We start from the raw sequence: 110,447 nt of genomic DNA on the forward strand, positions 1-110,447 counted from the left end.
GGCCATACGAAAATAAAATTTCGTGCCGCGAAGCACGAGATGCGGAGTAATGCCCATCCTTGGCGCTCCCACTGTAGCTGTGTTCTGTAGCAGGAGCCGGATTTGCCAGTTTCGCTCTTGGAAAACGATATATTGACCAGTGGGTTACAGGTCAAGTGGCGGAGACGAAGGGATTCGAACCCTCGAGACCCTTCCGGGCCTACTCCCTTAGCAGGGGAGCGCCTTCGACCACTCGGCCACGTCTCCGCCGACCCGTTTAGAGGGTAGTTCCCAGAGAAACAAGGCAGAAATTCCGCTCATCTTACTCAGGTCGTTTTTCAGGTTCATCGTCGAAATCGGCACCAGTCGGAATGAAGGAATTGGCAGCAATTCCTTCGAAATCGTCATTGTCCTTGCACCTCTCAGAAGGCATGGACCAGATCCCAGTCACACAGAAGACCGGACACTCTCCGACAGTGGAAAGAACCCGGCAATTCTTTCCATCCTTCGATCACAGCGACGGATCGATAACCCGCATTGGCGCCTCGTTCATTGATCACACCATGCCGTTTTGACCTACTTTCAGCTGCCCGGCAGGAGACCGAAGATCAATTCACCTCGGCGATCAACTGCGGCATCTCCTCCAGCCGCCGCGGCCATGCTTTCCTTGTTCCCCTGCGAAATAGCCGAGACGACCTTGTCTGCTACACCACGTTCCGACAGCTTGCCCATAACAATTCGGACTCTCGCTTCGTCCAACGGAATACCCTCGATTTTCTTGTGTTCGTCGCGGGCCTTATGGCCTACCACCTTCACGCCGATGTTGTCGAATACACCGAGCACGGCGGCTGTCTGGTCAAAAACCAACTCGGAACCATCAACCGGGACCGCGCTATCCTTTTCGAAAAAGACGAACATGGCAGTTGGAACATCCCTGGAGGCGACCTCACGCTCGAGCTTGGTCATCTGCGGGGCGCATCCCCCGAGCGCAGCTGCAAGCCCAAGGGATGCCCCAACTTTACACAGGATCTTTTTCATCATTTCGAGTTGGACCCACTGTTGCTTTCACTGAACGAGACGCTTTCAACTGATCCATCGGCAGCGAAAGTGCCCGACATGGAGGTGTGGCCGTTCTCCACCGAAAAGGAACCGGTCCCGTCCCGATTGGAAGACGAGGTGGCGGAGGTACTCACGCTGTTCGTTTGACTGGACGCCGAATGGCTATCACCCTCGGGGTCGGTTCGGCTGGACGCACTGACGCTGTTGTCTCCGGCCGAATTTGACGCAGACTGTTCTGTAGACTCGGCTGGCGCTGGCGCTGGGGGCGGCGACGGAAGTGTCACTGCGTCGTCTATAAGGCTCGCTTCAGCGAGCTCAACCCAAACAAAACAGTCCGGAAAATTCGTGACTGTCGCGGTTTCTGAACGTAGCCAACCGCAGGAGACCGGCACCCGCGACATCAAGGTTTCCTGTTCGTCCAGTTTTTCAGTGTCATATGTCTGCTGGTCGATGATGGGGCCGTGGTCCTCGCAGCCGGGAACCGCACTGGCGAGAGCGACATTCAGCACGCTACACTGAACAACACCCGGGGTAATCTTGTCCGGTGCAAAGCTGAGACTGTATCCGGGCCGAGACTGTAGTTTGGATTGAACTCCGTCCACGCAGGCGGACAAAGTCATGGCGGCGAGAGTAGCCGTGCAGAGGGCGATATTCTTCAACGTGTGCTCCAATTCGGTTTTCTTTTTTGCGTCCCAAGTCACTGTTCGCCGAAGAAACCGGAGTCCGTTTCGGGTCCGGGTGCTTTGGAAACATCAGGGTCGAAAGCGGATTCTCGGTGTATCGCAGCGGTCGACCGACTGGCGGCCCGATCGCCCGGCGAACCGGAAACATCCTGTGGCGAAACTGTTTCTGACGGGTCTGGAACAACGCCTACCGGGCTCCAACCAATGAAGTCCGGCGACGCCATGTACATAAGGCTGGCCTGGAAAGCTTGTGACTCGATGAAATCGTCCACGGCCTCATCGACGCTTTTGGTCCAGTAAACTGCGAGGGTCCGGTTAAACTCGATCAGGTATTGAGGATCGGGCAGGATCATTGATTCGTAAGGCTCGATGTATTGTTCGACCACGCCGCCCGAACCGGCAAACTGAAGAACGCGCGCTTCAATCCGAGCCATGGCGGATTCGAAGCTTTCGACGAAAGGAGGGGATGAGGTCACAGGCCCCGCTACAGGATCTGCGGCAGCCGTAGCCACAAACCACACAACCGCAGAAACCGTGACCAGACATTGTCGCATCATTGCACCTCGGGGCGGCATCCCTGCGCCTTGAGCAGGCGGACCATGGCGGCGGGCGCTCCGCGTGGGATGACCACGGTGCAGGTGCCGGAAAGCTTGCCGTTCGTTCTCGACGGGGCGGACCTTGTCGCAGAGGCTCGATCCTGACTGCGGTCGGCCGCCTTGGCGGGCTGTTGCTCCTGTGCATTCTCGCGGCGCTCTTTTGCGCTTTCGTAGCCCAGTGCGCGAAAAGCCTCACCGGCATACTTGTCCTGCATCATGATCTCGATGGCGGCTTTCTTCAGTGCGTTCGCCTCTTGTTCCGGCATGTGCTGTGCCGCGCCGATCAAGGTCTGCACCCAGTTGCGCCGCTGGCAGGATTCGTCCTCCAAGGACTGGCCATAGCCAAGCGAAAACCCCGGGGCAGAGCCGGACATCGCATGACCCGGACCGACACAGGATCCGCCCCCGAACGCTCCGATCGACGGTGCCGGCGGCGTGTTGCGAGAGCTGCTGGAGAAGTCAAAGACGTTACCACCCGATTGCGAGTTGGCGTCATTATTGACTTCGTTCTGGCTATCGATGTCCACATTGGCATCCGCATTCGGGGAACCCACGGTCTGTGGCTGGTTTTCCTGCGCTTGCGCCATATGAACGGTCGACCCCGTGCCGAGGACGAGTGCGACAGCAATCATCCGGACCATGCGGGCAAGCGTAAAGGACATGAAAAGCATTTCTTTCTGTTGGTCGTCAGATCAGCGATGAAGGCCGCCCTTGCAGGCGACCTTCTGACACCCGACCGGGTGGTTTTCCACGACGCGGCCGGGGCCATTGCCTGAAGCAGGTCCGACGAACCTTATTAGTTGGCGCCGTCGGTGGTTGTGCCGAACTCGAAGTTACCAAAGGCGGACGAGCCACCGTTGAAGAAGCCACCGGTCTGAGCACTCAGAGCCACCGAACCGCCGCCGGCGTTGGCGATCGACAGGTCGATATCGTTGCCCAATTCGGAATCCATCCCGAATAAGACGCCGTCTTGCTGCAGGGTTGCGTTGAAGTTGCCTTGGTCGTCAATGCCGCTAAACGCTGCATAAGCTCTTTTGGTCGCATCATCTTGGCCCCCAAGGATAAGCGGATTGACGGTGACCCCGCCAGAGGTCGAATCCGACGTCAACGCACTGTAAGCGAAACCTTCATTGCTCTCGGACAGGGTGGTTCCGTTTGCTGCGGCAAAGCGGGTTTCCGCACCATTCAACTGCAGGTTTGCACGCGTCGAAACGCTACCGATCATGGCCGCTTCACTTTCGACGTTGGACGAAGATGTGGCTGCGGTCGTCGAGGTTCCGTCGGACGTCGTGCTACCAAATTCGCCAGTGCCGAAAGCAGACCCGGAGAAGCCGGACGCACCTGTTGCCATACCTTCGGAAATAGCGGTGCCGGTCCCCACGAGAGACCCGTTCACAGTGACTGCACGGTCGAACGTGAACGTGCCAAGAACACCAGCATCGCTTACAGAGCCGGCTTGCCCGCCCTCGGGTGTCGTTTTTCCCGATGACGCATAGCCGGTGAAGCCATGCACAGAAGCGCTTTCCGCGACGCTCGCTGCGGCAGAGCCCACGCCGTTCACGCCAACGGTCGCACCAAACAGAAAGCCGGTGTCCTGCGGAGCCAGGAGTGCAACCCCTGCGGATGCCGACTGCGTGTTCGCCGAATCTTGGGCCATGGCGCCAGAAGCGGCCAAGCAGAGCGCCAATGCCGAAGTAACGTTTAGATATTTCATTTAGGTTCTTCCCATATTTACTTTATTACGAGACCGCGCGCAGCACGGTAATGGAGGTTCAATTCAACTCCAGTTTGCCATGCGTCACGACGACAGTAATGCAGGTAACACGCGCTCAGACCCTGATCGACAAATCTAAAGCCAATCTCACGCTATCTAAAGATGATGCTGATTACAGTTTGGCCAGCACACTGTATGCCGTTAATACCATTCTCAAACGCTTATGGTGTGTGCTGCATGAATAAAGTGAATTTTATATATCTGCAGCGGGAAAGCATGGCATTTAATCAAAAGATATGGTTGATCATACCAAAGCTTAGGAGCGATTATCGAAGCAACAGGTTATAACTATCGAGTACGGTTCGTCGACAGGCCTCTTTTGCCAACCACTCACGAAACCTCGACAGCCTGGCATGACGTTTCGTTGGCCGCCGGTCCCCAACCCGGCCTCGTGCACTCGGCGCCAGAGCAACACGGCGAACCGTACAATTTTTGAAGCAAGACAGTTTTGACAAGCGCCCCAAATGGACACCCTTGCCTTTTAATTGATTTTCTTGGCGCCAATACCGGCCAGCATCCAGCTGCGGAATACCGGCTTGCGCAAGGTCGCGTCAAAAATCGCACGGCGCTGATCCGAAGAATCATGATGCTTGACCGATTGCGACAGGAAAAGCACCGGAATGTCCGCGCAATCAAGGCGAAACGCCATCAACTCGTCCATGTAGGCGTCCAGATCATCGAACAGATCAAGATCGAATATGATGGAATCCGAATCGACAGGACCGCTTGAAGAAACGTATGCGGGCCACGGGCCACGGCACACATGCAGCTGGTTACAAGCGATTAATGCCCTGTGCCGCGACGAAACATCAGAACCTTTCCGCTTGTAAGCGGACCTTCCTTCTTCTGGTACGTCCGATCAACCTTGTTCTCGACAGTGGTATTGATCGCGACCTGCAGGCGGGCCATGGTTATCGGAGCGCGCAATGTAGCATCGCATATCGCTTTTCGATCTTCGCTCAGATCGTCGTTTGCGACTTTGGATGAAACAAGTACAACCGACATGTGCGGTCGGATTTCGCGAAAACTCTTGAGCGCATCTACTGCACTGAACAAGTCTCCAAAGGCATCGCCATTCACCACCAGCATGGAAACTGTTTCGTGAATGGCTGCAATGTCCAAAATGTCCTGTATTCTGGCCGCGAACGCGTTCAGTGAAAATTCAGAGCCTTCCAGATAACCAATCATGGCATCACTATCAGACTCGTCGAAACCCATGATGCAGATGCGACCAGGTCCTGAATTGGGGGATACCCGGCGTTCCGCTTCTGACCATAGGCGCGATTCGAGTTCCGAGATATCCTGAAATCTCGCACCGACCCGTCCAGAATTCGGATATTTGTCTTTCGCAACGCCACCAGCGACCAGGTCTTCAGGCGACAATTCATACCGCGGTCTGGATGTGGACAGATTCTGGATTTTCCTGCTTGTATCGCGAACACCTGCGAACAGGGAAACCACTCCGGCTTCCCAGAAACCGCCTCTTGTATCTTCAGCGCCAACCCGGCGCGTCCATTTCTTTGCGGCCACGGGAAAAGCGTCGTCAAAAATCAGAAAATCCACGTCAGCAGCCTCCCCAGTAGGTAAATCCAGAAAAGGAGACCAAGTAGTGCAAGAACCGCGAATAAAGATAAGACAAGAAGCGACGGATAACTTTCCAGATCGCTTTCGTACTTCTTCGGAATTTGCTCAAACTCCGAAAAACCCTTTATCTTGGAATTATAGGGATTCATGACGCCTCCAAATTCAAGACGACATTAACCATGTTTGCGTTGCGGAAGAATTGTATCTTTTGATTTCTGGAGTGCGAATTAGTTGTCGAGCGTGATCTCGACGGTCTTTATCAGGTCAACCGCGTACCTCGTCATGCACCTGGGGCCGCTCTTCAAAAATGCCGCCGTGACCACATGGTCTGACCGCTCAGATGATCTGGGTTTGCTTTGCAATCATAGCCGCTTGCGTGCGGTTCTTGGCGCCCAGCTTGGTGCATATGGAACGCATGTGCATCTTGACCGTCACTTCAGAGATCGACAAGTCATGGGCGATCTCCTTGTTGGACTGACCTGTCGAGGCACCGTACAACACCTTGAGTTCGCGCTCATTCAGCTTTAATGACACGTCGCTCGCCGGCTCTCGCTTGGCACGACTTTCCTGGGTGGTCTCGAAGAAACTGTAGGGAACGAACCGTTCTCCGGAAGCAACCAGACGCAGGGCGTTTTCCAGGGACTTGAGCGAAACTGATTTCGGGATGAAGCCCCGCGCCCCTTCCTCAAGCGCCCGCATCACAACCACAGGCGAGACAGAACCGGAAAAAAGGACAACCGAGCCGCCGGCATTCTCGGCAACGATCGATTTGATCGTCGACAAACCGTCCATGCCCGGCATGTTCAGATCAAGGAGCACGACATCGAAAGGTCCATCCGCCCTGATCCGCTCGCAGGCGGAGGCGAAACTGTTGGCCAGATGCACATCAAAGCCGCAATTTTCCAAAGGACGTACCATCGCATCAAGCAACAACTGATGATCATCCGCGATGAGAACATTTATGGAACCGGCTTCGGCCGTGGCTGTCGCGGCTTTAGTGTCTGTCGGCATTGATTTTTTTCTCGATCTGTGTGCTGGCTGTTGGCACCTCTCGTTTGAGATGCACTTATTCTGGTGGGGGGAAAAATCTTCAAAGAAGATCGACACTCGTCTCTTGTAACACTGGCTATCTATACTTTACGTCGGCCCGGGGAAGGCTGGCGCAACGCATGCGCACGACTTCTCTCAAATGAGCCAGTTTGCTATCTTAAGATAGCTTGAATTGGATCAAAGGTTGGAAAATTATCGGCCAAGAAAAACAACCTTTAGCCGAGCAAGGCAGAAGCCACCTGATATGACTGAACACAGAAAAAACAGACCGCCTTGGACAACTATCATCGCCTGCCTTCTTCTCGTGAGTGCGTTTACAATACTTGCTCAGGTTGCATCGGCAAAAAACGACGTGTCGTCACGGGAACACGTCCTTCTCCAAGTCAGTCCCACCTATAAACCTGGGGCAGATAGCCTGTCGGTCAACTTCGACCGCAGTCGGCTGGACGACTTGCCACAGCACGAGTTTACAACGTCGACCATATGGACGGTCGGAGACCTTTCGTTTTCGGGGCCCTCGCTCCTTGACATATTGGCCGCAGCCGATGTCAGCGGCAGCACGGTGCATCTTGTCGCGGCGAACGGATACGAAGTCAGAATGGCTTGGGAAGAGATCGAAGAAACGGTTCCCATTGTTGCCACGAAAATTGATGGCGCACCTTTCTCCGTCCGCGAAAAAGGTCCGCTCTGGGTTATCTTTCCCTATGATCTGGATGCGAGCTACCGGACCGAAGCGGTTTATGCCTTGAGTATCTGGCAGCTCACAGACGTGCGTGTTTCCAAGTGAAGCTATCGGTCCGGTTCACTGAAAGCGGACCTGACCAGGACGTACGGGTATCTTCCAGGCTGTGGTTCGGCATTCTGGTGCTCCTTTTCGTGGGGGTCGGGGCAACCGTCTTTGTAGGCTCATACGTCGTGAGGAACATGGTCCAAACAGGACAGGAGTCGCTCGATAACCGGACCTGGGTCTTCGCGCAGCTGGAAGTAGATTATTTTCGCTTTGAAACGGCACTTCATGACGCGATCAACGCCGACCAGTTGTCCCCCGGAGTCATGCGTCCGCTTCGTCACGCTTTTGACATCTATTATAGCCGTGTCGAAACAGTCAACGCGAGCAATTCCCTGTTTGACGCAGGCGATCCCAGTGGGCTTGCTCTTCAGTCCGGCATCGCGCGTACAATGCGCCACCGCGACGCTCTGGCAGGGTTGATAGACCAGATCGAGATCCCGACACGGGAAGAGCTTGTGGATATTCTCGCCCTGTCCAAGGAGGTGCTGCCGACACTGCGCGAGGTTACCACGGGTGCGTTAATGCAATTGACCCGTCGCTATAGCGAAACCCGTCAAAAAGAAGAGATGGCGGTCACGCAGTTTATCGCCCTCTCCTCTGTTCAGGCTTTGGTCCTGTTCGCCATCGCGATTTTGGCCATTCGGTTGGCCAGCAAGCTTCGCATCCGCGCCACAACCATGAAGCGCATCGGGGACAGCTTCAAGAATATTGTCGAAGCCTCGCTTGACGGGGTCGTATTGCTGTCATCGAAAGGGAAGATCCTAAGCTACAACACGGCTGCTGCGACTATTTTCGATTGTCACGATACCGGTGTCGTTGGCCAATCACTGGCCGACATCGCACTGCCCCGTCTCAGGCATAGGGCTTTCAAATCAGACCCGACCGCATTCATGAACAGCGCCCTTGGCGTATTTGCAAAACGAAGCCGCCTTCGAACACAGTTGAAGACCTGCCGAGGCCGGATGTTCAATGCCGAAGTCGCGCTTGCACAGCACGAAGATACTTTCGGCCGCTCGATCATCATCGCTTTCGTCCGCGATCTGGAAGACATAGTCGCGCACGAGAATGACCTCAAGCGGGCACGCGACAAGGCTTTGCAATCGACGGCCGCAAAAGGTCGGTTCCTGAACATGATGAGCCACGAAATGAAGACTCCCCTGCACGGAGTCATCGCGTCACTGGACCTTCTGCAAGGCGATGACCTGTCCCCCGATGATCACGAAAATCTTCAGATCGCGCGGGACTCCGCGGCAGCCGCACTGGCGCAGGTAGAAGATGTACTGGCCATCAGCAGCAATGAGGCCGGAACCCCGGACACCACACCCCTCAAGCCATTCGACCCTGTGGAAGTCGCCAAGCTCATTGTCGGCCAAGCGCGGCTGAAAGCGCGAAATAAGGACGTGACGGTTGCCTACACAATAACCGAAGATGGCGGTGACAGCTGCATCCTGGGCCGCGAGGAGGCGTTTCGGCGGGCCGTGGCAAACCTCGTCGATAATGCCGTCAAATTCACCGAGAGCGGAACCGTCAAGGTCCACCTTGTCTACGGTCCGGAAGACGCATCGGGCCGTCGGCTGACTGTAAAAGTTTCGGACACTGGACCGGGTATCGCACCAGATGTTCAAGACCGCGCATTCGAGGATTTTCAGACGGTTTCCGAAGGCTCAGCGCTAAGGCACGCGGGCAGCGGCCTTGGGCTTGGAATCGCAAGGCGCGCAGTTATGCGCATGGGCGGTATCCTGCATCTGGACAGTCGCAAGAACGAGGGCAGCCATTTCAGCTTTGACATACCCGCGCCTCCGGTTCCGAAACCGCACCTCACTCGTATCGAACCGCAGGTTGGAGAACATGCGCCGCCATTGCACAGGACAGAGGCATTCACTCGCGCCTTGGTGGTCGACGATAACGCTGCAAATCGGATCCTGATGCAAAAGATGTTGGAGCGCCTTGGCTACTCGGTCCAATGCGCCGAAAACGGAGAGCATGCCGTTGAACTGGCCGATGCGTGGCGCTTCACCTTGATCCTGATGGACATTCAGATGCCGGGATTGGACGGGTTCGAAACCGCTATGGCCATTCGCGCCGGCAGCTCTTCGCGCGACGCGGTGATCCTAGGAGTCACTGCCAACCTGGCATCTCAGGACGCGGAACGCTTCAAGGTTTCGGGTATGCAAGAGATGCTTGCCAAACCTTTGACCATTGGTCAGCTCAGCGAGAAGGTCTCGCACCATATCGATGGAACGAAAGATGGCACTTGGTCCGGTTTATCTGGTGTCGAGGCCATCGAAGCGTCGGATCAATTCGTGATTTCCGCCACATCGGGCAACCTTTCGTTTATCTCCGAGAGCATGGAGTGCGCCGAGTTTGAAGGCTGGCTGCATGCCTGTTTCGACGAAATCAGGCGTGCGCTTGACGCCGCAGCGCGCGACGAACCCGACTGTCTCTAGGCCATTCACAAAGCTGCGGGAACGGCCGCATTCATCGGCCTGCCAGGACTTCAGGCCGCGCTGAACCAGATGGAGGTCGCCTCGACCCAAACGGACACTGGTCTGTTCACTTCAGCGCTCTTCGAAGCCTCAGAAATCTTTCGGAAGATTCGAGTTGATCTTTCGGGCAATAACGATGCGGATAACCGCAGAAATTCTCTTTTGAACGTTTGATATGATCGCCGGACCTTCGTAGATTCGCGATATGGGGAATGTCCGACGCGTTACCCACCGTGCTTTTGATAGTCTCGAACAGTGTGCCCACCTGGTCGCCGTCTATCGCATGCCGTGACGCGTTCAGCCCATTAATACCGCCTGAAACTGTCCGGTGACTGTCGCCCTTGGGATATCCGACACGCACCGGACATTTTTTTGCGCCAGATTACGTCATGCACGGGGGGAATACCCAAATTGTGGTGTCGCCGAGGTCTCCCGCACCATCGCCAAGGGCGCACATGCCGTTCTCGTGCTCGACAGTGATGCCGGATGGCATGGCGCCAAGTCCCCGAAGGTGCCCGATAACATCACCACCGCGCGCTCGATTACCGCCCGAGAATATGCCAAAACGGTCAAAGTCTAAGGCCGTTGGTATGAGACCAGGTTTTTCGCGGTTTATGTGTTGAACAGGAAGTGCAGGACGTCGCCATCCTTGACGACATAGCTTTTGCCTTCGGCGCGCATCTTGCCGGCCTCTTTGGCCGGGCCTTCTCCACCCAGCGTGATGTAGTCGTCATAGGCGATGGTTTCAGCGCGGATAAAGCCCTTCTCGAAATCGCCGTGGATCACGCCTGCGGCCTGCGGGGCCAGGGTGCCCTGCGGGATTGTCCAGGCGCGGGCTTCCTTGGGGCCGACGGTGAAATAGGTTTCGAGATGCAAAAGCTCGTATCCGGCGCGGATCACGCGGTCCAGACCCGGTTCATCAAGGCCCATCTCGGACAGGAATTCCTGCGCTTCGTCGGCATCCAGCTGGCTGATCTCTTCTTCGATCCGGGCCGAGATCACCACATGGCTGTTGCCCTGTGCGGCGGCCATCTCGCCCACCGCGTTCGACATCGCGTTGCCGTCGGCTGCGTCCGCTTCCGAGACGTTGCACACATAAAGCACCGGCTTGGTCGTCAGCAGTTGCAACATGTCCCACGCCCTGCGGTCCTCGGCATCCACGGGCACGGTGCGGGCCGGCCTGCCCTCTTCCAGTGCCGCCAGTGCAGCGCGCATGAGGCGTTCCTGAAGCACGGCTTCCTTGTCACCGCCGCGCACTTTGCGGGTGATGTTCTGAAGACGCTTGTCGATGCTTTCGATATCGGCAAGCATCAGTTCGGTTTCGATCGTTTCCGCGTCCGCCACCGGATCAACCCGACCATCTACATGCACAACATCGCCATCTTCGAAACAGCGCAGGACGTGGGCAATGGCATCCACTTCGCGGATATTGGCAAGGAACTGGTTGCCCAGCCCTTCCCCTTTGGAGGCACCCTTCACGAGGCCTGCGATGTCCACAAAGGTGATCCGGGTGGGAATGATCTGCTTTGACGTCGCGATCGCGGCCAGTTTGTCGAGCCGTGCATCGGGCACGGCAACATCGCCGACATTGGGCTCGATCGTGCAGAAAGGAAAGTTCGCCGCCTGCGCCGCAGCCGTCTTGGTGAGCGCGTTGAAGAGCGTCGATTTGCCCACATTGGGCAAGCCCACGATACCTACCTTGAAACCCATGCCCGTCTCTCCTGCGCTGGCGAAGTCGCGCCGCTTCTATGCGGTCGTGCCCTGTCCTGCAAGGCGGCTGAAAGCCGGAAGGATGCGCAGCCAGAACCGGTGGTTGAGCAGTACGGCGGCAACCGCAAGACCGACCACCAGGCCGCCCCAGACTCCGGCGCCTCCCCAATTCAGCACAAAGCCCAGAACATAGGCAGCGGGCAGGCCCAAACCCCAGTAAGACAGTGCGGCAAACCACATCGGCACCCGCGTATCCTGCACGCCGCGCAGCAGGCCAAGGGCCACCACCTGCGCGCCATCGACGACCTGAAAGATCGCGGCGAGGACAAGCAGGACAAGCCCCACCTGAATGATCTCGGCCCGCGCCGGATCATCGGGATCAAGGAAGATCGAGATCAGCGGTTCGGGGATCAGGACAAACAGGACAACCGTCACTAGTGACACCAGCCCCGACAACCCAAGCGCCACCGTGCCGCCGCGCGCCATGTGGTTCCAGTCGCCTCGCCCGAAGGCATTGCCCGCCCGCACGGTTGCGGCGTTGGAAAGGCCCAGATGCAGCATGAACATCATCGACGCCAGTTGCAGCGCAATCCCATGGGCCGCCAGCGGAACAGTGCCCAGCCAGCCCATCATGATCGCCGAAGCGGCGAAGAGTCCGACCTCGGACAGAGTCGTCAGGCCGATGGGCCAACCCAGACGGAACACCGTTGCAAACATGTCCCAGTCCGAATTCCAGATCCGCTGGAACAGGGAATGCTGCGGCACGAGAATCCAGATATAGCCGACCGTCACCAGCGCCGAAAACACATGGGTGCTGAGCGACGCGATCGCCGCCCCTTCAAGTCCCAGCTCCGGAAATCCGAAATTGCCGAAGATCAGCGCATAGTTCATCACCGCGTTGAAAGGCACGGCCACCACTGTGACCCAGAACACCACCTGAGTCCTTTCCAATGCGGCCAGGTAGCTTTTGAGCGTCATCGTCACCAGCGCGGGCAACAGGCCAAAACCAAGCACCCGCAGGTAGACCTGTGCCTCGGCGGCAATCTGGGGCGTCTGTCCCAGCGCCCGCAGCACCGCGTCCGACCACCAGAGCAGCGGAAACACCGCCGCACAGAACAGCGCGGACAGCCAAAGCCCCATCCGGGTCGAGCGGCGCACGCTTTGGTCGTCGCCTTCGGCTTGATACTTGGCGACCATCGGCATCACCGCCCATGCAAAGCCGGAACCGGCCAAAAACAGGGTCATGAACAATGTACTGGCCAGCGTGACTGTCGCCAGCGCCTCGGCCCCGTACCAGCCGACCATGATCGTGTCGGTCAGGCCGATCGCCATCTGGGACATGTGTCCGCCGACCAGCGGCAGACCAAGCACCAGAATAGCCCTGACATGGGCCGGATATGTCATGACAGTCGTTTGCATCACGCGGCCTTAGCGACCGGTTCACAATGCCGCAAGACATTTCCGACCGGGGCGGGTGTCGGGGCGGACAGCCGCGTATCGAAACACGCCAGACATGGCGTCACAGCGCCCGCAGCAGGAACTGCCCGGCAAGCGCCGCGATGACCAGCCCCGCGCCGGTTTCGATCAGCCCCATCATCCGCACCGCCTGCGGCCCACCGGCCAGCCGTGCCAAGGCGCCCTCCCGGAATGTCACCGACGCGACGGCGGCCGCTAGCGTCACGCTTGCGGTGCCAAGCCCCATCGCCAGAGTGCCCAGAATCCCCGCCAGATCAATCTCCATCCGCACGGCGAGGATCAGCAGGAACAGCGCCCCGGTGCAGGGCCGGATCGCAATTGCCCCGATCAGCAGAACCGCATCGCGCAGGGATTGTACCTGTCCGGCCTGTTCTGCGGTTGGCCCATGGGCATGGCCGCAAGAATCGCAGACACCGTCTTCGTGCGTATGGGAATGATCGTGCCTGTGGCCGGAGACCCTTGCGTCTTTCCAGAGTCGCAGCGCGCCGCGCAGGGCCAGCCAGACTCCAATCGCGCCAATGGCCGCGTAGCTGATCGGGGCGAACCAGTCTTCTGCCGCGCCCACGAGATCTTCGCGCCCCAGTCCCAAAATCCAGACCCCGGCATAGACCAGAACAATGGCTGTCACCGCCTGCGCGAGGCTCGACAATACGGCCAGCACCGACAACCGGGTAAGGGCCACGCGGTTCGCCACGCCGTAGCCGCTGATCAACAGCTTGCCATGGCCCGGCCCGACCGCGTGAAAGAACCCATAGCCGAAACATACCGCCATCAATGCCGCGATTGCGCCCGGCTCTTGCGCCCGCAGCGCGCGAAGACTCCGTGCCATTCCGCTTTGCGCCGTGCGCTGACCCTCGGCCGCCCAACGCTCAAGCAAGAACGCGCCGTCAAAGGCCCAGAGCCAGACCGCAAGGGCCACAACCGCGACGGCTGCTAGTTGGAGGGCTGTGCGCATGAGATCGTGACCGTATCGGAAAAATGGACACCGACGCGCATCTCGTTGAAGACGTCTTCCATGGAACCGCCGTCCAACTCGGCCTGAACCGCCGCCTGCGCCTCTTCCTGGTTGGGATCGGTCACGGTGGCGGTGCAATCGGGTGCGGTCAGCGTCACACCTTGCGTCACATCATAAGCCACGTAATAGGTCGGATCATATTGCAGCACTTCCAGACCCTCGGTCGGAACGGCCGGGATTTCGCGGAAATGCGTGGCGGTGATAAAGCCGTCTTCAACCGAAACCCCAACCGGGCGCGGTCGCGGCATCTCGATCTTTTGGCCATTGGAATAGACGTAAAGATCGCCCTCGAACCCTTCTGGCCATTCGATCAGGTCAAAGCCGTGAAGCTGGTCAAGCTCTGCCTCGGTCAGAACGCTGTCGCCATCCGGATCAAGCCCGTAATCCTCGAGGATCAGGAGCGTGAAGAAATCGTCATAGGTCCACGTCACCGTCACACCGGTCACTTCGGACTGGTCATTCACCTCGAACCGAAGTGCGGTATCCACAAAAATGTGCGGATGCGCGCCAAGCGGCGCGGCAACCAGACCAAGAGCAAGGGCGCAGTAAGCATATTTCATGTTTTCCGGAGGTACGTCGCTCTGGGCGTTAAGGCAAGATCATCCAACCGGCAGCGGCAATGAATTGCCCATCCCTCAGCTTGCCGTCTTGCGGCTTTCGGGATGCAGCGACGTTCCCAGAATATGCTCGGAGCTGTGGACCACATGCCCGGCCCCGCCAACGATCAGCGGATCGGGCGGTTGCGCGATCTCGTAATCCTTGTCGGGATACTCCAACGTTGACAGGAAATGCCGCATGCAGTTCAGCCGCGCGCGTTTCTTGTCGTTGGATTTGACGATGGTCCAGGGTGCATCGGCAGTGTCGGTGTAAAAGAACATCGCCTCTTTCGCTTCGGTATAATCGCCCCATTTATCAAGGCTTGCCTTGTCGATCGGGGACAGCTTCCACTGCTTCAGAGGATCGGTCTCGCGGCTGGCAAAGCGTTTCCTCTGTTCTTCCTGCGTGACCGAGAACCAATATTTGTAAAGCCGGATGCCAGACCGCGTCAGCATGCGTTCGAGATCAGGCGTCTGGCGCATGAATTCCAGGTATTCACCCGGTTCGCAGAACCCCATCACCCGCTCGACCCCGGCGCGATTGTACCATGACCGGTCATAGAGCACGATTTCACCCGCCGTCGGCAGGTGTTCGATATAGCGCTGATAATACCATTGGCCGCGTTCCTGATCGGTGGGCTTGTTCAGCGCCACCACCCGTGCGGCACGCGGATTGAGATGTTCGGTAAAGCGCTTGATCGTGCCGCCCTTGCCCGCCGCATCGCGCCCCTCGAACAGCATGACGAATTTCTGTCCCGCCTCCTGCGCCCACAACTGCACCTTGAGAAGTTCGGACTGAAGCGCCGCCTTTTCGGTCTCGTAGGCGCGGCGCGACAATCTTGTGGTATAGGGATATTTGCCGGTCTCGAACGCGCGGCGTACCTGATCCGCAGTTGCCGCCTTTTTTGTGTCGGATGACGGCGTCTGAGGTGCGTTGGCCAACTGCATGTCGGCTGTCACCTCGGCGGGAAGGACGGATGGTGTTTTCATGCGGTGCTCCGGGAGTGGTGTATCATCGCACAAAGTTTAACCCGATTTGGATAGGATCACTTTGACACGCATCAAGTCAGGCCGCGCGTGCCCCATTGATTTTCCCCGTCAACTCCGGCAATCGGTGCCGATACCCAAGGAGACCGCCATGACCCGTATCGACGCCAAATTCGCCGCGTTGCGCCGCGAGCGCAAAAAAGCCTTTGTGTCTTATGTGATGGCGGGGGATCCGGATTTCGACACGTCGCTCGCGCTGGTCAAGGGTCTGCCGGCTGCGGGAGTGGACATCATCGAACTGGGTTTGCCCTTTACTGACCCGATGGCCGATGGCAGCACGATCCAGCTTGCCGGGCAACGCGCGCTTGAAAGCGGGATGACGCTGGACCGCACGCTTGAACTGACGCGTCGGTTCCGCGAGGGTGACAACACCACCCCGATCGTGATGATGGGATATTACAACCCGATCTATTCGCGCGGGGTGGACCGGTTTCTGGAACAGGCGAAAGTGGCCGGCATCGACGGTCTGATCATCGTTGACCTGCCGCCCGAGGAAGACGACGAGCTGTGCATCCCGGCGCAGGCAGCGGGGTTGAACTTCATTCGTCTGGCGACACCCACCACCGATGACAAACGTCTGCCCAAGGTGCTGCAAAACACCTCCGGCTTTGTCTATTATGTCTCCATCACCGGCATCACCGGCGCCGCCGAGGCACAGGCCGCCGATGTCGGCCCCGAAGTGGCGCGGATCAAGTCGCAGACCGATCTGCCGGTGATCGTAGGTTTCGGAATCCGCACGCCCGACGCATCACAGGCCATCGCGGGTGTGGCGGATGGCTGCGTCGTCGGATCCGCCATCGTCGCGGAACTGGCGAATGGCAAACCGGTGAGCGACGTTCTGGCCTTCGTCAAATCGCTGTCTGACGGCGCGCATCGCGCCTGAACGGCATGCCAGATACGTAGACGTTCGGCTTTCGAAATGCGCGGTCGTCTTGAGCGACTGACTTTAGTCCCGCACCGCGTCCATCCGCTTGCGCAATCGCGCCAATGTAGCGATCACCTCGACCAGTTCCTCGCGGTTCAGCGTGTCTGAAAACGCAGCGACATCCGGCGCAAGGCCAGCGATGGCATCCTGGCGGAACCTGCGCCCGGCCTCCGTCAGCCAAACCTGTTTGCTGCGCGCATCCTCGGGATTGGCGCGCATCTCGACCAACCTGCGCTTTTCCAACCCTGCCAGCGTGTGGGTCATGCTGGTCTTGGGCACCTGAAACGCGCGGGCCAGTTGCAGGGGCGTGCGTCCGTCCTGCACCCGGATCAGATGGTTGATCACCGCAAATTGCGGCAACACCATCCCATCCGGCAGCCGCGCCTCGAACGCGGTGCGGCTCAGCTGGTTGATGATGCCGATTTCGTTGAACAGTTGGAAATAGAGTCCGGTCAATTCCGGCGCAGCATTGGTGTCAGGCATTCTTGGGTATTGGCCTCATCCGGGTGTCCAGCGGCCAGCGCGGTGTGCGCGGCGTCACCGAAGCGTACCCCAGAAGTCCAAGCATTTGAACAGTGCCGCCGACAGGCGCATAGGCATCATGGATAGCCGCATAAGGCGCGGCCATTTCCTTGTATTCCTGCAACGCCTGACTGACTGGCCGCACCCCCAGCCCGGCACCCGTAGCGGCCAGGTTAAGCTGCACCCAGCGCGCCCCGGTTGCGATCTGGTCCGCGCGCGTGTTTCCCGCACTGGTCAGCATCACCAATCCGGCAGCCGAAGCAATGGCGTCCACCGTGCCCTGAATCGCGCCCTGTGCCGCCATCGTGGTCGGATCAAGCGACGCCTCGCGGGTCAGTATGCCGGTCTTGCCCAACAGGTCGAACATCGTGCCTCCAAGGTCGATGCCATCGGGCTGCGCGTTGATCTCTGCCTTGCCGATCCGCACGAGGTCGATGCTCTCCTTCCAGGCATCATAGGTTGCGGCCTCTATCAACCACGCCTCGGTCGCAAGTTCCCGCAAGGCCGCCGCTTCATCATCCGTTGCGAGCAGATCGACGCGGGGTGTGATCGTTGCAACCGCCGCCGCATCAAGCGGACGGTCCGCGAAAACCTCTTTATGTGACCGCCGCTCAAGGACATGCGCAAAAAGCGGATCGGGTTGCGCTGCGCCCTCTACAAATCGGCAAACTGCGACCGGGCCGGTTTCGCCGTCCGGGAACAAGGTCTGGTCAATGCCAAACCCCTCTTCGGCGGCCGCCATGCGCATCAGGTCCAGAAAGCACCCCATGCCGATGGTCAATTGCCGTGCAAACGGATCGGTCACAGGCAGATCGCGGGCTGGGTCGCGCCAGATGTGCACGGCATCGTCGCCCACCAGTTCCGCCTCCCACGGCTGACGGTTGTGCGGGTTTGGCGCCAAGAGCGCATAGGACATCGCGCGCAGGCGGGGATCGGGATACTGGCCTGCCATGTCCCACGGGGCCAAAGCCTTGGTGGGTGTGCGGGTGGCGGCGAACTGACCAAGGCCAGCAACCGCCGCGACAACGGTGCCGCCGCCGATCAGTCCAAGTGTTTTTCGACGGGAATACGTCATGTGCCTCTCCTTTGGTTCGATATCGCACTATTTAGTACGATATCGAACCAGTCAATCCCAAAGTGAAAAGTTCATCTGGACAAAAATGCCGCGTTGCGCGACTTGATTGGTATTGGTAAACAAAACTAACCAATACTCCGAAAGGCCGCGCCATGCCCGTGATCACCGAAATCGAAGACCTCCGCCGCATCTACAAACGCCGGGTGCCCAAGATGTTCTTCGACTACACGGAATCGGGCAGCTGGACCGAACAGACCTTCCGCGAGAATTCGTCGGATTTCGACAAGATCTACCTGCGCCAACGCGTGGCCATCGACATGGAAGGCCGCAAAACCGCATCAAAGATGATCGGCCAGGATGTGGCGATGCCGGTGGCGCTTGCCCCGGTCGGGCTGACCGGCATGCAGCATTTCGACGGTGAGATCAAAGCGGCCAAAGCGGCGGAACAATTCGGCGTGCCCTACAGCCTGAGCACCATGTCGATCTGTTCCATCGAAGACGTGGCCGAGAACACGTCAAAGCCGTTCTGGATGCAGGTCTACACGCTCAAGGACGACGATTTCATGCAGCGCCTGTTCGACCGCGCCAAGGCCGCCAAGTGTTCGGCGGCAATCATAACGGTCGATCTGCAACTGCTGGGCCAGCGCCACAAGGACGTGAAGAACGGCCTTTCCGCGCCCCCCAAACTGACCCCCGCATCGGTCACCAACATGATGACAAAGGTGCAGTGGGGTCTGGGCATGTTGCAGACCAAACGGCGGTTCTTCGGCAATATCGTGGGCCACGCAAAGGGGGTCAAAGACCCCTCTTCGCTGTCGTCCTGGACCGCGCAGGCGTTTGACCAATCGCTGAACTGGGACCGCATTCGGCAGTTCCGCAAGATGTGGGACGGTCCGCTGATCATCAAGGGCATCATGGATCCGCGCGATGCGTTGGAGGCACTGAATGTCGGCGCGGATGCGATCATCGTGTCGAACCACGGCGGGCGGCAGCTTGATGGTGCGCTGAGTTCGATTCGCGCGCTAGAGCCGATCATGGACGCGGTGGGCGACAAGATCGAAGTGCATCTGGACAGTGGCATCCGGTCGGGTCAGGACGTGCTCAAGGCGATGGCGATGGGGGCCAAGGGAACCTATATCGGCCGCGCCTATGTCTACGGGCTGGGGGCCAATGGTCAGCAGGGTGTGACCGATGCGCTGAACGTGATCCACAAGGAACTGGAAGCGTCGATGGGGCTGTGCGGTCGCACGGATATCAACACGCTCGACCGCGATATCCTGATGATCCCCAAGGGGTTTTCAGGCGATTGGGCGGAATAGGCAGGGCACACGATGTTGCCCCGCGCCCGGAAAATCCGGGTCGGAGGTCAAGCGTCCCCCTCGAGGTTTTGCCCGAGGCGTATGGATGTTCATTTAAAGAAGCGGCGCCGCTCTTTGGGCCTGACCGTTCTCTCATACTCCGGGTGTCCCCGGGACCTGTGCCCGTCTCCGGGCCTGCGTGAAACCGGTCTCTCATGGTCGGCCTTGCGGCGATTGAGAGAATGTCAGTCATCTGTCGCGGCGTGGGAGTGACCCTGCCCGCTCGGTGCGCACCGTGGGGGTGGTATGGCGCAGTCTTCCTTACCGATTTCGAAATGGTCCGTTCGGTGCAAAGACCTTTGCACAGGTCTTGGCCTCTTTTTGAAAACTGCGGCCAATCCCGTTCGAACAGAATTCCGGCTCAACCCGCGCGCAGGGATGCAAACCGTGACAACAGCGGCAACAGCAGCAGCGTGACACCGAACAACAGCACTCCGATCACGAAGAACGACGTCGCCAGTCCAAACCCTTCGGACAGGAAGCCCATCAACGGTGGTCCGATGAAGAACCCGGCATAACCCACAACCGAAATCCGCGAGATCGCATGGCTGCGATAGCGGTTGGGCACCATGCGTCCGATCCAAGCATAGGCCATCGGCGCCATCACCGACACACCCAGGCCAAGGATGGAAAACCCGAGATACGCAACGGACAACGTCGGCGCGGTTGCCGCGATACAGGCCCCGATCCCGGCAGTGATCGATGCCCAACGGATCACGGCACGCTCCGACACGCGATTCGCCACCACCTGACCGGCCAGCCGCCCCATCGCCATCGTGATGCCAAGAAGGGCCGGACCAAGGGCGCCCTGCGCCGCGCCTGCACCAAGGTTGCGTTCCAGATGCAGGGCCGACCAGCCTTCGGTGGCCTGTTCCGACATGAAGGCGATGAGGATGATCATTCCCCCCGGCAAGAGCAACGTCCAGGGCAGCGGCGCAACCTCGACCCCGTCCTCGTCGGACTCTGCATCGACAACTGGGGCGGCTGCGGCCTGCAGGACCAACAGGCCGATCGCGATGCCCGATCCGGTCAGGATGGCACTGGGGCCGAACCCGCCCTCGCGGGCGAGACCGGTCGCAACCGCGCAGATCGCATAGGCCACCGAAAACACCGCGTGATTGAGGTTCATCAGACTGCGCCTTACTTGCGCCTCAAGCGCGCTCACCCGGGCGTTCATTGCCACGTCAAGCGTCCCCGAAGCCATCGTCACGCACAGCATTCCCAGCGTGAACGTGACCCCGTTCAGCGCGTGTCCGGGCAGCAACGTTGCCACCGCAAGCGAAGCCGTCAGGACCGCCAGCGCCCGCGTTCCCAGCGCCCGCTCGGCCAGGGGGGCCAGCCACATCGCCAACACCGCACCGATCGAGGTGATCAGGAGCGCCACACCAAACTGACCGTCCGACAGCCCGACCTGCGGCTTGAGCACGGGCACCAAGGCCGCGAAGGTGCCCCAAAAGACACCAACAGCAGCGAAACCGGCCGCCGGTCCACGACTGAGATAAAGATCACGCAAGAGGCTCATGTCGCAGCCAGTGCCACGCCGCCCGCAACGGGTCCAGCCCACAAACGGCACGAATCGCGCGAAATCTGCTTTCTTGTCCCTTGTCTTGTCGGCCAATCCGGTCTATCGCGCACGCTTCACGCGGGGTGACAGCCTTGGAGGCACCCTGCCCTTACAATTTGGAGAATTAACATGGCTGGTGAGATTCCTGATCTCGTAGCTCTGGAACGGACGGGGACAGGCAAGGGCGCCGCTCGTCAGGCACGCCGTGATGGCATGGTTCCGGGCGTTGTTTTTGGCGGCGACAAAGATCCGCTTGCGATCAACATTCCCTTCAACGTCCTGCTCAAGCGCCTGAAGAAAGGCCGCTTCAAGTCGACGCTGTTCAATCTTCAGGTCGAAGGCAAGGAAGATGTGCGCGTGATCTGCCGTGAAGTGCAGCGCGACGTGGTCAAGGACCTTCCGACTCATGTCGATTTCATGCGTCTGCGCCGCACGACCAAGATCAACCTGTTCATTCCCGTTGAATTCATCAACGAAGGTGCAGCGCCCGGTCTCAAGCGCGGTGGCGTCATGAACGCGGTTCGCCCCGAAGTGGAACTGGTTGTGACAGCGGGTGACATCCCCGAAAAGCTGACCGTCGATCTGACCGGTCTGGACATCGGCGACACGGTGACAATTTCCGACATCACCCTGCCGGAAGGCACCAAGCCGACCATCGACCGCGACTTCGTGATCGCCAACATCTCGGCTCCGTCCGGCCTGCGCGCCGCTGACGACGCCGAGGCTGCTGAAGCCGAAGCAGACGAAGTTCCGGCAACCGAGCAGTCTGAAGACTGATTTGGCATCGCAGAGTATGGAAAGCTCCACCTTAACGGTGGGGCTTTTTTGCATTTTTATGGGCGTTGCGGCACCGTGTCCCAACTGGCAGCCAACGCAAGACGGTCGACTCGTTTAAACACTCAGAACCTTTCCCGGAAGGTGGTTTCCGACATGATGCACACGTCGTTAGGCAGCACGTTCTCATATACACGACGCGGTGTGTTTACATCCGGTGCCAACCATAAGTAATCGAATCTTATTTTCCCTACCGTTGGAGCGGCAAACATTTTGTCCGACTTCTGAAAGAACGACATTGCGAGTTGCACCGTCGGTGCGGTCGACCCGAGGAACGCCACCACATTCGAGTACCGAGCGCGGCCTGATGACATGGCCTCGACATATTTCACAACGATCAACATTCCGTCCTGTGGGTACTCTTTCTGGGCTTTCTGCAACTGTGCCCGAAGCCGGTCCCCGGACAGCTGATCCAGCACCTGCTTTTTGATGCTCTGGTCATAGAATGACTCCGAAAGTGACGCGAATGCGTCTGCGACGGATCGAGCCTTGGCGAGTCGTCGGTTAACCGAATTGAATACCGCGTGTTCCCGGTGTCTGTCCCGGATGAGCGTGATCGCCCGTGGAGTCGTATTTTCCAATTTTAACCTTTTCGTTAGGTCTTGGGTCAAACAGAAGTAAAATCACCCAACGGGAGACTTCAATACTGCGATGGAACTCGACTATCGGAAACCTCGCTGGCAACGTCTATGAAAATTAACCCTGATCTCCGCCAGTGATGTGCCTGATCGCACATTCGCCATTATTTTGGCCCAGTTTCAATTGAACACTTTCAAAATGATCTTAGAATATGGATTCGGAAAGCATTTGAATGAGGTTTGAATGGAACGGTTTTTTTGGCTAGTCAGACTGTTTGTCGCAGCATTATTTCTGTTTTATTCGTCATCAGATGCACATGCCGAAAAACGTGTGGCATTCATTGTGGGTAACGGTGCTTACGATCACGCCCCGTCGCTCGACAACCCCGTGAACGATGCAACGGCAATGTCACAAAAACTCAAGCAGATGGGTTTTCTGACGGTCGAAGGGTTGGATCTCAACCACTCTGACTTCGAAAGCCGGATCCGCGACTTCGCAAAGCTATCGAGTGATGCTGATGTGGTGGCGTTCTTTTACGCCGGGCACGGAATTGCTGTTGATGGCGTAAATTACCTGATCCCTGTCGACGCCAAATTCGAGGACGAAACTGCACTAGATTTCGAGGCGATCTCGGTGGACTTCGTCGCCAAAATGATGCGGCGCGCCGGTGGAGTGAGCCTGTTGTTCCTTGATGCGTGTCGCAACAACCCACTGGCCGGAACTTTGTCGCGATCAATGGGCCAATCCGCGCGGTCCACGGTATCCAGCGGCCTTGCCGAGATGAAACTTGAAGACCCGGGCAAGGGTTTGGCCATCGCGTTTGCGACATCGCCTGGCGAGATCGCTCTTGATGGGACCGGAAACCATTCACCGTTCACGGCTGCACTTCTAAGTCATATCGACGCCCAGAACATCGACTTCACCGAGGTGATGAGCCGCGTGACGGGCCAAGTTTATGAAGAAACCGGGCAGTCGCAGCGACCTTGGTTGAACACATCCCTGACTGGTCCGGTCGTTCTGAATCCCATCGCTCAGGTCACTTTGTCCTCCCAAGACACAACTGGCGCTGCTGTCGGAGGAACGGCAATACATTCGCTCGAAACCGAAAAACTCGTCTTTGACATGGCACGGGAAAGCGGTCGTATCAGCGATTACAAGGCCTTTCTCACGACATTCCCGAACGGAGTTTTCGCGGCCTTTGCTCGCAACGAAATTCTTATTCTCGAACAACAGCTAGTCGATCAAAGCATGGCGGCGCTGAAGACGACCGAGACTTCGGAAGACGTCCAGATCAGGTCAGTTAATCCCGGCGCGTTGATCCCGTCTCCGGAAATCCTTGTCTTGCCGGCGAACGAAGTAACGCAAAATGCAATGGGAATGGACTGGAAAATGCGACGTGAAATTCAGGCGCGTCTTAACCTTGCTGGTCACGATGTTGGCCGCCCAGACGGAGCCTTTGGCCCGAAGACACAACGTGGTATTCTGGCCTGGCAGACGGATTGGGGCTTTTCCCCAACTGGGTATTTCAATCAGCAGCAATACGTCTTCCTGGTGACGGAAACCCGCGACAGTTATACCACTTGGGCAATAAATAATCCGGTTTCACAGCCTAAGAAAAAGGCCCCGCCGAAAAAGCCGAAACCCAGAAAGTCGCAGAATGACAATGGCGTGGGAGCCTTTCTTGGCGGAGTCGCAGCGGGAATCCTGTTGTCCCGCTAACAAATCCTGATCCCGTCGCCGCGCCAGGCGCATTTGGATTTCGACGAACGAAAGAACGTTGCGGCCCTGCCATCCGGCGGGGCCGTCTTTGTTTCGGGGGCCAAGATCCCCGGCTTGACACGCTGCACAGGCGATGTGCCGGTCGGACAAAAACTTAGCCAATCATCAAAGTTTTTCTTGCCCGGTTGCTGGAGGTCCATTAGTAAGAGACATGGCTAAGTATGATGCCGACCTCTCGATTCTGTTTCACGCCCTGGCGGACCCGACCCGGCGGTCCATCCTGACGCGGCTGGCCAGCGGACCCGCACCGGTAAGCGAACTCGCGGCGCCCACCGGGCTTCGGCTGCCAACGGTGATGCGTCATCTTTCGGTGCTGGAAGACGCAGGGCTGATCGCCACGTCGAAGGACGGGCGCGTGCGCACCTGTGCCATCCTGCCCGAGGCGATGGTTCCGATGCGGACATGGTTCGATGAGCAACAGGATATCTGGGAAGCCCGGCTTGATCGGCTGGACGAGTATGTAATGAAATTGATGCAGGAGCGCGACCCATGACACACGATCTCGATCCGACCACTGACCTGAGTTTCACGCGCACCCTGGCGGCACCGCGACAGGTGATCTGGGATTGCTGGACAAACCCCCGGCATATCCCGCATTTCTTCGTTCCCGCACCGCACAAGGTGACAGAGGTCGAGATCGACCTGCGGGTTGGCGGGCGGTTCAACACAACGTTCGAAGTGGACGGCACCCTGATGGACAACAAAGGCGTCTACCTGGAGGTGATGCCGCAAGAAAAACTTGTGTTTACAGACACCTATACCGAGGGTTGGAAACCCGCATCCGAGCCCTTCATGACGGCCATCCTGCTATTGTCGGACGCGCCCGACGGCGGAACGATCTACACCGCGATTGCCCGCCACCGCTCATCCGCAAGTCGCGAAACACATGAAAGCATGGGCTTCCACGATGGCTGGGGCACCGTCGCAACGCAGCTCGAGACCTATGCAAAAGGATTGTCGACATGACCGACAGGTTCGCGACCCTGAACTTTGAACGACAGGTCTCGGCCCCGGTTTCAACACTTTGGCAGGCATGGACAGCGCCCGCAGCACGGGCCGTTTGGGCATCGCCCGCGCCCGAGGTGACAGTAGAGTTCATCGAGGCCGATACCCGCATCGGCGGGCGCGAGATCTCGATATGCAGGGTTGCGGGACAGCCGGATATCCAGGTCGATGGCGGTTGGCTTGTCCTGCAGGACGCGGTGCGCAGCGTTGGCCACGAGGTGATTTCTTGCGAGGGTGACCCGCTGTCCGCCGCTTTGGTCACCGCGGATTTCACAGCCGAAGGAACAGGCAGCCGCGTCGCGGTGACGGTGCAGATTTCGTCTTTGTCAGAAGATATGGTGCCGGGCTATCAGCAGGGCTTTGGCGCCGGGATGGACAATCTGGCGGATGTGGCAAACCGGACGATGGTGTTGAGCCGGGTGATCGACGCACCCCGGCATGTGGTCTGGGGCGCATGGCTCAACCCCGAAACCCTGCCGCAATGGTGGGGACCGGACGGCTTTTCCTGTCGAACCGACCGGATCGACCTTCAGACCGGGGGCGAATGGGTTTTCGACATGATCGCACCGGACGGCACGGTGTTCCCGAACCATCATCTTTACAGCGAAGTCCGGAACGAGGACCGTATCGCCTATGCGCTTCTCTCGGGAGAAAACGGTCCCAAACACGCCGATGCCTGGGCGTCATTCGAGGAAACGGACGGGAGGACAACCGTCACCCTTGGAATGATCTTTTCCACGGCTTCGCAATACTCCGAGGCCAAGGGCTTTGGTGCTGAAAAGCTCGGATTGCAGACCCTTGGCAAACTTGCGAGCTTTGTCGGGGCGGCTTGAGTCAGCGGAAGAAGAGCTGTCCAACCTCACCTCCTTTCAAACCGGTCGCAAAAACGGCCTCACTGGCGTATGCTCCTGACGTTGTTGTTAACCAGGGTCCGGAGGGTACGCGACATGTTCAGATGTGTGCTTGTTGCACTTCTCGCACTGGCCTTCCCGACGCCGGGTGCGGCACAGGCCGACACCCGTGTTGCGATTATTGATACGGCCTACGACACCCGACCCTATCTGGATCAGCTCAAGGATCGGGGAGTCACTGTGATCGGACGCTACTACGCGCGCTGCGATCAGCCGGAATACGGCCTGACACAAAAGCGGATGATCAATCAGGGTCCATCCAATGACCCCGGTAGCGAGGTGTCACAGATCTTTGCCAAGGGGTTCGCGATCCTGTCGATCTATCAATATTACAGCAACACGCCGAACAAGTTCCGCGGCCAGAACCGTGAGGGCAAGGCATTGCCTGACGCCAACTGCAACTGGACCGGGGCAAGCCGCAGCGCCGCGCAAGAGGCCGAACTAGATGTGCAGGCGGCGATCTCTCAGGCGCAGGCCGTGGGCCAGCCGCGCGGAACGGCGATCTATTTTGGCGTCGATTTCAATTTCACCGACAGTGACACAGACACCATTGACCAGATGGTGGCCTATTTTCGCGTCATCAAGGACCGCATGGATGCGGCGGGCTACAAGGTCGGGGCTTATGGCAGTGGCCACGCCCACCAGATCCTCAAAGCGGCGCGCGACACTCGTGGCAACATCGGTCTGATCGACTATTCCTGGATTTCCGCCTCACGGGCGTTTTCGCGCACAAGCGCCTTTCATCGCTCTGGCGACTGGCATTTGTTCCAGAATCAGGTGGATCGCGAATGGTTCGGCAGCACCGGATCCGGAGGATGCCGACGCGGTCTGCCGCTGGATACAAATGTGCAGAACATGTTTCAGGACCCGGATGTCGGTTTCTGGCGCGCAAGCGAAAGCCACGTCGTGGACGAGGGGCGCACCTTTGACATCTTTGCCACCCGCCGATTTGCCTGTGATGGCGATGCAGTGGTGCGGCGCGACAAGGGATCATCGGCGTCGGATGTGCTCAGCAAGACGCAGTGCAAGGCCGGCAAGGCGGTTCAGCTGCCGCCCAGGATCGACTTTGCCAACGCCGCGCGGGTCGGAGATGTGACAGAGAACCTGATCCAGGTCGATGTGGACGATGACGGCGAATTTGACGGCTGGACATGGCACGGCAACCTGACGGCGCATTTCGGCTACAAACCCGACTGGATTTTCGAAACCGCGAAACGCAACGCGCAATCCTGCGAATGATGTGACATCTATGACCGGTCTGTCACTCCGGTGACACGTTGATCAGAGACACCGTCCCCCATGCCTCCTTCGCTTGCGTCCCTTTTTTCCGTCTTCCTAAAAATCGGACTTCTGTCCTTTGGCGGGCCTGCTGCCCAGATCGCGCTGATGCACCGCATGCTGGTGGACGAGCGTGATTGGCTGACCGAAAAACAATTTCTCAACGCTCTGAGCTTTTGCATGCTTCTGCCCGGACCGGAGGCGATGCAGCTTGCAACCTATGCCGGCTGGCGGTTGCATGGAGTGATCGGCGGGTTGATCGCGGGTGTGTTGTTCGTGGTGCCGGGGGCGGCGGTGATCTTTGTGCTTGCGCTGCTGTATGTGACCTATGGCCAGATGCCGCTTGTCAGCACGCTCTTTCTCGGGGTTCAGGCGGTGGCCGTGGTGATCGTGGTCGAAGCGTTGCTCAAGGTGTCCAGGCGCGCCTTGGTCGGAACCGGGCATTGGGTGATCGCAGGGCTGGCCTTTGCCGCGATCTTTTTCTTTGCGGTTCCGTTTCCGGTCATCGTCATCGCGGCTGGGCTCTATGGTGCCATCGCGGCCAGCCCGACCGCCACTGACGATATGGCGGCGCCGGTCACGGTGTCTGCCACACGCAGTGGAGCGACACTGGCGGTTGGGCTTGTCCTCTGGGGTGCGCCTATCTTGCTCGTGGACGCGGTGTTCGGAAGCACGATCCTGACGGAGCTAAGCCTGTTCTTCTCAAAACTTGCCGTTGTCACCTTCGGCGGAGCGTACGCGGTGCTGGCCTACATGGCGCAGGATGTCGTGATCCAATATGGCTGGCTGACACCGACCGAGATGATGGACGGGCTGGGGCTTGCCGAAACCACGCCGGGTCCGCTGATCCTTGTGACGCAATTCGTCGGCACCCTGGCCGCCTTTCGCGACGGCGGATACGCGCTGGCCGTGGCTGGGGGAATGTTGACGCTTTGGGTGACGTTTGTGCCGTGTTTTCTGTGGATTTTTGTCGGTGCGCCTTACATCGACTGGATTTCCTCGCAACCCCGGCTGAACGGCGCACTGCGCGCGATCACGGCAGCGGTTGTGGGGGTGATCCTGAATCTGTCTCTCTGGTTTGCCTTGCATGTCCTGTTCCGCACGGTCCGGGAAACCCAACTGGGAATGCTGCGCCTTTGGGTGCCGGACGCGGCGACGCTCAACTGGCAGGCGGTCGCGCTGATGGCGCTGTCTGCCGTGTTGCTGCTGCGCGCGCATCTGGCGATTGGATGGGTTCTGGGCATCTCGGCTCTTGCCGCCCTCGGACTGGCACAGATTTGACCGGCAGGCTTTTGCCCTTCGCCCCGGTTTCGCCTAGAGAAAGACAACCGCTTTTCGCATGGAGGCACAGGCAGCGATGAAACTCTTTGTGGGTCTTGGCAATCCCGGCGCGAAATACGCGCAGAACCGGCACAATATCGGCTTTATGGCGATGGACCAGATCGCGTCGGATCATGGCTTTGCACCCTGGAAATCAAAGTTTCAGGGCGAAGCGACGGAAGGTCGGTTGGGCGACGAGAAGGTTCTGCTTCTTAAGCCAGGCACGTTCATGAATCGCTCGGGCCAGTCGGTGCAGGCGGCGATGCAGTTCTACAAGCTCGCGCCTGCCGACGTGACCGTGTTTCACGATGAGCTTGATCTTGCTCCGGGCAAATGCCGCGTCAAACAGGGCGGTGGGCATGCGGGGCATAATGGGTTGCGGTCGATCCACGGCCATATCGGCGAGGCGTATGGCCGGGTGCGGCTGGGCATCGGGCATCCGGGGCACAAGGATGCGGTGGCGGGCTATGTGCTGCACGATTTTCCAAAGGCCGATGCGGACTGGCTGGACGATCTGTTGCGCGGGATTGCCGACGGAGCCCCGCATCTTGCCGAGGGCGATGCGGGCAAGTTCATGAACGCGGTTGCGCTGCGCGTGGCCCCGGCGCGGTCGTCGAAAACGCCGGCGCAATCACCTGCCAAGGCCGAGGTGCCAAAGCCCGCTTCCAAGCCACAACCGGAACCGGACGTCCGCAACCCGCTGCAAAAGCTGATGGACAGGTTCAAGTGACCCTGAACGACGCGCTGTTGCGCCAGGCGCAAAGCTGTGCAGCACTGGACTCGCCGTTCATGGCGCGCGTGTTGCCGATACTGGCCAAGGTCTGGCCTGTGGGGTCGGCGCTGGACAAGGCCGTGGCGGCTTTCGAGGGCGACATTAGCCCAAACGGGCATTCCCTGCCCTTGCGGCTCGCTGCGGGTCTGCATGCGTTGGTGTTGACCGGGCAGGATATGGAACTGGCAGCGGTCTACCCACCTAACGCAGTTTCCGACGACAGGCTGGGGGCCGCACTGACCAGCGCGCTGGCCGTGCATGCAGCGTTCCTGATCGACTGGATCGCCTCTGCGCCACAGACCAACGAGGTGCGCCGGTCTGCCGTGCTGATCGCCGGGACACATGCGCTGGTGCAGCGGACCGGCGTTGCACAGGTCCACCTGTCCGAACTGGGGGCAAGTGCGGGACTGAACCTGATGTTCGACCAATATGCGCTCGTGGCGGGCGACACACGGCTGGGGCCAGAACATGCGGCGCTGTCACTTGATCCGGACTGGACCGGGCCAGCGCCTGTAAACGCGCCTTTTGAGGTGACCGACCGGTGCGGTGTCGACCTCAACCCGCTTGATCCGCACAACGCCGAAGATGCGCTGCGCCTGCGGGCCTATCTCTGGGCGGATCAGGCGCACCGGGTTGCGCTGACCGATGCGGCCATTGCACTGAACAGCGCCACGGTTGATCGCGGCGATGCCGTGGACTGGCTGGAGCAGCGTTTGACGGGAGCGCCGCGCGGGCAGATGCACCTGATCTATCACACCGTGGCGTGGCAGTATTTCCCGCCTGAACGGCAGGCGCTTGGGAAAGCCTTGATCGAGGCGGCGGGCGCAAGGGCCACCCTGGACGACCCCGTCGCATGGCTGCGGATGGAGGCCGATGGCGCGACACCCGGCGCGTCGGTCACGGCGAGGCTGTGGCCAGGCGATCATGCCCTCACCTTTGGACGCGCAGATTTTCATGGCCGCTGGGTAGATTGGTCCCCCGATCCCGATTAGGTGTGGTGTAAGATCCGCCACCAAGGAGGCCCGAATGGAACCAGACGAAGCGATCAACGTGTTGGGCGGCCCGCTTGCGCAATGCTCTGCCGATCCTGTGACGGGGTTTTTCCGCGATGGGCATTGCAACACCTGCGCCGCCGATCAGGGCAGTCACACCGTTTGCGCGGTCATGACGGCAGAGTTCCTTGCCTATTCGAAATACGTCGGAAACGACCTGAGCACACCCATTCCGCAATTCCGTTTTCCGGGCCTGAAGCCGGGTGATCGCTGGTGCCTTTGCGCATCGCGCTTCTTGCAGGCACATGACGAAGGATGCGCCCCCAAGGTGAGCCTTGAGTCAACGCATCTGCGCGCGCTGGACGTGGTGCCGATGCGGGTTCTGGAACAGCACGACATCAATGCAACCAGGATGTGATCCACAGGATCAGGACGCTTTGTCCATCTGTGGTCTGTCTTCGGTGTTCATCCCGGCTAGGGGATCGGTCATCAATTCGTCGATGAAAAGGCTCAGCAATTGCGGCCGTCCCGAGACCCCCGCCTTGCGGTAGATCGCGTTGGTCTGGGCTTTTACCGTGCCCTCGGAGGTGTTGCGCAAGTTGGCGATATCGGCGGTGCTCAGTCCCTTGATCGAAAACAGCGCCACATCCTTTTCCGCAGGTGTAAGCCCCCAGTCCGCAAACCTCTCGTGCAGCACATCCATGAACGCCCCCGACGCCAGCCGCAGGCTTTCTTCGGCGGCGCGCTGACGCCGGATCGAGCGGACCATCAGTGTCACACTGACGACCATGCCCAGGATCAGCCCGATCACCGCGCCGATCTGGGCGAGTTCATAATAGACCCAGGCAATCGGCGACGAGGCGATGCCGAACATACTGCCCAGGATGTCCCACAACAGGAACAACCCGCTGGCCAGTTGCAGCACGCCGAGGGGGATCAGGACGACCCAGATCTTCACAGGCGGACCAGCGCCTTTGTGGATGCACAATCAGTCGTCATCATCGTCATCATCATCATCGCCGCCGCTGTTGTCGTCATCGTCCCTGTCGTCATCCCGACCGCGGTCCTCACCGCCGCGGCGCCCGCTGTTGTCGTCATCGTCCCGGTCATCGTCGTCATCATCGCGGTCGTCATCATCACGGTCGTCATCGGAATCACGATCATCGCTGTCGCGGCCGCGATCGGACCGGTCGACGTAATCCCGCAAGATCGCTCCTGTCGATGGGTTCAGAACGATCTCCCGGCGGCCGCGAGGCCCCGTGGCGACAATCCGCGTGCGGCCCAGCAGCGTGCGGCCAAGCGTGATCCGTTGATAACCCTGACGTTTGAGCTGATTGACCACCTGATCCTCGGCGGTCTGCGCAAACACGCCACCGGGAAGTGCGACACCCGCCAGAAGGCCTGCCAATAGCTGTCTTCGTTTCATTCCCAACCTCCAAGAGGCTCCCGCGCGATGAGCGGAAGCCTCTGATCTTCAGCTATCAGACGTTTCAATCATCGTCATCATTGTCGTCGTCGTCGTCATTGTCGTCATCGTCATCATTGTCGTCGTCATCATTATCATCATCGTCGTCGTCATTGTCGTCACGGGAGTCGTCCCGGCCACCACGACCATCGTCATCGTCATCGTCCTGTCCACCACGGCGGTCATCGTCGTCGTCATCATCCCGACCACCACGGCGGTCATCGTCGTCGTCATCCCGACCACTGCGGCTGCCTGAATCATCCCTGTCATCAGAGCGCGAACCGTCGACAAAGTCACGGTCACGGCTACGAACCTCGACACCGGGGCGCGTGTCTTCACCGGCGCGAACGGTTTCCACTTCCTGTTTGATCACGTCACCTGTGGCACGGTCAAAGACGGTTTCGACCTTTTCGGTGCCCCGGATCGCCTCGACCTTGGTCTGGGTCAGGCCGGTCTTGACCTCAATCCGCGTAAAGCCCTGTGCCTGAAGGTCGCTGACGATCTGGTCGGTGCTGGTGCCACCGGTGCCGGTGCTGATGATGGAGGTCGACGTACCAGACACCGAGGGGCTGCGGCTGTCATCCGACAACCGAGCAGCATCCACGAAGTCACGGTCGCGGTTGCGGATTTCGACACCGGGACGGGTGTCTTCCCCGGCACGGACGCGCTCGACTTCCTGTTTGAGGATGTTGCCCGTCGCGCGGTCATAGACCACTTCGAGCTTTTGCGTCCCACGGATCGCCTCGACTTTGATCTGGCCGATGCCATTGTCGATCTCGATACGTTGGAAACCTTGGTTCGTAAGGTCGTTGATGATCTGGTCGGTTTCTGACTGGGCCATGGCCATGGTGCTGGCGAACGTCGCGAAGATCGCGGAAAACAATGTCTTTTTCACTGGGAAAGTCCTTTCAAGTCCGGTGACCTGCGGTGGTGCAGGTACGGCGACTTTGACCGCATTGGTCGCATCAGGACATTTGCAGAAGGTTTAATCCCCGGTCCATAAACCCTGGCCCCATGCCCCTAAACCGTGGTTTATGCGGACCCTTGGACGTTTTCGCCAAAAGAAAACCCCCCGCGCCCAAAGGGCCCGAGGGGTGGAAAGGTCCGCATAGGTCTTTGGTTTATGCGGCGGGTGTCAGTCCATGTCGAATCCAAGGTGCTTGGCGACGGTATAGATGTCCTTGTCGCCGCGTCCGCACATGTTCATGCAGATGATGTGATCCTTGGGCAACTCGGGCGCGATCTTCATCACATGGGCCAGCGCGTGGCTGGGTTCCAGCGCCGGGATGATGCCTTCGAGCGCACAGCTCAGCTGGAACGCCTCGAGCGCTTCGGTGTCGGTGATCGACACATATTTCGCGCGGCCGATGTCGTGCAGCCAGGCGTGTTCGGGGCCGATGCCCGGATAGTCGAGGCCCGCCGAAATGCTGAACCCTTCAAGGATCTGGCCGTCGTCGTCCTGCAGAAGATAGGTGCGGTTGCCATGCAGCACGCCGGGACGACCACCTGTCAGGGAGGCGCAATGCTCCATCTTTTCGTTCACACCCTTGCCGCCCGCTTCGACGCCGATGATGCTGACCTCCTTGTCATCAAGGAACGGGTAGAACAGGCCCATCGCGTTCGACCCGCCACCAATCGCGGCGATCAGCGTGTCGGGCAGACGGCCCTCTGCCTCGTGCATCTGGTCTCGGACCTCCTTGCCGATGATCGACTGGAAATCGCGGACCATCGCCGGGTAGGGGTGCGGACCGGCCACAGTGCCGATGCAGTAGAACGTGTCACGCACATTGGTCACCCAGTCGCGCAGCGCGTCGTTCATCGCGTCTTTCAGAGTGCCGCGACCGGAGGTGACCGGGATCACCTCGGCGCCCAGCAGTTTCATGCGGAACACATTGGGCTGCTGACGTTCGACATCATGCGCGCCCATGTAGACGACACATTTCAGGCCGAACTTGGCGCAGACGGTGGCGGTGGCGACGCCATGCTGGCCCGCGCCGGTTTCCGCGATGATGCGGGTCTTGCCCATGCGGCGGGCAAGGATGATCTGGCCCAGCACGTTGTTGATCTTGTGCGCGCCGGTATGGTTCAGCTCGTCGCGCTTCATGTAGACTTTCGCGCCGCCCAGATGTTCGGTCAGCCGTTCGGCATGATAAAGCGGGCTGGGGCGACCGACATAATGCTTCCAGAGGAAATCCATTTCCTCCCAGAAGCTCTCATCGGTCTTGGCGCGCTCGTATTGTTCTTCGAGTTCGAGAATGAGCGGCATCAGGGTTTCCGAGACAAACCGCCCGCCGAAGATACCGAAACGGCCCTTTTCGTCGGGGCCGGTCATGAAGCTGTTGAATAGGTCGTTCATCGCGCGCGCCTCTCTTGTCGAACGTGACACAGGTAGCGGTGCCGGGCGCGATGAGCAAGGGCAAGCGCCGCTCGGTGGCTTACTCCGCAACCGACCGTTCAAGCGCCGGATAACGCCAGGCCAGTGTCGCACCTCGTACCACGAAGGAGATCAACAGCGCCATCCACAGCCCGTGATTGCCGAACACAGGCAAAAAGGCGACCGCCGCGCCCGCAAAGATCAGTGCCGACACCAGCATCATGTTGCGCATGTCGGCGGTGCGCGTGGCCCCGATGAAGATGCCATCGAACATGAACGACGCCAGCGCCAGAACCGGCACGCAGACCATCCACGGCAAATAGGCGGCCGCAGCGGATTGCACTTCGGCGTTCTTGGCCATGATCGCCACGATGTCATTCCCGAACATCCCAAAACCCAGCGCCAGAACCGTGGCCGATCCGAGCCCCCAGAAGCTTGACAGGATGGCTGACCGTCGCAGCGCGGGAACGGCCCGCGCGCCCACCGCCTGCCCCACAAGGGCTTCGGCCGAAAACGCAAAGCCATCGAGCGCAAAGGCGGTGATATGAAGAAATTGCAGCAAGACCTGGTTTGCGGCCAGCGTTACATCACCGAAATCGGCCCCGAGAAACATGAAAGACAGGAATATCCCCTCGAGCAGCAGCGACCGGATCAGGATGTCCGAATTGACCTGTGCCATACGCAGCAGCTTGACCCGGTCGAACACCCGCGCCCAGTTGCGCCAGTCGGGCACACGGAAGGCGGCACGGCACAGGTAGAGGCCCATCGCAAGCCCGGTCCATTCGGCAAGGAAGGTCGCGAAGGCAACGCCGTTCACACCCCATCCCAGCCCCAGCACGAACCACAGGTTCAGCACCACGTTCACGCCGTTCATCCAGAGTTGCAGGGCCAGGACCGCACCGGTGCGTTCTTGCGCAATCAGCCAGCCGGTGATGCCGAAGACCGCGATGGCCGCCGGGGCCGACCAGACCCGGATCGCCATGTATCCCTGCGCCAGTGTCTCGACCTCGGCACTTGCCGGTGCGATGCTGAACGCGGCCCAGAACAAGGGGATCTGCAAGAGGATAATCGCAATGCCCCCGGCGAAGGCGATCATCAGAACCCGCGTGAGAAGCGCGGCCACCTCGGCCCGGTTGCCCTGCCCCAGCGCCTGTGCCGCAAGCCCTGTCGTTCCCATCCGCAGAAAACCGAATACCCAGTAGATGGCCGACAGAACAATCGCTCCGATGCCGACCGCGCCGATCGGCGCTGCCAACCCCATCTGGCCGACGACGCCGGTATCTACCGCGCCAAGGATCGGGATGGTGACATTCGACAGGACAATCGGCAGCGCGATCTTGAGCACGCGCCCATGTGTCACCTCGCGCGGGGCAAGGGCCGTATCAGTCATGTCTGGGCATCAGGAAATGTGCTGTTGCCTGTGCAAAGGGACGGTCGCGGTTGTCCTGCCAGGCGACCGCCTGAACCGACGCATAGCGTCGCCCGGCGCGGGTGATCGTGGCGCGGGCATACGCGTCGCGCGGCAGCCCGGACCGCAGATAATCCACAGTAAAGTCAATCGTCTTGGGCAGGCGCGGCAGATCGCCCGCCGCCAGAGACTCGACATCCAACGCACCGCTTTCCAAGTCCTCCCAGATATACGCCCAACTGAGCGAGATCACCGCGGAGACCTCGAGAAAGGCTGCCGTGACGCCCCCGTGAATGGCGGGAAGCATCGGGTTGCCGATCAGTTTTTCGTCAAAGGACAGGTTGCCGGTCAATTCGTCACCACGGCGGTCAAAGCTGATCCCCATGAAGGTGATGTAGGGCACGCCGCTCACCAGCGCATTGAGCGCGGCATCGCGGCGTTGCTTGACGACCTGAACGGGTTCGGGGGCTTTGCGTTCCATCTCAGCGACCCTCCACGGTAAAGGCGCCGGTGGCGGTTGCGACGGGGCGGTCGGTGTCGTCGTCGCAGGCGGTGGCGCGAACAAAGGCGACCGAGCGGGTGATGTGATACACTTCGGCGCGGGCGGTGATCGTCTGACCGGGGGTAGCGGCACGCATGTAGTCGATGCGCAGGTCTATGGTGGCTGTTCCGGCAGGCGCATCCGGGTGACTCATGACCGCGGCCCCGCCGCAGGTGTCCATCAGGGCAGACACCGCGCCACCGTGAATCACACCGGTTTTCGGATCACCGATAAAGCGCGTGTCGTAAGGCATGCTGATCTCGGCCATGCCATCCCCCAGTTCGATGATCTCCATACCCAGGGCAGTGGCATGGGGGACCGTTTGTATGAACTGTCGGGCGATCCTGGTTTTTTCGGCGCTCATAAATGTCCCTCGTCTGCTGACCCCCACTTACGCCGCTTCGCGCGCAGAGGCCAGACACCCGAACACGTTGTTGCCCTGACCGCAGGCCGGTGGCATGGTCAAGGCTTGAGAAGGGGACCACATGGCAGAGCAGCGTCTGAGTTTCAAAGAGATGTGCGCCAAATTCGATGTGACGCCGCGCACGCTCAGGTACTATGAATATATCGAGCTTCTGCAGCCCGAGAGGGACGGCAGATCGCGATGGTACGGCCCGAAAGAAGTGGCCCGGATGACGCTGATCCTCCGAGGGCGCAAGTTCGGGTTTCAACTGGAAGACATCCGACAGTGGCTTCTGATCTACGAACACGACGGCACCGAGGCGCAAATGCGCGCCTGGATCGAACTGGCTGATCGCCAGCTTGTAGAGCTTGATGAACAGCGCAAGCAGCTTGATGAAGCAATCGCCGAACTCAGGGATCTGCGCAACCAGACGGCTGCGAACCTCGACGGCTGACCCGGCCATTCACATCACCGCGCGGCCGTCAGCCGAGTCGGTGCGCCTTAGCCCCCGCATTGCGGTACGGTATTCCATACCCTTGCAGAGATGGACATCCAAAGCGCTTTGAAAGAAAATTTCGGCGCGATGGGGGTGACGCAGCATGATCTTACGTCAATGTAAAAGTGACGTGGCGTTTGAGTTACGTCAACGTAAATTCCCATTGTAAGAAAACGTCAGCCTTCGCATTTCGATGTCATGACGGCACCGAACAAGGATGATGAAAATGACTGATGACCGCATCATGACGATCAGGGAGATGTGCGACGCGTATGACGTGACACCGCGCACTCTGCGGTTTTACGAATCGAAAGAACTGCTGTTTCCGATCCGCGAAGGACAGAAACGGTTGTTCACCAAGCGCGACCGCGCGCGACTCAAGCTGATCCTGCGCGGCAAGCGCTTTGGCTTCAGCCTCGAGGAAATCCGCCAGCTTCTGGACCTCTATCACATGGGGGACCAGCAGCAGACCCAGATCGCCCGCACCTACGAGATCGCACAGCAGCGCCTGTCCGACATGGAAGCGCAGCGTGACGAGTTGAACCAGGCGATCGACGAACTCAAGGAACAGATGCGTTGGGGCGAGAAGATGCTTGCCTCGATGGATCAAAACAAACGCGCGGCCGAATAAGCCGCAGCACCGCAGTTAGGGAGACCGCAATGCCAAGCTACACCGCACCTCTGAAAGACATGCAGTTCATTCTGCATGATGTCCTGAACGCCTCGGAACAGGACATTCCCGGTTACGACGAGTTGGACCGCGATTTCACAGGCGCGGTGATCGAAGAAGCGGGCAAACTGGCCTCCGAAGTTTTGATGCCGCTCAACAGCGTCGGCGACACCGAAGGTTGCGTGCTGGAAAACGGCGTCGTGCGCACCCCGACCGGCTTCAAGAAGGCGTTCGACCAGATGCGCGACGGCGGCTGGACGGCGCTTGACTGCGATCCGGAATATGGCGGTCAGGGTCTTCCCTACCTGATGCACACTGCGGCGCAGGAACCCTTCGTGTCTGCCAACATGGCGTTCAACATGTACCAGGGTCTGACCCATGGCGCCTATACCGCGATCTACATGCACGGATCGGACGAACAGAAGCAGACCTATCTGCCCAAGATGACGACCTGCGAATGGACCGGCACCATGAACCTGACCGAGCCGCATTGCGGCACCGATCTGGGCCTCATGCGCACCAAGGCCGTGCCGCAGGACGATGGCAGCTACAAGATCACAGGTCAGAAAATCTTCATCTCGGCCGGCGATCACGACATGGCCGAGAACATCATTCACCTCGTTCTGGCGAAGATCCCCGAGGGGCCCGACGGCATCAAGGGCGTGTCGCTGTTCATCGTGCCGAAATTCATCGTCAACGAGGATGGCAGCCTTGGCGACCGCAACGGCGTGTCCGTTGGCAAGATCGAAGAGAAGATGGGCATTCACGGCAATTCCACCTGCGTGATGAACTATGACGACGCGACGGGCTATCTTGTGGGTGAAATGCACAAGGGCATGCGCCCGATGTTCACCATGATGAACGAAGCGCGTCTGGGTGTGGGCCTTCAGGGCTATGCGCAGGCCGAAGTCGCCTATCAGAACGCGGTGGCCTACGCGAATGATCGCCTTCAGGGCCGCGACGTGACCGGGGCCAAGGCGCCCGAGAAGTCGGCAGACCCAATCATCGTCCACCCTGACATCCGCCGCAACCTGATGGATCAGAAATCCTTTGTTGAAGGCGCGCGCGCGTTCACCTATTGGGGCGCTTACCTGATCGACCGGGCGCACAAGAATTCCGATGTGGACGCCGATGGCCTGATTTCGCTGCTGACCCCGATCATCAAGGGGTTCCAGACCGACAAGGGCTTCGAGATGGCGGTGAACGCCCAGCAGGTCTATGGCGGACATGGCTATATCGAGGAATGGGGCATGTCCCAGTTTGCCCGCGATGCCCGGATCGCCATGATCTATGAAGGCGCAAACGGCATTCAGGCGCTTGATCTGGTGGGCCGCAAGCTGTCCCAGGACGGCGGCAAACATGTCATGGCGTTCTTCGACATGATCAAGACATTTGCATCCGAGACCAAAGGTCAGGATGCAGAGTTCGATGCGCAATTCCTTGAGCCACTGAAAGCGGCGTCCAAGGATTTGCAAGCAGCGGCGATGTATTTCATGCAGAACGGCATGAAGAACCCGAACAACGCTTTGGCAGGCTCCTATGACTTCATGCACATGTTCGGCCATGTCTGCCTTGGCTACATGTGGGCGCGGATGGGGCTTGCAGCCTCAAAGGCTTTGCAGGACGGTGCGTCCGACGTGGCGTTCTTCGAGACAAAGCTGGCCACCGGACGCTATTACATGGCACGTCAACTGCCCGCCACCAAGATGCACCTTGCACGCATCGAAACCGGGGCCGAACCGGTGATGGCGCTGGAGGCGGCCAATTTCTAAGCCAGCGGTGCGTGCAAGCACGCACCCTACGGAGGACAGATGCCAAAACGCTTTCGCCTGACCCGCCGCTTTCCGGTCGCAATGACCGAGGATGGCTATCGCCGGTTGAAGAAATTCGCCGCCGAGGCGGGTCTGGACGAAGGTGAGGCACTGTCCTTCCTGTTCGAACATTTCGACAGCGTCACGGATGACGAGGCGCTGGGACATCGGCTCCGGCTGTTCAACGCCGAGCTTGAGGCGCGCAAACGCTGATGCGGGATTTGGGGGGAGCGATGCGATCAAACTGGATGACGGACGAGCACCAGATGCTTGCCGAGATGACCGCGAAGTTCATCGAGACCGAGTGGCAACCGCTTTACGACAAGTGGCGCAAACAAGGGCAGATGGACCGCGAGACCTGGGCCCAGGCCGGGGAACTTGGGCTTTTGTGTCCGTCCGTGCCCGAGGAATACGGCGGCGTCGGTGGCGATTTCGGCCACGAAGCGGTGATCCTGATGGAAGCGGGCCGCGCCAATCTGGCCAGTTGGGGCCACGGCATCCATTCCGGCATCGTTGCGCATTATGTGCTGGCCTACGGCACCGAGGAACAGAAGACACGCTGGCTTCCAAAGATGGTCACCGGCGAACTGGTCGGGGCTTTGGCGATGACCGAACCCTCGGGCGGATCGGATGTGCAGGGCCTCAAGACCCGCGCGGTGAAGGACGGCAACGCCTACCGCCTGTCGGGGCAAAAGACGTTTATCACCAACGGGCAGCATGCCAATCTGATCCTCGTGGCAGCCAAGACCGACCCGTCGCTTGGATCAAAAGGAACGTCTTTGGTCGTTGTGGAAACCGATGGCGCCGAAGGCTTCCAACGCGGGCGCAACCTGGAAAAAATCGGCTGCCACGCGGCGGACACGTCGGAACTGTTCTTCGACAATGTCGAAATCGCGCCGGAGAACCTGCTGGGCGGCGAGGAAGGCCAGGGCTTCTACCAGATGATGAAGCAGCTTCCGCAGGAACGGCTGATCATCGGTTGCGGTGCTGTCGGTGCGATGGAAGGCGCGGTGGCCCGCACCATCGCCTATTGCAAGGAACGCGAGGCGTTTGGCGGCCCGCTGACGCAATTCCAGAACACCCGCTTCAAGCTGGCCGAATGCCAGACCAAGACCACCGTGGCGCGCGCTTTTCTCGACAATTGCATGGAAGAACACCTGCGCGGTGAACTGTCGGTCGAAAAGGCGGCGATGGCAAAGTACTGGCTGTCGGACACGCAAGGCGAAGTGCTGGATGAGTGTGTGCAATTGCATGGCGGCTATGGCTACATGCAGGAATATGCCGTTGCCGAAATGTGGGCCGATGCCCGCGTGCAGCGGATCTACGGCGGCACCAATGAGATCATGAAAGAGCTGATTGCGAGGGCGTTGTGATGTGTCCGGCCCGAGCGCAAGCGGATAGTTCAGGATGCCTCCGGCGGGAGTTTACCCTGCAAGATGAAGGAGCGCGGCAAGCTCCACCCCGCCGGTCGACCTCTTTACCACGCGGTGTCAGGCACTGTCGGCGGGGCTTCACCTTGCACATAGCTCAGCTCTCCAGCCTGCCATGCCGTTTCACCATGGAGCCATTAACCTTAATGGGTGGTAAAGAAGAGACTGTTTCCCGCTTCATCTTGCGAAATAAACTCCCGCCGGAGGCATCCCGTCCCGTCCGGCCCGCTCTGCACATCGAGGATCTGACCCCATGACCATCAAACTCTACTGCTTCGGCGAGAGCGGCAACGCCTACAAGGCGGCGCTGGCGCTTGAACTCAGCGGCCTCGACTGGGAGCCGGTGAAGGTGGATTTCTTCGGCGGCGAGACCCGCAGCGCGGAGTATCGCACCAACATCAACCCGATGGGCGAAGCGCCGGTGATGGTGGATGGCGAGGTGACGCTGACACAATCGGGCGTGATCCAGATGTATGTCACGGAAAAGTCCGGCCAGTTCGGTGGGGCAACGCCGGAAGAGGTCCGCGAGGTGATGCGCTGGGTGTTCTGGGACAACCACAAGCTCAGCAGCCAGGCCGGGATGACGCGGTTCCTGATGAATTTCCTGCCCGAGGACAAGCGCCCGGCAGAGGTGATCGCCTTCACGCAAGGCCGGTTGAAAGCCGCCTATCATGTGCTCAACTCTCACCTTGAGGGGCGAGACTGGATTGTCGGCACCGGGATCACAAATGCGGATATCTCGTGCTGCGGATATCTCTTTTACCCCGAACCGTTCGGTTTCGATCGCGCGGACTGGCCCAATATCGACCGCTGGCTCACGGGCATCGAAGCCCTGCCACGCTGGAAACATCCCTATGAATTGATGCCTGGATCCCCTGCGGACCGGGCCTGAGACGGAGAGCAGAATGACGGAAGCATATATTTACGACGCCGTGCGCACACCGCGGGGCAAGGGCCGCAAGGACGGAAGCCTTCACGAGGTGACATCCGTACGTCTGAGCGCGCAGGTGCTGGACGCGGTGAAGGAGCGCAGCGGCCTGGACGGCCACGCGGTCGAGGACGTGATCTGGGGGAACGTGACGCAGGTGGGCGAACAGGGCGGCTGCCTTGCGCGCACCGCCGTGCTGGCCTCCGGCCTTGACCAGTCGATCCCCGGTCTGGCGATCAACCGGTTCTGTGCCTCCGGCATGGAGGCGGTGAACCTTGCTGCCAACCAGGTGCGCGGCGGGGCCGGTGATGGCTATATCGCCGGTGGAGTCGAGATGATGGGCCGGGTTGCCATGGGCAGCGACGGGGCGGCGATTGCGGTTGATCCGAGCGTTGCAATGGACAGCTATTTCGTGCCGCAGGGCATTTCGGCGGATATCATCGCCACCGAATACGGTTTCTCCCGCGACGATGCCGACAGCCTTGCGGTGGAAAGCCAGCGTCGCGCAAAGGCGGCGTGGGATGACAAGCGCTTTGCCAAGTCGATCATCGAAGTGAAGGACCAGAACGGTCTCAGCATCCTTGACCATGACGAATACATGCGCCCGGGCACCGACATGCAGAGCCTTGGATCACTCAACCCTGCGTTTCAGCAGATGGGCGAGGTGATGCCCGGTTTCGATGCGATTGCGTTGATGAAATACCCGCATCTGGAGCGGATCAACCACATTCACCATGCGGGCAATTCGTCCGGCATCGTGGACGGGGCCGCCGGTGTGCTGATCGGCAACAAGGAGTTTGGCGAGAAATGGGGTCTGAAACCCCGCGCGCGGATCAAGGCGACCGCCAAGATCGGCACCGATCCGACGATCATGCTGACCGGGCCGGTGCCTGTCACAGAGAAAATTCTGGCCGATAGCGGCATGTCCATTTCCGACATCGACCTCTTCGAGGTGAACGAGGCCTTTGCCAGCGTGGTGTTGCGTTTCATGCAGGCCTTCAACGTCGATGCCGACAGGGTCAACGTCAATGGCGGGTCGATTGCCATGGGCCATCCGTTGGGCGCAACCGGCGCGATCATCATCGGCACACTGCTGGATGAGTTGGAGCGCACCGGCAAAGGCACGGGCCTTGCCACGCTGTGTATCGCGTCGGGCATGGGTGCCGCGACGATCATCGAACGGGTCTGAGCCGTGCCGGCGGTCAACTTTCAGAACTGGCTCGACGAGGTGGGACAATCATTGTTTCAGCGTGATTTTCCTGCATACCGCAGTGCCATTCTGCTGCCCTTGACCGTCGCCACACCCGACGCCACGCATGTCGTGACCGACGAGACCGACCTGCATCAGGGCTTCACGGCCTGGATCAACATGATGGACGGGCTGGGCATCGACACCATGATCCGCACGGCCCGCGATGTCGAGCAACTGGACCGCGCGCTGATCGTGGGTCGGTACGACACCGAACTCTTGCGCGGCGCAACGCGGGTTGTGCCCCGGTTTTCATCCTCGATGCAATTGCGCGAGGGGCAGGACGGGATCTGGCGGAGCTTCAGTGTGACCAGCGGGTTCAGGGCGGCGTCCAATTGGCCCATCGACCGACCGAAATAGAACTATCCGGGCGAACTGCCCTTGGGAGACGAAAATGACAGATTTTACGATGAACAAAGGGACCGACGGGATTGCGACAATCTCCTGGGATGTTCCTGAGAAATCCATGAACGTGCTGAGCTTTGACGGCTTGCAAACCCTGAGCGACCTGGTGGATGACGCGCTTTCCGACGCGGCCGTCAAGGGCATCATCATCACGTCGGGCAAGGCGGATTTTGCCGCGGGCATGGACCTGAACGTTCTGGCCACCCTGCGCGAGGCCGGGGCCGAGGCGGTGTTTGACGGAATCATGAAGATGCATGGCGTGCTGCGCAAGATTGAACGTGCGGGCATGGATGCCAAGACCAACAAGGGTGGCAAGCCGGTGGCGGCAGTGCTGCCGGGCACGGCGCTTGGCATCGGGTTGGAAATTCCGCTGGCCTGTCACCGGGTCTTTGCCGCAGACAATCCCAAGGCCAAGATCGGTCTGCCGGAAATCATGGTCGGCATCTTCCCCGGTGCGGGTGGCACGACCCGCGTGGCGCGCAAGATGGGTGCAATGGCGGCCTCGCCCTTCCTGCTGGAAGGCAAGCTGTCGGACCCGAAGAAAGCCAAGGCGGCGGGCCTGATCGACGAGGTCAGCGAAGACCCGATGGCGGCGGCGCGCGAGTGGGTGCTAAACGCAGGCGACGCGGACATCGTCAAACCGTGGGACGCGAAGGGCTACAAGATGCCCGGCGGCGCGCCCTATCATCCTGCGGGCTTCATGACATTCCTGGGCGCGTCTGCGATGGTCAACGGCAAGACCAAGGGCGTTTATCCTGCGGCCAAGGCGCTGTTGTCGGCGGTCTATGAAGGCGCGTTGGTGCCCTTTGACACCGCGCTGAAGATCGAGGCGCGGTGGTTCACCAACATCATCATGAACCCCTCTTCCGGCGCGATGATCCGGTCGCTGTTCGTCAACAAGCAGGCGCTGGAAAAGGGCGCTGTCCGACCCGAAGGTGTGGACGATCAGCGCGTCAAGAAGGTCGGTGTCCTGGGTGCCGGCATGATGGGCGCGGGCATTGCGCTGGTGTCGGCGCAGGCGGGCATCGAGGTTGTTTTGCTCGACCGCGATCAGGCGGCGGCGGACAAGGGCAAGGCCTATTCCGCCGACTACGCCGCCAAAGGAGTGTCCCGCAAGAAGATCAGCCAAGACAAGGCCGATGCGATGCTGGCGCGGATCACGGCAACCACGGATTACACCGATCTGGCAGGCTGTGACCTGATTGTCGAAGCGGTGTTCGAAGACCCCAAGATCAAGGCCGAGGTGACCGCCGAGGTTGAAAAGGTCATCGGTGAAGACTGCATCTTTGCCACCAACACGTCGACCCTGCCGATCAGCGATCTGGCGAATGCGAGCACGCGGCCCGAGCAGTACATCGGCATTCACTTCTTCAGCCCAGTGGAAAAGATGATGCTGGTCGAGATCATCAAGGGCAAGCAAACGGGCGACCGTGCCGTGGCGAAGGCGCTGGATTTCGTGCGCCAGATCAGGAAGACGCCGATCGTGGTCAATGACGCGCGGTTCTTCTACGCCAACCGCTGCATCATTCCCTACATCAACGAAGGTATTCGGATGGTGAAGGAAGGCGTGTCCCCCGCCCTGATCGAAAACGCCGCCAAGATGGTGGGCATGCCGCTGGGTCCGTTGCAGTTGGTCGATGAAACCTCGATTGATCTGGGGGCCAAGATCGCCCGTGCCACCAAGGCGGCGATGGGCGACGCCTATCCGGATACCGAGGTGGACGAGGTGATCTTCTGGATGGAAGAACAGGACCGTCTGGGCCGAAAGACCAAGGCGGGGTTCTATGACTACGACGACAAGGGCAAGCGTCAGGGGCTGTCCGAGGTGGTCAAGGCGCAGTATCCCGAAGCGGATGACCAGCCCGACCTGATCGACGTGCAGCACCGTCTGCTGTTTGCCCAATCGCTCGAAGCAGTGCGGGCGCTGGAAGATGGCGTTCTCATGGACATCCGCGAAGGCGACGTGGGCGCAATCCTTGGCTGGGGCTTTGCGCCGTGGTCAGGTGGACCGCTCTCGTGGTTCGACATGCTGGGCGCGGAATATGCAGCCGAACGGTGCGATCAGTTGGTCGAAGCGTTCGGCGACCGGTTCGCCTGCCCCGACCTGCTGCGCGAGATGGCGGCGAAGGGTCAGACCTTCTACGGACGGTTCAGTGCGGGTGCGAAAGCAGCGTGAATCGAAGAAACGGCAGGCCGGGCGTTTGCCCGGCCAAAGCCTCTGTCAGAACGTATAGCCAAACCGGACGATATCCTCTGAACACATGTCGGACACGGCCTTGGCGGTCTGGTCCGAATAGGCGCTTCGATAGTTCTTCGGACGTTCGGAGACATTCACATGGGGAATTTCAGGATCAAACCCAATGTGCTGGATCACCGGCTTCATGTCCTGCGCCAACGCTTCCAAGCGCACGAAAATCGCCCGCTCGATCCCTGATACATCTGTGACATAGCTGGCATAGGGTGCCGCCGTGAGGCTGGCTGCTGTCTGCGGATGCAGGACAAACCCGGCAAAACCCGTGCATTTCGCCAAGGCAACTGCGGGATGGTCAAAGCTTTGCGTGCGCAGCCAGTGATAGTAGCTGACCATCCGGTCCCACGGGTTGCGCACAAGGGTAAAGATCATCATTGCGTCCAGATCGGGTGGTGCAAGAACTCCGTCGATATCCGCCAGCGTGCTGTGTTTCCAGAGTCGCCCCCTCGCGGTCAGCTTTTTCAACCGGCCCTTGCGCTTGACCGCCTTCGGCGTGTCGCCGATCAGGATGTCGTCGCGATGCGCGCGATCCTCAAGCGCCAAGGCGAGGGACGTTCCGCCCGTCTTGGGAATATGCACAAAGATGAATTTCCGGGCGGGTGAGATGATCATGCGACAGGGGTGCCATTGCCCTTGCCACAAGGCAAGGATTTGCTTTTCCAAACCGGTGACGCTGCGCTATGTCGGGGAACGACAAAGCGTTTGGGAGGATGCGGCATGGGCTGGATGCGGGACGAAACCGGGCTTGAAAAGCGCGCGGCAAATTATGTGCCGTTGACGCCTCTGTCACACCTGCAACGCGCGGTGGAGGTGTTCCCGGACACGCTTGCCGTGGTGCATGGCCCGCACCGCAAGACCTATCGGGAGTACCACGACCGTGTGACGCGGCTGGCCTCGGCTTTGGCGGCGATGGGTGTCAAACCCGGCGACGTGGTGGCGACGATCCTGCCCAACATCCCGGCGCAGGCCGAGGCGCATTTCGGCGTGCCCGCCTGCGGGGCGGTACTCAACACGATCAACACGCGGCTGGATGTGGATACGGTGGCTTATATCCTCGACCATGGTGAGGCGAAGGTGGTGCTGTGCGACAGCCAGTTCCTGTCGGTCCTCGCCGAGGCGATGGAACAGATGGACGGCCCCGCCCCCAAGGTGATCGAGGTCGCCGATCCACATGAAGGTGTAAACGCGCATAGCGATTATCCCGAATACGAGAACGTGCTGGCCGGGGCCGATCCGGATTTTGCGTGGATCATGCCCGAGGACGAATGGGAGAGCCTCGCGCTCAATTACACCTCTGGCACCACGGGGCGGCCCAAGGGCGTCGTGTGCCATCATCGCGGCGCGTATCTGATGACGATGGGCACGGCGGTGAGTTGGGAAATGGCGCTGCGGCCAAAGTACCTGACCATCGTGCCGCTGTTTCACTGCAACGGCTGGAACCACACCTGGATGATGCCGCTTCTGGGGGGCACGGTCGTGTGCTGCCGGGACATCAGCGCAAAGGCCATCTATGACGCGATTGCCGATGAGGGTGTGACCCATTTCGGTGGTGCGCCCATCGTTCTGAACCTGATCGTCAACTCCAACCCAAGCGACCGGCGCGACTTTGACCATCTGGTCAAAGTCTACACCGCCGGCGCGCCCCCTGCCCCTGCGACGCTGGCCAAGATCGGCGATCTGGGGTTCCATGTGATGCAGGTTTACGGGCTGACCGAAACCTATGGCCATATCACCGAATGCGTCTGGAACGGCGCCGCGTGGGACAGGCTTGACCAGGACGCCAAATCCGCCATCAAGGCGCGGCAGGGTGTGGCCTTTCCGATGATGGAGCCGATCGACGTGATTGGCGAAGATGGCGCACCTGTGCCGCGTGATGGCAAGACCCAGGGCGAGATCGTCATTCGCGGCAATTCGGTGATGAAAGGGTACTTGAAGAACCCCAAAGCCACGGAAGAGGCGTTCGAGGGTGGGCATTTCCATTCGGGCGACATCGCCGTGATGCACCCGGACAATTACTGCCAGATCGCGGACCGGGCGAAAGACATCATCATCTCGGGGGGTGAGAACATCAGTTCCGTCGAAGTCGAAGGCTGCCTGATGGCGCATGATGCGGTGCTGCTGTGCGCCGTGGTGGCCAAACCGGACGACACATGGGGCGAAGTGCCCTGCGCCTTTGTCGAGCTGAAGGGCAATCACAGTGCCACCGAGGAAGAGTTGATCGCCTATGCGCGGTCGAAACTGGCCGGGTTCAAGACCCCCAAGAAGGTGGTGTTTGAAGAGCTTCCCAAGACGTCGACCGGCAAGATCCAGAAGTTCCAGCTGCGTGAACGTGCCAAGGTCTTGTAGGCCGCAGACGCATTGCGCGTAAGGCGTTGCGGGTGTAGGCTGACGACGATCCAAGAGGCAGAGCAGCCCGCATGACCGCGCTGAAGGAATTTCAACGGCTTGAGGCCGAAGGTGTCTGGCGTGCAACGCCCGCAGATCAGCGCAAGGACGTGATCGTCTCCTTGGGTGATGCGTCTCTGACAATCCTCGATCTTCGTGAAAACGTGCTTGCGCATTGGTCCATTGCGGCTGTCGCCCGCGCCAACAAGGGGCAGCGCCCGGCGGTGTACCATCCCGACGGCGATCCGGGCGAGACGCTCGAATTTGGTGCCGACAGCGCGCAGATGATCGACGCCATCGAACAGATCCGATCCGCCATCGACAAAAGCCGCGCGAAGCCCGGTAAATTGCGGTTCATGATCACCGGCGGGATCGCGGCGGCAGTGCTTGCGGGGATCGTGTTCTGGCTTCCCGATGCGCTGTTGCGGCACACGGTCAAGGTTGTGCCCGCCGTCAAACGGGTCGAGATAGGCGATGCGCTCTTGACCCGGATCACCCGTATTTCCGGACAGGCCTGCATGACGCGGGACGCGCGCGAACCGCTCAGGCGGCTTGCGTCACGGGTCCTGGGACCGGCGCAGCGGGGCGCGCTGGTTGTGCTGCCTGGCGGGGTTGCCGCAACCGCGCATCTTCCCGGCGGGCGTATCCTCGTGAACCGGTCCCTGATCGAAGACCCCGAAGAGCCGGACGTGACCGCGGGCTATGTTCTGACCGAACGTCTGCGCGCACTGACACAGGATCCGCTGGAAGAGATGCTTGTGCAGACAGGGCTCTGGTCAAGCCTGCGTCTGCTGACGACCGGCGAGATGGCCGATATCGATCTGGAACGTTACAGCGAATACCTGTTGGCGCGCACCCCGGCCACTCTTTCGAATGACGTGATCATAGCGGCCTTTGAAACAGCGGAACTGCGCACCACGCCTTATGCCTATGCCGTTGACATCACGGGTGAAACAACGCTGCCCCTGATCGAAGCCGATCCGATGAAGGGCAAGTCCGCACGTCCCGTCCTGAGCGATTCCGACTGGTTGCGGCTTCAGGGCATCTGCGGCGAATGATCAGTGCCCAAGACCCTTGCCGCGCCCGACAATCACCGGTTCCCTGATGTCCTGCCCCTCGGTCAGCAAACGGCGCGGAACGGTGTTGCTCCAGACCTGTTGCGTGGCGCGATGGCCCTCACGGGTCATGTGCGCGCGGTGCGGGTTCAGGCGGTCATCCTCCCAGGCCGGCTGATAGCCTTTCGGGATCGGCGGGAGCGTATCCCCCTGGGACTCGTAGACATGTCTGGGGACAATCCGTTCGACGCGCACGCGCTGTTTGGGCTGGGTGTACTTCTGGGCCTGCACGGTGCGGTTGGGGACACCCCGGACGATGCGCTGGGGCGTGACGATCACGGGTGCTGCCTCGGCCACGGTGACGGTCTGCTGTCGTGCAAGGCTTGGGGTTTGTCCGCAGATCAATTTCCGATTGCTTGACACGCGCGGCACCCAGTTCACCGTCCCGTCCACACCGGCGCGCACATAGACGCAGCCCCGGCTGTCGACATATTGACGGCCTGCATAGCCCGATGGCGGATATTCGGCTGGCGGACCGACCTGCAACCCCTGTGCAGACGCCCCGGATGTCGAAAGGAAGGCCGAGACCACAAGGGCCACGGCGGTCACGATATGTCTGGTCATGTGTCTGTCCCCACAGATGTGACCCAAGACTGCCTGTCAGCCTTTTGAGTGTAAAGGGCTATTTCGTCCCGAACATACGGTCTCCGGCGTCACCCAGCCCCGGAACGATATAGCCCAGTTCGTTCAGGTGATCGTCCAGCGACGCGGTGACGATGGGCACATCGGGATGCGCCTCTTTCATGCGGGCGACACCTTCGGGGGCGGCGAGCAGGCAGAGGAAGATGATGTTCTTCGCCCCGGCGTCCTTGACCAGATCAATCGCGGCGGCAGAGCTGTTGCCGGTGGCAAGCATGGGATCGACGACAATGGTAATGCGGTCCTGCATATGCGACGGGACCTTGAAGTAATACTGCACCGGTTTGAGCGTTGCCTCGTCGCGGTAAAGCCCGACAAAACCCACGCGCGCCGCCGGGATCAGTTCGAGGATACCGTCGAGCAACCCGTTGCCTGCGCGCAGGATCGAAATCAGGGCAAGCTTCTTGCCGTCGATCACCGGCGCATCCATTTCGCAAAGCGGCGTTTCGATCCGCTTGGTGGTGAGCGGCAGGTTGCGCGTCACCTCGTAGGCCAGCAAATGACTGATTTCGCGCAGCAATTGACGGAACGACTTGGTCGAGGTGTCTTTCTCGCGCATCAGGCTCAGCTTGTGCTGCACCAGCGGGTGGTCAACGATGGTCAGGTGATCTTTCATGTGCGCTCCAGTCGTTTCAGGACACGTTTGCGGGTGTCCTCGTCACAAAACGCCGCGTGGGCGGCGGTGTCGTTTATTTCTGCAAAAACAGTCTCGTCCCAGCCAAAGCTGCGCGCAAGGTTGAGGTATTCGTCGCGCATCGTGGTGTGAAAGAACGGCGGATCATCGGTCGAGACCGTGACCTTCACGCCGCGTTGCCGCAGTTTTTCAATGGGATGGGCCGCGAGGTTCGGGTAGACATTCAGGTTCACGTTGGAACCCGGACAAACCTCTAGGACAATCGCGTTCTCCACAAGCCTGTCCACAAGCGCCAGGTCGTTGATTGCATGCACGCCATGGCCGATGCGTTCGACCTTGAGATCCTCTACCGCGTCGCGCACCGACCCTGCGCCACCCCATTCCCCCGCATGGGCCGTCAGGCGCAAACCGGCTTCGCGTGCCAAGTCAAAGCTGTAGGCAAAGTCCTTGGGTTTGCCCTTCATTTCGTCCCCGGCAATCCCGAAGCCAACGATCCAGTCGCCAGCGGTTTCGGCAGCGCACAGCGCGGATGCCTTGGCAGTTTCCGGGCCGAAATGGCGGATGCAGGTGATGATGCCGCGCAGGATGATGCCGTGATCGCGTTCGGCCTCGTCGGCGGCTTCGCGGATGGCGTGCAGGTATTCGCGCCACGCGCCGACATCGCCGCCGCCGCAGAAATCCGGCGACAGGAAGGTTTCGGAATAGATCACATCATTTGCGGCGCTTTCTTCAAGCACGGCTTTGGTCAGGCGGGCGTAATCCTCGGGTGTCATGAGCACGCTTGTTGCCGCTTCGTAGACGCTCAGGAAATGTACAAAATCGCGGAAGGCGTAGCTGCCATCGGGTTTGAAGACACCGCTCAGGTTGATCGACTTTTCTTTCGCCAGTCCCTTGATGAACGCAGGTGGGGCCGCGCCTTCGTGATGCAGGTGCAGTTCGACCTTGGGCAGGCGCGTGATGCGGTCGAGTTGCTCTTCGTCCATGCCGCGACGCATTCGGTCAATCTGTTCTTCATCCATCACAAGAAACTCCGCCCAGATCCCTTTGCCGTCACGCCAAGATGTTCGGCGATCGTGGCTGCCACATCGACAAATCCCACATGGCCGATTTCCCCGGTTCCGGCCCCGGCGATCAAGACCGGGACGCGTTCACGGGTATGGTCCGTGCCAATCCATGTCGGGTCGTTGCCATGATCGGCGGTGATGAGCAACAGATCCGTGTCGCGAAGCCGGGGCAGCAGTTTGCCCAACTCGGCATCGAACCATTCGAGCGCGCGGGCATAACCGGACACATCGCGACGATGGCCGTATTTGCTGTCGAACTCGACAAAATTGGCAAAGATCAGCGCCCCTTCGGGTGCGGTGTCGATCTGATGCGCGAGGTGTTGGATCAGGTGTGCATCCGCGCCTTTGTGGACCTCGTCAATCCCGGACATCGAGAAGATATCGCCGATCTTCCCGATCCCGATTACCCGCTGGCCCGCGTCCTGCACCCAGTTGGTCAGCACAGGCGCGGGTGGCGCGATCGCATAGTCGTGGCGGTTGGTGGTGCGTTCGAAATTCCCGTCTTGCCCGATGAAGGGGCGCGCAATGACACGTCCTATCTTGCGCTCATGGCACATCGGCGCAAGATCCTCACACAGCTTCAGCAGACGGTCGAGCCCAAACGCCTCTTCATGCGCAGCGATCTGAAGGACGCTGTCGGCAGAGGTGTAGCAGATCGGTTTGCCGGTGCGCAGATGCTCACCCCCAAACGTGTCGATCACCTTGACGCCATTGCTGTGGCAGTTGCCCAGGATGCCATCCGTTCCGGCAAGGTCGCAAATGCGTGTCGTGATGTCGGCGGGGAAGGCCGGGATGGTGTTGGGCAGATAGGTCCAGTTCCACGGGACCGGCAGCCCTGCCAGTTCCCAATGTCCAGACGGCGTGTCCTTGCCGCGCGAGACTTCGGTTGCTGCGGCCCACCGTCCGATGGGTGTCGCGACCAGCCCAGGCGCGCGTTCACCGCTTGCCAGGGTCACGGCGCGGCCAAGGCCCAGGGCGTCCAGATTGGGAAGGGTCAGAGGTCCGGTCCGGCCGTCTTCCGCCGCACCGGAGGCGCAGGCCTCGGCGATATGCAGCAGGGTGTTGGCCCCGGTGTCCGGCGTGTCGCCGTTGAAAAACTGATCCGCGTCGGGCGCGCCGCCGATGCCGACGGAATCCATGACAACCAGAAATGCACGGCTCATGTGACGTGCTCCTGAACCAGAGGTGGAGCGCTTACCGGCCGATCGCCAAGCGTGATCGCCGCAAGAACTGCCTGTTCCGCCGCGTCCGCCTGCGCCTCGCGGGCGGCATGGATGCGGGCAAGAGGCTGGCCTTTGGCGATTCTGTCCCCGATGGAGACCACGTCGCTCAGCCCGACTGCGGGATCGACCACATCGGATTCGACCTGTCGCCCACCGCCAAGCGCAACGACGGTGAGGCCAAGCGCTTCGCCGTCGATGGCGGCCACGGTTCCGGCCATGGGCGCTGTGACTTCGCGGATGACAGGCGCTTCGGGCAGAAACCGGACCCAGTCTTCGACAAAGTGGACCGGTCCCCCCATCGCATAGACCATCTCGCCGAACTTTTCGGCGGCTGTGCCGTCAGTGATGGCTGCGCGCAACATGTCCCTGCCGGCGTCGATCCCGGTTTGCTGAAGAAGCGCTGCCCCCAGTTCAATGGTCAGTTCGGCCAGGCGGCCTGTGGTGTGGCCGGTCAGAACGCGCATCACCTCGATGACTTCTAGCGCATTGCCAAGACTTGGGGCCAAGGGTTGCGACATATCGGTGATCAGGGCCGAGGTTGGACAGCCCGTTGCCTTGGCGGTTTCGACAAGAGCCTGTGCCAGGGCACGGGCGTCGTCTTGTGATTTCATGAAGGCACCCGAACCGCATTTGACATCCAGCACGAGGCCGTCCAGACCCGCCGCAAGTTTCTTGGACAGGATGGAGGCCGTGATCAGATCAAGGCTTTCCACCGTCGCCGTGACATCGCGGATGGCGTAAAGACGTTTGTCGGCGGGTGCGATATCGGCGCTGGCGCTGACGATGGCACAACCCACCTGGCCAACGACATGCCGGAACTGGTCCTCGGTCAGCGTGGTGCGAAATCCGGGGATGGAGTCGAGCTTGTCGAGCGTGCCGCCGGTGTGCCCCAACCCCCGGCCCGAAATCATCGGAACATAGACGCCACAGGCCGCCAAAGCCGGTGCAAGGATCAGGCTGACACAGTCGCCCACCCCGCCGGTCGAGTGTTTGTCCAATACCGGTGCATCCAGATCCCAGTGCAGAACCTTGCCGCTGTCCCGCATCGCAGCCGTAAACGCCGCGCGGCCTGTGTCGTCCAGACCGTTCACGCAGACACCCATCGCAAAGGCCCCCGCCTGAGCGTCGCTGACGCTGCCATCCGCAAGCCCTTGGGCGAACCAGCCAAGCGCGTCGGCGTCCGGTGTCCTGCCCTGGCGCAATGTTGCTATGATCGCGCGTGCATCCATCAGCTTCGGTCCATGTGGCCCGCGACGAACGCTCCCGGCAAAAGGGCTCCTACGGTGGTCTGGTGTTCTGCGCCATGTGTGGTCGCCAAGGTGACCGGAACGTCGGCATCTGCGAATTCCGCAAGTTTCTGGCGACACCCACCGCAGGGCGGCACAGGTGACGGGCTGTCCGCGATCACACAGGCCTCGATGATTCTGTGCGCGCCTGCCGCGATCATGGCTGCGATGGCCCCGGCTTCGGCACAGGTACCTTCGGGATAGGCCACGTTCTCCACGTTGCATCCGACATGGATTGCCCCGTCCGCCGAACGCACCGCCGCGCCCACCTTGAATTTGGAATACGGCGCATAGGCGTTTTCCCGAACGGCCTGTGCCGCGATCTTCAAGTCCATATGCGTCCTGCCCCTGTTCTGTGACCTGCATGATTGCGAGGCCGCGACGCTGATTGCAAGGGCTGGCGGGAACCGGAAACGCAGCGTCCGCGTTTTCCGGGTGAGCAAAGGAGGTCACCATGCCAATGCAAAACAGTATCGCGCTTGATCCGTCCCTTGGATTGGGGCCCGACCCCGAAGAAAAGATGACCGAGAAACAATCCATCCAGTTGCAAGAGCTTACCAGCCGCGCGGATGAGCCGTTTGATGGCAGCCTGACACGCCGTCAGGCCGAACGCAGGATCGCGCATCTTCAGGAATATCTGAACTAAGCTTCTTCTTTTGCGCAATCCTCTGCGCTCTTTCCCTCCGCACCGATGTGGTTTACCCCGAAACCAGATTGTGCGGGGGAGCGTTCATGTCAGACAACACAAATGAGTCACTGCGTCAGGCAGCGCTGTTCTATCACGAGCATCCAAAGCCCGGTAAGCTCGAAATCCGCGCCACCAAGCCCTTGGCAAACGGACGCGATCTGGCCCGTGCCTACAGTCCCGGCGTGGCCGAAGCCTGTCTCGAGATCAAGGCCGATCCCACCACCGCGGCGCGCTATACCACCAAAGGCAATCTTGTTGGCGTCGTCACCAACGGCACAGCCGTTCTTGGCCTTGGCAATATCGGGGCGCTGGCCTCCAAGCCGGTGATGGAGGGCAAGGCGGTCCTGTTCAAGAAATTCGCCAATATCGACTGTTTCGACATCGAGGTGAACGAAAGCGATCCCGAAAAGCTGGCCGATATCGTCTGCGCACTTGAGCCGACCTTTGGCGCCATCAACCTTGAGGACATCAAGGCACCCGATTGCTTCATCGTCGAAAAACTCTGCCGCGAGCGAATGAACATTCCCGTCTTCCACGACGACCAGCATGGCACCGCCATTGTTGTCGGCGCGGCCGCCACCAATGCGCTGCATGTCGCGGGCAAGAAATTCGAGGACATCAAGATCGTGTCCACCGGTGGCGGAGCTGCCGGGATTGCCTGTCTCAACATGCTGATCAAGCTGGGCGTGAAACGCGAAAACATCTGGCTGTGTGACATTCACGGGCTGGTCTACGAAGGTCGCGCCGAAGACATGAACCCGCAGAAATCCGAGTTCGCGCAGAAATCCGACCTGCGCACCCTGGATGATGTGGTCGATGGCGCGGATCTGTTCCTTGGGCTGAGCGGGCCAAAGGTGCTGAAATCCGAAATGGTTGCGCGTATGGCGCGAAAACCGATCATCTTTGCCCTTGCCAACCCCACTCCCGAGATCCTGCCGGACCAGGTGCGCGAGGTCGCGCCGGACGCGATCATGGCCACCGGGCGCAGCGATTTTCCCAATCAGGTCAACAACGTACTGTGTTTCCCGTTCATCTTTCGCGGCGCATTGGATGTCGGCGCGACCGAGATCAACGACGCAATGGAAATCGCCTGTGTCGAAGGTATCGCCAAACTGGCCCGCGCGACCACCAGCGCCGAGGCGGCAGCGGCCTATCGGGGCGAACAACTGACCTTTGGACCGGACTACCTGATCCCCAAACCGTTCGATCCGCGCCTCTCGGGCGTTGTATCGACCGCCGTCGCCAAGGCAGCGATGGAGTCTGGTGTGGCTCTGCGTCCGCTGGACGATCTGGCCGCTTACAGGGCCAAGCTTGACGCCAGCGTCTACAAATCCGCCTTGCTCATGCGCCCGGTCTTCGATGCCGCCGCGACCGGCGCGCGCCGGATCGTATTTGCGGAAGGCGAAGACGAACGTGTGCTGCGCGCGGCACAGGCGATCCTTGAGGAAACCACCGAGACCCCGATCCTGATCGGCCGTCCCGACGTGATTGCCACCCGCTGTGAACGGCTGGGGCTGGAAATCCGGCCAGAGCGCGATTTCACCATCGTGAACCCGGAAAACGATCCGCGCTACCGCGATTACTGGGAAACCTATCACAAGATCATGGCCCGCCGGGGAGTGACCCCCGATCTGGCCCGCGCGATCATGCGCACCAACACCACCGCGATCGGTGCGGTCATGGTGCATCGCGACGAGGCCGACAGTCTGATCTGCGGCACATTCGGGGAATACCGCTGGCATCTGAATTATGTCACGCAGGTGCTGGGATCCGAGAAACACTCGCCACACGGCGCGCTGAGCCTGATGATCCTAGAGGACGGGCCGCTGTTTATCGCGGACACCCATGTCCGGTCCCTGCCCACCCCGGCAGAGCTTGCCCAATCGGCCATCGGTGCCGCCCGGCATGTGCGCCGGTTCGGTGTGACACCGAATGTCGCCTTTTGTTCGCAATCCCAGTTCGGCAACCAGGCCGAAGGCTCGGGCAAGCGCCTGCGCGAGGCAATTGCCCTGCTGGACTCAGCCCCGCGCGATTTCTGTTACGAAGGCGAGATGAACGTGGATGCCGCGCTTGATCCGGAATTGCGCGAACGCCTGTTGCCGGAAAGCCGGATGAAAGGTGTCGCCAACGTGCTGATCTTCGGCCATGCCGATGCCGCATCGGCGGCGCGCAACATCCTGAAAATGCGCGGCGGCGGGCTCGAGGTTGGACCGATCCTGATGGGCATGGGCAACCGCGCCCACGTCGTCACACCGGGAATCACCCCGCGCGGGTTGCTGAACATGGCGGCGATCGCGGGCACACCGGTCACGCAATACGGTTGAGTCCGGGGCAAAGCCATTTCCAAAGGCTTTCGCCCTACCCCAACCGATCCAGAAACACGTCTGCCTCGGACAGGATGGTGGCTTTGCGCCCTGGTTCCATCCGGTTCCAGTTGGCATAGATCTGGTTCATGCGGTTGTTGCCGCTGAACCTTTCGGCATGCCTGTCCAGAAAATGCCAATAGAGCAGGTTGAACGGGCAGGCATCCTTGCCGGTCTTGTCCTGCACCTTGTAGCGGCAGGATTTGCAGTAATCCGACATCCGGTTGATATAGGCACCCGAGGACACATAGGGTTTCGAGGCGATGATCCCGCCATCGGCAAATTGGCTCATCCCCACGGTGTTCGGCGCTTCGACCCATTCGAACGCGTCGATATAGACCCGCAGATACCAGTCATGCACCTCGTTCGGGTTCACCCCTGCCAGAAGCGCGAAATTGCCGGTCACCATCAGGCGCTGGATGTGGTGCGCATAGGCCTCTTGCGCCGTCTGGGTAATTGCCTTTGACAGGCAGTTCATGTCCGTGTCGCCGGTCCAGTAGAAATCGGGCAGCTTGCGCTGGTGGTTCAGTGCATTGCGGCGCGGATAGTCCGGGCCTTCGCGGAAATAGATGCCGCGCACATATTCGCGCCAGCCGATGATCTGGCGAATAAAGCCTTCGACCGCGTTGAGCGGCGCGTGGCCGTCCCGGTACGCGTCCTCGGCCGCGGTGCAGACCTCCATCGGATCAAGCAAGCCGACATTCAGATAGGGTGAGATCATCGCGTGATAAAGGAAGCGATTGTCGTTCAGCATCGCGTCCTGATAATCGCCGAACCGGGGCAGCGCGTAGGTGATAAAGTGCGTCAGCGCCCGGCGGGCCTGTTCCTGATCGGTCCCGAAATGGAATGGCCGCAGCGATCCGAAGGAATTGCCGAACTGCTTTTCCACGAGGTCGAGAACCTCGTTGACTGTGTCGTCCGGCGTGAACTGCATCGGGCCGGAAAAAGCGATGTCATCCGGCGCGGGTTTGCGGTTCTCGGCGTCGTAATTCCACTTGCCGCCCTCGGGTTGGTCGCCATCCATCAATAGGCCCGTCTTGCGGCGCATGTCGCGGTAGAAATACTCCATCCGCAACGCCTTGCGCCCCTCGGCCCAGGCGTCGAATTCGTCTTGCGTGCTGACGAAACGAGTGTCGGGCTTCATGCTCAGCTTGAGCGGCATCTCTTCAAGCGCCTGGATCAACCGCCATTCGCCGGGCTGGGTGGCGATCACCTCGGTCGCGCCGGTTTCTTCGGCGCGGCGCAGCAACTCACCGGGGATCGACCCGGCGTTGTCGGGGTCGTCAAGCTGGGTGTAGCGTACGTCCCAGCCATCATCCTTTAGGCGGGCCGCGAATTTGCGCATCGCGGCAAATATGAAGGCGATCTTCTTGGGGTGGTGCTGCACATAGGTGGCTTCTTCGGAAACCTCGGCCATCACGACCACGTCCGATGATTTATCGGCCGCTTCAAGCGCGGAAAGCGTGTCTGTCAACTGATCACCCAGCACCAGAACAAGGCGGCTCACCACGGCACCTCTTTGCCTTGCCAGTCAAAGAACCTACCGGTGTCCTCGGGCGTCAGGCCATCCAGAACCGAGAGCAGGTTTTCCGCCGCCTCACTGGCCGGGACGGACGGATTGTGGCCCACATATTTCTCGGTGAATGGCGTTTCCACCGTGCCGGGATGCAGCGCGACACAGATCAGATCCTTGTGGCTTCGCCCCAGTTCGATGGCACCGCTGTGAATCATCTGGTTCAGCGCCGCCTTCGATGTGCGGTAGCTGTACCACCCGCCCAGCCGGTTGTCCCCGATGGAGCCAACCCGTGCCGACAGGGCGGCAAAGACCGACCGTCCCTTGCGCGGCAAGAGCCGCATCGCGTGTTTCAGGACAAGCGACGGCCCGACCGTGTTCAGCCTGAACTGGTCGATCATCGCCTCTGGCGTGATATGGCGCAGGGTCTTTTCCGGCTCAGCCCCGTCAATCTCCAACGCGCCGGTGGCGACGAAGATCAGATCGAACGGACTATCCAGCGCGCCAAGTGCCTGTTTCACACTGGCCTCATCCGTCACGTCCAGCCCGTCACCGCTGCGCGACAGCCCGGTCACAGCCACGCCGCGTGTGGTCAGGGCGGTTGTCAAGGCGGTGCCGATACCGCCACTTGATCCAATGATAAGCGCTGTTTCCATGACACCGCCATCTAGGTTGTCCGCTCAGAGCGTCAACGGCGTCAGACCAGACCACGCCAGCGCAGGACAATGATAAGTAGGACAATCACCGCAAGGATGTTGAACGCCATGCTGCCAAGGATAGACAGGGCGATCCCCTTGCGCCGGTCGGCCACGTCAATCGCCTTGAGATGGGTGGATGCGCGGTCATAGGCACCGTGGGTGGCATCGGCATCAAGCCGGAGCGCAAGCTTTGGATTGGCTGCCATATTCTCGGCTTCCGCAATGACGCCAATGTCACGGCGCACACCCGCAGGCAGACGGCGCCTCGCCTTGATCAGACGACGCGACAACGATCCACGCTTCAGCCCAAGCCGTTTCGCCATGAGCGACCGAAGCGTTTCGGCGTTGGTTTTGATCCGGTCGGCATGTTCCATGTGGCAAAGCTAAACCTCTGCCACCTCTTGCTCAAGTCCATACCGGCACAGTATGCAGCGGATATGCTGAACACACAGATCACCAACTCGACCGGGACGGCGTCTTCGCTGCTTGTCATTCACGGACTTTATGGGTCGGGGCGCAACTGGGGTGTGATTGCCAAGCGCCTGTCAGATCGTGGTCCCGTTGCCGTTGTCGACATGCGCAACCATGGCGACAGTTTCTGGTCCGACAGCCATTCGTACACCGACATGGCGCAGGATCTGGCCGAGGTGATCGCCGCGCAGGACGCGCCGATGGACGTGGTCGGCCATTCGATGGGCGGCAAGGCGGCGATGGTTCTGGCGCTGACCCGGCCAGAGCTGGTCAATCGCCTGATCGTCGCAGACATCGCCCCTGTGACATATACACATTCGCAGACCCAGTACATCGACGCGATGCGCGCCGTCGACCTGTCGCAGGTCGAGAAACGGTCAGACGCGTCGGCCCAATTGGCGGCCCATGTCGCCGATCCAACGCTTCAGGCATTCTTCACGCAATCGCTCGACCTGAAAGAGAAACGCTGGAAGCTGAACCTCGAAGCGCTGGCGAAAGAAATGCCAAAGGTGCTTGGCTTTCCGGATCTGAGCGGCACTTTCGACAAGCCGACGCTGTTCCTGTCAGGGGCACAATCCGACTATGTGACGCCGGACCATCGCCCGAAGATCAAAAGCCTGTTCCCGAAGGCGCGGTTCGCGAAAATCCCCGGTGCGGGCCATTGGCTTCACGCGGAAAAACCGCGCGAGTTCGAGTTGTCGTTGCGGGCGTTTCTGGATCGGGCCTAGTAACCCCGGCACGAATTTTCCGACCGCGCGGCAAAGACCTTGTAGCGTTCCCAGAACGCGTCATCCGACGAGGACTGGGACATCCAGACATCATGGGCGCGCTGCGGATCTTTGAAAAAGCCCGAGGCCTTGCGCTGATCTGATCCGGACAGGGACTGGTTTGCGACGGTCTGGATGCATCCACAAAGCCGCGAATTGCGGGCCTTGCGGTCCGAGGACAGACACGCCCGGCTGATCGGTCCGGTCGAGAAACGCGTGACGGTTCCGCCATCGCTGCGATCATAGCGGTTTCCACCACATCCCGCGACCAGTGCCGCGACCACCATTGCTGCCAATACTCTCATGTCGCCTGCTCACCTTCACTCGCACCGTGCTTGGGTCTTGTGCCCAGTGTCACGGGTCTCTGCCTGTTGGAACAATGCCCGAAACCAAAGCTGTTTTCAAATCACCTTTTGTCAATCGGCACGCATCCGTCGCACCACCTTGACCGGACCTCAAAACCGCATCATATCCCGCGCATGACAGAGCTTTCGCATATCCGTAATTTCTCCATCGTTGCCCATATCGACCACGGGAAATCCACCCTGGCTGACCGGCTGATCCAATCGACGAACACCGTCACGGAACGGGAGATGAAAGAGCAACTGCTCGACTCGATGGATATCGAGCGGGAACGCGGTATCACGATCAAGGCCAACACCGTTCGGATCGAATACAAGGCCGAAGATGGCGAAGTGTACATCCTCAACCTGATCGACACACCGGGGCATGTGGACTTTGCTTACGAGGTCTCCCGCTCCATGCGCGCGGTCGAAGGATCATTGCTGGTGGTGGATGCCACGCAGGGGGTCGAGGCGCAGACGCTGGCCAATGTCTATACCGCCATCGACGCGGATCACGAGATCGTGCCGGTTCTCAACAAGATCGACCTGCCCGCGTCCGAACCCGAGCGCGTCAAGGAACAGATCGAGGACGTGATCGGCATTGATGCGTCCGAGGCTCTGGAGATTTCCGCCAAGACCGGCGTCGGTATTCCCGCCGTGCTTGAAGCCATCGTCAAGCGCCTGCCGCAACCGCATGAGGGTGATGCGACCAAGCCGCTCAAGGCGATGCTGGTGGACAGCAAATACGACCCCTATCTGGGTGTGGTCGTGATTGTCCGCGTGATCGACGGGGTGCTGAAAAAAGGCCAGCGCGTCAAGATGATGAAGACCGGCGGCACCTATGACATCGACCGGATCGGCGTCTATCGTCCCGCCATGCAAGAGGTCAAAGAGCTGGGACCGGGCGAGATCGGCTATATCACCGCGCAGATCAAACAGGTCAGCGACACGCGCGTCGGGGATACCATCACCACCGAGAAAAAGGGCTGCGAAACGCCCCTGCCCGGCTTCAAACCGTCGATTCCGGTGGTGTTCTGCGGCTTGTTCCCGGTGGACGCCAATGATTTCGAAGACATGCGCGGCGCGATCGAAAAGCTGTCGCTGAACGATGCGTCGTTTACATCGGAAATGGAAACCTCCGCTGCGCTTGGTTTCGGCTTTCGCTGCGGGTTCCTGGGCCTTTTGCACCTCGAAGTGGTGCGCGACCGGCTGGAACGGGAATACGACATCGACCTGATCACCACGGCGCCGTCGGTGATCTATCACATCTACACCCGCGACGGCGAAATGCTCGAACTGCACAACCCGGCCGACATGCCGGACCCGTCCACCATCGACCACATCGAAGAACCGCGCATCAAGGCGTCGATCCTTGTGCCGGACGAATATCTCGGCGACGTGCTCAAGCTCTGCCAGGACCGGCGCGGTCTGCAGCTTGACCTGACCTATGTGGGCAGCCGCGCGATGGTGGTCTATGACCTGCCGCTCAACGAGGTGGTGTTCGATTTCTACGACCGGCTGAAATCCGTGACCAAGGGTTATGCGTCGTTCGACTACCAGATGCTTGGCTACCGCGAAGACAGCCTCGTCAAGATGCAGATCCTGGTGAATGACGAACCGGTGGATGCCTTGTCGACGATGGTTCACCGCGACCGTGCCGAAACCCGCGGGCGGGCGATGTGCGAAAAGCTCAAGGACCTGATCCCGCGCCACATGTTCAAGATACCCATTCAGGCGGCCATCGGCGGCAAGGTTATCGCACGCGAGACCTTGGCGGCGCTGCGCAAGGACGTGACGGCGAAATGCTATGGCGGCGACGCGACCCGGAAGAAGAAACTTCTGGAAAAGCAGAAGGCCGGCAAGAAGAAGATGCGCCAGTTCGGCAAGGTGGATATCCCGCAGGAAGCGTTTATCTCGGCGTTGAAGATGGATGGTTAATTCCATTTTGAGAGACGGAGAGCGAGAATAGAATGAAAATGGGTGTCTCTGAAACCCTACGAAAAGCCTCAGACGGCAATTTTGACGAAAAAATCGATGACGCCGAATGGTTGACCTCGTCTGGTATCCGAGACCTAAACACTTGTCTTCAGGCATCCGGCAACCACAACGTGATGCTGTTAATAGGTGAAGAGTTCAATATTTCTTTTCAATTTGGAGCTGCAACAATCCATCATTTTTTTGACCACGGAACGATGCCTAGATCCAATTTCTTAGGTGACACATCCTCGCTAACAACAACATACCTAAGAAGGGTTTTCACTTTTTTTGAGTATGTTGTCTTTTACCTTTGCAAGTATCCAAATCGCGTTTTTGATCACAGCTATAACGAGCAATCTGAGCAGTACGCAGAACGATTGAGGCATTTAAAAGAGACAGGAAAAATTAGAAAGGATGTTGAGGCGACGCTTCGCTCCCTAAAACAGACCCGTGATCAATTCGCTCATTCCTTCGTCGAAATTGGCGACCTGACCTACAAAGGAATTCCATTGAGTGAATCATCACAGGACTTCTTTACCGATATTGATGAGACGTCAGTTTTGTTGGAGAGGTTATTTCTGGAACAACAGCATTTCCAAATAGATTGGCGAATTTTCAGCTTGGTTCACCAGGCGCTTCGAACCGCTAGAATCGAAGGCATTCGAGCGCAAACGTAGGGGTCCCAAGAACGGGCAGCGGGCCCGACCCTCCCCATGGGAGGGCGCATCCGTTTATACAATGCGTGTAGGGTGCGTGTTCACACGCACCAATTGACCTCACCAACCGAACGGTGCGTGTGAACACGCACCCTACGCAAGCCGCCGCCGATCCCCGTATCGTGATGACCACACACCTGCGCGTGGGGTCTATCTGCGCTAGAGTGCCGAAAAACACCCCGAGCAGGACCAATCCACATGCGCCCGATTCTCACCGCCGCCCTTGTGCTAGCAGCCCCCTTTGCCCAGGCCGATGTCTGCGACTTCCGCCCCAGCATCCTTGCGGGCAAGGCCGGACAAGCCGCCAAATCCACTGCCGGGACTGTTGCGTCCGTCACCACGGAAGGCGCGCGGGCGGTGGGGGCTTATACGCTGGAAAACCCCGTCTCGGGTGTCAGCATGATCGGCAGCGCGGTCAGCAGTGCCACGGCGGCGGGAAGCAGCGTTGCGGCGGGTGCGGGTGGCGCGTTGACCACGGCAACAGCCATCGCCACAGCCCCGGTCACCATCGCGGTTGCGGGTCTGACGGCTGTGGCGCTTGGGGGCTACGAAGGGGCCTGTTACTTGCGCGCAGAGCGGATCACCGACATTGATGAAATCCGCTATATCGTCGCCAACCTGTCGGCCAATTCCGATCCGACCATGTTTGCGCTGATCCCCAAGGGCGAGAAGTATGTCACGCTCAAGGGACGCAACGCCATCGCGGGCGAGGACAAGCTGCGCATCGCTTCGGCGGGTGTTGGGCCGTTTATCTTTGACGTGAAGAACCTCTACATCACCGACGGGGTTCTCATGCACCGCGACGCCGGGCGCAATACGGTGATCGGCGCTGTCGGGTTGCAGGTGGTCGAGGTCGAGTAAGCTTCGCAGCGGGCGAGGTCGGGCATTCGCGTTCTGCCGATGCGACTTGCCACTTGACCGACATCAACGCGCGGGTTGCCATGATGCGGCAGGATCAGGCCAACCGAAGGGAGAGCCAATATGGATCTGAACGCACAGAAAGACCGTCTACTCGAACGCCGTGCCGAAATCACCGGCGATCTGGCCGACATCGAAGACAAGCTGGACGATCCGATGCCGAAGGATTGGGAAGACCGCGCGTCGGAGCGGCAGGGGGACGAAGTGCTGGAGGCGTTGGGGAATTCCGAGCTCGACGAACTGCGCCGAATCGATTCGGCATTGGCGCGACTCGAGGACGGATCTTACGGGATTTGCCCGAAATGCGGCGATACCATCTCGGATGCGCGATTGGAGGCTGTCCCCGCAGCAGCGTTGTGCCGCAATTGCGCCGATACCGTGTAGGATATTGATTCGGGAATTTAAATGCCGGTAGGGGCAACGCAACCAGCCCCTGCCCTGACACCTTGATCGATTCGTTTCCGGCGGGTGCAAGATATTTCTTTCGACCCAGTTCCAAGATTTTTCTTGATTCCAACGGCGCGCGCGACCGAATACTTTCGTACGCTTGATGTAAATTCAGGTTTACACTTACGGGAGGGGGTCGTGTCAGATTATATTGACTCCATGCGCAGCACATTTGCTGCCCGCATGTCCGCACATGAAGGGATTCTCGCGCTTTTGGGCCTTGCCCCAAGCGAAGACGACGCTCCGCACATCTATACGGAATTGCGCGGCACGCTTTTGGCTTGTGGCAAATGCTATTGTCCGAAGTCCTGTCTTGAATGGCAAAGCAGCGGGCCTGACGGGCCCCCGCCCTGGTGCCATCAACGCCAGGTGTTTTTCGATCTGGCTGCCGCCTGTGAAAGGCTGCAGGCCGCTTGATCGGGCCGGTTTGATCAAGGTCAAGGCAGAGACATCAAAAACAAGGAATGTATGGCCCATCGCATTTTGATGGAGGCCGGTATGCTACGTCTAGCCAGTATTCTTTATTCCCTGATCGCCACCACACTGGCAGGAACCGCCGTGATTGCAGTATTGACCGCCGGGTTCGACACGCTTGTCCCGATCGTCGCTGCAGCCGCCGTCGGAGGGCTGGTCGCCTTGCCCGTCAGCTGGTACGTCGCGCGCGCGATCTACGAGGCCTGAGACGGCCCAAGCGTTGGCCCAAGCGCATCAAGAAGCCCATCCGCACAGTCTTCGATCAGCGCCAGGGCGCCATCAAAGTCACGGGTGAAATACGGATCGGGGACATGGTTGGTGCCGCATTGCGGAGCGTAGTCGGTAAAGCGCCTGACGCGACCGGATGGGCCAACGGCAGCCATTTCAGCGGCGTTGTCGTCATCCATCACGACGATCAGATCGAACGCATCGAAATCCGCCGGAACCACTTGCCGCGCGCGCAGGGGTGAAAGGTCATAGCCTTTCTCCGTCGCGGCGGCCTGCATCGGGCCATAAGGCGGCTTGCCGATATGCCAGTCTCCGGTGCCTGCGCTGTCCAGCGTCACGTCCAGTCCGCGTTCAGCAGCCTTGGCACGCGTGACCGCTTCGGCCGTGGGCGAGCGACAGATATTGCCGAGACAGACAAAGAGGATACTTTGGATCATGGCCTTGCCTAGCGCAGGGTCGCGTTTGGGAAAAGAGGTGTGATGCGAAAGCTGGAGCGAATTGTGATCCTGACAGGGGCGGGCATTTCTGCGGAAAGCGGTTTGGGCACGTTCCGCGACGAAGGCGGGCTGTGGGCGCAGCACCGGATTGAAGATGTCGCAACGCCCGAGGCGTTTGCGCATGATCCGGCGCGGGTCCATCAGTTTTACAACGTGCGGCGGGTGCAGGCTGCGGGTGCCAAGCCAAATGCCGCTCATCAGGCGTTGGCACGGCTACAGGCCGCGTGGCCGGGGCATGTTCTGCTGGTCACACAGAACGTGGACGGGTTGCATGAAAAGGCGGGTGCAGAAGTTGTCCACATGCATGGTGAATTGTCCCGTGCGCTTTGTGCGGCCTGTGAACACAGATGGGATTCACCGCAGGAAATGTCGGTCGGGGAAACCTGCCCTGCCTGTGATGCCCCTGCGGCACGGCCCGATATCGTCTGGTTTGGTGAAATGCCCTATCACATGGAGCAGATTCTCGATGCGATCCAGACCTGTGATCTTTTTGCGGCGATCGGGACGTCGGGTCAGGTTTACCCGGCTGCCGGCTTTGTAGAGGAAGCGCGGATGGCGGGGGCGGCGACGGTCGAACTTAACCTGCGGGACAGCGATATGACCCACGCGTTCGAGGAGCATGTGACCGGGCCTGCAAGTGAAATAGTTCCGCAATGGGTGGACCGGCTCTTGCAGGGGCGGTGAGGCGGGGTGTCCCGCCTCACCCTTGGTATCAGCTGTCTGAACCTTGGTTCATCATGCCGCCATGATCCTGACGTTCCAGATCGACCGGCACATCCACAACAACATCACCCGCCTTTTCAAAAGTGAGCGTGATCGTGACCGTCTTGCCCTGCTCCATCGGACCGGTAAGGCCCATGAGCATGACGTGTTTGCCACCGCGCACCATGGCGATCTCGCCATTGGCGGGCAATTCAAAGCCTTCCTCGACATGGACCATGCGCATCACGCCGTTTTCACCTTGCAGGTGGGTGTGCAGTTCCGTGCGGGCGGCGGCGTCGCTGCTGACCGCGATCAGGCGATCTGCCTCGTCACCGGAGTTGTGGATCATCATGAAGGCAGCGCCTGATTTGGCCATCGGCGACGCAGAGCGCGCGTATTGATCGTGTATTTCGATTTCTGCGAACGCAGGCGCGGCAAGGAACAGGGCAGCAGCCCCGGCGATAAGGGATTTGGTAAACATCTGAGTGTCTTTCCGTCTGAGTGTGTTGAGTGTTGAAGACTTCAGACGGATGCAGGTGGATCTCGGGCCTGGGACTGTGGGGTGGGGTGTTCGGCGGCCAGAACATCCATCTGGCTCATCCAGAGAACGTGCCAGGCATCGACCCGCCTGGCCTCGGGCATGGGTGTGGTCATGTCCGCATAAAACGCCAGCGCGTAGTCCGGGCAAATCATGACGCCGCCCGTCGGCTGGCCGTTTTCATCCACAAGGATATGCACAGGCCCGGTGCCGGTGCAGATCTCCATCGTTCCGACAGCCGGGGATTGCCCACGCGCCGCGGCCAGCTGAACGCTGGTGAAACCGATCACCAGAACCATCAGGGCAAACGTGATATGTCGCAGGACGAAGTGCATGATGTCGATTTACGGGCAGGACCGCTGGTCACAACGTGACAAAAGGAAACAGCCCCGTCCGGAAACCCGAACGAGGCTGCAAATCATCCTGAAAGAAAAAGCTTACGCCTGCGCGGTTTGCGCCTTGGCGATCTCTTTCTTGATCTTCAGAAGGCCGACCGACAGCTCGGTGTCTTTGGCTTTCGCCAAAAACTTGTCAAGGCCACCGCGGTGGTCGACGCTGCGCAGCGCGTGCGCAGAGATGCGCATCTTGATGCCACGGCCGAGTGTTTCGGATTGCAGCGTCACGTCATTCAGGTTCGGCAGAAAGCGCCGACGTGTCTTGTTGTTGGCGTGGCTGACATTGTTGCCAGTCATCGGGCCTTTACCGGTCAGTTCGCATACACGCGACATGGGTTCGTCCTCGTTCTATCAAAGGTGGCCATAGGGCCGTCCACCAATATCAAAGGGCGCCGACTGGCAGCGCCCGGAATCTCGTTTGGTGTCCTTAGAGGGATGCGCGATAGGCGTCAAGTGGCGGGAGGGCGCAGAGATCGAGTAAAGACGAAAAAGTCGGTGTTTGGGTGGGTGCCTCGGGCTTTGGCGGGCATGGCCGAAAAGCAGGTAGTGGCGGCGGCGCTCATGTCAGGCAAAGCGCTTTGCTCAGAACATCCATGAATCCGGCGTGGTTGTGGATCATCATGGCATGGCCCGCATCCGGGACAGTGAAGGTGGGAATACCCGCCTCGTCCAACCGACGGCGATCAGGCGTGTCCGGTGTCGGTTCGGGGCCGATGCTGCGGTCGCCGTAGACAAAGGCTTTGGGAATCGCCAACCCGGCGAAACCGTCGAACATGTCCGACGGCAGGTCCACAAGCGCCTTGGCGTTGGCGAAAAGCCCTTTCGGGTCGGCGACCTGCCACCCGGCGACAATCCGGTCTACAGGCCCTGCCCCGTCGCGCACCTTGGACTGCAATCTGTCAAGCAGCGCCGCGTAGCCGGTGTTCAGGAACGCCTGTTCGCCATCCCGCGAGATCCGCAAAGACATCAGACCGCCGCCCGGATCGACATTCGCCTCTGCCACGATCAGGCGGGACACCAGTTGGGGGCAGGTCCGTGCAAGCACTATTGCCACGGTGCCGCCCATGCTGTGCCCCACCACGTCGACAGGGCCCATCCCCAAGTGCTCAAGCACGCGGGCAATGACGGCGGCGTGGCTGTTCAGCGCATAGTCAAATCCGGTTGGATGATCGGACTGACCAGAGCCAAGAAAGTCGACCAGAATACAGCGCCGCCCCGCCAGAACAGGATCGGCAGCCACCGCAAGGAAATCCGCAGCCACAGGCATGCCAAGCCCTGGCAGGAACAGGATCGGTGCGCCCGAGCCGCTGTCATACCAGCGGATCGTGGCGTCCCATTCTGGCAGGAAGAGAGCGTTCACAGCATCGGCCTGCGGCCTTCGATCTGTGCAAGCACTTCTTCGGCGGCCTGACTTGGCGTCTGGGTTCCGTCTTCGACCTCGCGGCCCAGCGCCTTCACGATTCCCTTGATCGGCTCGCGTTCAAGACGATTCAAAAGTGCCTGCTTCAGTTCCGCCTCGAACCAGAAACGGGCCTGCCCGGCACGACGAGCGGCGAAATGTCCGTTGTCGCGGCGCCATTGCGTCAGGGTTTGCATTTCGTCCCACGCGGTTTGCAAACCGGTATCCTCAAGCGCCGAAACCGTCATCGCCTTGGGAAAGCCCTGCGGGTCCTGCGGACGTTTGCGCAACAGCCGCAGGGCGCCCGCGTAGTCGGCACAGGTGCGGGTTGCTGCGGATTTGAGATCGCCATCGGCCTTGTTCACAAGGATGATGTCCGCCATCTCCATGATGCCGCGTTTGACACCCTGCAATTCATCCCCCCCGGCAGGCGCAAGCAGCAGCAGGAACAGATCCGACATCTCGGCCACGACGGTTTCGGATTGGCCAACACCCACCGTTTCAATCAGCACCACGTCAAATCCGGCGGCTTCGCACAGGTCTATCGCCTCGCGTGTGCGGCGGGCGACGCCTCCGAGATGGGATTGCGAAGGTGAGGGGCGGATAAACGCGTTGGGATCGCGCGACAGACGTTCCATCCGGGTCTTGTCACCAAGGATCGACCCACCAGAGCGCGCAGAGCTTGGATCAACAGCCAGAACCGCCACCTTGAGACCCTGTGCGGTCAGCATCATGCCAAACGCCTCGATAAAGGTGGATTTACCGACGCCGGGAGTGCCGGACAGACCGATCCGCAAGGCTTCGCGGTCGTGATCCTTCAGTTTGTCAAACAGCGCGATGGTGTCGGCGCGATGATCGGCCCTGCGGCTTTCGACCAGCGTGATCGCCCGTGCCAAAGCGCGGCGTTCCCCGGCAAGGATGCGGTCGGCCAGATCGTCTATGTCCATGCACAAGGCTCCGTCTTGAACTGACGGCAGATGTCGCACGGCGGCGACGGCCAAGTAAAGCCGTCAGCCCAGACCGCCGGGACCATGTTTGAGGATCACCGGGACGACAAGCTCTTCCTCGTCGATCAGGTGGCGATTGAGCATGGACTGAAAACCAAGCAGGTCTTTGCGGAACACGCCCGGCTCGGACTGGCCCTGGATCACGGCGTTTGCGCCTTCGGCAAACCGGTTGAGCAATCCGTCCATCGCATGGTGATCGGAATCGAGCAATTCGAACCCATGGTTGAGCACAGGTTCACGACTGCTCAACACAGGGAAATAGTGGTGATCTTCGATCTGGTGGTGACCATGCAGGTTTTGCAGCAGCATTGACCCATAACGCGACAGCTTCGCGGCATGGGTTTGCGGGTCGATCTTGCGGTCGATTGCCTGCTCGGCATCGTCGATCAACGTCGTCATCAGCTTGCGGAACATCAGGTGCCGGTCAAGCCAGAAGGCCACCAGACCTGCGAAATTGTCGTGATCCGGCCATGTGTTCCGCGGATAGGTCTGCAACAGGACGCGCAGTGCGTCCGGCAGTCCGTCACGGGTGTCGAGCTTAAGGTTTTCTTCCATGGGCACCTCCTGCGATGGGGACGTGCGTCACGCAAGCGAATTGTCAATCAGCGCAGGACATGAACCGAACATTGCGCGTGTCGCACCACATGGGTTGCGGTGGACCCCAGAAGCAACGTCTGCATGCCCGGCCGGTGCGAGGCAACGACGATCAGGTCGATGTTCTGAGCCTCGGAATAGTCGAGGATCGAGCGCCCGGAATGGCCGTCGATCACCACCGAATGCGCCCCGATATCTGCGGCAAGCCGGGCCATTTCGGATTCGACCCCTTTGCGCGTCGCGGTCAGGATATCCGCCGAGATATAGCTGATTGCATAACTTGGCATGGCCTCGATCACATGCAGCAGAGTGATCCGGGCATTGTCAGTGGCAAGCGCTTTGGCCACGGCAATCGCATTGGCCACGCGATCGCCTTCGTTATCAAGCGCGATCGGTACGAGAATGTTGCTATACATGAATCCCCTCCGTTTATCTGGACAGGATCAGGATAGCGTCGCGGCGGAGGATCGGCCTTGATCCGTATCATGTGACTGACAAGATCAGGAGACGTTTGGTTCGCCCTGAAGCCCCAGCAATTTGCGAAAGCCTGTCCAGTACCCCGGCAAGCGGGGCGGTTCCTGCAAATGCGGCACCGCTTCGTCTGCCCAGCGCGACATGCGGCGGATGGTAAAGTCGCGCCCCCACGCAAGATAGGCTTCGGCGTCATCCGGGCGCAGGCGACAGGCAGAGCCGACAAGACCAACAAGCGTTTCGGGCGCGGAATACCATTCGTCCTGAATGCCGGTGACTTTCTTTTGCAAGAACGGGCCAACCCAACGCATCAGCGCCTTGTCAGAGAACAAGAGCAGCATCTTGCCCATCTCTTCGCGGCTGTAGTGGATCAGCGGCGGGAAGGTGTCGAAGAACAACGCTTTTCCGTCCAGATAGGCGAAGTTGCGGATCGAGGGATGAAAACCGATGCGGGTATCGAACTGATCTGCATTGTTCCAGAAAGTCGCGATCACGTCGCCCGCCGCCTCCATCATCCGAAGCGTGTCGTCGGTGCTGGCGACCTGCATCTGCGGGCGCATCATGCTGTCCGACGGCAGGGCGTCCTGCACGATCACCGGAATACGCGCGCCTTCCATGTCGAGCAGGTGGAATTCGGTCTTCGGCAGGACGACGCCAGCGGTGTTGAGCGCAGCAACATACTCATCGTGGCACCGCGCCAAACGGTCCAGGGCGGTTTGGTCCTTGAGACCGCGATAGACCTTGATCACCTTGTCCGAGAACGGGCCAGAGGCGGGGCGGAACGGCGCACAGAAATAGCCGAGCTTTGACACGGTCTGGCCACGCGATGCGCTGTCGGCGCGGATCACGTCTTTCAGGGTGTCGAGGTCGGTCATGGCGCTGGCTCCTTCTTGGGATGCCCTGCCTTTACCTGTTTGCCAGCACCGCCGCCACCTCTGAGGTAAGCGCATCGACTTCGGCCTGTGCCGGTGTCTTGCGGCCCTCGGCGGCACCGCGCCCCTGCCCCAAAGCTTCGGCATAGATCACGCGGTTGGCCAGCGTCGCATCGGCAATGCGCGCCGCCAGCTTCTCCGCCGCTTCGGCCACTTCCGTGCCCAGCCTTGTGTTCTTGCGAGCGCGGTTGAGTACGACCAGCGCCTCCTTGTCTTCGCGCCGCGCCAGATCAAGCACACCTTCGGTGGCCCAGAGATCGACATGGCTGACACTGACCGGAACAACGACAAGGTCAGCCACTCGCAGCGCCGGGCGCAGATCGCTGTCAGCCTTTGGCGGCGTGTCGATGATGACAATGTCGTGGTTTTCGGACAGCTTGCGCACTTCGTAGGTGATGCCCCAAGCCGATGACGTGGCAAATTCGAGGTTGTCGACCGACCCTGCTTCGGTTTCAAGGCGGGTCATGAACCAACGCCCAAGGCTGCCTTGGGGGTCGATGTCGACAAGCGCGACGGTTTTTCCCTGACGCAGAAATCCGATGGCAAGGTTTGCAGTGACGGTGGTCTTGCCAGAGCCGCCTTTTTGCTGCGCGACAGTGATGACGTGGCCGGACATGGGCTGTTCCTTCGATTCGGCCCAAGGGTACAGGGTTATTGTGCAGGTGCAGCATAAAAATTGCCACACCTTCTGGACGTGTTAGAATGACACCATGGTTTCACCAATCCGACCCACCGATGACAATGCCCGCGCCTTGGCAAAAAGCCTGATAGCGCGCGCCCGCTTTGCCACCCTGTCCTTCCTTGATCCCAAGGATGGCGGACCGATGGTCAGTCGGATCGCGCTGGTATCCGGACCGGATGGGCTGCCGCTGAGCCTGATGTCCGATCTGAGCCATCACAGCACCGCTCTCAAGGCAAACCCGCTCTGTGCGCTGTTGATCGGAGAGCCGGAGGACAAAGGCGATCCGCTGACCCATCCGCGTCTGAGCCTGCGCGCGCGGGCGCATTTCGTGCGGCATGGCACATCCGGGCATGGCAGTCTGGCAGACGCGTTTCTGTCGAAACAGCCGAAAGCAAAGCTTTACATCGGCTTCGCCGATTTCGCGCTGGTCACATTTGCGCCGCTCGGAGCGCATCTGAACGGGGGGTTCGGCAAGGCCTTTACCCTGACCGCAGAGGATTTGATCTAGCGGCGCGTGAAATCACGCAGCCTACGCGGCGACATCGGGCGCCTGCAAAATCTGCACCCCAGCGATACGCCATTCGCCGTCGATCTGCTGCATTTGATAATCAAGGTAGTGCAGGTTGCCTGCCGTGTCCTTGAGGATCACCGTCTGGTACAGCCCACCCGCAATGTCGCGCAGGTCGCCAAAGGTCACGGCTTCGGGGCGCCAGACCATCGGGTAGCCCTGTCTGACCATCGCGCCGAAATTTTCCGGCGTGCGGAACATGGTGCGCAGGTTCGGGCTGGCAAAGGTGAAGGCGGTTTCGAAATCGTCCTGCAGGAACGCGTCGATCTGGCTTTGAATGGTGCCTTCAATCGCGGGTTCTGGAGCGAGAACATCTTGCGCCCAAAGTGTGCCCGCCATTGAGGCCGCAAAGGCCAGTCCGGTGATGAGTTTGCGCATGATCCGTCCTCCATCGCTCAGACGGAAGGTAGGGCGGATCATGCGCTGGACAAATCGTTTGTGTCAGCCAAGGCCTCCGGCGAGACCTTTCTTGATCAGGGTCACGGTTTCGCCAACGCCATACAGCGCGACAAAGCCTCCAAAACGCGGGCCTTGGGATTGCCCCAGCAGCACCTCGTACAGCGCCTTGAACCAGTCGCGCAGCGGGTCGAACCCGTGGTCCTTGCCGACCGCGAACACGATCGTTTGCAGCGTTTCGTCGTCGGTCGGACCATCGTGCGCTTCAAGCCGGGTCGCGAGGTCTTCCATTGCCGCGCGTTCGGTGTCGTCGGGCGCACGGAAGGTCTTGGTCGGTTTCACGAAGTCGTTGTAATAGCGCACCGCAAAACCCGCTGCCTGATCCAGGTCGGCATGGGTTTCTGGCGTCGCATCAGGCGCATACCGCTTGATGAAGGCCCACATCGTTTCCGTGTTTTCGGCCCCGGCGGCAGAAGCGAGGTTGAGCAGCATCGAGAACGGCACAACCATATGCGATTGCGGCACGTTCCCGGAATGGATGTGCCAGACCGGGTTATTGGCCTGCTGGGTCGCATCCTGTGACGGATAGGCGCGCAGTTGCTGGTGGTATTCGTCAACCGCCTTGGGGATCACGTCGAAATGCATCCGCTTGGCCGTCTTGGGCTTGAGATACATGAAATAGGACAGGGATTCCGTGCTGGCATAGGTCAACCATTCGTCGATGGACACGCCATTGCCGGTGGTCTTGGAGATCTTGTGACCGTCGGCATCAAGGAACAACTCATAGGTGAAATGCTCGGGCTTGCGACCGCCAAGGATTTCGCAAATGCTGTCATAGATCGGCGTGTTGGTGCTGTGATCCTTGCCGTACATCTCGAAATCGACATCGAGCGCCGCCCAGCGCGCGCCGAAATCAGGCTTCCACTGAAGCTTGACGTTGCCGCCGGTGACCGGCAGCGTCATTTCGCGGCCGTCCTCGTCGTCGAAGGTGATCTCGCCCTTGGCGGCATCGACGTTCTTCATCGGAACGTACAGCACGCGGCCGGTGTCGGGGTGAATCGGCAGGAAGATCGAATAGGTCTCGCGCCGTTCGTCGCGCAGGGATTTGAGCATCACCTCCATCACCGCATCGTATTTCTCGCAGGCGCGCAGCAGCACGTCGTCAAACCGGCCCGTGCGGTAAAACTCGGTCGAGGAGATGAATTCGTACTCGAACCCGAACGTGTCCAGAAACCGGTTCAGCATCGCGTTGTTATGCGCACCAAAGCTTTCATGTGTGCCGAACGGGTCCGGCACATCGGTCAGCGGGCGTTGCAGGTGTTCGCGCAGCATGTCGGGATTGGGCACGTTGCCCGGAACCTTGCGCATGCCGTCCAGATCGTCGGAAAAGCAGATCAGCTTGGTCGGGATGTCCGAGATCACTTCGAAGGCGCGGCGGATCATCGTGGTACGCGCAACCTCGCCAAAAGTGCCGATATGCGGCAGACCAGACGGGCCATAGCCGGTCTCGAACAGGACATAGCCTTTTTCCGGCGGCTTCTTCTCGTAGCGTTTGAGCAACCGGCGCGCCTCTTCAAAGGGCCACGCCTTTGAGGTCATTGCAGCTTCGCGCAGATTGGACATTGCTCGTGTTCTCCGGATGGGTGCCGCACTGGCTGTGCGGGCGTTCAAAAAGCACTCCCTATTGCGGGCGCGCGGGCGGGTCAATAAGTAGGGGTTAGTTCACGCTCCAGATCAGAAAGTGCCAATTGTGCAAGATACAGACCACCACCCGCTAAGCCCACAGGATTGCCTTGTCGCACTGATGATCGCGGTGTCCGTGTCTGACGAGAACATTCGCACGGCTGAGTTGGTCAAGATCACCTCGGCTGTGAACAACCTGCCGATCTTTGCCGAATATGACGAAGCGCGTATTCGCGACATGTCAGGTCTTGTGTTCGATCTGTTCGAACAGGAAGACGGGTTGGACGCGCTGTTCGGTTTGATCCGCGACAACCTGCCAGAACGCCTGTTCGAAACCGCTTATGCCCTCGCCTGCGATGTGGCGGCGGCCGACGGAACTCTGCGAGAAACGGAATTGCGGCTTCTGGAAGAGATCCGCTATGAACTGTCTCTTGATCGTCTGCACGCTGCCGCCATCGAACGCGGGGCGCGGGCGCGGCACATGCGCGTTTGACCGTTGATTGCACATCGCTTTGGACGTCGAATTAAGGTATCTTGACCTCTATTGAGACGCAATCATTCGCAATCAGGGTATTTTGTACCATGGCATCGACAGACAAGGATTATTACCGCGCCGCCAACAAAGGATTGTTCAAGCATGGTGTCTGGGAGGTCGAGAACGAAACTCCTGCCGACGGTATCCTGCATGGCGATATTGAAGCGCGCTCCTGGACGGTCACAAAGATGCACCGGGGTGGAAAGAAAACCCAAGAGGTCCGCACACGTCAGGACTGGGCCATCAGGAATGGCCACATGGAACCCGGAAGTGGCACGTCCCTGCATGACCATGAAGGCGCGCTTGGCTACCTTGCATGGGCCTATTTCAAGTTGCCCGAAGGCACGGTCATTCCCGAAAACCTGATCATCGTGCAGCGCGGCAAGCCGGATCATTACCAGATCGAGGTCCGCACAGGCGGTGAGATGACACCAGACACCCTGCGCGGGGCATTGGACAATCTTGCGCGCAACTGCGTTGTGCGTCTCAAGCAATTGGCGGACGGGATCTAGGCATGATCCAAACCGCGCAGAAAGGCATATATGGTTGAGATCAGCACACCCGCGCTGATGATGTCGATTCAGGCGATATCGCAGCTTATTTCCGAAGAAGAGGCCACGATGGACTCGATGGAAGAGAGCGAGGATCTTTACGAATTGGCCGAATCCGTCGAAGCCTTCCGCAAGACGTTGAACGAACTGCGCAGCGTCTATGAGGCCGCGCGCCGCGACGGGGCCGATCTGCCGCCCTATGGCAACCTTGTTCTGTGATCAGCCGTCCCGTTTCGGCGGGATCGAATAGGTAAGCGTGGCACGGGCAACCGGGTCGGGGCTGCCTTCGGAGAACATCAATACATCCACCACGCTTAGAACACGCCCAAGCTTCAGCACCTTGGCATGGGCCAGCACATCTTCCCCGGCCACAGGTTTGCGCATGAAATCAATCGAACAATTGGTCGTCACGGCAAGCGCTTCCTTGCCAACGTGCGCCATCGTCGCCACATAGGCCGCAACATCGGCAAGGCTGAACATCGCGGGCCCAGACACCGTGCCGCCGGGACGCAGGTGCTGTTCGCTGGCATGAAGCCGCATCACCAGACCATCTTCATCCAGATGGTCTATTCCGAACATGCCCACTACCTGTGGGAACACCTCGTCCAGAAACGCCGTCATTTCCTCTGCCGGAACTTTGAGCCCCATGCTTTCCTCCTCTGTCATCAAGCGATAAAGTCATGCCAACTCACTGGGAGCACAAGATGAAAATCCTGGAACGTCACGACACAAACGCAGTTTGTCACCTGCACCTGAACGCGCCCGAGCGTTTGAATGCCCTGTCAGAGGAGATGCTGGACGCGCTGCAAGAGCAGCTAGATGCGCTTCAAAGCGATACATCGGTTCGGGTGGTGGTCCTTTCTGGCGCGGGCAAGGCGTTCTGCGCGGGGCATGACCTCAAGCAGATGACCGCGGGCCGTCAGGCCGAGGATGGCGGAAAGGCTTATTTCAAGGATCTGTTTGATCGCTGTGCGAATGTCATGACCGGCGTGCAGCGCCTGCCTCAGCCGGTGATCGCGCAAGTGCATGGAATCGCGACGGCCGCAGGGTGCCAACTGGTCGCGTCCTGCGACATGGCTGTGGCCGCCGAAGGCACGCGGTTCGGCGTCAATGGTGTGAATATCGGGTTGTTCTGCTCTACTCCGATGGTTGCCTTGTCGCGCAACATCGCACGCAAACATGCGTTCGAGATGCTGGTCACGGGTCAGTTCATCACCGCAGAGCGCGCAGAGGCGTTGGGCCTGATCAACAAGGTTGTGCCCGCCAATGTGCTTGAAACGGAAACACATGCGCTTGCAGACCTGGTCGCGAGCAAGCTGGGTGCTGCCGTCAAGATCGGGAAATCGGCGTTCTACGAACAGGCACAGATGACCCTTGATGACGCGTACGCCTACACGGGCGATGTCATGGTCGAAAACATGCTCTACCGCGACACCGAGGAAGGGATTGCCGCTTTCCTTGAAAAACGCGCGCCTGACTGGTCGCAGTAACCTTGTCGCAAAACAGGCTTTTCCTGCGGCCCGGCATGTGCGTGGGTCTGCTGGGCGGATCGTTCGATCCCGCGCATTCGGGCCATGTCCACCTGACGCGCGTGGCGCTGCGCCGGTTCGGGCTGGATCGGGTGATCTGGCTGGTCTCGCCGGGCAATCCGCTCAAACAGCGCGGCCCTGCCCCGCTTGAACTTCGCATGCAGCGGGCGCAGAACATCATGCGCGATCCCCGCGTGATCGTCAGTGATTTCGAGGCGGATATCGGCACCCGCTATACCGCCGAGACGGTTGACACGCTTGTCGCGACCTATCCCGGTGTGCGCTTTGTCTGGCTCATGGGGGCGGACAATCTGCAACAATTTCATCGCTGGCAACGGTGGGAGGACATCCTGTATTCCGTACCTCTGGGCATTCTTGCGCGTCCGGGATGGCGCCAGTCTGGACTGCATTCGCGCACGGCACGGCAATATCGGCACGCCCGCCTGCCCGGTCGCGCCTCGCAGCTCTTGGCGGATCAGACCGCGCCGGCCTGGTGCTTTGTCAACATGCCCATGATGCCGGTCAGTTCGACTGAACTGCGCGAATCCGGTGCCTGGGACAAGGATGAGTCTTCGTGACTTGATCGCGATTTTCAACGGTTGCGTGATCCAATCGGAAAAGACCTGCCCGATCACCAAAGCGTGTTCTTGAAACCCGGCAATCCGTCAGGTTAGATCGCGTCCATGACACGGGAGGTTTCACGTCGCGCACTATTGGGCGGTCTGGCAGCGGTTGCGCTGGGTCAGGCGGCTTCGGCGCAATCATCGCTTGCGCCTCTGAACTCGCTCAGACCAACGTCGCGCGAGGGCGATCTTCTCAAGACCTATCAGGCCACCCTGAGTGACTTGATTGCGGACTCCGGGGTGCCCGGCCAGATCAGCGTTCAGGTGGCCGATGTGAAGACCGGGCTGGTGCTGGAATCGCACAATCCCTTGCGTGCCCTTCCCCCGGCCAGCGTCGCCAAATCCCTGACCGCCTGCTATGCGCTGGATGTGCTTGGACCGGGATACCATTTCGAAACCCGCATTCTTGGCACGGCTCCAATCGTCGATGGCAGGCTGGAGGGCGATTTGATCCTTGCCGGTGGCGGCGATCCGACACTGGACACGGATGCGCTTGCCTCGATAGCCCAACGCCTGCGCGAAGAGGTTGGACTGACCGAGGTCACGGGCCGGTTCCTTGTCTGGCACGGTGCTTTGCCGTCGCTGAACGGGATCGACAGCAAACAACCCTTTCAGGTGGGGTACAATCCGGGCATTTCCGGACTCAACCTGAATTACAATCGGGTCCATTTCGAATGGCAGCGCAAGGGCGATGACTATTCGGTGTCGATGGATGCGCGGTCAGGCACGTTGCGTCCGGAAGTGCGGGCAGCAAGGATGCGGATCGAGTCGCGCAATTACCCGGTTTACACCTATGCCGATGGCGGCACCTTCGACAACTGGACCGTGGCGCGCGGGGCGCTGGGCCGCAATGGAGCGCGTTGGTTGCCCGTGCGCAAAACGGCGCAGTATACGGCTGAAGTGTTCCAAGTCCTTGCACGCTCGAACGGGATTGTGCTGAAGGCTCCAGAGATGCTGGATGCGCTTCCGGCAGGCGCCTCTGACGTGATGACCCATGAAAGTGCGCCGTTGCGGATCATCCTGCGCGACATGCTGAAATACTCGACCAATGTGACGGCCGAATGCATCGGTTTGACCGCAACAACTGCCCGACTTGGATCGGTGTCGTCACTCAGGGCGTCAGCCGATGCCATGAACGCCTGGGCGAAAGACACGCTGGGCATGTCTTCGGTCGCGCTTGAAGATCATTCCGGGCTTGGGGATGACAGCCGAATTTCGGCGCGCGATATGGTCAAGGCTCTTATTTCAGCGCGTAAGTCCACGGGATTAAAAGCTCTTTTGAAAGATCATCCCTTGCGCACCGAAGACCGCACGATCGTCGAAGACCATCCTGTCAAGGTTCACGCAAAGACCGGCACGCTGAATTTTGTCAGCGGTCTGGGTGGATTTATCGACCTGCCGGATGGCACGGAATTGGCGTTTGCCTATTTCTCGGCGGACCTGCCACGCCGTGACGCCCTGAGCCGCGAGGAACGCGAAAGCCCGCCGGGCGGCAAGACCTATGCCGTGCAGTCCCGCAAACTTCAGCAACAGCTGCTGGCGCGGTGGGGTATTCTGTACAACGGGTAACCCCTGCAAACCGATTGCCACAAAAAAGGGGCGCAAAGCCGGTCTTTGCGCCCCCAGTTGAAGAAGTCCAACTGACGCAGGGATTTACATCAGCCAGAACTTACGATTGGCCTCCCTTTGGGCGGTCAACCGATCCAGTCCGATGTCACACAGCAGGTGATCATCAAGATGTTTGAGCTGAGTGCGCGTGCGGCGGCGCTCAGACCATTGTGTGAAGGTCACCGCGACTCGCAACGCCACGACGGCCACCGGCGACAGCGTGGACTGTTCACCAAGATAAGCGATCTGAGAGGCATGGGCTGCGTGTGTCATGGGTGTTCTCCTCAAATGTATTGACACAATCTTGTAGTATCACGATACATGTGTATGTGTCGCGATACAAAAAGCGATACATTCGAGTCATAGCGTGATCCAGAGAAAGATTGTGTCGGATACAATTTCCCCAGATCAAATCGTGTCGCTGCCCCAGTCTGCCGCTGGCCCCAAGTACAAAAGGGTGGCGGACACGATCGAGTCGGCGATCCGCTCGGGAGACCTGAACGCAGGAGACAAATTGCCTCCGGTGCGGGAACTGGCGTGGTCGCTTGGCATCACGCCCGGCACGGTTGCGCGGGCCTATACGCTGCTGACCGATGCGGGTCACGCGGTGGCCGAAGTCGGACGTGGAACCTACGTCGCCGATCGCGGGACACGCCCCACCGCGCAACCGCGCGAATACGTTTCCATCCCGATGCAGGACGGCAAACTGTCCCTCTTCAGCCCGCAATTGCCCGACCTCGGTCAAGTGTCGCTGCTTCGCGATGCGTTTGGCAGGATCGGAGAGACCGCACCAGAGCGTCTTTTGCACTACCCGACCCGAGACGCGTACCGCCCTCTGCGTGAAGCTGCCGTTCATTGGCTGAGAACGATCCCGCTTGGGCGCATTGATGAAAGCGATGTCGTGATTGTTCACGGCGCGCAAAGCGGATTGAGCGTGATCCTGCAAGCGATCCTGCGCGGCCCCCGTCCAACCGTGCTGGTTGAAGAAATGGCCTATCCGGGCTTTCGACGCGCCGCTGATCTGCTGCGTGCCGATGTGGTGGGATTGCCCAGCGACGAAAAGGGCATCCTGCCAGACGCGCTTGAAAGCATTGCCCGCAGAACCGGCGCGCAGGTGTTGTGTACCTCGCCGGATGTTCACAACCCAACGCTGGTTTGCACACCCGCAGACAGGCGAAGCGCCATTGCCGAAGTGTGCCGGTCGGTTGGATTGCAGATCATCGAGGACAATTGTTATCGCCGCTTTGACATCACCGCCCCCAGCTACCGGATTCTTGTGCCGGAACGCACATGGCATGTAGCGTCAATCTCTAAGGTGCTGCCCCCTGCGTTGCGGATTGGCTTTGCCATCGCGCCGCGTGGACATGGGCAGGCCTTGCGCCAGGTCGCAGAACACGGGTTTTTCGGGATCGCACAGCCCTTGGCCGAAGTCGCAGAACATATCCTGACCAGTCCGGACACAGATGCGATTGCCCTGGCCATCCGTGAACGGATCGCCGCGTTTATCCGTGTGGCAGTGAATGCGCTGGGCACCTACAATCTGACCTGGCATGAAGACGTGCCGTTTCTATGGCTTCCCTTGCCCTAGGGCTGGCGCGCGGCGGCGTTCTGCCGGGCGGCCGAAGCGCGGGATATACAGATCAGATCGGCGGATGAATTCGCGCTTCGTGACGGGCGGGCGCCACATGCGGTGCGAATTGCGGTCAACGCACAGATCCCGCTTCAGACCTTCGAGAACGCCATGCATCAGTTGCGCGATCTTCTAGGGCACCCGCCAGAGCAGATAAGTGTCTGATCTTTCGTTGTATTGATGAAAAAATGTTCGCTTGGCCCCAAAACGGGCGCTAGGTTAATGCGCACGACTCACCTGCCGCGAGATTTAAATGGGTTTAGACATCAGCTTGGCCTTCGTCGAAAGGCGGCCAGATCTTGACGAACTGTCGGATATCCTGACGGAATATTACGCTCAAATTCTTGAGCGCTTGATGACGGTTGGCGGTCCGGGTCTTTCGGTAGAAGAACAGGTTCAATCCAGCCTTGACTCGATTGATCAGTTCCTGCCGCCCAATGGTGGCATTCTTCTGGCACGGGACAGTTCCGGCTATCTTCTGGGCTGCGCGTTTGTCCGGATGATTGACAAAGACCGGGCCGAACTGAAACGGCTGTTCGTGCGCGATCTGGCGCGGGGGTACGGGCTTGGGCGTCGGATGATCGAGATGCGCATCGAAAAAGCCAAGGACCTTGGCGCGACCACGATCCTTGCCGACACCGTGCGTGGCAACAGCTCAATGCTGGCGCTTTATGACCGCTTGGGGTTCAGGGAAACACCCCGGTATGACGGCAACGCAAATGCCGCAGCGCTTGATGAATACCTCGTTTATCGCAAGCTGGAGCTTCCGGTGGGTTGAATCCGTGAACTTAAATGGGGTATAATGATACCTTATTTTCAAGTCATTGTTTTTGCTGGATTTATACAGACAGACGCCGCTTGACGACGATTTGGCAATCCTTATAACCCGCCCATCGGAATACCGGGGTGCCTACACCCTGCCTTACCAATCAAACGTCAGGGACATCCCACGATGAAAACCTTTTCTGCAACACCGGCAGACATCGACAAGAAATGGATCCTGATCGACGCCGAAGGCGTCGTTCTGGGTCGTCTTGCGTCGATCGTCGCCACCCGCCTGCGCGGCAAACACAAGCCGTCATTCACACCGCATATGGACATGGGTGACAATGTCATCGTGATCAACGCGGACAAGATTCAGCTGACCGGCAACAAGCGTCAGGAAAGCTTTTTCTGGCACACCGGCTATCCGGGCGGCATCAAATCCCGCACCAAGCAGCAGATCCTCGAAGGCGCCCACCCCGAGCGCGTCGTCCAGAAAGCGGTTCAGCGCATGCTTCCGGGCAACCGCCTGTCCCGCAAGGTGATGACCAACCTGCGCGTCTATGCTGGCGCCGAGCACCCGCACGAGGCCCAGAGCCCCGAAGTGCTGGATGTGAAATCCATGAACTCCAAAAACACCCGGACGGCGAAATAATGGCTGAGCAACTCAATTCTCTCGAAGAACTGAACACCGCCGCAGGCCTCGATGCCGCGCCGGAAGTGGTTGAAACCCCGCGTGAGCCTCAGCGTGATGCGCTGGGTCGTTCCTACGCCACCGGCAAGCGGAAAGATGCGGTCGCCCGCGTCTGGATCAAGCCGGGCTCCGGCAAGGTCAGCGTGAACGGCAAGGAACTGAAGACGTATTTCGCACGTCCGGTTCTGCAGATGATCCTGCGCCAGCCCTTTACGATCTCTGGTACAGAAGACCAGTTTGACGTGATGGCGACGGTCAAGGGTGGTGGTCTGTCCGGTCAGGCCGGTGCGGTCAAGCACGGCATCTCCAAGGCGCTGCAGCTTTATGATCCGTCCCTGCGCGGCGCGCTCAAAGCGGCAGGCTTCCTGACCCGCGACAGCCGCGTTGTGGAGCGCAAGAAGTACGGCAAGGCGAAAGCCCGTAAGAGCTTCCAGTTCTCCAAGCGTTAATCTTCGCGTACAAGATATTGAAAAGGCCGCCTTTCGGGGCGGCCTTTTTGTTTGCGGTGTTTCGATCGGATTGTGCGGAGCCGGGCAAGCCTGCGCCTGAAAGAGCGATGCGCCTAGAGCCCCCGCGCCTGTCGGAAAGACAGCAACCGCCGGGACCCTTCATCCCACAGATGCAGACGCGCGTTTTCGAAACTCTCGCGCACAGTCATCCGGTTGTGGTCCGACAGGCTCGCATGATCGCGCACCACCTCGGGCAAGCGATAGAACGGTATGCGGCTGTAAAGGTGATGCACATGGTGGATGCCGATATTGCCGCTGAGCCATTGCAGGACCGACGGCAGAACGTAATGCGAGCTGCCATGCAGCGCCGCATCGTGCAATTGCCAATCTTCTTCATTGTCCCAGAGCGTTGTTTCGAACTGGTGTTGAACGTAGAACAGCCAGACCCCAGCCGTGGCCGCAAGAAGCGTGGAAGGCAGGAAAATCAACAGGATCGGCATCAGTCCACCGAAATAGAGCATGACCAGCAAACTCGCGAGGATGGCCGCGTTTGTGCCCATCGCGCTGGCCCAGTACCGAACGCTCGACATCAGACCCAAGGGGATTCTGTTCTGGATCAGGAACAGGTATCCCGGCCCAAGACCAAATAAAATGACCGGATGGCGGTAGAGCCGGTACATCAGCTTGCTCCAGGGTGACAACGCCTTGTATTCGGCGACCGTCATGGTGTGCACATCTCCAATGCCGCGCCGTTCAAGGTTGCCTGCGGCGCTGTGGTGAATCGAATGGGTGCGTCGCCACACGTCGTAGGGCGTAAGCGTCAGAACCCCCAGCACACGACCAAGCCAATCGCTCAGCGTGCGGTTGTTATAGAACGATCCGTGGCCGCAATCATGTTGGATGATGAACAACCGCAGAAGAAACGCCGCGTTGACGATCGAAATTGCCAAGGTCAGCCAATAGCTTACGCCCAAGGCCCACCATGCGGCGGCCCAAAGCGCCACGAAAGGGCCCAGCGTGACGGCCAGCTCGAATGAGCTGCGCACTGCGTTGGGTTCGCGATATTTGGCTAAAACTTTTACCCAGTCTTTGGCAGAGGGTGCTGCGGGCGTGCGCCCGCTGATTGTAAACTGCTCGGACATGTGCCTGCTTTTGTTATCTGAGTTGAGTTGTTCTAGCTGATGAACAGCGATCCGCCTACTTCCGTTTGTCAAAGAAATGCCAAGACGGGGCATTTTGCCACTGCTAGGTGTCATCGGCGTCTTTGTGCGGCGCTTGCGGTGTGAAGGAACAACGCTCTGGCTTGATGTCAATCAGAGGCGTTTTATCAAGGCAATCCAAACCCTTGACGATCAGAACAGACCCTTCCTGCCGGATCAGCCGCACCTTGGATATTCCAATCGGGTTCGGCCGCACCGGAGAGCGCAATGCGAAGGTTCCTGTGATGGATCCATCGCTGCGCGGGCTTTGCAGCACCAGATCGCGGCGCGACAGGTGCAACCAGTAGAGCACATCAAGATAGTCGAACCGTGTGATGCCCTTCAGCGCAGGGGCCCATTCCTCCAAAAGCTCGAGTCGGCAGTCGGGGCCATCAAGCGCACCCTGACGCGGACACATGTCGCGGGACGTGTAAGGCGTACGGATCGTACCGATGAACTGTACGGCTGCATCGTACGAAACGGGTCTATCAGTTGCCACCTCACCATCGCGCAGGTCAGCCTCGTCTGCGGTGGTCATCTTGGGCCTCCAGATTTGACAGGATTCAGATGTGTTCTGACACAAACTCCGCCCGCGTCAAAGGCCTGTCTGGGGAGGGTGGTACGACTGTTCTGCCTTGGTGCTTTTCGTCAGGCACAGCGTTTTGTCCATCTTGCCGCGCGGCGGCGTGTCGGACATAGTCGCGTCGATATGACAAAGACCGATACATCCTCTGCCGAACGTTACCTCACCGTACCGGAACTGGCCGCGCTTTTGCGGATCAAGGAACGCAAGGTCTATGATCTGGCGGCGAACGGAACAGTGCCCTGTTCGAAGGTCACGGGAAAGCTGCTGTTCCCGGAACAGGCCGTGCATCGCTGGCTGGCGCGCGGGCAAACCGGTGCCGGAACAGATGAAGGACCGCGACCGGCGGTGTTTCTGGGCAGCCATGATCCGCTTCTGGACTGGGCATTGCGGCAGTCGGAATGCGGGATTGCCACGTTCTTTGATGGGTCGCAGGACGGTCTGGACCGCTTTTCCGCGCGTGAGGGTTTGGCGGCCGGGTTACACATGTTCGACGCTGCCGGTTCGACATGGAACATCCCCGTGGTCGAGGCGGCGTTTTCCGGCGCGCCGGTTGTTCTTCTGGCATTTGCCAAGCGCATGCGCGGGTTGGTGATTCAGCCGACTATGGCATCGCGCATCGAAACCATCCGCGATCTGGTCGGGCGAACCCTGACGCCCCGCCAGATAGGTGCCGGGACACGAACCCTGTTCGACCATCTTTTGCGGGACGCCGATATCCTGCCCGAAACGATCCAGCTGCGCCCGGTGGCGCGCAACGAGGCGGATGCCGTTCTGGATGTGGCGACCGGCGCGTCTGATGCCACGTTCGGTCTCGAGGCGTTGGCAGAACAGCACAAGCTGGGCTTTGTGCCCCTGATCGAAGAACGGTTCGACCTGTTGATCAGCCGCAAGGCGTATTTCGAACCGCCGATGCAGCGTTTCCTGGGCTTCCTGAACAGCCCGGCCTTTGCAGAGCATGCGGCGGGAATGAAGGGCTATGGCGTGACCGAGGCCGGAACCGTGCGCTGGAACGGGTAAGCCCGATCAGGCGTTCTGATCTCATGTCAGACAAAAAAGATCTTGCCGAAGAGCGGACGGATTGGGCCGAGGCCCGCACCATCCTGGCCAATGAACGCACCTTCGCGGGCTGGATGCGCACGGGAATGGCGTCTGTCGCGCTTGCACTTGGGTTGCGGGCCTTGTTCGATCCGTTCGAGCCGACCTGGATTCCCAAATTGGTTTCGACCCTGTTCATCTTCATCGCCCTGGCGATTTTCTGGGCCGCCTGGCGCAATTCCAGCGAGACGCAGAAAGAACTGCACGCCAAGGACGCACAGCCACAATCAGCCAGCCGGATCGGCCTGATTGCCGCGATTCTGAGCGCCGGGTCGGCGGCGGCGGGCGCGATCCTCTGGCTGTTGTGAAAACGTCGAACCGCGCGCCGAGTGCGGTGGACCTTTGCGCGCTGACCCCCTAGTTTAGGGCGGACTGCTGGAAGGGTCTCTGGATGTCCGACACCACCCCCTATCAGGTGCTTGCCCGCAAGTACCGCCCCGAAACCTTTGCCGATCTGGTCGGGCAAGAGGCGATGGTGCGTACGCTCAAGAACGCGTTTGAGGCCGACCGAATCGCACAGGCCTTCGTGATGACCGGGATTCGCGGAATTGGGAAAACCACCACGGCACGGATCATTGCCAAAGGGCTGAACTGCATCGGACCGGATGGCACCGGCGGGCCGACGACGGAACCCTGCGGCCAGTGCGAACATTGCGTCGCGATCATGGAAGGTCGCCACGTCGACGTGATGGAGATGGACGCGGCCTCGCGCACCGGCGTGGGTGACATCCGCGAGATCATCGACAGCGTGCATTACCGGGCCGCGTCGGCGCGCTACAAGATCTACATCATCGACGAAGTTCACATGCTCAGCACCTCGGCGTTCAACGCGCTGTTGAAAACGCTGGAAGAGCCGCCCGCGCATGTGAAGTTCATCTTTGCGACCACCGAGATCCGCAAGGTGCCGGTCACCGTCCTGTCGCGCTGTCAGCGGTTCGACCTGCGCCGGATCGAACCCGAAATGATGATCGCTCTCCTGCGCAAGATCGGCGCTGCCGAGAATGCCGAGATCACCGACGACGCCCTGGCGCTGATCACCCGCGCGGCGGAAGGATCGGCACGGGATGCGACATCGCTTCTGGATCAATCGATCAGCCATGGAGCCGGGGAAACCACCGCCGAGCAAGTGCGCGCCATGCTGGGTCTCGCAGACCGGGGGCGGGTTCTTGACCTGTTCAACCTGGTAATGAAGGGGGATGCGGCTGGCGCTTTGACAGAGCTTTCCGCACAATATGCCGACGGGGCCGATCCGATGGCGGTGCTGCGCGATCTGGCCGAGATCACGCATTGGATTTCCGTGGTCAAGATCACACCCGAGGCAGCAGAAGACCCCACGATCAGCCCGGATGAACGCCAACGCGGTCAGGAACTGGCCGGGGCATTGGGGATGCGACCCCTGACGCGGTTGTGGCAGATGTTGCTCAAGGCGCTGGACGAGGTTGCACAGGCGCCCAATGCGATGATGGCGGCGGAAATGGCGATCATTCGCATGACTCATGTGTCGGAACTGCCCAGCCCCGAGGAACTGGTGAAGCGGTTGCAGGATACTCCTCCTCCGCCGCCGCCTTCGGGGGGTGGGATGCACGCGGGTGGTGCGGGTCAGACACGCGCGACCGGCAGCCCTGCCCCGACGCATGGCACCACATCCGGGCCGCATGCCTCTTACGGTGGGGCCGCAGTGGCGGTTGCAGTGGATCAGGCGCTCGCACGGTATCCGACCTTTGAACATGTCGTCGAACTGATCCGGTCGAACCGGGACGTGAAGCTGCTGGTCGAGGTGGAAGGCTGCGTGCGGTTGGCCGCGTATCAGCCGGGTCGTATCGAGTTCACACCAACGGACAACGCCCCCGGCGATCTGGCGCAACGTCTTGGCGGGGCGTTGCAGCGCTGGACGGGCAACCGGTGGGCTGTGACCTTGGTCAATGGTTCGGACGCGTCGACGATTGTCGAAACACGCGATGCCGCCGTCATGGCGATCAAGGCGGAAGCGGCGGCGCATCCGCTGGTCAAAGCGGTGCTCGACGCCTTCCCCGGAGCCACGATCGAAGAGGTCCGCACGCCCGACCAACTGGCCGCCGTGGCCGAGGCCGAGGCATTGCCCGAAGTGGAAGACGAATGGGACCCGTTCGAGGAGGAGTGATCCTGTCGCTCCTGCCGGGTGTCGCATGGGCGCAGGATTGCGCGGTGCAGCGCCCCGGATGGGATGGCGCGCCTGTGAGCGCGGTGCAGGAGGCGGTGTATCTCGCCTCTTCGCCCGCAGCACTCGTACTGTTTCTGGGGACCGTTGCGGCCATCCGTTTCAAAAGTCATTGGGGGACTTTGGCGGTTGTCTTGGGCTGGACGGCGTTTGCCACCTTTCTGACCATGCTCGCGCCGGCCTCGCGCAGTGCCGCGACGGTCGAAGGCTGTGTCGGGTCGCCCGCCTTGTTCATTGGCATCATCGCTGCAATATGTGTGGGGATGATCATTTACACCGCGCCACCGATCAAGGGGCGCTGAAACGCGGAGAGAGATATGTTCAAGGGTTTGGGCCAGATGGGTGACATGGCCAAGATGATGAAAGCCGCGCAGGACATGCAGGGCAAGATGGCCGAGATGCAGGAAGAAATGGCCAAGATGACCGTGACCGGTGAATCCGGCGCCGGTCTGGTCAAGGCGACCGCGACGGCCAAGGGCGAATTGACGGGACTGGACATCGACCCGTCGATCTTCAACAGCGATGACAAGGAAGTCGTGGAAGACCTGATCCTTGCCGCGATCAAGGATGCTCAGCAAAAAGCACAGGCCAAGGCACAGGAAGAGATGTCCAAGCTGACCGAAGGTCTGGGCCTGCCACCGGGGATGAACCTGCCGTTTTGACAATGGTGGTGGGGTACAAACCCACCTTACCCGACTGTTTGGACCTGAACGATGCGTGACGGCGGCGATATCGAGGCGCTTATTGCGATGATGGCGCGTCTGCCGGGGCTTGGCCCCCGGTCGGCGCGACGTGCCGTGCTGCACATGATCCGCAAGCGCGGGCTTCTTCTGGGGCCTTTGGCCGAAGTGATGACGCGTGTGGCGCGGGATGCGCGCGAGTGCCTGAATTGCGGTAATATCGGCACGCAGGACATCTGCGACATCTGTCAGGACAACCAGCGCAACAATGGGCTTTTGTGCGTGGTCGAGGATGTGTCGGACCTTTGGGCGATGGAGCGCGCCGGGGTCTTCAAGGGCCGCTATCACGTTCTGGGCGGCACCCTGTCGGCGCTTGATCAGGTCGGCCCAGAAGAACTGCGCATCCCCAAACTGTCGACGCGGGTGGACAGCGAAGAGATCACCGAGGTGATCCTTGCTCTCAACGCCACAATCGACGGGCAGACCACGGCGCATTACATCGCCGACCAGCTAGAGGGGCGGGTGACCATGACCTCGCTGGCGCAGGGTGTTCCGATTGGTGGTGAGCTTGATTACCTTGACGAAGGAACGATCACCGCAGCGATGAACGCACGCAAGCCGATCTGAGAAACATCTTCAAGAAATGGAACATGTTCTTTCCTCAGCCGTTTATGGTGAAACAGCAAGGGGAGCCTTCATGACATATTCACGCACCAGCGTTTCCCGTGGGGACGGATCGCCCGAGGTCACGGGGTTTTACGACGCCGATACCGGCAGCATCCAGTACCTCGTCACTGACCCGAAGACACGCAAGGCGGCGCTGATCGACACGGTGCTGACCTTTGATCCTGAAAGCGCGACGACCGATCCATCAAGTGCCGATGCCATCCTGCGCTTTGCCCAAAGCGAGGGGATCGAGATCGACTGGATTCTCGACACGCACCCGCATGCCGATCACCTGATGGCGTCGTCGTATCTCAAGGACACGCTGGGCAAGCCGAATGCGATTGGCGAAAAGGTTACGGACATCGCAACGCTTTGGCGCGACTATTACAATCTGCCCGATGCCTTTGATCCGGTCCGCGATTTCGACCATTTGTTCGCCAATGGGCATACGTTCGCGATCGGTGATTTGCCGGTGCGCGTGATGCTGTCCCCCGGCCATACGCTGGGATCGATCACCTATGTCGTCGGTGACGACGCCGCGTTTGTGCATGACACGTTCATGCAGCCCGATGCGGGCACGTCGCGGGCGGATTTTCCCGGTGGAACAGCAGCAGACCTGTGGGCGTCTTTGCAAGACATCCTGTCCCTGCCCGATCACACACGGCTGTTCGTCGGGCATGATTATGGTACCAGCCAACGGCCGCAGCCCGAATGGGAAGCATCAGTCGCGGAACACCGGCGCCACAACAGTCATATCGGCGGTGGCGTGTCGAAAAAGGACTACATCGCACAACGCGAAGCACGCGACAAAATGCTCGCCCTGCCCGACCGGATGTTGCACGTCTTGCAAATGAACCTGCGCGCGGGACGTGCGCCAGAACCCGAAAGTGATGGCAACACATATCTCAAAATTCCGATGAACCGATTTTAGGAGAACGTCATGGACAGAGAAGAAACCGAAAACGGCACGCTTGAACACTGGACACCGGCCGAAGTGGCAGCGGCGTTTGCCAAGGATGACATCGTTCTGATCGACGTGCGCACCCCGCAGGAATTCGGTCTGGAGCGGATCAACGGCGCGCTGCTCGCCCCGATGCAGGCTTTCGAGCCGAACCACATGCCCGACCAGAGCAGGAAGCAGATCGTGTTCCACTGTGGATCAGGGGTGCGATCCGCTCGGGTGGCCAAGCTTTGTCTTGCACATGGCGAAGACCGGATCGCGCACATGGCAGGCGGCTTTGCAGCGTGGAAAGAGGACGGGCAGACCTATATGGGCACAGACATGGCCACGGGTGCGCCGAAGGAAATGCGCAAGTCGTCCTGAGACATGAAAAAACCCGGCACCGCATCGCGGGCCGGGTTTCTGTTTCGGTCAGGCCAGACGATCACTTGTCGTCTTCATCGTCCTCGTCATCGTCGTCATGCGTGCCGTCCGGCAAGTTGAAGAAACTGTCGGCGTCAGCATAATCTTCTTTCTTGGTGGTGTCCTCGTCATAGGAGGTGCCGGACAGGCTGAAAGTCTCAAGCCCTTCGATAGCACTTGGCAGACGCGGTTCGGCGTCCATTTCAAGGCTCCGTTCCGTCGAGACCAGCTTGCGGCGCTCGTCATCGGTCATGACAGCTTCCTGCTTTTTCGCGGCCTTGGCAACAACGGCGTCCAGTTCGGACTGCTTGCAGAGGCCCAGCGCCACCGGATCAATCGGCTGGATGTTGTTGATGTTCCAGTGTGTGCGTTCGCGGATCGCCTGGATGGTCGGCTTGGTGGTGCCGACCAGTTTGGAGATCTGACCATCGCTGAGTTCCGGATGAAACTTGACCAGCCAGAGGATCGACGCCGGGCGGTCTTGACGTTTGGACAGCGGGGTGTAGCGCGGACCGCGGCGTTTTTCCTCGCCCTGTGCCGCAGCATAAACCTTGAGCTTGAGCGCATAGAGCGGGCTGTCTTCAGCCTTCTTGATCTCGTCCGCATCCAGCTGGTTGTTGGCGATGGGATCAAAGCCCTTTACGCCTGCTGCAACGTCGCCATCGGCAATGCCCTGGACTTCAAGTTCGTGCATGCCGGTGAAATCCGCGATCTGCTTGAAGGTCAGTGTCGTGTTGTCCACCAGCCAGACGGCGGTGGCTTTTGCCATGATTGGTTTACCCATCTCGCGTCTCCTTACGCATAGCTTTTTCGGTCTCTCGGGGCTGGCCCAAGAGGTCCCGGTTCAGGCCGGGACGGTTTCCATTGTCAGGGAACTTGGCGGCCTTATAGTCGCGCAAAGGCAAAGAGGGAAGAGGGAATGCGGGTTTTGGTGCTGGCCCTGGTTGGGCTGATTGCGGCGTCGGTGACATGGGCCAAAGGCGAACGGGCCGGACAGTTCGATTATTATGTACTCTCGCTGAGCTGGTCGCCGACATGGTGTGCGCTTGAAGGCGATGCGCGTCAGTCACCGCAATGTGACACGGAGGCGGATTTTGGCTGGGTCATGCACGGGCTCTGGCCGCAATACAATCGCGGCTGGCCGTCCTATTGCCCAACGGCTGAACGCAACCCGTCGCACACAATGACCGGGGATATGGCGGATATCATGGGCACATCGGGTCTGGCCTGGCACCAGTGGAACAAACACGGGGTGTGTTCCGGATTGTCGGCCAGCGACTATTACGCCTTGTCGCGCGAAGCCTATGGTACAGTGACCCGACCCGAGATTTTCCGCCGTCTGGACAAGGCAGTCAAGCTGCCAGCGTCCGTGGTGGAAGAGGCGTTTCTCCAGGCCAATCCGCGACTTGAGCCTGACATGATCACGATCACCTGTGCATCCGGGCGCATTCAGGAAGCGCGGATTTGTCTGTCGAGGTCGCTTGACCCCGTGCCCTGTGGTCAGGACGTCGTGCGCGATTGCAGCGCCAAGGATGCGTTGTTCGAGCCGATCAGGTAACCTAGCGCGGCACGGTCCAACCACCGGGCAGATCATCACGGCGCGACTTTGGCGGTTTCACTCGGGTCAGAAGCGCATCCGCGCCTTTCATGAAACGTCCCAGCCCCGGCGCCTTGCGGATCTGCGCCTTGACCTTTTCCACCTGCATCACATCGTCGATCCGCCGATCCAGAAACGCCCAGGTGGCCTGATACTCGAGCGAATCGTCCCCGAGCCAATACAGGACGGTTGATGAATAAACCCCCGAGAGCGTGGCGCGTTTGGTGTACCAGTTGATATCGCGCGAACTGTCGCCCAGCGCAGTCCAGATCCGATCTGCCGTGCCCCAGACCAGCCTGGCACCTTCGGCGGCGTGCATCGGCAAGGCGAAAAGGGTGACTCCCCTGCGCACCGCCTCCTTGTCCTCGACGACCTCGAGCCGCAGGCGCACGGCAAGGGCGACCTTGTCGCGGAAACGCATTTGGGTCAGATCACGGGTTTGCAGCGCCGCAACCATCCGGTCATCGCCACGCCGGTGATAGGCCGCCGCCATGTCAATCGCACCGCGCGGAAAAAGCCCGCGGGCCACGGCAGGCGAGACATCCAGATCATCAATGGCGGCGCGAAAGGCAGTGTCTGACCAGCCGTCGAATGGCACATGCATCAGTGCCGCATCCAGAAGGTCGGTCGCGATATCGCGGGGTATGTCTGTCATGGTCGGGCCTCCGAACTGTCGGTTGCGAAACGTCATTTAAGGTATCTAGTGCGATCCCGCCGTCAGCGCCACTGTCCGGCACACCGTTTCGGCGCGGCAAGATCGGCCCTGCGGCAGACATGCGCCGACGGGATCGCGCAAAAAAGTGTTTGCATGCCGGAACCTTCGGGGCTGCCGCACGTTTTACAAAACTGTTACCCAGCGGGTGTTTTACACAGAGGATTCCAAAACCGTGACGCGTCAACATGCCGATTATCTGTTCCTTGGACTGGGAACATGCGTTCTTGTCGCCGCCTTTATCGCGTCGGGCATGTCGGGCGCAGTGTTCTTCGAATATTTCGGCGCAGAGGATTCCCTGATCGAAAATGCCACAGCCGTCCTACTGGTCTGTGCCGGCTTTGTCCTTGGGACACGCGTGTGGCACGTCCGTAAGTCCCTGTCCCGCACGGCGTTGGTGTTGGGCTTGATTTACGGACTGGCCTATCTCTGGGCAGGTGGAGAAGAAATTTCCTGGGGGCAACGAATCTTGGGTTTTGAAAGCCCGGACTATTTTCTACAGAACAATGACCAGCAGGAATTTACCTTTCACAATCTGGTCATCGGAGACGTCAAACTGGATGAATTCCTGTTTGGGCCTGTTCTGTCCGTCATCATCCTAAGTTACCTCATCCTGCTTCCGATCCTTTGGACCAAGGCCGACTGGGTCAAGCGGGTGACCTCCGCGATGGTCATTCCGGTTCCACGGGCCCACCACGCGGTTTTTGCGCTATTGGTGACGCTGATCATCCCGCTGCTGGACCAAAGCCGCCGTTGGGAAGTGTACGAATGTATCTTCGCGCTTCTGTCTTTGGGGATTTTCGTCAATCCGGCCAATCCGTTGCGCCAAGATGCCCCGAACCGCGTCGTCGATACACGGGCGGCCTAGGCACTGGACAACGCAGGGTCGCATTGTTATACGGCCCGTTCCTGCAAATCCTTGCAAATCCAACTTAGAAAGGTGGTGAAAACCACATGCAGGTTAGTGTTCGTGACAATAACGTCGATCAGGCGCTCCGCGCTCTGAAGAAAAAGCTGCAGCGTGAAGGCGTTTTTCGTGAAATGAAGCTCAAGCAACATTTCGAAAAACCGTCCGAGAAAAAAGCACGCGAGAAAGCCGAAGCGATCCGCCGTGCGCGCAAATTGGCGCGCAAGAAGGCACAACGCGAAGGTATGCTCTAAGCAGGTCTTTCCAACACGCTTTGAATCAGGCAACCCCCGGCGCGACAGCGTTCGGGGGTTTGCTTTTTGGGAACGACGCTGTGTCGGCGTCACGCCTCAAGAAGACGCACCTGTCGGGCCTAGCCGTGCGGCAGGACCGGTGCCGAACAGGACAGGCTTGCGCGACTCAACAACATCGTGAGACACTTTTCCGTGTCAGAGCGCCATTATTTGCTTTGACGCATTTTTTCGCCCTGGATGTGCCGCGTTGAATTTCACGCATTGGCAGTCAGGGATCATTTCAAGGAAGGGATTTGCATGACTGGCGAAAATTCAGCGACGAATGCCGCGGTGACCGTTGCAGCCTTTGCGGTCGAACGTGCGATTGGCGGAACCCGAGGCGGACTCGCCGGACTGGTTGTACAGCCTGTGACCTGGGCTGTCACAGGAACAGGACCAGATGCCGCCGACGCCTTTATCTACGGAGTTGGTGCGGCCGGTGTTGCAGGCGGCGCCATACTTGCCATTCCGGCGACGATCACCGGAATCATAAAGGCAGCGGTAGATGACTATGTCGGTGGCCTTGTCGCAGAAGCGAAAGCAGATGAGCCCGAGGCCGTGCGCGGCGGTATATACGGCACCGATGATTACGGGTTCTGGGCCGCGAACAACCATATAACGGCCATGACAATCGCGAGTTACGGGGGAGTCGCCTGGCAACATCGAAACGGTGCCTATCTGTTCATCAAGGATGCCACTGACACGCCGATTTGCGACTACCACCCTCGGTCGTATCAAAGCCTGTATCGGCCAATCATCCCGCTGCGACCAAATGGCGATCGGGTGGCCTGGACCAGCGCTGATTTCTGACGCGGTGCCCAACGGGATCCGTCGGCACGATGCCAAGACGTCGGACCGATGGGTCACTCACCGCCATCGCACCCTGTGGCAGCGAGCAGAACGGCACGGCACCGGATCTGCGCATCGCGCTTGACCATCTTCGCTCAAACAGTGCTTTTCTCGCCCGACCCGATCTGACACCTTGCGCCAAAGACAAAAACGGGGGGCCATCAGTCATGGCACAGGTCTGTGTGTTCGATGCCTACGGCACATTGTTCGACGTGGCCGCAGCGGCGCGTGTCGCGGCGGATGAACCGGGGCGCGCGGCGCTCAAGGCGGTTTGGCCGCAACTTGCCGAACATTGGCGTCACAAGCAGTTGCAATACACATGGCTGCGCACGATCACCCACGACTACACCCCGTTCTGGGAGGTCACGATGGACGGGTTGGACTGGGCGATGGAGAAGGTCGCCCTGGATGATCCGGAACTGCGCGAACGGCTTCTTGCGCTCTATTGGGAGCTTCCGGCCTATCACGAGGTGCCGGTGATGCTGGCGCAGCTCAAGGCGGCGGGCAAGACCTGCGCAATCCTGTCGAATGGCAGCAAGGACATGCTGGAAGGGGCCGTCGACAGCGCGGGCATCGGGACATTTCTGGATGCGGTTCTGTCGGTCGAGGATGTCGGCATCTTCAAGCCCTCGTCCATGGTCTATGACCTGGTGGGCACGGAATTCGGGTGTCCGAAGGACGACGTGCTGTTTGTGTCCTCCAACGGCTGGGATATCGCCGGGGCATCGGGTTACGGGTTCGAAACCGTCTGGGCCAATCGTGCGGGCGATCCGGTGGATCGGTTGCCACACCGCCCCGCACATGTGCTGACCGATCTGACCGCCATTCCGGAGTTGGCCTGATGCCCCGTTTCACCACGTCTGACGGATTGTCGCTGTATTACACTGACCAAGGTGAAGGCCTGCCGCTGCTGTGCCTGGCCGGTTTGACCCGTGATGGGCGCGATTTCGAATTCGTCGCCCCGCATCTGGCCGGTTTGCGCCTGATTACGCTGGATTATCGCGGGCGCGGGCAATCCGGCTGGGGTGATCCGTCGACGTACCAGATCCCGGTCGAGGGGCGCGATGCGATGGAGCTTCTCGATCACCTCGGGATCGACAAGGCAGCGGTGCTGGGAACGTCCCGCGGCGGCCTGATTGCGATGGTGCTGGCGGCGACGGCCAAGGATCGGTTGCTGGGGGTGGCCCTGAACGACATCGGGCCAGAGATTGCACCCGAGGGGCTTGAGGTCATCAAGAACTACCTTGGGCGGCCGCCGGCCTTGAAAACCCACGCCGAGATGGCCGAGGCGCGCGCGCGCCTTCTGACCGGCTTTCCGAACGTTCCTGCGGAAAGATGGTTGCGAGAGGCGCAGATCCTGTTCAACGAGACCGAGGCCGGGCTTGAACTGACCTACGATCCAAAGCTCCGCGAGGCGGTGCTGGAGGGCGGCGCGCAACCGTCACCCGACCTGTGGCCCTTGTTCGACGCCCTGTCCGGTGTGCCGCTGGCCTGTATCCGGGGTGCAAATTCCGATCTGCTGTCACCCGCGACCTTTGCCGAAATGAAGCGACGTCGTCCCGACATGGTCGCCGTCGAAGTGCCGGACCGGGGGCATATCCCGTTCCTTGATGAACCTGAAAGCCTGAGCGCCCTGAAGCGTTGGCTGGACATGCTGAGGTAGCCAATGGACATTCAACGCATCGAGGCGGCAGCGGGCCGCCTGAAGGGTCACGCACGGGTGACGCCGCTTTTGTCTTCGCCCTTCCTGGACGAGATCGCGGGGCGGCGCGTGTTGGTCAAGGCAGAGTGCCTGCAACACACCGGAAGCTTCAAGTATCGCGGCGCGCGATCGGCCTTGTCGGCCTTGCCTGAAGCACAGCGCAAGACTGGCGTAATCGCCTATTCCTCGGGCAATCATGCGCAGGGTGTGGCCTTGGCCGCCCGGCAGTTCGGCGTAAGCGCGGTGATCGTGATGCCTGGCGATGCGCCGAAGATGAAGATCGACAACACCCGCGCTTTGGGGGCCGAGGTGGTGCTTTATGATCGTGCCACCGAAGACCGCGATGTCATCGGGGCGAAACTGGCCGGTGACCGGGGTCTGACCTTGATCCGGCCTTATGACGAACCCGAAGTGATTGCCGGGCAAGGCACCTGCGGTCTTGAGATCGCGGCGCAGGCGGCCGAGTTGAGTGTGACAGAGGCCGAGGTGATCGTGTGCTGTGGCGGGGGGGGATTGACCTCTGGCATTGCGCTTGCGCTTGAGGCGCACGCACCGGGGATGCGGGTGCGACCGGCGGAACCCGAAGGGTTTGACGACGTGGCGCGATCACTGGCGTCGGGCAAGATCGAACACAACACCGGCAACGCCAACGGCCTGTGTGATGCCATCGTCACGCCGCAACCGGGGAACATCACGTTCCCGATCATGCACCGGCTGTGCGGCCCCGGTCTGGTGGTCACAAATGACGAGGCACAAAAAGCGATGGCGCAGGCCTTTGCGCGGCTCAAGCTGGTGGCGGAACCGGGGGGCGCGGTAGCCCTGGCGGCGGCGCTTTATCACGGGAACCGGATCGAAGGGGATACAGTGATCTGTACCATTTCGGGCGGCAATGTGGACCGCGCGGTGTTCCTTCGCGCACTGGAACAATTCGGAGAGGGTTAAGTGCAGGACATCACGGTTGCGAGTTTCAACGTCAAGAACCTGATCGGACCGGATCAGGAATATTACAGGTTCCAGACCTACACACCCGAGGAATACGCCTGGAAAGCGGACTGGATGGCGGATCAGCTCCTAGCGCTGGACGCGGATGTGGTGGGCTTTCAGGAGATCTTCGACGAAGCGCCCCTGCAAGCCGTGATCGACGAAGCAACCCGACGCTCGGACATCCTGAATGACGCGGCGCAGCCGGACCAGACCAAGAAATACCGCAAGAAGGCGATCTTTCGCAGGCTGGAAAGCGGTGGCTATCACGGGGCGTCCCTGGCCTTTGCGCCCAATGTCGCTGATGCGGGCATTCCCGGCGAACGGCGCCCCGGCGTGGCGGTGCTGTCGCGGCTGGGCTTTGCGGGGGCACCCGAGATCATCCAGGATTTGCCTGCGCCGCTTGTCATTCCTTTTGCTCCGCTGCGCGGGTTGGACGGGGGCGATGCGGGACAGTTCACACTGAAACGTCTGTCGCGCCCCATCCTCAAGGTGCGGATTGCGATGGGTGGACAGGTGGTGACGGTGTTCAACTGTCACCTGAAATCCAAACTTGGCGAATACATCACACCCACCGGGGCAGCCTTTGCGCCCGAGGCCGATCTGACCACCTACGACCCGCTTGGCCGCGCGATGGGATCACTCCGTGCGGCGGTGCGCCGGATGGCCGAGGCCTGGGTGCTGCGGCAGGCGATCGTGACCGAGTTGAACGCAGGCCATCCGGTGATCGCGATGGGCGATTACAACGACGGCGAACATGCGGTCAGTTCGGAAATCATCGCCGGAGAACGCCCGTTCAAGAACTACAGCTGGATGCTGCGCCATGATGCCGAACATCGGGCGGACCGCTACACGGCCGAGGAGAACGAGCAGATCACCGAAGCAGTGGAACGTGTGCGCCTGCGGTCGGCAGAAAAGCTTTTTGTGCGCAAATCCCTGCGCGACATGGTGTATACCTCGGCCTTTGGCGGCGTGTTCGAAAGCATCGACCAGATCTGGCTGTCGCGCCATTTCGACCCCGACAACGCGGCGCGCATCGGTGACATGACCTATTTCAGCGTGCTCAACGATCACCTGACCGATGGCAGCCACCCCGAAGCGCCGTATAACAAGCTGGCCAGCGATCACGGTCAGATCATGGCGCATCTGAGACTCCGCTAGCTGTGTGCGCTGCCCCCGTCCGCCTTTGGCGGACGCCCACGGGACAATTGAAAACCAGAGAAGATGAGGACGCTCTGTCATGCATATCGCTGATCTTGATGGCATCCGGTTGCATTACCGGATCGACGGTGACCCGGACGGCGCGCCAGTGGTGTTTTCCAATTCGCTCGGCACCGACCTGCGTCTCTGGGACAAGGTCATTGCGCGTCTTCCGCAGACCGGGCTGAAATTCATCCGCTACGATACGCGCGGGCATGGATTGTCCGAGTGTCCCGCACCGCCCTATGGCATGGGGTCCTTGGTACGCGACGTGGAACAGTTGATGGACCAACTGGACATCCGCGACGCGGTGTTCGTCGGACTGTCCATCGGCGGCATGATCGCCCAAGGGCTGGCGGCAAAGCGGCTGGATCTCGTGCGCGCGATGGTGCTGTCGAACACGGCTGCCCGGATCGCCACACGCGCCATCTGGGACCAGCGGATCGCGGATGTCGCGGCAGGTGGGATCGAGACGCTGGCCGAAGCGACCATGATCCGCTGGTTCACACCAGCCTTCCGCAAGACCGCCGAATTCACCGCGTGGCGCAACATGCTGACCCGTACTCCGGCCGACGGATATATCGGCTGCTCACACGCGATTGCCGGGACGGATTTCTACACCACAACCGCCGCGTTGCGCCTGCCGACACTGGGCATCGCGGGCAGCGAGGATGGATCGACCCCACCCGACCTGGTGCGTGAAACCGTCGATCTGGTGCCCGGATCGCAGTTTCACCTGATCCGCAAGGCGGGGCATCTTCCTTGCGTGGAAGCGTCTGAGGAATACGCCCGGGTTCTAAGCGATTTTATTGCCGCACAGGCGCATTGACTGGGCACCTGTCAAGTGTAGTTTACACAGCCATGGCGCATTGGCCTGATTTCGTGAAAGCCCTTCCTGATGCGCCTGCCCGTTGCTTTCATCCTGATCACTGTCATGATCGACGCGATGGGTGTTGGCCTGATCATCCCGGTCATGCCCGACCTGATCCGCGACGTGACCGGCGGCGACCTTGCCCATGCCGCGCTTTGGGGCGGCGTCCTGACGACGGTCTTTGCCGTGATGCAGTTTCTGTTCGGCCCGGTGATCGGCAACCTGTCGGACCGCTATGGCCGCAGGCCCGTGCTTCTGGTGTCCTTGGTTGTCATGGCTGCCGATTATGTGGTGATGGCAGTGGCTGGAACGATGTGGTTGTTGCTGTTGGGGCGGATGATCGGCGGGATCACGGCAGCCACGCAATCGACCGCGTCTGCCTACATGGCCGATATCTCGGCTCCTGAAAAGAAAGCGCAGAATTTCGGACTGGTCGGGGCTGCCTTTGGCCTGGGGTTTGTGATCGGCCCGCTGATGGGCGGACTGCTGGGAGAGTGGGGCACGCGGGCCCCGTTCTGGGCGGCGGCGGGATTGGCCGGGGCCAATGCTGTCCTGGGATATTTCGTGTTGGGCGAAACCGTGACCGACGCCATCCGACGGCCGTTCCAATGGCGGCGGGCCAACCCTTTGGGCGCGTTCAAGTCGCTGGGACAATTTCCCGGGTTTGGGCGGTTGTTCTTGGTGTTCTTTCTCTACCAGGTGGCGTTCTTCGTCTATCCGGCGGTCTGGGCCTATTTCGGCCATGCGCGGTTTGGTTGGAACGCCGGGATGGTTGGCCTGTCCTTGGGCCTGTTCGGGATCATGATGGCCGTGGTTCAGGGCGGATTGATCCGGCTGATCCTTGCCCGGCTTGGGGAACGGGGAACGGTGATCTATGGACTGGTGTTCGACGTCTTCGCCTTTGCAGCGCTGGCCTTTGTCACGTCCGGCACCGTGGCGCTGATCCTGACGCCACTCGCCGCGCTTGGGGCGGTGATCACACCCGCCCTTCAGGGCATCATGTCAAAGGCGGTGGGCGACACGCGACAGGGCGAACTGCAAGGGGCGCTGACATCGGTGAGTGCGGTGGCGATGATCCTGGCACCGTTGCTCATGACGTCGGTCTTTGCTCAGTTCACCCGAAGCGATGCCCCGGTCTATTTCCCCGGCGCGCCATTCCTTCTGTCGCTTGGCCTGATCGTCATCGCGCTGGCGGTCTTTCTGAACCCCAGGAACCGCGCTGTCGCGGCCTGACCGACGAAAGTCGATTCCCGCTTGCCCTCTTGCCACACCCGCCGCACGGTGCGCGAAAGATCAAAGGAGAGGTCATGACCCGCATCAGAGCCGCTGTCTGCACCGAATTCGGAAAACCGCTGATCCTCGAAACGCTTGACCTGCGCGCGCCGCAGGCAGGCGAAATCGAAGTCACGCTGGAGGCGGTGGCGATCTGCCATTCCGACATTCATTTTGCAGAAGGCGCTTGGGGTGGCGATCTGCCTGCGGTCTATGGCCACGAGGCCGCGGGGCGCGTTTCCGCAATCGGGTCGGGTGTGAAAGACCTGATCGACGGTCAGCGCGTGGTGGTGACGCTGATCCGGGCCTGTGGCACCTGCCCGAACTGTGCCAGCGGCAAGCCGACGATCTGCGAGAACCCGGGTGCCGGACCGTCACCGATCCGCCGCGCCGATGGCACGCCCGTGGTGCAGGCGATGAATTGCGGTGCGTTTGCCGAACGTGTGCTGGTGGATCAGAGCCAGGTGGTGCCCCTGCCCGAGGACATGCCCCCCGAAGCTGTGGCGCTGATGGCCTGCGGCGTGATCACCGGCGTTGGAGCGGTGGTCAATGCCGGTCGCCTGCGCGCTGGTGAGGACGTGGTGGTGATCGGAGCAGGCGGTGTGGGACTGAACGCGATCCAGGGCGCACGACTTGCAGGCGCGCGCCGGATTGTGGCCGTGGACATGACCGCGGAAAAGCTGGAAACGGCCAAGGCGTTCGGGGCGACGGATGGCGTATTGACCACTGGCCAGACGCCCTGGAAAGACGTGATGCGCGTGCTGGGACGGGGTGCGGATCTGGTCGCCGTCACCGTCGGCGCGATCCCCGCCTATAACGACGCCCCCCGCTATCTGGGCTGGGGTGGGCGTATGGTGATGATCGGCATGCCGCATTCCGGCGCAATGGCGGAATACGAACCTGTTGTGCTGGCCTACATGGCGCAAGGCATGATCGGATCGAAAATGGGCGATGTGGTGATCCGCCGGGACATTCCCTGGCTGGCCGACCTCTACCGTCAGGGGCGCCTCAAGCTGGACGAGCTGGTGTCGGGCCGCTGGTCACTGGAGCAGATCAACGAGGCCATCGCTGACACCAAGGCAGGGGGCGCGAAACGCAATGTCATCCTGTTCTGATCGCCCGATGCCACACCGCGACGGAGTTTCCGTCAACGGAAACTCTGCGATGCGTCGACGCATCGCCCGCCCCACACAAAGGCCAGTGCCATGAAACTCCAGTCCCTCGACATCATCACCACCGCGCCGCCTGCCCCCGGATGGGGAGGCCGCTACTGGACGCTGGTCAAGGTGACCACCGACACCGGGATCACCGGATGGGGGGAATGTTATGCCTCCAGCGTCGGACCCGTGGCGATGAAGGCGGTGATCGAAGACGTGTTCGACCGGCACATGCGTGGCGAAAACCCCGAAAACATTGAATTGATGTTCCGCCGCGCCTATTCCTCGGGCTTCACGCAACGACCGGACCTGACCGTGATGGGGGCGTTTTCCGGTCTGGAAATCGCCTGCTGGGACATCCTTGGCAAAGCCCGAGGTCGACCCGTCTGGGCGCTTCTGGGTGGATGTATCACCCCCAAGGTGCGCGCCTACACCTATCTTTATCCCCTGCCCCATCACGATATTTCGTCTTTCTGGACCGATCCCGACGCACAGGCCGAAGCGGCAATCGAATATGTCAAACAGGGATACACGGCGGTCAAGTTCGACCCCGCCGGTCCCTACACCATCCATGGCGGACACCAGCCCGCACTCACGGACATTTCGCTCTCGGTCGAGATGTGCAAGGCGATCCGGTCGGCAGTTGGTGACAAGGCTGATCTGCTGTTCGGCACACATGGCCAGTTCACCACCTCGGGCGCGATCCGGCTGGGGCAGGCGATCGAGCCCTACCTGCCGCTCTGGTACGAAGAGCCGATCCCCCCCGACAACCTGCTCGAATTCGCTGAAGTGGCGCGTGCCGTGCGCATCCCCATCGCCACCGGCGAACGCCTGACCACCAAGGCTGAATTCGCCACCCTGCTGCGCACGGGCGGGGCCAGGATTCTGCAACCGGCGCTGGGGCGCGCGGGTGGCATCTGGGAGATGAAAAAGCTCTCGGGAATGGCCGAAGCCTTCAACGCGGAAATGGCGCCGCATCTCTATGCCGGTCCGGTGGAATGGGCTGCGAACCTGCACCTTTGCACATCGATTCCCAACGTGCTGCTGGCTGAAACCATCGACACGCCGTTCCACGCCGCCCTGATCAAAAACGCGATCCGGGTCGAGGACGGTTATATCAGCGTTCCCGAAACGCCGGGTCTTGGCATTGATGTGGACGAGGAACTGGCCCGCGCTCATCCCTTCACGGGGGAAGGCCTTCACCTGCAAATGCAGAACGACCCCTGTGATTACAAAAACGGCAATGCCTTTACAGGCGGCGCTCCGCCGGTCACAGACACCTGAAACCGGCGATAATTCTTTGATATGTCCACCGCTTCAGTGTTATACGCGCTGGGTCTTTAAGGGGTTCGCACATGAAAGATGTTGAGTTTGCACCTGCAACTGCGCAGGACATGGCCAAGAGCGCACAAGATGCGGCGGCCTATCTCAAGACACTGGCGCATGAAGGGCGTCTGATGATCCTGTGTCACCTGGGCACCGGTGAAAAATCCGTGGGCGAACTGGAATCCCTTTTGAATATCCGTCAGGCCGCCGTCAGCCAGATGCTGGCGCGTCTGCGCGATGAACACCTGGTCAAGACCCGGCGCGACGGCAAGACGATCTATTACAGCCTGAATGATGACAACACGGCCCGTCTGATCGCCCATCTGCACGGGATGTTCTGCGAAACGTGACGCGCCCTGACACCACATTTTCGGGACCGGACCTGTGCGCGAAATCGGCGCGCGACGTTGTTGGTCTGTTGCGCCGGGGCGAGGTGACGACGGCTGACCTGATCGACGCCAGCCTGACGCGCATGGACCAGGTGGAACCGCAGGTGAACGCGGTGGTCACACGTTGCCCGGATCGCGCCCGCACTGCCACAGCTGCGCGGGATTTGCTGCTGGCCGGGCTTCCCATCGGGATCAAGGATCTGAATCCTGTTTCGGGTGTCCGCACCACCTTTGGCACCACCGGCATGGCCGATCATGTGCCTGCAACCTCGGACCCGATTGTCTTGCGCCTCGAGGATCGGGGTGGCGTTGTTCTGGGCAAGACCAACACGCCGGAAATGGGGGCCGGGGCGAACACCTTCAACGCTGTCTTCGGCGCGACGCGCAACCCGTGGAACACCGCATTGAATGCCGCAGGATCGTCGGGGGGTGCCGCAGTATCGCTTGCCACCGGAGAATTGTGGCTCGGTCACGGGTCGGATTTCGGCGGCAGCCTGCGCAGCCCGGCCAATTATTGCGGCATCGTCGGATTGCGGCCCTCGCCCGGTATTGCGGGTGGCAGTTCGACTCATCTGGGCTTCACCACGGGCGGCGTTGATGGACCGATGGCGCGGGACGTTCTCGATTGCGCGCTCTTTCTGGATGCGATGGCGGGATACGACCCGATCTGGCCCATCTCGGTCCCCGCACCAGAGACGCCCTATTTCGAGACCGCGCGGCAGGACGCCGGGCGCGTACGCATCGCCTATACTCCCGACCTCAACGGCTTTGCCGCCGTCACCTCCGAGATCGACAACGTTCTGCGGGCTGCGCTCGACAGTCTCCGTCTGCCGAAGGTTGACATTGTCGAACACTGCCCCGACCTGCCCCGGCTGGACGAGACGTTCCGCGCCCTGCGCTGCCTGTCCTTCCTTGGCAGTTACCAGGTCACTCCCGACAGTGTCACCCGGCACTACAAGGACACGATCAAGGGCAACCTCGCGGATGCGCGCGCCATGACGTTCGACGATTATGTTCAGGCCGAACGCGACCGCTCTGCGATCTACAACACCATGGCCACGTTCTTTCAGACCCATGATGTACTCGCCTGCCCGGTCAATGGCCTCGCGCCGCTGCCGGTCGAAATCGAATACCCGACCGAGGTCGCGGGCCGCCCGATGCGCGACTATATCGACTGGTTGCAATTTGCCTTTCTGGCGACGGTGGCAGGGCTGCCCGCCTTGTCCTTGCCGGTGGGGTATACACCGTCAGGCATGCCCGTCGGTCTGCAACTGATCGGTCCGCCACGCGGCGAAGCGCGGTTGCTGCAGGTGGCGCATACGCTGGAACAGGCGCTGGATCTGCCGGTGACCCTGATTGACCCGATCGCTGGCTGACAGGCCTACCGCCCGAGCCGATAGGTCAGCGCGGCATGAATGATCTGGCGCAGTGCATCGTCTGATGTGGCGGCATCGACAGGCAACACCACCGCACGGTTGCCTTCAAAACCCAACTCCTGCCCAAAGACCGCGCGCGCATCCGCAATGACACGTGTCTGGCAATGCGCGAAAAGCGCTGGCTGCCCGGATGTCACCACCCCCAACCGCACCGGCGTTCCGGTTGCCGTCGCATAAGACGGCTGCCCCCATTTGAGCGTCTCCGTCACCTCGCCAACCTCCGGCGTCTCGGTCGCCACTTCGAAAATCATCGCGCGGACGCGCTCCAATGCCTGGGCTGTCGGCTTTGGAAAGGCGGCCAGGACAGCAGCCACTTGTGCGGGGATCGCAGGACAATGAGACATGGACCAAACTGACAGCGCGCAGCGTGCGCCGTCAAGAGTGGTCTTTGGCACCGGGGCCTGAGCCCCTGTTTCTTCTTTTTGAAAATATGCAAGAAACGCGCGCCGAAGGCGCGCGTCGGTCGGATCGGCGAAGCCGATCCGAAACAGTGACCACTCACACCCGGATCAGGACACGGCTTCCCAGCGATTGGCGAAATTGCCCAGGACATGGCCCACATCGTCATTGCTCGCACCGTGCATGTCGACCTGCGCCACCAATCCACGTGTCTTGTCATCCACCACCGCGATAACCCGCGCCGGGGATCCTGCCTTGTCCAGCGCCGCGTTGAACACCCGCGTGATCGCCATCTTGCGCAGATCCGGCTTGAACACCTTGCCCACGGCCGTCTTGGGCAATTCATCCAGGATCGTCATGTGTTTGGGCATTGCGGCGCGTTCATGCACATGCACCTTGCAGTGATCCAGAAGCTCCTGCTCGGTCACGCTGGCACCATCCATCAGCTCTACAAAGGCACAGGGCAGCTCTCCGGCGTGTTCGTCAGGCTGCCCGATTGCCCCGGCAAACGACACCGCCGGATGCGCCAGAAGCGCGTCTTCGATATCGGCAGGATCAATATTGTGACCGCCCCGAATGATCAGATCCTTGGCGCGCCCGGTGATCCAGAGATAACCGTCCTCGTCAATACGGCCCAGATCGCCGGTGCGCAGGTAGATCTCATGGTGGTACAGATCGTCGTTCTTGGACGCCTCGGTATAGGTGTGGCCCGGATAGACCCCCGGATTGGATACGCAAATCTCTCCGATCTCGTTGGTTGCACAGGCCACCGGCGCGTTGTCGACGACCTTGAGGATCTTGACGTCCGTATACGGGAACGGCATCCCGACCGACCCGACCTTCTTCACCCCATCGGGGGGGTTGATCGACACGAGGCACGTCGCTTCGGTCATGCCGTAGCCTTCGCAGATCGACAGGCCGCAGGACTCTTCAAAGCGCCGGAACAACTCGAGCGGCATCGGGGCAGAGCCGGAGATGGCAAATTGCACGCTGGAAATATCCGCATTCACCGGACGCTGCATCAGCGCCGCCACAGCGGTGGGCACGGTGATCATGTAGGTCACTTTCCAGCGCTCGCAGAGCTTCCAGAAATTGTCCATCACCCCTTCGCCGCGATAGCCTTGCGGCGTCGGGAACACCACATGCGAACCCGAAACGATGGCCGACATCAAAAGCGCCTGTGTCGCCATCACATGAAACAGCGGCAGCGGACAGATCATCGTATCCTTTTCGGTGAACAGAACGCTGTTTCCGATCCAGCCGTTATACAACATCCCCGAATATTTATGCTGCACAACCTTGGGCATACCCGTGGTGCCCCCGGTGTGAAAATACGCTCCGACCCGATCGACCCCAGAATCGGCAAAATCAAGCGTGGTGTTCTGCTTATTCAACTCGGTGTTGAAGTTCAGCACATCGGCATGATGCCCACCTGGGTTCTTTGGCCGGATCAGCGGAACGATCCACGACTTGGGCGGCGTAAGATACCGATTGAGATCAATCTCGAGCACCGTATGCACCTTGGGCGCGTGGCGGCAGGCTTCGGCAACTTTCTGCGGCACATCGGTCTTTGGAAACGCCTTGAGCGTCACGACAACCTTGGCGCCGGTTTCGCGCAGGATTGCGGCGATCTGTTCGGGTTCCAGCAACGGGTTGATCGGACTGACGATCCCGGCAATCGCCCCCCCGAGAAGGGTCAGAACGGTCTCGTTGCTGTTGGGAAGGACATAAGCGACAACATCCTTTTCGCCGATGCCCAGCTTGCGAAACAGATTCGCGGCCTGCACCGTCTTTGACAGCAGATCAGCCCAGCTCAGGGTTTCCGCCTTGTCGGTTGGACCCGACAGCAATTGAAAGCTGACGGCAGAGCGGGTCGGAAACGCCGCAGCGGTCTTGCTCAGCTGGCCATACAGCGTTGCAGGTATGTCCCTCTCTGCAAATGGCATCTCGGTCTCTATCGCATTGCGGTCCTCGAAAGTCGCAAACGTCATGGCTTCCCCTCCCTTTTGTCACGCTTCGCCCGCGAATTCGCGTCATCGGCACTCCTGTTTAGCTGATATTTCGCCAAAACAAGACACAACGACGCTACGACAGATTTTTTGTGACGCTGCGTTCCCGGAGTCATGTGGTGTCTGACCTGACCCACTTCAAACAGGAACGTTCTGCAAAGACTGTCTGCCGTCAAGGGCAAGGGTCGCCCCTTCCCTGCCCCCACTTTGCGTCTCCGGAAATGTCAGGAGGGTCAGCGCATCCTCTTGGGCCGTCAGTTCAGGGTCACCAGCTTGCCGGGGTTCATGATGTTACCCGGATCAATCGCCTTTTTCAGCACCCCCATCAGCGCATAGGCCGCGCCATGTTCCTGGGGCAGGTATTTGCGCTTGCCCGATCCGATCCCGTGTTCGCCGCTGACCGTCCCACCAAATTCAAGCGCCAGCATGTTGACCGCTTCGACCAGAATCTTGGCCCGTGCAAGTTCATCCGCGCTGTCGGGATCGACCAGGATCAGCAGGTGAAAATTACCGTCCCCGACATGCCCCACCATCGGCGCAAGAAACCCCGATGCCGCGGCCAGCTCTGTCGCGCGCATCAGACAATCCGCCAGTGCGGAAATCGGCACACAGCAATCGGTGACAACCCCGTTGCACCCGGCACGCAGCGCCTTGCTGGCGTAATAGGCGTTGTGGCGTGCCTGCCAGAGACGGTTGCGATCTTCGGTTTTTGTGGCCCATTCGAAACCCGATCCACCGTGTTCTTCCACAACCGCGCCAAAGGTTTCGACCTGTTCGGCCACGCCTGCCTCGGATCCGTGGAATTCCAGGAACAGATGCGGTTCCTCCGGCATCGACATGTCGGGATTATAAAGGTTCATGCCCTTCATCGTCAGCGCATCAAGCAACTCCACCCGTGCCATCGGAATGCCCATCTGGATCGCCATGATGACCGTGTCCACGGCGCTCTTGATATCGGCAAAGGCACAGGTCGCGGCAGCGATGTGCTCGGGTTGACCATAGAGCTTGACGGTCAGCTTGGTGATGATGCCCAACGTGCCTTCCGATCCGATAAAAAGATGCGTCAGGTCATATCCGGTCGAGGATTTTCGCGCGCGGCTGCCGGTTTCGATGATCTGCCCATCCGGCAGCACAACCTCCAAGGCCAGCACATTGTCCGCCATCGTGCCATAGCGC

Annotated in this window: 122 protein-coding genes, 1 tRNA gene and 1 pseudogene (1 of these 124 running past the window's edge); 68 read left to right on the forward strand and 56 right to left on the reverse strand. The window is 60.1% G+C overall.

The annotated features are described in order from the left end of the window. Positions 1-156: 156 nt before the first annotated feature. The 8 genes from ACTIEN_RS05740 to ACTIEN_RS05775 form a co-directional block, all read right to left on the reverse strand. A tRNA-Ser gene (locus ACTIEN_RS05740) sits at positions 157-246 on the reverse strand. 315 nt (positions 247-561) lie between these two features. After that, positions 562-945 (reverse strand): hypothetical protein, encoded by a 384-nt coding sequence (locus tag ACTIEN_RS05745; protein ID WP_439522161.1) that lies wholly within the window; start codon positions 943-945, stop codon positions 562-564. Positions 946-1,735: 790 nt separating this feature from the next. Beyond that, entirely contained in the window at positions 1,736-2,155 is a 420-nt protein-coding gene (locus ACTIEN_RS05750) for a hypothetical protein (RefSeq protein WP_439522162.1), read from the reverse strand. Positions 2,156-2,274: 119 nt separating this feature from the next. After that, a complete protein-coding gene (locus ACTIEN_RS05755) occupies positions 2,275-2,979 on the reverse strand; it encodes a hypothetical protein (protein WP_439522163.1) in 705 nt (234 codons plus the stop codon). Positions 2,980-3,113: 134 nt separating this feature from the next. Further along, on the reverse strand, positions 3,114-4,031 hold the full coding sequence (locus tag ACTIEN_RS05760; RefSeq protein ID WP_439522164.1) for a hypothetical protein: 918 nt from the start codon (positions 4,029-4,031) through the stop codon (positions 3,114-3,116). Positions 4,032-4,572: 541 nt separating this feature from the next. Further along, a complete protein-coding gene (locus tag ACTIEN_RS05765; protein ID WP_439522165.1) occupies positions 4,573-4,752 on the reverse strand; it encodes a hypothetical protein in 180 nt (59 codons plus the stop codon). Positions 4,753-4,874: 122 nt separating this feature from the next. Then, positions 4,875-5,654, reverse strand: coding sequence for a hypothetical protein (locus tag ACTIEN_RS05770; protein WP_439522166.1), 780 nt, complete (start codon positions 5,652-5,654; stop codon positions 4,875-4,877). Between the two features lie 357 nt (positions 5,655-6,011). After that, entirely contained in the window at positions 6,012-6,782 is a 771-nt protein-coding gene (locus tag ACTIEN_RS05775; protein WP_439522167.1) for a response regulator transcription factor, read from the reverse strand. Positions 6,783-6,969: 187 nt separating this feature from the next. On the opposite strand from ACTIEN_RS05775, the gene ACTIEN_RS05780 reads away from it, so the two are divergent. Together ACTIEN_RS05780 and ACTIEN_RS05785 are read left to right on the forward strand one after the other, a co-directional pair. Beyond that, the gene (locus ACTIEN_RS05780; protein WP_439522168.1) at positions 6,970-7,512 is read left to right on the forward strand and encodes an oxidoreductase; all 543 of its coding nucleotides are present in this window, start codon (positions 6,970-6,972) and stop codon (positions 7,510-7,512) included. Between the two features lie 137 nt (positions 7,513-7,649). Then, positions 7,650-9,962, forward strand: coding sequence for an ATP-binding protein (locus ACTIEN_RS05785; RefSeq protein ID WP_439522169.1), 2,313 nt, complete (start codon positions 7,650-7,652; stop codon positions 9,960-9,962). Positions 9,963-10,613: 651 nt separating this feature from the next. Here the strand turns inward: ACTIEN_RS05785 and ychF are convergent. The 5 genes from ychF to ppk2 all read right to left on the reverse strand — a co-directional run bounded on the left by ychF (position 10,614) and on the right by ppk2 (position 15,788). Next, positions 10,614-11,711, reverse strand: coding sequence for a redox-regulated ATPase YchF (gene ychF / locus ACTIEN_RS05790; protein WP_439522170.1), 1,098 nt, complete (start codon positions 11,709-11,711; stop codon positions 10,614-10,616). A gap of 36 nt (positions 11,712-11,747) precedes the next feature. Beyond that, the gene (locus ACTIEN_RS05795) at positions 11,748-13,130 is read right to left on the reverse strand and encodes an MATE family efflux transporter (RefSeq protein WP_439522171.1); all 1,383 of its coding nucleotides are present in this window, start codon (positions 13,128-13,130) and stop codon (positions 11,748-11,750) included. A 100-nt stretch (positions 13,131-13,230) separates the two neighbouring features. Beyond that, positions 13,231-14,142: a nickel/cobalt transporter gene (locus ACTIEN_RS05800; protein ID WP_439522172.1), complete on the reverse strand. Its 912-nt coding sequence runs from the start codon at positions 14,140-14,142 to the stop codon at positions 13,231-13,233. After that, positions 14,121-14,762 carry a DUF1007 family protein gene (locus ACTIEN_RS05805; RefSeq protein WP_439522173.1) on the reverse strand — a complete coding sequence of 214 codons (642 nt, stop codon included), beginning with the start codon at positions 14,760-14,762 and terminating at the stop codon, positions 14,121-14,123. Before ACTIEN_RS05805 ends, ACTIEN_RS05800 begins: the two co-directional genes overlap by 22 nt. A gap of 75 nt (positions 14,763-14,837) precedes the next feature. Next, positions 14,838-15,788, reverse strand: coding sequence for a polyphosphate kinase 2 (ppk2, locus tag ACTIEN_RS05810; protein WP_439522174.1), 951 nt, complete (start codon positions 15,786-15,788; stop codon positions 14,838-14,840). 148 nt (positions 15,789-15,936) lie between these two features. Here ppk2 and trpA point away from each other — a divergent pair, with 148 nt between their 5' ends. After that, positions 15,937-16,728, forward strand: coding sequence for a tryptophan synthase subunit alpha (gene trpA / locus ACTIEN_RS05815; RefSeq protein ID WP_439522175.1), 792 nt, complete (start codon positions 15,937-15,939; stop codon positions 16,726-16,728). Positions 16,729-16,791: 63 nt separating this feature from the next. Here the strand turns inward: trpA and ACTIEN_RS05820 are convergent, their stop codons facing one another. Together ACTIEN_RS05820 and ACTIEN_RS05825 are read right to left on the reverse strand one after the other, a co-directional pair. After that, positions 16,792-17,253, reverse strand: a complete 462-nt coding sequence (locus tag ACTIEN_RS05820) for a MarR family winged helix-turn-helix transcriptional regulator (RefSeq protein WP_439522176.1) — start codon at positions 17,251-17,253, stop codon at positions 16,792-16,794. Beyond that, positions 17,246-18,367: an Acg family FMN-binding oxidoreductase gene (locus ACTIEN_RS05825; RefSeq protein ID WP_439522177.1), complete on the reverse strand. Its 1,122-nt coding sequence runs from the start codon at positions 18,365-18,367 to the stop codon at positions 17,246-17,248. The genes ACTIEN_RS05820 and ACTIEN_RS05825 overlap by 8 nt, the downstream gene beginning before the upstream one ends. Before the next feature lie 152 nt (positions 18,368-18,519). On the opposite strand from ACTIEN_RS05825, the gene ACTIEN_RS05830 reads away from it, so the two are divergent. Next, positions 18,520-19,686 carry an alpha-hydroxy acid oxidase gene (locus ACTIEN_RS05830; protein ID WP_439522178.1) on the forward strand — a complete coding sequence of 389 codons (1,167 nt, stop codon included), beginning with the start codon at positions 18,520-18,522 and terminating at the stop codon, positions 19,684-19,686. A gap of 400 nt (positions 19,687-20,086) precedes the next feature. Here the strand turns inward: ACTIEN_RS05830 and ACTIEN_RS05835 are convergent, their stop codons facing one another. Beyond that, complete coding sequence (locus tag ACTIEN_RS05835; RefSeq protein ID WP_439522179.1) at positions 20,087-21,247, reverse strand: MFS transporter; 1,161 nt, start codon at positions 21,245-21,247, stop codon at positions 20,087-20,089. Between the two features lie 171 nt (positions 21,248-21,418). On the opposite strand from ACTIEN_RS05835, the gene ACTIEN_RS05840 reads away from it, so the two are divergent. After that, positions 21,419-22,066 carry a 50S ribosomal protein L25/general stress protein Ctc gene (locus ACTIEN_RS05840; protein WP_439522180.1) on the forward strand — a complete coding sequence of 216 codons (648 nt, stop codon included), beginning with the start codon at positions 21,419-21,421 and terminating at the stop codon, positions 22,064-22,066. A gap of 122 nt (positions 22,067-22,188) precedes the next feature. On the opposite strand, the gene ACTIEN_RS05845 is transcribed toward ACTIEN_RS05840, so the two are convergent. Further along, positions 22,189-22,704 (reverse strand): hypothetical protein, encoded by a 516-nt coding sequence (locus ACTIEN_RS05845; RefSeq protein WP_439522181.1) that lies wholly within the window; start codon positions 22,702-22,704, stop codon positions 22,189-22,191. A gap of 328 nt (positions 22,705-23,032) precedes the next feature. On the opposite strand from ACTIEN_RS05845, the gene ACTIEN_RS05850 reads away from it, so the two are divergent. The 9 genes from ACTIEN_RS05850 to ACTIEN_RS05890 all read left to right on the forward strand — a co-directional run bounded on the left by ACTIEN_RS05850 (position 23,033) and on the right by ACTIEN_RS05890 (position 31,177). After that, entirely contained in the window at positions 23,033-24,421 is a 1,389-nt protein-coding gene (locus ACTIEN_RS05850) for a caspase family protein (RefSeq protein ID WP_439522182.1), read from the forward strand. A 211-nt stretch (positions 24,422-24,632) separates the two neighbouring features. Then, positions 24,633-24,974 (forward strand): ArsR/SmtB family transcription factor, encoded by a 342-nt coding sequence (locus ACTIEN_RS05855; protein WP_439522183.1) that lies wholly within the window; start codon positions 24,633-24,635, stop codon positions 24,972-24,974. Continuing rightward, complete coding sequence (locus ACTIEN_RS05860; protein WP_439522184.1) at positions 24,971-25,447, forward strand: SRPBCC family protein; 477 nt, start codon at positions 24,971-24,973, stop codon at positions 25,445-25,447. The genes ACTIEN_RS05855 and ACTIEN_RS05860 overlap by 4 nt, the downstream gene beginning before the upstream one ends. Next, on the forward strand, positions 25,444-26,319 hold the full coding sequence (locus tag ACTIEN_RS05865; protein ID WP_439522185.1) for an SRPBCC domain-containing protein: 876 nt from the start codon (positions 25,444-25,446) through the stop codon (positions 26,317-26,319). The genes ACTIEN_RS05860 and ACTIEN_RS05865 overlap by 4 nt, the downstream gene beginning before the upstream one ends. A 114-nt stretch (positions 26,320-26,433) precedes the next feature. Next, positions 26,434-27,636 (forward strand): glycoside hydrolase domain-containing protein, encoded by a 1,203-nt coding sequence (locus tag ACTIEN_RS05870; protein ID WP_439522186.1) that lies wholly within the window; start codon positions 26,434-26,436, stop codon positions 27,634-27,636. A 60-nt stretch (positions 27,637-27,696) separates the two neighbouring features. Beyond that, positions 27,697-28,956 carry a chromate efflux transporter gene (chrA, locus tag ACTIEN_RS05875; RefSeq protein WP_439522187.1) on the forward strand — a complete coding sequence of 420 codons (1,260 nt, stop codon included), beginning with the start codon at positions 27,697-27,699 and terminating at the stop codon, positions 28,954-28,956. A 76-nt stretch (positions 28,957-29,032) separates the two neighbouring features. After that, on the forward strand, positions 29,033-29,725 hold the full coding sequence (gene pth, locus ACTIEN_RS05880; protein WP_439522188.1) for an aminoacyl-tRNA hydrolase: 693 nt from the start codon (positions 29,033-29,035) through the stop codon (positions 29,723-29,725). Next, complete coding sequence (locus ACTIEN_RS05885) at positions 29,722-30,759, forward strand: DUF2332 domain-containing protein (protein ID WP_439522189.1); 1,038 nt, start codon at positions 29,722-29,724, stop codon at positions 30,757-30,759. Before pth ends, ACTIEN_RS05885 begins: the two co-directional genes overlap by 4 nt. 34 nt (positions 30,760-30,793) lie before the next feature. Next, complete coding sequence (locus ACTIEN_RS05890) at positions 30,794-31,177, forward strand: DUF2237 family protein (RefSeq protein WP_439522190.1); 384 nt, start codon at positions 30,794-30,796, stop codon at positions 31,175-31,177. A 9-nt stretch (positions 31,178-31,186) separates the two neighbouring features. Here ACTIEN_RS05890 and ACTIEN_RS05895 read toward each other — a convergent pair whose 3' ends face one another. The 7 genes from ACTIEN_RS05895 to ACTIEN_RS05925 all read right to left on the reverse strand — a co-directional run bounded on the left by ACTIEN_RS05895 (position 31,187) and on the right by ACTIEN_RS05925 (position 36,911). Then, positions 31,187-31,717: a helix-turn-helix transcriptional regulator gene (locus tag ACTIEN_RS05895; protein ID WP_439522191.1), complete on the reverse strand. Its 531-nt coding sequence runs from the start codon at positions 31,715-31,717 to the stop codon at positions 31,187-31,189. 30 nt (positions 31,718-31,747) lie between these two features. After that, entirely contained in the window at positions 31,748-32,185 is a 438-nt protein-coding gene (locus tag ACTIEN_RS05900) for a hypothetical protein (RefSeq protein ID WP_439522192.1), read from the reverse strand. A gap of 64 nt (positions 32,186-32,249) precedes the next feature. Then, positions 32,250-33,119 carry a hypothetical protein gene (locus tag ACTIEN_RS05905; protein ID WP_439522193.1) on the reverse strand — a complete coding sequence of 290 codons (870 nt, stop codon included), beginning with the start codon at positions 33,117-33,119 and terminating at the stop codon, positions 32,250-32,252. 240 nt (positions 33,120-33,359) lie between these two features. After that, entirely contained in the window at positions 33,360-34,580 is a 1,221-nt protein-coding gene (gene trpB, locus ACTIEN_RS05910) for a tryptophan synthase subunit beta (RefSeq protein WP_439522194.1), read from the reverse strand. A 79-nt stretch (positions 34,581-34,659) separates the two neighbouring features. After that, complete coding sequence (locus ACTIEN_RS05915; RefSeq protein WP_439522195.1) at positions 34,660-35,988, reverse strand: MATE family efflux transporter; 1,329 nt, start codon at positions 35,986-35,988, stop codon at positions 34,660-34,662. Then, complete coding sequence (locus tag ACTIEN_RS05920; RefSeq protein WP_439522196.1) at positions 35,981-36,487, reverse strand: PaaI family thioesterase; 507 nt, start codon at positions 36,485-36,487, stop codon at positions 35,981-35,983. Before ACTIEN_RS05920 ends, ACTIEN_RS05915 begins: the two co-directional genes overlap by 8 nt. A 1-nt stretch (position 36,488) precedes the next feature. Continuing rightward, a complete protein-coding gene (locus tag ACTIEN_RS05925; RefSeq protein ID WP_439522197.1) occupies positions 36,489-36,911 on the reverse strand; it encodes a PaaI family thioesterase in 423 nt (140 codons plus the stop codon). A 121-nt stretch (positions 36,912-37,032) separates the two neighbouring features. On the opposite strand from ACTIEN_RS05925, the gene ACTIEN_RS05930 reads away from it, so the two are divergent. From ACTIEN_RS05930 to ACTIEN_RS05970, 9 genes are all read left to right on the forward strand, one after another. Then, positions 37,033-37,404 carry a MerR family transcriptional regulator gene (locus ACTIEN_RS05930; RefSeq protein WP_439522198.1) on the forward strand — a complete coding sequence of 124 codons (372 nt, stop codon included), beginning with the start codon at positions 37,033-37,035 and terminating at the stop codon, positions 37,402-37,404. Between the two features lie 268 nt (positions 37,405-37,672). Beyond that, positions 37,673-38,077 carry a MerR family transcriptional regulator gene (locus ACTIEN_RS05935; protein ID WP_439522199.1) on the forward strand — a complete coding sequence of 135 codons (405 nt, stop codon included), beginning with the start codon at positions 37,673-37,675 and terminating at the stop codon, positions 38,075-38,077. 29 nt (positions 38,078-38,106) lie between these two features. Then, a complete protein-coding gene (locus ACTIEN_RS05940) occupies positions 38,107-39,888 on the forward strand; it encodes an acyl-CoA dehydrogenase C-terminal domain-containing protein (protein ID WP_439522200.1) in 1,782 nt (593 codons plus the stop codon). 39 nt (positions 39,889-39,927) lie between these two features. After that, positions 39,928-40,140 carry a hypothetical protein gene (locus ACTIEN_RS05945; protein ID WP_439522201.1) on the forward strand — a complete coding sequence of 71 codons (213 nt, stop codon included), beginning with the start codon at positions 39,928-39,930 and terminating at the stop codon, positions 40,138-40,140. A 20-nt stretch (positions 40,141-40,160) separates the two neighbouring features. After that, positions 40,161-41,300, forward strand: a complete 1,140-nt coding sequence (locus ACTIEN_RS05950; RefSeq protein ID WP_439522202.1) for an acyl-CoA dehydrogenase family protein — start codon at positions 40,161-40,163, stop codon at positions 41,298-41,300. 310 nt (positions 41,301-41,610) lie between these two features. Beyond that, positions 41,611-42,249, forward strand: coding sequence for a glutathione S-transferase family protein (locus ACTIEN_RS05955; RefSeq protein ID WP_439522203.1), 639 nt, complete (start codon positions 41,611-41,613; stop codon positions 42,247-42,249). Positions 42,250-42,262: 13 nt separating this feature from the next. Next, on the forward strand, positions 42,263-43,474 hold the full coding sequence (locus ACTIEN_RS05960) for an acetyl-CoA C-acetyltransferase (protein ID WP_439522204.1): 1,212 nt from the start codon (positions 42,263-42,265) through the stop codon (positions 43,472-43,474). Between the two features lie 3 nt (positions 43,475-43,477). Beyond that, positions 43,478-43,894, forward strand: a complete 417-nt coding sequence (locus ACTIEN_RS05965; protein WP_439522205.1) for a hypothetical protein — start codon at positions 43,478-43,480, stop codon at positions 43,892-43,894. A 34-nt stretch (positions 43,895-43,928) separates the two neighbouring features. Next, entirely contained in the window at positions 43,929-46,115 is a 2,187-nt protein-coding gene (locus tag ACTIEN_RS05970; protein WP_439522206.1) for a 3-hydroxyacyl-CoA dehydrogenase NAD-binding domain-containing protein, read from the forward strand. Positions 46,116-46,160: 45 nt separating this feature from the next. Here ACTIEN_RS05970 and ACTIEN_RS05975 read toward each other — a convergent pair whose 3' ends face one another. Then, on the reverse strand, positions 46,161-46,802 hold the full coding sequence (locus ACTIEN_RS05975) for a sulfotransferase family 2 domain-containing protein (protein ID WP_439522207.1): 642 nt from the start codon (positions 46,800-46,802) through the stop codon (positions 46,161-46,163). A gap of 105 nt (positions 46,803-46,907) precedes the next feature. Here ACTIEN_RS05975 and ACTIEN_RS05980 point away from each other — a divergent pair, with 105 nt between their 5' ends. Both ACTIEN_RS05980 and ACTIEN_RS05985 read left to right on the forward strand, forming a co-directional pair. Then, positions 46,908-48,536, forward strand: a complete 1,629-nt coding sequence (locus ACTIEN_RS05980) for an AMP-binding protein (RefSeq protein WP_439522208.1) — start codon at positions 46,908-46,910, stop codon at positions 48,534-48,536. Between the two features lie 71 nt (positions 48,537-48,607). Further along, positions 48,608-49,633, forward strand: a complete 1,026-nt coding sequence (locus ACTIEN_RS05985) for a hypothetical protein (RefSeq protein ID WP_439522209.1) — start codon at positions 48,608-48,610, stop codon at positions 49,631-49,633. Here ACTIEN_RS05985 and ACTIEN_RS05990 read toward each other — a convergent pair whose 3' ends face one another. From ACTIEN_RS05990 to ACTIEN_RS06015, 6 genes are read right to left on the reverse strand one after another with little or no spacing between them, the layout of a single operon-like run. Further along, positions 49,634-50,254, reverse strand: a complete 621-nt coding sequence (locus ACTIEN_RS05990; protein ID WP_439522210.1) for a hypothetical protein — start codon at positions 50,252-50,254, stop codon at positions 49,634-49,636. A gap of 58 nt (positions 50,255-50,312) precedes the next feature. Then, the gene (gene upp, locus ACTIEN_RS05995; protein WP_439522211.1) at positions 50,313-50,945 is read right to left on the reverse strand and encodes a uracil phosphoribosyltransferase; all 633 of its coding nucleotides are present in this window, start codon (positions 50,943-50,945) and stop codon (positions 50,313-50,315) included. After that, positions 50,942-51,946 carry an adenosine deaminase gene (locus ACTIEN_RS06000; RefSeq protein ID WP_439522319.1) on the reverse strand — a complete coding sequence of 335 codons (1,005 nt, stop codon included), beginning with the start codon at positions 51,944-51,946 and terminating at the stop codon, positions 50,942-50,944. Before ACTIEN_RS06000 ends, upp begins: the two co-directional genes overlap by 4 nt. A gap of 35 nt (positions 51,947-51,981) precedes the next feature. Next, complete coding sequence (locus ACTIEN_RS06005; protein WP_439522212.1) at positions 51,982-53,190, reverse strand: phosphopentomutase; 1,209 nt, start codon at positions 53,188-53,190, stop codon at positions 51,982-51,984. Beyond that, complete coding sequence (locus tag ACTIEN_RS06010) at positions 53,187-54,479, reverse strand: thymidine phosphorylase (protein WP_439522213.1); 1,293 nt, start codon at positions 54,477-54,479, stop codon at positions 53,187-53,189. Before ACTIEN_RS06010 ends, ACTIEN_RS06005 begins: the two co-directional genes overlap by 4 nt. Beyond that, positions 54,479-54,925: a cytidine deaminase gene (locus ACTIEN_RS06015; protein WP_439522320.1), complete on the reverse strand. Its 447-nt coding sequence runs from the start codon at positions 54,923-54,925 to the stop codon at positions 54,479-54,481. The genes ACTIEN_RS06010 and ACTIEN_RS06015 overlap by 1 nt, the downstream gene beginning before the upstream one ends. A 65-nt stretch (positions 54,926-54,990) precedes the next feature. Here ACTIEN_RS06015 and ACTIEN_RS06020 point away from each other — a divergent pair, with 65 nt between their 5' ends. Beyond that, on the forward strand, positions 54,991-55,182 hold the full coding sequence (locus ACTIEN_RS06020; RefSeq protein WP_439522214.1) for a DUF3072 domain-containing protein: 192 nt from the start codon (positions 54,991-54,993) through the stop codon (positions 55,180-55,182). Between the two features lie 86 nt (positions 55,183-55,268). Beyond that, positions 55,269-57,548 carry an NADP-dependent malic enzyme gene (locus ACTIEN_RS06025; protein ID WP_439522215.1) on the forward strand — a complete coding sequence of 760 codons (2,280 nt, stop codon included), beginning with the start codon at positions 55,269-55,271 and terminating at the stop codon, positions 57,546-57,548. A gap of 34 nt (positions 57,549-57,582) precedes the next feature. On the opposite strand, the gene ACTIEN_RS06030 is transcribed toward ACTIEN_RS06025, so the two are convergent. From ACTIEN_RS06030 to ACTIEN_RS06040, 3 genes are read right to left on the reverse strand one after another with little or no spacing between them, the layout of a single operon-like run. Then, complete coding sequence (locus ACTIEN_RS06030) at positions 57,583-59,097, reverse strand: cryptochrome/photolyase family protein (RefSeq protein ID WP_439522216.1); 1,515 nt, start codon at positions 59,095-59,097, stop codon at positions 57,583-57,585. Continuing rightward, on the reverse strand, positions 59,091-59,756 hold the full coding sequence (locus ACTIEN_RS06035; protein WP_439522217.1) for an SDR family NAD(P)-dependent oxidoreductase: 666 nt from the start codon (positions 59,754-59,756) through the stop codon (positions 59,091-59,093). The genes ACTIEN_RS06030 and ACTIEN_RS06035 overlap by 7 nt, the downstream gene beginning before the upstream one ends. Positions 59,757-59,797: 41 nt before the next feature. Then, complete coding sequence (locus ACTIEN_RS06040; RefSeq protein ID WP_439522218.1) at positions 59,798-60,172, reverse strand: hypothetical protein; 375 nt, start codon at positions 60,170-60,172, stop codon at positions 59,798-59,800. A 63-nt stretch (positions 60,173-60,235) separates the two neighbouring features. Between ACTIEN_RS06040 and ACTIEN_RS06045 the strand changes: the two genes are divergently transcribed. After that, entirely contained in the window at positions 60,236-60,997 is a 762-nt protein-coding gene (locus ACTIEN_RS06045) for an alpha/beta fold hydrolase (protein ID WP_439522219.1), read from the forward strand. On the opposite strand, the gene ACTIEN_RS06050 is transcribed toward ACTIEN_RS06045, so the two are convergent. Further along, positions 60,994-61,341 (reverse strand): hypothetical protein, encoded by a 348-nt coding sequence (locus ACTIEN_RS06050; protein ID WP_439522220.1) that lies wholly within the window; start codon positions 61,339-61,341, stop codon positions 60,994-60,996. The two genes, ACTIEN_RS06045 and ACTIEN_RS06050, sit on opposite strands and share 4 nt — an antisense overlap. 174 nt (positions 61,342-61,515) lie before the next feature. Here ACTIEN_RS06050 and lepA point away from each other — a divergent pair, with 174 nt between their 5' ends. From lepA to ACTIEN_RS06080, 6 genes are all read left to right on the forward strand, one after another. After that, positions 61,516-63,318 carry a translation elongation factor 4 gene (lepA, locus tag ACTIEN_RS06055; RefSeq protein ID WP_439522221.1) on the forward strand — a complete coding sequence of 601 codons (1,803 nt, stop codon included), beginning with the start codon at positions 61,516-61,518 and terminating at the stop codon, positions 63,316-63,318. Positions 63,319-63,350: 32 nt separating this feature from the next. Next, positions 63,351-64,034, forward strand: a complete 684-nt coding sequence (locus ACTIEN_RS06060) for a hypothetical protein (protein WP_439522222.1) — start codon at positions 63,351-63,353, stop codon at positions 64,032-64,034. A gap of 237 nt (positions 64,035-64,271) precedes the next feature. Next, the gene (locus tag ACTIEN_RS06065; protein ID WP_439522223.1) at positions 64,272-64,934 is read left to right on the forward strand and encodes a hypothetical protein; all 663 of its coding nucleotides are present in this window, start codon (positions 64,272-64,274) and stop codon (positions 64,932-64,934) included. Between the two features lie 120 nt (positions 64,935-65,054). Beyond that, positions 65,055-65,375 (forward strand): TraR/DksA family transcriptional regulator, encoded by a 321-nt coding sequence (locus ACTIEN_RS06070; RefSeq protein WP_439522224.1) that lies wholly within the window; start codon positions 65,055-65,057, stop codon positions 65,373-65,375. Positions 65,376-65,576: 201 nt separating this feature from the next. Then, the gene (locus tag ACTIEN_RS06075) at positions 65,577-65,855 is read left to right on the forward strand and encodes a hypothetical protein (RefSeq protein ID WP_439522225.1); all 279 of its coding nucleotides are present in this window, start codon (positions 65,577-65,579) and stop codon (positions 65,853-65,855) included. Positions 65,856-65,936: 81 nt separating this feature from the next. Then, complete coding sequence (locus ACTIEN_RS06080; RefSeq protein WP_439522226.1) at positions 65,937-66,119, forward strand: CTP synthetase; 183 nt, start codon at positions 65,937-65,939, stop codon at positions 66,117-66,119. On the opposite strand, the gene ACTIEN_RS06085 is transcribed toward ACTIEN_RS06080, so the two are convergent. Continuing rightward, on the reverse strand, positions 66,107-66,577 hold the full coding sequence (locus ACTIEN_RS06085) for a low molecular weight protein-tyrosine-phosphatase (RefSeq protein ID WP_439522227.1): 471 nt from the start codon (positions 66,575-66,577) through the stop codon (positions 66,107-66,109). The genes ACTIEN_RS06080 and ACTIEN_RS06085 overlap by 13 nt on opposite strands. Positions 66,578-66,619: 42 nt before the next feature. Between ACTIEN_RS06085 and ACTIEN_RS06090 the strand changes: the two genes are divergently transcribed. Next, the gene (locus ACTIEN_RS06090; protein ID WP_439522228.1) at positions 66,620-67,321 is read left to right on the forward strand and encodes an NAD-dependent deacylase; all 702 of its coding nucleotides are present in this window, start codon (positions 66,620-66,622) and stop codon (positions 67,319-67,321) included. A gap of 28 nt (positions 67,322-67,349) precedes the next feature. On the opposite strand, the gene ACTIEN_RS06095 is transcribed toward ACTIEN_RS06090, so the two are convergent. The 9 genes from ACTIEN_RS06095 to parA all read right to left on the reverse strand — a co-directional run bounded on the left by ACTIEN_RS06095 (position 67,350) and on the right by parA (position 73,291). Further along, positions 67,350-67,820, reverse strand: a complete 471-nt coding sequence (locus tag ACTIEN_RS06095; protein WP_439522229.1) for a copper chaperone PCu(A)C — start codon at positions 67,818-67,820, stop codon at positions 67,350-67,352. Positions 67,821-67,861: 41 nt separating this feature from the next. Next, the gene (locus tag ACTIEN_RS06100; protein WP_439522230.1) at positions 67,862-68,212 is read right to left on the reverse strand and encodes a hypothetical protein; all 351 of its coding nucleotides are present in this window, start codon (positions 68,210-68,212) and stop codon (positions 67,862-67,864) included. A 102-nt stretch (positions 68,213-68,314) separates the two neighbouring features. Continuing rightward, positions 68,315-68,605 carry a 50S ribosomal protein L28 gene (gene rpmB, locus ACTIEN_RS06105; protein WP_439522231.1) on the reverse strand — a complete coding sequence of 97 codons (291 nt, stop codon included), beginning with the start codon at positions 68,603-68,605 and terminating at the stop codon, positions 68,315-68,317. 226 nt (positions 68,606-68,831) lie between these two features. Next, on the reverse strand, positions 68,832-69,632 hold the full coding sequence (locus tag ACTIEN_RS06110) for an alpha/beta fold hydrolase (protein ID WP_439522232.1): 801 nt from the start codon (positions 69,630-69,632) through the stop codon (positions 68,832-68,834). Further along, complete coding sequence (gene meaB / locus ACTIEN_RS06115; protein ID WP_439522233.1) at positions 69,629-70,618, reverse strand: methylmalonyl Co-A mutase-associated GTPase MeaB; 990 nt, start codon at positions 70,616-70,618, stop codon at positions 69,629-69,631. Before meaB ends, ACTIEN_RS06110 begins: the two co-directional genes overlap by 4 nt. Positions 70,619-70,681: 63 nt before the next feature. Next, positions 70,682-71,233, reverse strand: a complete 552-nt coding sequence (locus ACTIEN_RS06120; protein WP_439522234.1) for a hemerythrin domain-containing protein — start codon at positions 71,231-71,233, stop codon at positions 70,682-70,684. A 47-nt stretch (positions 71,234-71,280) separates the two neighbouring features. Further along, the gene (locus tag ACTIEN_RS06125) at positions 71,281-71,688 is read right to left on the reverse strand and encodes a universal stress protein (protein ID WP_439522235.1); all 408 of its coding nucleotides are present in this window, start codon (positions 71,686-71,688) and stop codon (positions 71,281-71,283) included. A gap of 84 nt (positions 71,689-71,772) precedes the next feature. Beyond that, positions 71,773-72,618 (reverse strand): DUF6206 family protein, encoded by an 846-nt coding sequence (locus ACTIEN_RS06130; RefSeq protein ID WP_439522236.1) that lies wholly within the window; start codon positions 72,616-72,618, stop codon positions 71,773-71,775. Between the two features lie 31 nt (positions 72,619-72,649). Further along, positions 72,650-73,291, reverse strand: coding sequence for a ParA family partition ATPase (parA, locus tag ACTIEN_RS06135; protein ID WP_439522237.1), 642 nt, complete (start codon positions 73,289-73,291; stop codon positions 72,650-72,652). Between the two features lie 94 nt (positions 73,292-73,385). On the opposite strand from parA, the gene ACTIEN_RS06140 reads away from it, so the two are divergent. Then, positions 73,386-73,865 (forward strand): HugZ family protein, encoded by a 480-nt coding sequence (locus ACTIEN_RS06140; RefSeq protein ID WP_439522238.1) that lies wholly within the window; start codon positions 73,386-73,388, stop codon positions 73,863-73,865. A gap of 21 nt (positions 73,866-73,886) precedes the next feature. On the opposite strand, the gene ACTIEN_RS06145 is transcribed toward ACTIEN_RS06140, so the two are convergent. Then, entirely contained in the window at positions 73,887-74,303 is a 417-nt protein-coding gene (locus ACTIEN_RS06145) for a DUF4864 domain-containing protein (RefSeq protein WP_439522239.1), read from the reverse strand. A gap of 63 nt (positions 74,304-74,366) precedes the next feature. Further along, positions 74,367-75,944, reverse strand: a complete 1,578-nt coding sequence (locus tag ACTIEN_RS06150) for a lysine--tRNA ligase (RefSeq protein ID WP_439522240.1) — start codon at positions 75,942-75,944, stop codon at positions 74,367-74,369. A 181-nt stretch (positions 75,945-76,125) separates the two neighbouring features. Here ACTIEN_RS06150 and ACTIEN_RS06155 point away from each other — a divergent pair, with 181 nt between their 5' ends. The 3 genes from ACTIEN_RS06155 (at position 76,126) to ACTIEN_RS06165 (ending at position 77,309) form a co-directional block, all read left to right on the forward strand. Continuing rightward, positions 76,126-76,497, forward strand: a complete 372-nt coding sequence (locus ACTIEN_RS06155) for a tellurite resistance TerB family protein (RefSeq protein ID WP_439522321.1) — start codon at positions 76,126-76,128, stop codon at positions 76,495-76,497. An 89-nt stretch (positions 76,498-76,586) separates the two neighbouring features. Then, positions 76,587-77,051, forward strand: coding sequence for a hypothetical protein (locus ACTIEN_RS06160; RefSeq protein ID WP_439522241.1), 465 nt, complete (start codon positions 76,587-76,589; stop codon positions 77,049-77,051). A gap of 30 nt (positions 77,052-77,081) precedes the next feature. Further along, a complete protein-coding gene (locus tag ACTIEN_RS06165; RefSeq protein WP_439522242.1) occupies positions 77,082-77,309 on the forward strand; it encodes a hypothetical protein in 228 nt (75 codons plus the stop codon). Here the strand turns inward: ACTIEN_RS06165 and ACTIEN_RS06170 are convergent, their stop codons facing one another. Next, positions 77,310-77,738, reverse strand: coding sequence for a PaaI family thioesterase (locus ACTIEN_RS06170; protein WP_439522243.1), 429 nt, complete (start codon positions 77,736-77,738; stop codon positions 77,310-77,312). Between the two features lie 56 nt (positions 77,739-77,794). Between ACTIEN_RS06170 and ACTIEN_RS06175 the strand changes: the two genes are divergently transcribed. From ACTIEN_RS06175 to dacB, 3 genes are all read left to right on the forward strand, one after another. Continuing rightward, the gene (locus tag ACTIEN_RS06175; RefSeq protein WP_439522244.1) at positions 77,795-78,580 is read left to right on the forward strand and encodes an enoyl-CoA hydratase; all 786 of its coding nucleotides are present in this window, start codon (positions 77,795-77,797) and stop codon (positions 78,578-78,580) included. A gap of 2 nt (positions 78,581-78,582) precedes the next feature. Then, the gene (locus tag ACTIEN_RS06180) at positions 78,583-79,197 is read left to right on the forward strand and encodes a nicotinate-nucleotide adenylyltransferase (protein ID WP_439522245.1); all 615 of its coding nucleotides are present in this window, start codon (positions 78,583-78,585) and stop codon (positions 79,195-79,197) included. Positions 79,198-79,302: 105 nt separating this feature from the next. Continuing rightward, positions 79,303-80,811, forward strand: a complete 1,509-nt coding sequence (gene dacB / locus ACTIEN_RS06185) for a D-alanyl-D-alanine carboxypeptidase/D-alanyl-D-alanine endopeptidase (protein ID WP_439522246.1) — start codon at positions 79,303-79,305, stop codon at positions 80,809-80,811. An 84-nt stretch (positions 80,812-80,895) separates the two neighbouring features. On the opposite strand, the gene ACTIEN_RS06190 is transcribed toward dacB, so the two are convergent. Continuing rightward, positions 80,896-81,123 carry a DUF1127 domain-containing protein gene (locus tag ACTIEN_RS06190; RefSeq protein ID WP_439522247.1) on the reverse strand — a complete coding sequence of 76 codons (228 nt, stop codon included), beginning with the start codon at positions 81,121-81,123 and terminating at the stop codon, positions 80,896-80,898. 112 nt (positions 81,124-81,235) lie between these two features. Between ACTIEN_RS06190 and ACTIEN_RS06195 the strand changes: the two are divergent. From ACTIEN_RS06195 to rpsI, 4 genes and pseudogenes are all read left to right on the forward strand, one after another. After that, a pseudogene (locus tag ACTIEN_RS06195) lies at positions 81,236-82,645 on the forward strand (PLP-dependent aminotransferase family protein). A gap of 88 nt (positions 82,646-82,733) precedes the next feature. Further along, a complete protein-coding gene (locus ACTIEN_RS06200; protein ID WP_439522248.1) occupies positions 82,734-83,258 on the forward strand; it encodes a GNAT family N-acetyltransferase in 525 nt (174 codons plus the stop codon). A gap of 174 nt (positions 83,259-83,432) precedes the next feature. Further along, complete coding sequence (gene rplM, locus ACTIEN_RS06205; RefSeq protein ID WP_439522249.1) at positions 83,433-83,897, forward strand: 50S ribosomal protein L13; 465 nt, start codon at positions 83,433-83,435, stop codon at positions 83,895-83,897. Further along, positions 83,897-84,385: a 30S ribosomal protein S9 gene (rpsI, locus tag ACTIEN_RS06210; protein ID WP_439522250.1), complete on the forward strand. Its 489-nt coding sequence runs from the start codon at positions 83,897-83,899 to the stop codon at positions 84,383-84,385. The genes rplM and rpsI overlap by 1 nt, the downstream gene beginning before the upstream one ends. Before the next feature lie 113 nt (positions 84,386-84,498). On the opposite strand, the gene ACTIEN_RS06215 is transcribed toward rpsI, so the two are convergent. Together ACTIEN_RS06215 and tsaA are read right to left on the reverse strand one after the other, a co-directional pair. Continuing rightward, complete coding sequence (locus ACTIEN_RS06215; protein WP_439522251.1) at positions 84,499-85,527, reverse strand: fatty acid desaturase; 1,029 nt, start codon at positions 85,525-85,527, stop codon at positions 84,499-84,501. A 103-nt stretch (positions 85,528-85,630) separates the two neighbouring features. Beyond that, positions 85,631-86,122 (reverse strand): tRNA (N6-threonylcarbamoyladenosine(37)-N6)-methyltransferase TrmO, encoded by a 492-nt coding sequence (gene tsaA, locus ACTIEN_RS06220; RefSeq protein WP_439522252.1) that lies wholly within the window; start codon positions 86,120-86,122, stop codon positions 85,631-85,633. Between the two features lie 171 nt (positions 86,123-86,293). Between tsaA and ACTIEN_RS06225 the strand changes: the two genes are divergently transcribed. The 8 genes from ACTIEN_RS06225 to ACTIEN_RS06260 all read left to right on the forward strand — a co-directional run bounded on the left by ACTIEN_RS06225 (position 86,294) and on the right by ACTIEN_RS06260 (position 92,132). Then, a complete protein-coding gene (locus ACTIEN_RS06225) occupies positions 86,294-87,187 on the forward strand; it encodes a substrate-binding domain-containing protein (RefSeq protein WP_439522253.1) in 894 nt (297 codons plus the stop codon). Positions 87,188-87,210: 23 nt separating this feature from the next. Next, positions 87,211-87,573, forward strand: coding sequence for a YidH family protein (locus ACTIEN_RS06230; protein ID WP_439522254.1), 363 nt, complete (start codon positions 87,211-87,213; stop codon positions 87,571-87,573). An 83-nt stretch (positions 87,574-87,656) separates the two neighbouring features. Beyond that, a complete protein-coding gene (locus ACTIEN_RS06235) occupies positions 87,657-89,405 on the forward strand; it encodes a DNA polymerase III subunit gamma/tau (RefSeq protein ID WP_439522255.1) in 1,749 nt (582 codons plus the stop codon). Then, complete coding sequence (locus ACTIEN_RS06240) at positions 89,381-89,764, forward strand: hypothetical protein (RefSeq protein WP_439522256.1); 384 nt, start codon at positions 89,381-89,383, stop codon at positions 89,762-89,764. The genes ACTIEN_RS06235 and ACTIEN_RS06240 overlap by 25 nt, the downstream gene beginning before the upstream one ends. Before the next feature lie 15 nt (positions 89,765-89,779). Then, entirely contained in the window at positions 89,780-90,124 is a 345-nt protein-coding gene (locus ACTIEN_RS06245) for a YbaB/EbfC family nucleoid-associated protein (protein WP_439522257.1), read from the forward strand. Between the two features lie 51 nt (positions 90,125-90,175). After that, positions 90,176-90,769, forward strand: a complete 594-nt coding sequence (recR, locus tag ACTIEN_RS06250) for a recombination mediator RecR (RefSeq protein ID WP_439522258.1) — start codon at positions 90,176-90,178, stop codon at positions 90,767-90,769. Positions 90,770-90,839: 70 nt separating this feature from the next. Beyond that, positions 90,840-91,739 (forward strand): MBL fold metallo-hydrolase, encoded by a 900-nt coding sequence (locus ACTIEN_RS06255; protein WP_439522259.1) that lies wholly within the window; start codon positions 90,840-90,842, stop codon positions 91,737-91,739. A 9-nt stretch (positions 91,740-91,748) separates the two neighbouring features. Further along, positions 91,749-92,132 (forward strand): rhodanese-like domain-containing protein, encoded by a 384-nt coding sequence (locus ACTIEN_RS06260; protein ID WP_439522260.1) that lies wholly within the window; start codon positions 91,749-91,751, stop codon positions 92,130-92,132. Positions 92,133-92,193: 61 nt separating this feature from the next. Here ACTIEN_RS06260 and ACTIEN_RS06265 read toward each other — a convergent pair whose 3' ends face one another. Then, positions 92,194-92,955, reverse strand: a complete 762-nt coding sequence (locus tag ACTIEN_RS06265; RefSeq protein ID WP_439522261.1) for a DUF1013 domain-containing protein — start codon at positions 92,953-92,955, stop codon at positions 92,194-92,196. A gap of 135 nt (positions 92,956-93,090) precedes the next feature. Here ACTIEN_RS06265 and ACTIEN_RS06270 point away from each other — a divergent pair, with 135 nt between their 5' ends. After that, complete coding sequence (locus ACTIEN_RS06270) at positions 93,091-93,729, forward strand: ribonuclease T2 family protein (RefSeq protein WP_439522262.1); 639 nt, start codon at positions 93,091-93,093, stop codon at positions 93,727-93,729. Between the two features lies 1 nt (position 93,730). Here the strand turns inward: ACTIEN_RS06270 and ACTIEN_RS06275 are convergent, their stop codons facing one another. Then, entirely contained in the window at positions 93,731-94,423 is a 693-nt protein-coding gene (locus ACTIEN_RS06275; protein WP_439522263.1) for a COQ9 family protein, read from the reverse strand. Positions 94,424-94,655: 232 nt separating this feature from the next. On the opposite strand from ACTIEN_RS06275, the gene ACTIEN_RS06280 reads away from it, so the two are divergent. The 13 genes from ACTIEN_RS06280 to ACTIEN_RS06340 all read left to right on the forward strand — a co-directional run bounded on the left by ACTIEN_RS06280 (position 94,656) and on the right by ACTIEN_RS06340 (position 106,803). Beyond that, positions 94,656-95,348, forward strand: coding sequence for a hypothetical protein (locus ACTIEN_RS06280; RefSeq protein ID WP_439522264.1), 693 nt, complete (start codon positions 94,656-94,658; stop codon positions 95,346-95,348). A gap of 86 nt (positions 95,349-95,434) precedes the next feature. Beyond that, positions 95,435-95,641, forward strand: coding sequence for a 30S ribosomal protein S21 (gene rpsU, locus ACTIEN_RS06285; protein ID WP_008207378.1), 207 nt, complete (start codon positions 95,435-95,437; stop codon positions 95,639-95,641). 297 nt (positions 95,642-95,938) lie between these two features. Continuing rightward, entirely contained in the window at positions 95,939-96,490 is a 552-nt protein-coding gene (locus ACTIEN_RS06290) for a hypothetical protein (protein ID WP_439522265.1), read from the forward strand. 206 nt (positions 96,491-96,696) lie between these two features. Continuing rightward, the gene (locus ACTIEN_RS06295; protein ID WP_439522322.1) at positions 96,697-97,371 is read left to right on the forward strand and encodes a haloacid dehalogenase type II; all 675 of its coding nucleotides are present in this window, start codon (positions 96,697-96,699) and stop codon (positions 97,369-97,371) included. Further along, positions 97,371-98,192: an alpha/beta fold hydrolase gene (locus ACTIEN_RS06300; RefSeq protein ID WP_439522266.1), complete on the forward strand. Its 822-nt coding sequence runs from the start codon at positions 97,371-97,373 to the stop codon at positions 98,190-98,192. Before ACTIEN_RS06295 ends, ACTIEN_RS06300 begins: the two co-directional genes overlap by 1 nt. A 3-nt stretch (positions 98,193-98,195) precedes the next feature. Next, positions 98,196-99,173, forward strand: coding sequence for a threonine ammonia-lyase (locus tag ACTIEN_RS06305; protein WP_439522267.1), 978 nt, complete (start codon positions 98,196-98,198; stop codon positions 99,171-99,173). Further along, positions 99,174-100,373 (forward strand): endonuclease/exonuclease/phosphatase family protein, encoded by a 1,200-nt coding sequence (locus tag ACTIEN_RS06310; protein ID WP_439522268.1) that lies wholly within the window; start codon positions 99,174-99,176, stop codon positions 100,371-100,373. It begins immediately after the preceding gene. Positions 100,374-100,452: 79 nt separating this feature from the next. Then, the gene (gene pcaD / locus ACTIEN_RS06315; protein WP_439522269.1) at positions 100,453-101,241 is read left to right on the forward strand and encodes a 3-oxoadipate enol-lactonase; all 789 of its coding nucleotides are present in this window, start codon (positions 100,453-100,455) and stop codon (positions 101,239-101,241) included. A 69-nt stretch (positions 101,242-101,310) separates the two neighbouring features. After that, positions 101,311-102,516: a TCR/Tet family MFS transporter gene (locus tag ACTIEN_RS06320; RefSeq protein WP_439522270.1), complete on the forward strand. Its 1,206-nt coding sequence runs from the start codon at positions 101,311-101,313 to the stop codon at positions 102,514-102,516. A gap of 74 nt (positions 102,517-102,590) precedes the next feature. Beyond that, a complete protein-coding gene (locus tag ACTIEN_RS06325; protein WP_439522271.1) occupies positions 102,591-103,670 on the forward strand; it encodes a Zn-dependent alcohol dehydrogenase in 1,080 nt (359 codons plus the stop codon). A gap of 90 nt (positions 103,671-103,760) precedes the next feature. Beyond that, entirely contained in the window at positions 103,761-104,996 is a 1,236-nt protein-coding gene (locus ACTIEN_RS06330; RefSeq protein WP_439522272.1) for a mandelate racemase/muconate lactonizing enzyme family protein, read from the forward strand. Positions 104,997-105,067: 71 nt separating this feature from the next. Beyond that, complete coding sequence (locus ACTIEN_RS06335) at positions 105,068-105,388, forward strand: ArsR/SmtB family transcription factor (RefSeq protein WP_439522273.1); 321 nt, start codon at positions 105,068-105,070, stop codon at positions 105,386-105,388. Continuing rightward, positions 105,385-106,803, forward strand: a complete 1,419-nt coding sequence (locus ACTIEN_RS06340; protein ID WP_439522274.1) for an amidase — start codon at positions 105,385-105,387, stop codon at positions 106,801-106,803. Before ACTIEN_RS06335 ends, ACTIEN_RS06340 begins: the two co-directional genes overlap by 4 nt. A 5-nt stretch (positions 106,804-106,808) precedes the next feature. Here the strand turns inward: ACTIEN_RS06340 and ACTIEN_RS06345 are convergent, their stop codons facing one another. The 3 genes from ACTIEN_RS06345 to ACTIEN_RS06355 form a co-directional block, all read right to left on the reverse strand. Continuing rightward, a complete protein-coding gene (locus tag ACTIEN_RS06345; protein ID WP_439522275.1) occupies positions 106,809-107,207 on the reverse strand; it encodes a DUF1801 domain-containing protein in 399 nt (132 codons plus the stop codon). 165 nt (positions 107,208-107,372) lie between these two features. After that, on the reverse strand, positions 107,373-109,253 hold the full coding sequence (locus ACTIEN_RS06350) for an acyl-CoA synthetase (protein ID WP_439522276.1): 1,881 nt from the start codon (positions 109,251-109,253) through the stop codon (positions 107,373-107,375). A gap of 272 nt (positions 109,254-109,525) precedes the next feature. Continuing rightward, positions 109,526-110,447, reverse strand: the 3' portion of a protein-coding gene (locus tag ACTIEN_RS06355) for an FAD-binding oxidoreductase (protein ID WP_439522277.1). It continues 464 nt past the right edge of the window; only the last 922 of its 1,386 coding nucleotides appear in the window; its start codon lies off the right edge, out of view — the gene reads right to left on this strand; its stop codon occupies positions 109,526-109,528.

Origin of the sequence: Marivita sp., assembly GCF_051859345.1 — a bacterium.
Taxonomy (GTDB): Bacteria; Pseudomonadota; Alphaproteobacteria; order Rhodobacterales; family Rhodobacteraceae; genus Marivita.

Bases quoted from the DNA above. Each gene is read 5' to 3' on its own strand.
- ACTIEN_RS06335 (WP_439522273.1), top strand. From the start codon at position 105,068: ATGAAAGATGTTGAGTTTGCACCTGCAACTGCGCAGGACATGGCCAAG.
- ACTIEN_RS06140 (WP_439522238.1), top strand. From the start codon at position 73,386: ATGGTTTCACCAATCCGACCCACCGATGACAATGCCCGCGCCTTGGCA.
- ACTIEN_RS06025 (WP_439522215.1), top strand. From the start codon at position 55,269: ATGTCAGACAACACAAATGAGTCACTGCGTCAGGCAGCGCTGTTCTAT.
- ACTIEN_RS06345 (WP_439522275.1), bottom strand. From the start codon at position 107,207: ATGTCTCATTGTCCTGCGATCCCCGCACAAGTGGCTGCTGTCCTGGCC.
- ACTIEN_RS06325 (WP_439522271.1), top strand. From the start codon at position 102,591: ATGACCCGCATCAGAGCCGCTGTCTGCACCGAATTCGGAAAACCGCTG.
- ACTIEN_RS05890 (WP_439522190.1), top strand. From the start codon at position 30,794: ATGGAACCAGACGAAGCGATCAACGTGTTGGGCGGCCCGCTTGCGCAA.
- ACTIEN_RS05930 (WP_439522198.1), top strand. From the start codon at position 37,033: ATGGCAGAGCAGCGTCTGAGTTTCAAAGAGATGTGCGCCAAATTCGAT.
- ACTIEN_RS06270 (WP_439522262.1), top strand. From the start codon at position 93,091: ATGCGGGTTTTGGTGCTGGCCCTGGTTGGGCTGATTGCGGCGTCGGTG.
- ACTIEN_RS06290 (WP_439522265.1), top strand. From the start codon at position 95,939: ATGACTGGCGAAAATTCAGCGACGAATGCCGCGGTGACCGTTGCAGCC.
- ACTIEN_RS05780 (WP_439522168.1), top strand. From the start codon at position 6,970: ATGACTGAACACAGAAAAAACAGACCGCCTTGGACAACTATCATCGCC.
- ACTIEN_RS06005 (WP_439522212.1), bottom strand. From the start codon at position 53,190: ATGAGCCGTGCATTTCTGGTTGTCATGGATTCCGTCGGCATCGGCGGC.
- ACTIEN_RS06175 (WP_439522244.1), top strand. From the start codon at position 77,795: ATGAAAATCCTGGAACGTCACGACACAAACGCAGTTTGTCACCTGCAC.
- ACTIEN_RS05855 (WP_439522183.1), top strand. From the start codon at position 24,633: ATGGCTAAGTATGATGCCGACCTCTCGATTCTGTTTCACGCCCTGGCG.
- ppk2 (WP_439522174.1), bottom strand. From the start codon at position 15,788: ATGAAAACACCATCCGTCCTTCCCGCCGAGGTGACAGCCGACATGCAG.
- ACTIEN_RS06120 (WP_439522234.1), bottom strand. From the start codon at position 71,233: ATGGAAGAAAACCTTAAGCTCGACACCCGTGACGGACTGCCGGACGCA.
- ACTIEN_RS05765 (WP_439522165.1), bottom strand. From the start codon at position 4,752: ATGGACGAGTTGATGGCGTTTCGCCTTGATTGCGCGGACATTCCGGTG.
- meaB (WP_439522233.1), bottom strand. From the start codon at position 70,618: ATGGACATAGACGATCTGGCCGACCGCATCCTTGCCGGGGAACGCCGC.
- ACTIEN_RS06235 (WP_439522255.1), top strand. From the start codon at position 87,657: ATGTCCGACACCACCCCCTATCAGGTGCTTGCCCGCAAGTACCGCCCC.
- recR (WP_439522258.1), top strand. From the start codon at position 90,176: ATGCGTGACGGCGGCGATATCGAGGCGCTTATTGCGATGATGGCGCGT.
- ACTIEN_RS05750 (WP_439522162.1), bottom strand. From the start codon at position 2,155: ATGGCTCGGATTGAAGCGCGCGTTCTTCAGTTTGCCGGTTCGGGCGGC.
- ACTIEN_RS06350 (WP_439522276.1), bottom strand. From the start codon at position 109,253: ATGACGTTTGCGACTTTCGAGGACCGCAATGCGATAGAGACCGAGATG.
- ACTIEN_RS05960 (WP_439522204.1), top strand. From the start codon at position 42,263: ATGACGGAAGCATATATTTACGACGCCGTGCGCACACCGCGGGGCAAG.
- ACTIEN_RS06155 (WP_439522321.1), top strand. From the start codon at position 76,126: ATGATCGCGGTGTCCGTGTCTGACGAGAACATTCGCACGGCTGAGTTG.
- ACTIEN_RS06300 (WP_439522266.1), top strand. From the start codon at position 97,371: ATGCCCCGTTTCACCACGTCTGACGGATTGTCGCTGTATTACACTGAC.
- rpsU (WP_008207378.1), top strand. From the start codon at position 95,435: ATGCAGGTTAGTGTTCGTGACAATAACGTCGATCAGGCGCTCCGCGCT.
- ACTIEN_RS05925 (WP_439522197.1), bottom strand. From the start codon at position 36,911: ATGAGCGCCGAAAAAACCAGGATCGCCCGACAGTTCATACAAACGGTC.
- ACTIEN_RS06320 (WP_439522270.1), top strand. From the start codon at position 101,311: ATGCGCCTGCCCGTTGCTTTCATCCTGATCACTGTCATGATCGACGCG.
- ACTIEN_RS06040 (WP_439522218.1), bottom strand. From the start codon at position 60,172: ATGGAACATGCCGACCGGATCAAAACCAACGCCGAAACGCTTCGGTCG.
- ACTIEN_RS05945 (WP_439522201.1), top strand. From the start codon at position 39,928: ATGCCAAAACGCTTTCGCCTGACCCGCCGCTTTCCGGTCGCAATGACC.
- pcaD (WP_439522269.1), top strand. From the start codon at position 100,453: ATGCATATCGCTGATCTTGATGGCATCCGGTTGCATTACCGGATCGAC.
- ACTIEN_RS06160 (WP_439522241.1), top strand. From the start codon at position 76,587: ATGGCATCGACAGACAAGGATTATTACCGCGCCGCCAACAAAGGATTG.
- ACTIEN_RS06145 (WP_439522239.1), bottom strand. From the start codon at position 74,303: ATGCGCAAACTCATCACCGGACTGGCCTTTGCGGCCTCAATGGCGGGC.
- ACTIEN_RS06010 (WP_439522213.1), bottom strand. From the start codon at position 54,479: ATGGATGCACGCGCGATCATAGCAACATTGCGCCAGGGCAGGACACCG.
- trpA (WP_439522175.1), top strand. From the start codon at position 15,937: ATGACCCGTATCGACGCCAAATTCGCCGCGTTGCGCCGCGAGCGCAAA.
- ACTIEN_RS05820 (WP_439522176.1), bottom strand. From the start codon at position 17,253: ATGCCTGACACCAATGCTGCGCCGGAATTGACCGGACTCTATTTCCAA.
- ACTIEN_RS06085 (WP_439522227.1), bottom strand. From the start codon at position 66,577: ATGATCCAAAGTATCCTCTTTGTCTGTCTCGGCAATATCTGTCGCTCG.
- chrA (WP_439522187.1), top strand. From the start codon at position 27,697: ATGCCTCCTTCGCTTGCGTCCCTTTTTTCCGTCTTCCTAAAAATCGGA.
- ACTIEN_RS06045 (WP_439522219.1), top strand. From the start codon at position 60,236: ATGCTGAACACACAGATCACCAACTCGACCGGGACGGCGTCTTCGCTG.
- ACTIEN_RS05795 (WP_439522171.1), bottom strand. From the start codon at position 13,130: ATGCAAACGACTGTCATGACATATCCGGCCCATGTCAGGGCTATTCTG.
- ACTIEN_RS05920 (WP_439522196.1), bottom strand. From the start codon at position 36,487: ATGGAACGCAAAGCCCCCGAACCCGTTCAGGTCGTCAAGCAACGCCGC.
- ACTIEN_RS06060 (WP_439522222.1), top strand. From the start codon at position 63,351: ATGAAAATGGGTGTCTCTGAAACCCTACGAAAAGCCTCAGACGGCAAT.
- ACTIEN_RS06050 (WP_439522220.1), bottom strand. From the start codon at position 61,341: ATGAGAGTATTGGCAGCAATGGTGGTCGCGGCACTGGTCGCGGGATGT.
- rplM (WP_439522249.1), top strand. From the start codon at position 83,433: ATGAAAACCTTTTCTGCAACACCGGCAGACATCGACAAGAAATGGATC.
- ACTIEN_RS05755 (WP_439522163.1), bottom strand. From the start codon at position 2,979: ATGTCCTTTACGCTTGCCCGCATGGTCCGGATGATTGCTGTCGCACTC.
- ACTIEN_RS06170 (WP_439522243.1), bottom strand. From the start codon at position 77,738: ATGGGGCTCAAAGTTCCGGCAGAGGAAATGACGGCGTTTCTGGACGAG.
- ychF (WP_439522170.1), bottom strand. From the start codon at position 11,711: ATGGGTTTCAAGGTAGGTATCGTGGGCTTGCCCAATGTGGGCAAATCG.
- ACTIEN_RS06035 (WP_439522217.1), bottom strand. From the start codon at position 59,756: ATGGAAACAGCGCTTATCATTGGATCAAGTGGCGGTATCGGCACCGCC.
- ACTIEN_RS06090 (WP_439522228.1), top strand. From the start codon at position 66,620: ATGCGAAAGCTGGAGCGAATTGTGATCCTGACAGGGGCGGGCATTTCT.
- ACTIEN_RS05800 (WP_439522172.1), bottom strand. From the start codon at position 14,142: ATGCGCACAGCCCTCCAACTAGCAGCCGTCGCGGTTGTGGCCCTTGCG.
- ACTIEN_RS06255 (WP_439522259.1), top strand. From the start codon at position 90,840: ATGACATATTCACGCACCAGCGTTTCCCGTGGGGACGGATCGCCCGAG.
- ACTIEN_RS05900 (WP_439522192.1), bottom strand. From the start codon at position 32,185: ATGAAACGAAGACAGCTATTGGCAGGCCTTCTGGCGGGTGTCGCACTT.
- ACTIEN_RS05870 (WP_439522186.1), top strand. From the start codon at position 26,434: ATGTTCAGATGTGTGCTTGTTGCACTTCTCGCACTGGCCTTCCCGACG.
- ACTIEN_RS06295 (WP_439522322.1), top strand. From the start codon at position 96,697: ATGGCACAGGTCTGTGTGTTCGATGCCTACGGCACATTGTTCGACGTG.
- dacB (WP_439522246.1), top strand. From the start codon at position 79,303: ATGACACGGGAGGTTTCACGTCGCGCACTATTGGGCGGTCTGGCAGCG.
- upp (WP_439522211.1), bottom strand. From the start codon at position 50,945: ATGAAAGATCACCTGACCATCGTTGACCACCCGCTGGTGCAGCACAAG.
- ACTIEN_RS05745 (WP_439522161.1), bottom strand. From the start codon at position 945: ATGACCAAGCTCGAGCGTGAGGTCGCCTCCAGGGATGTTCCAACTGCC.
- ACTIEN_RS05860 (WP_439522184.1), top strand. From the start codon at position 24,971: ATGACACACGATCTCGATCCGACCACTGACCTGAGTTTCACGCGCACC.
- ACTIEN_RS06265 (WP_439522261.1), bottom strand. From the start codon at position 92,955: ATGGGTAAACCAATCATGGCAAAAGCCACCGCCGTCTGGCTGGTGGAC.
- ACTIEN_RS06095 (WP_439522229.1), bottom strand. From the start codon at position 67,820: ATGTTTACCAAATCCCTTATCGCCGGGGCTGCTGCCCTGTTCCTTGCC.
- ACTIEN_RS05840 (WP_439522180.1), top strand. From the start codon at position 21,419: ATGGCTGGTGAGATTCCTGATCTCGTAGCTCTGGAACGGACGGGGACA.
- ACTIEN_RS06130 (WP_439522236.1), bottom strand. From the start codon at position 72,618: ATGACCGACCTCGACACCCTGAAAGACGTGATCCGCGCCGACAGCGCA.
- ACTIEN_RS05985 (WP_439522209.1), top strand. From the start codon at position 48,608: ATGACCGCGCTGAAGGAATTTCAACGGCTTGAGGCCGAAGGTGTCTGG.
- ACTIEN_RS05990 (WP_439522210.1), bottom strand. From the start codon at position 50,254: ATGACCAGACATATCGTGACCGCCGTGGCCCTTGTGGTCTCGGCCTTC.
- ACTIEN_RS05915 (WP_439522195.1), bottom strand. From the start codon at position 35,988: ATGACTGATACGGCCCTTGCCCCGCGCGAGGTGACACATGGGCGCGTG.
- pth (WP_439522188.1), top strand. From the start codon at position 29,033: ATGAAACTCTTTGTGGGTCTTGGCAATCCCGGCGCGAAATACGCGCAG.
- ACTIEN_RS06225 (WP_439522253.1), top strand. From the start codon at position 86,294: ATGACAAAGACCGATACATCCTCTGCCGAACGTTACCTCACCGTACCG.
- ACTIEN_RS05835 (WP_439522179.1), bottom strand. From the start codon at position 21,247: ATGAGCCTCTTGCGTGATCTTTATCTCAGTCGTGGACCGGCGGCCGGT.
- ACTIEN_RS05760 (WP_439522164.1), bottom strand. From the start codon at position 4,031: ATGAAATATCTAAACGTTACTTCGGCATTGGCGCTCTGCTTGGCCGCT.
- ACTIEN_RS06150 (WP_439522240.1), bottom strand. From the start codon at position 75,944: ATGTCCAATCTGCGCGAAGCTGCAATGACCTCAAAGGCGTGGCCCTTT.
- ACTIEN_RS06125 (WP_439522235.1), bottom strand. From the start codon at position 71,688: ATGTATAGCAACATTCTCGTACCGATCGCGCTTGATAACGAAGGCGAT.
- rpsI (WP_439522250.1), top strand. From the start codon at position 83,897: ATGGCTGAGCAACTCAATTCTCTCGAAGAACTGAACACCGCCGCAGGC.
- ACTIEN_RS05825 (WP_439522177.1), bottom strand. From the start codon at position 18,367: ATGACGTATTCCCGTCGAAAAACACTTGGACTGATCGGCGGCGGCACC.
- tsaA (WP_439522252.1), bottom strand. From the start codon at position 86,122: ATGACCACCGCAGACGAGGCTGACCTGCGCGATGGTGAGGTGGCAACT.
- ACTIEN_RS05785 (WP_439522169.1), top strand. From the start codon at position 7,650: ATGGTCCAAACAGGACAGGAGTCGCTCGATAACCGGACCTGGGTCTTC.
- ACTIEN_RS06215 (WP_439522251.1), bottom strand. From the start codon at position 85,527: ATGTCCGAGCAGTTTACAATCAGCGGGCGCACGCCCGCAGCACCCTCT.
- ACTIEN_RS05805 (WP_439522173.1), bottom strand. From the start codon at position 14,762: ATGAAATATGCTTACTGCGCCCTTGCTCTTGGTCTGGTTGCCGCGCCG.
- ACTIEN_RS06200 (WP_439522248.1), top strand. From the start codon at position 82,734: ATGGGTTTAGACATCAGCTTGGCCTTCGTCGAAAGGCGGCCAGATCTT.
- ACTIEN_RS06245 (WP_439522257.1), top strand. From the start codon at position 89,780: ATGTTCAAGGGTTTGGGCCAGATGGGTGACATGGCCAAGATGATGAAA.
- ACTIEN_RS06240 (WP_439522256.1), top strand. From the start codon at position 89,381: ATGGGACCCGTTCGAGGAGGAGTGATCCTGTCGCTCCTGCCGGGTGTC.
- parA (WP_439522237.1), bottom strand. From the start codon at position 73,291: ATGTCCGGCCACGTCATCACTGTCGCGCAGCAAAAAGGCGGCTCTGGC.
- ACTIEN_RS05865 (WP_439522185.1), top strand. From the start codon at position 25,444: ATGACCGACAGGTTCGCGACCCTGAACTTTGAACGACAGGTCTCGGCC.
- ACTIEN_RS06080 (WP_439522226.1), top strand. From the start codon at position 65,937: ATGCTACGTCTAGCCAGTATTCTTTATTCCCTGATCGCCACCACACTG.
- ACTIEN_RS05935 (WP_439522199.1), top strand. From the start codon at position 37,673: ATGACTGATGACCGCATCATGACGATCAGGGAGATGTGCGACGCGTAT.
- ACTIEN_RS05975 (WP_439522207.1), bottom strand. From the start codon at position 46,802: ATGATCATCTCACCCGCCCGGAAATTCATCTTTGTGCATATTCCCAAG.
- ACTIEN_RS06330 (WP_439522272.1), top strand. From the start codon at position 103,761: ATGAAACTCCAGTCCCTCGACATCATCACCACCGCGCCGCCTGCCCCC.
- ACTIEN_RS06065 (WP_439522223.1), top strand. From the start codon at position 64,272: ATGCGCCCGATTCTCACCGCCGCCCTTGTGCTAGCAGCCCCCTTTGCC.
- ACTIEN_RS06165 (WP_439522242.1), top strand. From the start codon at position 77,082: ATGGTTGAGATCAGCACACCCGCGCTGATGATGTCGATTCAGGCGATA.
- ACTIEN_RS06305 (WP_439522267.1), top strand. From the start codon at position 98,196: ATGGACATTCAACGCATCGAGGCGGCAGCGGGCCGCCTGAAGGGTCAC.
- ACTIEN_RS06100 (WP_439522230.1), bottom strand. From the start codon at position 68,212: ATGCACTTCGTCCTGCGACATATCACGTTTGCCCTGATGGTTCTGGTG.
- ACTIEN_RS05955 (WP_439522203.1), top strand. From the start codon at position 41,611: ATGACCATCAAACTCTACTGCTTCGGCGAGAGCGGCAACGCCTACAAG.
- rpmB (WP_439522231.1), bottom strand. From the start codon at position 68,605: ATGTCGCGTGTATGCGAACTGACCGGTAAAGGCCCGATGACTGGCAAC.
- trpB (WP_439522194.1), bottom strand. From the start codon at position 34,580: ATGAACGACCTATTCAACAGCTTCATGACCGGCCCCGACGAAAAGGGC.
- ACTIEN_RS05950 (WP_439522202.1), top strand. From the start codon at position 40,161: ATGCGATCAAACTGGATGACGGACGAGCACCAGATGCTTGCCGAGATG.
- ACTIEN_RS05830 (WP_439522178.1), top strand. From the start codon at position 18,520: ATGCCCGTGATCACCGAAATCGAAGACCTCCGCCGCATCTACAAACGC.
- ACTIEN_RS06020 (WP_439522214.1), top strand. From the start codon at position 54,991: ATGCCAATGCAAAACAGTATCGCGCTTGATCCGTCCCTTGGATTGGGG.
- ACTIEN_RS06275 (WP_439522263.1), bottom strand. From the start codon at position 94,423: ATGACAGACATACCCCGCGATATCGCGACCGACCTTCTGGATGCGGCA.
- lepA (WP_439522221.1), top strand. From the start codon at position 61,516: ATGACAGAGCTTTCGCATATCCGTAATTTCTCCATCGTTGCCCATATC.
- ACTIEN_RS06260 (WP_439522260.1), top strand. From the start codon at position 91,749: ATGGACAGAGAAGAAACCGAAAACGGCACGCTTGAACACTGGACACCG.
- ACTIEN_RS06000 (WP_439522319.1), bottom strand. From the start codon at position 51,946: ATGGACGAAGAGCAACTCGACCGCATCACGCGCCTGCCCAAGGTCGAA.
- ACTIEN_RS05980 (WP_439522208.1), top strand. From the start codon at position 46,908: ATGGGCTGGATGCGGGACGAAACCGGGCTTGAAAAGCGCGCGGCAAAT.
- ACTIEN_RS06230 (WP_439522254.1), top strand. From the start codon at position 87,211: ATGTCAGACAAAAAAGATCTTGCCGAAGAGCGGACGGATTGGGCCGAG.
- ACTIEN_RS05970 (WP_439522206.1), top strand. From the start codon at position 43,929: ATGACAGATTTTACGATGAACAAAGGGACCGACGGGATTGCGACAATC.
- ACTIEN_RS05940 (WP_439522200.1), top strand. From the start codon at position 38,107: ATGCCAAGCTACACCGCACCTCTGAAAGACATGCAGTTCATTCTGCAT.
- ACTIEN_RS06190 (WP_439522247.1), bottom strand. From the start codon at position 81,123: ATGACACACGCAGCCCATGCCTCTCAGATCGCTTATCTTGGTGAACAG.
- ACTIEN_RS06070 (WP_439522224.1), top strand. From the start codon at position 65,055: ATGGATCTGAACGCACAGAAAGACCGTCTACTCGAACGCCGTGCCGAA.